Here is a 96,446-nt window from a genome sequence, read left to right as displayed (position 1 = left end):
TAGTTAAATTAGATTTTTATGTTGTTAGTTAGATTAGCAAAAAAAAAGAGAATAAGGATTCTCTTAGCGTTTTGAACATGACAAATATGTGAACAAAAAATTTAAAAAAAAAATCAATTCTCATTGAATTTTAAGAATTTTTTTCTCATGTTTAAAATCTTCTAAAACTACAAATTTTTTATTAAAAAACATCTTAAATTTTGAATTATAACGAAACAAAAATACGTGTTCGCTATGGCGAGACAGATCAGATGGGTGTTGTATACCACGCTAATTATGCCGTTTATTTTGAGGTAGGTAGAACTGAGTGGTTGCGCGAGTTTGGTCTTAGCTATAGTGCTATGGAGGCTGAAGGTATAATGCTTCCAGTAATTTCATTACATATAAACTACAAAAATTCAGCACGTTATGATGATGTGCTTAAAGTAAAAACTAGGCTAAAAAAGATGCCAACAGCTTCTATAGAATTTGATTATGAGTTAACTAATGAGAAGGGTGAATTACTGGCTACTGGTAACACAATTTTGGCGTTTATAGATGCAAAACGAAACAGACCTACAAGATGCCCAAAATATCTTTTAGATAAACTGCAAAATTATTCGTTATAATTCGCTGATTTCAACACCGTAAAATTGATTAAACAACTCAAATATTTTAGAAGCGTTACCTTTTCTGACAGATATTTCCAACAAACAATCAAGTTCTAGTGTTTGATTTAATATTTCAATCTGATTTTCTTTAAGAATACGCATCACTTTACTCATGTTTTTGTATTCAAATTTGAGTATGAATTGCTTGTTAATTGTTTTTTCTATAATATCTGAAGCCTCTAGAGCTAATTGAGCACCAGTTTTATAGGCATTAATTAATCCGCCTACGCCAAGTTTTACACCACCATAATACCTAACAACAATAACCAAAACATTTGTTACCTCAAAAGATTGTATCTGACCATAAATTGGCATTCCGGCAGAATTGTTTGGCTCTCCATCATCATTTGCTCTAAAAGTTGTTGTTTCTGTGCCTAATTGATAAGCATAACACCAATGCCTGGCAGAATAATGCTCTTTTTTTACTTCTTCAATGTGAGTTTTAATTTGATCTTCATTTTCAACATGAAAAGCATAACCTATAAACTTACTGTTTTTGTCCTTGAACAATTCACCAATTGAGGGTTTAGAAATAGTTTTGTATGTGTCTTCGGTTAACATTAATTATAGAGTTACTAAGATTATTGAAACTAGGGCTAAGCCAATACCAATCCAGTTTTTTGAAGAAATTACCTCTTTAAAAAGAAATAAGCCTATTAAACAAGACACAGCTACAATAGCTACGTTATTTATGGTAAATACAGTAGAACTTTCAAAACCATCTACTCGTAATGCTTTTATTAAAAAATACATAGAGCAATAGTTCACTAATCCTAAGGTAATTCCAAAAGGGATACTTTTTGGGTTGAATCTTTGTTTTGTTTTATTTGTTTTAAAGCTTACCATAACTAAACCAATAATACCTGCACTTGCAAAAATTATAGCTAAAAATAATGGCATATTTCCTTCTGGAGCAAAATGATTAACACTTGTATCGATCACACCAGAACCCAAGAATAGGATAATAGGTAGATAGATGGCTTTGGTGAGGACAACGTTAGATTTTGGTTTTATTGATGTGAGGTAAACGGCAATTAGGGCAAGAATAATACCTGTAATTTTCTTAAATCCAATACTCTCATTATACACTATTATACCAAATAGAATAGGAATAATTACACTCATTTTACTGGCTACAGACGCAACGGAAAGTCCGTTTTTTTGAGCTGTAAGCGCCATAACATTAAAGATACTTATGAACAAAATACCTAAAGCCAGTGCAGCATAAAACCAAGGCTCATTTATAAAATCAGCTAGGTTTATTGGCTTTTTATAGAGTAGGAGTCCGCAAGTGCATGCAATGATGTAATTAAAAACAATAGCTTGTAGGGTGTTTACATTGTACTTGTTAAACAGTTTAAATAGTACAAAAATAGCTGTTGACGATAAAACACTAAGAATCAGAAAAATCAAAAGAATTTGTTTTTAAGATTAAACATATTAATCACATCTTCATTGGTTTCATCAATGTTCCAAACCTTAATGCCTAAAGATTCTGCCATGTCTGTATTTTCCTTTGTGTCGTCTACAAAAAAGCAATGTTCTGGTTTTAGATTGTTACTTTCTAAAACAAAATCGAATATATCTTTATTAGGTTTTCTCAGCTGAATTTCCTGAGATAGATAAAACTGATCAAAACAACTTTTGAAGTCTTCATAAAAGCTAACATTAGATTTTATAAAATCTATATGCATATCGTTGGTGTTGCTCAACAAAATAAGCTTAAAACGTTTTTCTTCAGCCAGTTGTTGAATGAACTTTAATCGGTACTCAGGAAAATCTTTTAAGATATAATTCCAAGCTTCAATGATTTGATTTTTATTTAAATATGAAAATTTAGAGGTGTAGAAATCTATAAATTCTTCTGTTGAAACTTTACCAACTTCGTACAACATATTGGTCTTAATCATGTCGTCATCAAATGTATCTGTCTTAAACAAGTTGAGTGCGTTTTGCATTGCGCCTTGCTTGTCTAGATTAATAAAGACATCACCAAAATCAAAAATAAGTGTATCAATCATTCTCGTAGATTTTTAATAGATCTTCTTTTATGAGTTTTTCAGAAATTAATCTACCATTAAGATTAGGTGCTTTGATACCTGATTTAAATTCAGTTTTACCGATAAAAATTCTGGCTTCATCCCATAAACCTTCATCTATAAAGGTTTGAAGTATTTTTGCGCCACCTTCAATAATTACAGAATTAATATTGTACTGATGTAAAATTCCACAAATTTGGTATGTTAATGGCTGATTAAAATCTAGCTCATTTTTAGTGAGCCTAATCGTTTGAGCTGAGGCATCAAAAATTTTGTAACTCTCATCTAGCTTATTAGACTTATCAATAACAATTCTGATAGGGTTCTCGCCACTATAATCTCTAACGGTAAGACTTGGGTTGTCTTCAATAACTGTATTGGTACCAACTAAAATGGCTTGTTCTTCTGCTCGCCATTTGTGCACTAATTGCCTGGAGTATGTGTTTGTAATCCAAACAGGTTGTTGTTTATCTTTTGTTTCTGGTGCAATAAAACTGTCTTCCGTTTCAGCCCATTTCAATATAATATATGGTCGTTTTTTATTGTGGTAGGTGAAGAACCGTTTTAAGTGTTCTTTACATTCCTTCTCTAGTACACCAACAACCACGTTGCAACCATGTGCTTTTAATTTGGCAACGCCTTTGCCTGCAACTTCAGGATTGTCATCTATACAACCAATAACCACATTTGGTATGCTGTGTTTTATGATTAAATCGCTACAAGGCGGAGTTTTTCCAAAATGGCTACAAGGTTCCAAAAGCACATAAATAGTACTGTCTTTAAGTAAGGATTTGTTTTTAACAGAATTTACTGCATTGACTTCGGCGTGAGGTCCACCATAAGTACTGGTAAAACCTTCACCAATAATGCTATTGTTGTGTACAATGACTGCACCAACCATTGGGTTGGGTCTAGTGGTGCCCAATCCGTTTTTGGCAATTTGTAAGCAACGTTTTATGTAATATTCGTGGGTTTGCAACTATAATTTAATTTTTACGTCTTCTGTTTTATCAATGCTATAGGTAGAAGAATAGCCTAAAATTGTATATTTTATATCACCTTTATATTGCACTTTTAATTTTTTAGAGAGTAGGCTTCCGAGCAAACCGCTTAGATTGCTTTGGTTTACAATACTATCTGTAGCCACAGAAACAGTAAGCGGAATCGTAAATTTATCTTTAGAAGGCACTTTAAATTCTTTTGAACTAAATGTGGCTACTTTTTTATCATTTACATAAATGTTTAAGGCATTTGTTTGAAGCGTACCACCAACGTCATTAGGATTGGTAAATTCAGCATCTGCACTAATAGTTATATTCTCAATATTTGAATCTAAGACCTTAATGTTATTAATACCAATAAACTGCGGTTTTTCCTTTACAGTGCAGTTGAAAACAAGTGAACAAATCGCCAAAATGAATAATGTTCTTTTAGTCATAAAAAAGTATTTATAATTATCTTCATGCCGTAAAAACAGACAGTATAAAAGTTTTAATTAAGGTGGGTAAAGATACCATAGTTATTCGAGAAATAGAACTAAAGGACAATCCTAAAATAGCTAAAGCTGTTCGGAGTGTTTTAATAGAAATGGGAGTGCCTAAAGTCGGCACAGCTTATGAGGATGTATCTTTAGATTGCATGACAGAGACCTATAGTAATTCCAAAACCAAATATTTTGTTTTGGCTCAAGGCCAAGAGATTCTTGGTGGTGCTGGTATTGCACCATTAGATAATTATGAAGGCAATGTTTGCGAGTTGCAAAAAATGTACTTTTTACCTGAAGCCAGAGGAAAAGGCTTTGGGATAAAAATGATGGCTATATGTTTAGATTTCGCAAAATCCGCTGGTTACGAACATTGCTATCTTGAAACAATGCCTTATATGGATGATGCCCGAAAACTATACCAAAAGGTAGGTTTTGAATTTATTGATAAACCGATGGGAAATACGGGTCATTATTCATGTACGGTTTGGATGCTTAAAAAACTTTAAAATTGAAAGCAAAGGATTTAAAAGACATATTTCATAAAGAATTAGATGCTATTTATGGTAAAGATGAAGTGGCCAGCTTTTTTTATCTCAGCATAGAGCATCATCTTAATGTAGCTAGAATTCAGCTAATCTTAGATTCAGAGTTTACCTTAACTAAGGACGAAACGGATGTTTTTTTTACAATACTAGAAGATTTAAAACAGCAAAAACCCATTCAATATATTTTAGGCGAAACGGAGTTTTACGGATTACAATTTAGCGTGAATGAAAATGTATTAATTCCTCGACCAGAAACTGAAGAACTCGTAGATTGGATCATGAAGGATTCAAAATTAAAAAGTCAAAATTCAGAACCCATTAAGATTTTAGATATCGGAACTGGTTCTGGGTGTATTGCAATTTCGCTGGCAAAACACTTGCCAGAAGCTCAGGTTTTTGCAGTTGATATCTCAGAATCTGCATTAAAAATAGCCAAAGAGAATGCGGATAGAAATGGAGTTGAAGTTGAATTTATTAAAGCCAATATTTTAGAGTCTTCCCTTTGGGAAGATGTCGCTTTGCAGCAGATGGGTTTTTTCGATATCATCGTTTCAAATCCACCATACGTTCGTGAGCTAGAAAAGCGAGAAATAAGACCAAACGTTCTCGATAACGAACCACATTTAGCGCTATTCGTAGAAAATGATAATCCACTAATTTTTTACAAAGCTATTACTGATTTTGCTGTTGATGAATTGAGGTCTAATGGCTCACTTTATTTTGAAATTAACCAGTATCTTGGTCAAGAAACAAAGCAACTTTTAGTTGATGCTGAGTTTAAGGATATTCAGTTAAGAAAGGATTTAAACGGAAATGACAGAATGCTAAAAGGAACTAAAAAGTAATATGAATAGTATATCAGTTTTTTGTGGTAGTAGCGACGGAAATGACAAGGAAATTATTACTACAGCCTATGCCCTAGGTAAAGAATTTGCTCAAAAAAATATAACGCTTGTTTATGGTGCTGCTAAGATTGGTATTATGGGAAAAGTGGCGCAAGGTGTTGTTGAAAACGGAGGTAAAACCGTTGGTGTTATTCCAACTTTTCTTAAAACCAAAGAAATTGTTCATACAGAACTGACGGAATTGATTACTACAGACAACATGCACGATAGAAAAATCATCATGTATGAAAAAAGTGAAGGATTTATCATTATTCCTGGTGGTTTTGGTACTATGGATGAGTTTTTTGAAATCACAACTTGGGGACAACTTGGGTTGCACACTAAGCCAATAGGTATTTTAAACATCAATGGCTATTATGATGCTTTGATTGAACAATGTAAAATGATGGTGCAAAGAGGATTTTTAAAACAAGAGAATTTAGATGCTGTTGTTATAGACACAACGATTGAAGAACTTTTAGATAAAATGAATAATTACAAACCGCTGCCAGCTCCAAGATGGTTGAATAAAGAAGGATTATAGGAAGGCATTCAATTAGAAATATAAATCTTACTATATACACTGCGTTTTATGTTTAAAGAAGTATCCGAAGAATACATTAATAGATTATATAAAGTATTTGGTGTTTTAAACTTTATATTGAGTGTTTTCTTTTTGTTTCTAGGTGACGCTGGATTTGGTGAAAAGATTTTTGGTTTTATAGTTATTAATATTGGTTTTATTATGTTTTACTTTTTCTTTAAGATAATTGAAAATTATAAAGGCAAAGGAAATTTAGCTTGGCCTTTGTTTGGTGGGCTTTTCAAATTTATTTTTGGATTTATGTCAATGGTGATATCAATATCTGCGGTTTATATGTTTATTAATAGTACAATTAAATCTGGAGAAATAAATCATATTTTTTTGATAGGAATAGCTGTGAGTATTTTTCTTGGCGGTTTATCATTATTAGCTAATTATCAAAGAAGAAATTAATAGTTAAATGAACACAGAACAAAAAATACAATCCTTAAGAGACGAGTTACGTCAGCACAATTATAATTATTACATACTCGATAATCCTACCATTAGCGATTACGAGTTTGATATGAAGTTGAAAGAACTTCAAGCTTTAGAAGAAGCGCATCCAGAATTTTATGATGAAAATTCGCCGACAAAACGTGTCGGTGGTACTATTACCAAAAACTTTAATACTGTTGTTCACGATTTTAGAATGTATTCTTTAGACAATTCCTATTCTAAAGAAGATTTAACGGATTGGGAAAAGCGCATCAAAAAAATGATAGACGGAGAGGTGCAATATACCTGTGAGTTAAAGTACGATGGAGCTTCTATGAACTTAACTTACGAAAACGGAAAGCTGGTAAGAGCAGTTACAAGAGGTGACGGAGTGCAAGGAGATGAAGTTACGGCTAATGTAAAAACCATTAATACAGTACCGCTTCAACTAAAAGGTGATTATCCTGAGCGTTTTGATATAAGAGGTGAAATAGTTCTGCCTATTGAAGGCTTTTTAAAAATGAATGAAGAGCGCATTGCTAATGACGAAGAGCCTTATCGAAATCCGAGAAATACAGCATCAGGAAGCTTAAAGTTGCAAGACAGCTCAGAAGTAGCAAAACGACCTTTAGAATGTCTCTTGTATAGTGTAAAAGGAAATAATCTAAATGTTTCAACGCAATTTGAAGGTTTAGAAAAGGCCAGAGCATGGGGCTTTAAGGTGCCTAAAGAAGCCAAGTTGGTCAACTCTATAGATGAGGTTTTAGACTATGTGAATTATTGGGAGGAGCATCGACATAACTTACCTTACGAAATAGATGGTGTGGTGGTTAAGGTAAATAGTTTGTTTCAGCAAGATGAATTGGGCTATACAGCCAAAGCACCACGTTGGGCAATGGCCTATAAGTTTAAGGCAGAACAAGTTTCAACGAGATTAAACGAAATTACTTATCAGGTTGGTCGTACAGGAGCTATTACTCCAGTAGCCAATTTAGAGCCAGTACAATTAGCTGGTACTATTGTAAAACGTGCGTCTTTACATAATGCCGATCAGATTGAAAAGTTAGATATTAGAGAAGGAGATGCCGTTTTTGTGGAAAAAGGAGGTGAAATTATACCAAAGATTATCGCAGTAGACCTTACAAAACGTCCTGAAGATTCTAAACCAACAGTCTACATTACACATTGTCCGGAATGTCAAACCGAATTGGTAAGACCAGAAGGAGAAGCAAAGCATTATTGTCCTAATTATAATGGTTGTCCACCACAAATTGTAGGTCGTATTCAGCACTATATTTCTAGAAAAGCTATGGATATTGAAGGTTTAGGTGGTGAAACTGTAGCGTTATTAGTAAAAGAAGGCTTGATTTCAAACTATGCTGATTTATACGAGTTAACAGTGGAGCAAGTCATTCCGTTAGAGCGTATGGCAGAAAAGAGTGCGGAAAACTTGGTCAAAGGTATAAAAGCGTCAAAACAGATTCCATTTGAGCGCGTTTTGTTTGCCCTTGGTATTAGATATGTTGGCGAAACTGTTGCTAAAAAATTAGCAAAGCATTATAAATCTATTGATGCTTTAATGTTTACGTCTGTATTAGATTTGGTTACTGTAGATGAAATAGGTGAGCGCATTGCTGAGAGTGTTGTAGAGTTCTTTTCTTCAGAAGAAAATAAAAGGATTATAGAACGTCTAAAGACTTATGGAGTACAGTTAGAAATTTCTGCAGAGAAATTGGCAAACCAAACCGACAAGCTAAAAGGACAAACATTTGTAGTTTCAGGTGTGTTTGAAACCATTTCACGTAACGAGCTTAAAAAGCTCATTGAAGATAATGGAGGGAAAGTGTCGTCTTCAATATCTTCTAAAACGAGTTATGTGGTTGCAGGTGATAAAATGGGTCCAAGTAAGCGCACAAAAGCAGAAAGTTTGGGTATTACATTACTTTCTGAACAAGAGTTTTTAGAGTTTTTGAAATAAATTCTTACAATAAAAACGGTTTTTTATCGATAAAAAGTATTTTTTTATCGTTTAATTGTAATTTTTTTATATATTCGCTTCAATTAATAAGGGATTAATTAATGTTAGCGAATAAAATCTTAAAAGTATTGCTATTGCTTTTAGGTGGTATTTTTATAATACTTCAAGGTTTAGCTTATGAAGTTGAAGGTGCCGCTGTAAGTGCTTTAATGCTTGTGTTATTGACAATTTTATATTGTGGGTGGACGTCAGAAAAATCTTGGCATTTCTTTTGGTTTCTTGTGATTTTTGCAGTAGGTCATCTTTTGAGTTACTCAGGTTGGTTTATGCCTTTGTTAGAGGTAGATCAATTTGATATCCACTATTATAGTGCTAACATTCTTTTTATCATTGCCTACTTGTTTCTGATTATCAAAGTTTTAACTTCAATTAATGTTGGTAAGGTTTTTAGGGAGTTATTAATTCCTGTTATAATTCTTGTTGTGTTAGATGTGTTTTGTGTAATTATTGTAACAGATGCTACTGAAAATTCACTTACTACTTATGAGTATATTTTAGAGTTTGTTTATAATGGTGTTATAATGGCATTGTTATCTGTAGCTTTAATAGGGTATATGTATAGAAATGATAATAAATCTATGCTTTTTCTATTGGGTTCTATTTGTATAGTTTTTTCAGAAATTATACAATTAGCTTATTATTACATTTTAGAAGATAAAAATTTAGGGTTTATTTATTCGTTTTTCTTAGTTGTAGCCTTTGTATTCTTCTACTTACAATCGCAACTTAAGTACACAGGACCGCAACCAACATATTTGGATATGGACGAACAGTTAGAAGCTTAATTTTTTGCCTATAATTGGAATGTCTTTTCTATAATAATATAGAATTATAGTGCTTAGTAAAAAGGTGATTATTGCTGTGTAAAACAGAACACCTCCATCTCCTTTAACTTCAATACCTAGCTTTGTTAAATGCATTAGTATGGCGCCTCCAATGAGACCCATAGTAAGAAGAGCTCCTGCCCAAATGGTTTTGGGAATTAAGAGTAAAATTCCGGCAATTAATTCTAATGCACCAATTCCTATTCTTCCGTAAGGTTCTAGTCCTACGGTTTCAAAAATATAAACACTATCAGGATGTGCGGTAAATTTAAAGCGAAGCGTTTGAATTAATATGATCGCAACAGCAATTCTTAATACTAAAATGATTTTGTAAGATTTCATAATTTTTGGTTTAGTTGAAATCTTAGACGTTTCATTTTTAGAAACTTACACTATATGTTAAACAATTATAGCTGTGCTATCAGAATAAAGAGGTTTTCCTGGTTCAAAATAAAAATCGATTCTACCTAAATACAATCCGTAAGCACCAACCTGATTAACAAGTACGTTTTTGCCTTCGCTATTTTGCGCTATAGTTGGTTTAGGTAAAAATGTATGTGTATGTCCACCGATAATTAAATCGATACCTTTTGTAGCTTTTGCCAAATTTAAATCACTAACACGATCTGGACTGTTTTTATAGTGATAACCAATATGAGATAAGCAAATTACCAAATCGCAAGATTCTTCTTCTTTAAGGATGCGAGACATATCTTTAGCAATTTCAATAGGGTCGTGGTAAACCGTTTCTTTGTACATTTTTTTATCTACCAAACCATCTAATTGAATGCCTAAACCAAATACACCAATTTTTACACCATCTTTTACAAGAACCTTATAAGGTTTTACATGTGTATCCATTACGGTTTTAGAAAAGTCGTAGTTTGCTGAAACAAACTCAAACTTTGCATGTGGTAATTGTGCATATAGTCCGTCAATACCATTGTCAAAATCATGATTACCAATAGTCGCCAAATCGTAATTAAGCATGCTCATTAGCTTAAATTCTAGTTCACCTCCATAATAATTAAAGTACGGAGTACCTTGAAAAATATCACCAGCATCTAACAATAATGTGTTAGGATTTTCTTTTCTAATGTTTTCAACCAAGGTAGCACGTCTTGCAACACCTCCTTTGTTAGCATTTCTTTTGTCGTTTGGGCCAAAAGGATCTATATGACTATGCACATCATTAGTGTGGAGAATGGTAATATGCTTTCTGTTTGAAACACAAGATTGCAGGTTTAATGCTCCTAAACCAACCAAAGCTGTTGCTGCTGTTGTTTGTTGTATAAATTGTCTTCTTTTCATTATTCTGCAGTTAACTTTGTAAAACGGTTATCTATTTTAGGATTAATCGTGTCTTTCTTTTTAAAATAATCGACTAAAACGTTTCTAATTTTATAATCTAGTGTGTATAAACTATCGTTTGGTTGAAAGAATGTCATACGGTCACCACCATTGTACAAATAATCATTGGTAGCTACATAATAGGTTTCATCTTCTAAAACAGGTTTACCATCAACAAGTGCTTTTTTTATATTAAAATCGTTGTCTAACAATAACTCCACTTGTTTAGAAACAGGATGTGCGCGCTTAGCTTTAGAAAGGTAGCCGAACAACGCATTGATTTGCTTTCCTTTTAAAGCAACAACGACAACAGAATTTTCAAAAGGCATAACTTCGTATGCCGTTCTTGTTGTAATATTTCCTTGAGAAATTATAGCTCTAATACCACCGTGATTCAGCAAAACAAAATCTATATTTTTTCCTGTACGTTTATTGAAAACAGGATTACTTTCACTAAAAACAGCATCAGCCATTAAATTTCCGATGGCAGTATTAAATTCACCATCAGTTTTAGAATAGGTTTCTGGAGCATACGAAATTACACTATCAAGATTCTTGTTTACATTATCTCTGTATGGTGTTATATAGTCTTCAAGCTCTTTATTGGCTGGAATACTATCGTTAATTTCAATGCGACTACCTTCAATTCTGTTTGGTACTTCCTTACAAGAATACGCAAGGCTCAAAAATAGAATAATTAAAAGTGAGTTTTTTATCATGGTTTTAGTTGAAATAGTAATGAAAAAATGTTTGCGCTTTTGTTAAATTTGCATCAAAGGCTAAAGATAAATGATTTTAAAAGCATTTAAGGAAAAATCAAATCAAAAATATGTAAACAAATTGTTGTCTGCTCGTAAAGCAGCTGTAAACAACAATAAAGTTAAGGTGATTGCGGTTTTACTTAATGCAAACGAGTTTGAAGACTTTGAAGTCTTTAGAAATTACTTTAAAGCGCTAAACTTAACATCTCCAAAGCACAAAATAGTTGCTTTTACAAAAGATGATAAATATGAAGGAAGTCAATGGGAAACCTATTTTTCGCCAAAACATTTTGGATGGAAAGGAAAGATAAACAACATCGACTTACAAGCTTTTATAGATGAACCTTATGATGTCTTGGTGAGTTATTATAAAAATGAAACACCAGAGCTAGATTTAATAACTGCAGCATCTAAAGCAAACTTAAAAGTTGGACTTAGTCGAAAAGATGAACGTTTGTATGATTTAATTATAGACGTAAATCCAAAAGACATCAAGACATTTAAAACCGAACTAAAAAAATATTTAAACATTCTAAATAAATTATAATGACCAAATTTATAGGTACTGGAGTGGCACTAATAACACCATTCCACGAAGATTTAAGCATAGATTTTGAAGCTCTAGAACGATTAGTAGAGCATAATATAAACAATGGTACAGAGTACTTGGTAATTAGTGGTACTACTGGCGAGAGTGTTACTGTTACTGCTGATGAAAAGAAAGAATTAATACAATTTATATCTAATGTTAATAATGGAAGAGTGCCACTTGTTCTTGGTATTGGTGGAAATAATACAGCGTCAATCATAAATGAAATAAAGACTACAGATTTATCTGCTATAGATGCTATTTTATCTGTATCACCATATTATAGCAAACCAACTCAAGAAGGCATCTATCAGCATTTTAAAGCCATTGCAGGAGTGTCGCCAAAGCCAATCATTTTGTATAATGTGCCAGGAAGAACAGCGTCTAATATGTTACCTGAAACAACCATAAGATTAGCAAAGGATTTTGAAAATATTATTGCTGTAAAAGAAGCAGGTAACAATGTTCATCAATATTTAGAATTATTAAGAACCAAACCAGAAGATTTTCTAATCTTATCTGGTGATGATGATTTGGCATTAGGTGTTGCTTTAGCTGGTGGTTCTGGAGTAATTTCGGTTATTGGTCAGGCATTGCCAAAAGAATTCTCTGAAATGATTCGTTTGGGCATTGCAGGTAAAGCCAAAGAAGCCTACAAGACACATTTCGATTTAATGCCAATAACACGCTTAATCTTTTCAGAAAACAATCCTGCTGGTATAAAAGCAGTTTTAGAAGCGCTAGAAATCTCAAAATCTCATGTGCGTTTACCGCTTGTGGAAGCAACAGATACGCTAAAAAAAGAGATTAAAAATGCTTTAAAGGATTTAGGTAAAAGTTAAACTTAGTTTAAATTCCAAAGTGCAACTAAAACAACGATTATTTTAGCGTATAATTTTTGTTTTTAAAATCCGTTAATAATGCGTAGTTTTGCATCCTGTTTAAAATTTATGAAGCAAGCAATTTACATACTTTTTGCAACAATTTTGTTGGCCTCTTGTAGCGATTTTCAGAAAGCCTTAAAATCTGAAGATATTGCAGAGAAATTTACATTGGCTGATGAGTTGTATCAAGCTGAAAAGTGGAATAAGTCTAAGAGACTTTTAGATCAAATTCTTCCAAAGTATAGAGGGAAGCCGCAGGCAGAAAAGGTTACTTACATGCATGCTAACTGCTCTTACGAGATGGGAGATTACTACATTGCTAGTTATCATTTTGATAAGTTTACAGATGTCTATCCTCAAAGTGAAAAAGCCGAAGAAGCAGCTTTTAAATCTGCAAAAGGCTATTATTTCAATTCGCCTGTTTACTCTAAAGAACAAAAAGAAACAGTTGAGGCTATTGAGAAATTACAGTTGTTTGTAAACCAATATCCAAACTCTCAATACCTAGCTGAGGCAAACACTTTGGTTAAGGAGTTGGACTTTAAATTAGAAAAGAAAGCATTTGAAATTGCAAAACAATACGATTTAATTACAGATTACAAAGCTTCAATTAAGTCGTTTAACAATTTTTTGTTAGAGTTTCCAGGTACATCACTTAGAAACGAAGCTATGTTTTACAGATTAGATGCCGCATATAACTTAGCAATTTTAAGTATCGATCAGTTAAAAGAAGAACGATTAAAAGATGCTATAGGCTATTATAATTCATTTAAGAAGGCATTTCCAAATTCTGAATTAATGGAAGATGCAACTAAAATGAATGAAGAATTAGAACAAGAATTAAGTACATTTACTAAAAGTTAATCATTATAACGATGGATTTAAAAAAGACAGATGCACCTGTTTCAACGGTAACGTATAACAGAAATGAAGTTGATGCTGCAACAGATAACATTTATGAAGCAATTTCTGTTATCTCAAAACGTGCTGAGCAAATCAACACAGACATTAGACGTGAGTTAATAGACAAACTAGAAGAGTTTGCGACTTACAACGATAGTCTAGAAGAAATTTTTGAAAACAAAGAGCAAATCGAAGTTTCTAAGTTTTACGAAAAACTACCTAAGCCACACGCTTTAGCTGTAAAAGAGTGGTTAGACGGTAAGATTTACCACAGAAATACTGAGGATACTCAACAATAATCCTTAGATGTCTATTCTAAGAGACAAAAATATTTTATTAGGCATTACTGCTGGTATTGCCGCATATAAATCGGCCAGTTTAGTCCGATTATTCATTAAAGCAGGCGCTAACGTTAAAGTTGTTATGACGCCTGCTTCTAAAGATTTTATTACTCCACTTACACTTTCAACTTTATCTAAAAACCCTGTCTACTCATCTTTTGTTGATGAAAATGATAACAATGAGGTATGGAACAATCATGTAGAACTAGGATTGTGGGCCGACTATTTTGTTATTGCTCCTGCAACTGCAAACACCATGGCAAAAATGGCTAATGGCGTATGTGATAATATATTGTTGGCAACGTATATTTCTGCTAAGTGTCCTGTGTATTTCGCGCCAGCGATGGACTTGGATATGTACAAACATGAGTCTACAAAAACCTCTTTTGAAAAATTAACCGCTTACGGCAACAAAATGATTCCTGCAGGTACCGGTGAATTAGCTAGTGGTTTGGTTGGTGAAGGTCGTATGGCAGAGCCAGAAGATATTGTGAGTTTTATTGAAAAGGATATTTTAAGTCAGTTGCCATTACATGGTAAAAAAGTGCTTATCACTGCTGGCCCAACATACGAAGCATTAGATCCTGTACGATTTATTGGAAATCATTCTAGTGGTAAAATGGGTTTTGAAATTGCTAAAGCAGCTGCTAATTTAGGTGCTGAGGTTATTTTGGTTTCTGGACCAACGCATCAAACCATAACGCATAGTTTGGTTTCTGTAAAACCAGTGGTTAGTGCAGAGGACATGTATAATGAAGTTCATAAGCATTTTGAAACTTCTGATATTGCAATTCTATCCGCTGCTGTAGCAGATTACAGACCAAAAAATGTAGCCAGTCAAAAAATAAAAAAGAAGGATACTACGTTTACAATAGAGTTAGAAAAAACAAAAGATATTTTAAAATCTTTAGGTGAAATAAAGAACAACCAATATTTGGTTGGCTTTGCTTTAGAAACCAATAACGAATTAGAACATGCCAAAGGAAAATTAAAGTCTAAAAACCTAGATTTAATCGTCCTTAATTCTTTGCAAGATAAAGGTGCAGGTTTTGGAGTATCAACAAATAAAGTTACATTTATAACATCGTCTAACGATATTATTGAAAATCCGCTTAAATCTAAAGCAGAAGTTGCTAAGGATTTAATGCAACAGATCTTAAAACAGCTAAATGCGTAGATTATTAGTTTTATTCGCCTTTTTATTCTCAGTCGTTGCGTTTTCGCAAGAGTTGAATTGTACCGTTAATGTTATTGCTCAGCAAACAGGTAACGATAATAATGTTGTATTTAAAACATTAGAAAAACAGCTTAACGAGTTTATAAATAACACTAAATGGACTGAAAAGAGCTTTGGAGCAGAAGAGCGTATTAACTGTAGTATGGTTATTAATGTAACTGGCTATGAAAATGACAGTTTTAGTGCCACTTTACAGGTATCTTCATCAAGACCGGTTTTTAATTCTACGTACAGTTCGCCTGTATATAATTACAACGATAAAGACTTCAATTTTCAATATATAGAATATCAGAATTTGGTATTTAATCCATTACAATTTGAATCTAATTTAGTGTCAGTACTTTCCTTTCATGTATTTATGATTTTAGGTATGGATGCGGATTCTTTTGCATTAAATGGAGGAGATGAATATTTTGCTCAGGCGCAAACTATAGCCAATTATTCGCAACAGTTAAATGGCCAAGGTTGGAAGCTAGAAGATGGTTTGCAATCGCGTTTTGCTTTAATTGATAATTTGTTATCGCCAACATTTAAAGAGATACGATCTACCATGTATAGCTACCATATAGAAGGTATGGATGTTATGGCAGAAGATACCAAAAAAGGAAAGTCTAAGATTATTTCTACATTATCCGAACTCCAAAACATACATAGAAGACGTCCAAATTCTTATTTAATGCGTGTGTTTTTTGATGCTAAATCAGATGAAATTATGGATGTGCTTTCAGGAGGACCAAGTGTTAATATTGTAGAAGCGGTAGATATTCTCAATAAAATTGCGCCAATGCATTCTCAGAAATGGCGAAAAATTAAGTTTTAATTTTCTGTTTATTTTTTGAATAGCCATTCTCAACTTAACTGAGATTCTATATTTTTGTAAAAACAAATTATAGATTTTTGCTAACCTCTCTTTACATAAAAAATTACGCTCTAATAGATGAGCTCAATGTTCAGTTTAATAATGGGTTGACCATTATTACTGGAGAAACTGGTGCTGGTAAATCAATTCTGCTAGGCGGTTTATCATTGGTTTTGGGTAAACGTGCAGATTTAAGCCAGGTAAAGGATAAAGATGAAAAATGTATAATCGAAGCAAGTTTTGATATTGCTAACTATAACTTAAAATCCCTGTTTACAGAATTAGATTTAGATTATGATGTGCAAACCATTATTAGAAGAGAAATTTTACCATCTGGTAAATCTCGTGCTTTTATAAATGATACACCAGCAACGCTAGATAGTTTGTCTGAATTGAGTTCACATCTTATAGATATTCACTCGCAACATCAAACACAACAATTGATGGAAAACGATTATCAGTTTAGGGTTATAGATGCTCTTGCTGATAACAAAGAAAATCTGGAGGTGTTTTCAAAAAAGCTGCAAGAGTATAGAGCACTACAAAAGTCTTTACAGGCTTTAATGGATTCAAAAGCAGAACTAATAAAAGAGTATGATTACAATCTCTTTTTAGTGAATGAGCTTAATGAAATTAAGTTAGAATCTATCAATCTTGAAGATTTAGAAACGCAATACGAGCAACTTAATAATGTAGAAGTAATAGGAGAGAAGCTTGCCAATGCCAAGGGTATTCTAAGCTTAGAAGAACAAGGAGTTGTCGATCAGTTAAATACCATAAAACAAGAGCTTAATAAAATCTCAGGTTTTGGAAAAGCTTATGAAGCCATTGCTGAGCGAATTGCAAGTGTTCATATAGAATTAGATGATTTATTGGTAGAGTTAGATGATTTGGAAGAAGCTTTGTCAACAGATCCACAAGAATTAGATCGTATAAATTCTCAACTTCAAATTATTAACAACCTGTTTCAAAAGCATGCTGTTTCTCAAATCGAAGATTTAATTTCTATTAAGAATGAATTAGCATCAAAAGTATCTGATACAGAAGGTTTAGATGAGGCTATTAAAGCAAAGGAAGACGAAATATCTAATCTTCAAAAAGAGCTAAATAAATTAGTAGATCAAATTTCTAAAAAACGACAATCTGTGTTGCCAATCTTAATCCAAAAGCTAGAAAATTTGCTTTCGGATTTAGGAATGCCAAATGCTAAGTTTAAAATTGAATTAACAAATTCTGAACGTTTCTTACCAAACGGAAAAGATAATTTACAGTTTTTGTTTATGGCTAATAAAGGTTCTAGTTATAATGAATTGAAGAAATCGGCATCAGGTGGTGAATTATCTAGGATAATGTTGGCAATTAAATCAATTTTATCAGAATATATTCAGTTACCGTCTATTATGTTTGATGAAATTGATACAGGAGTGTCTGGAGAAATTTCAAATAAGATGGGAGATATTATGAAGCATATGAGCGGAAGAATGCAAGTATTTGCTATTACTCATTTACCGCAAATAGCAGCCAAAGGGAATTCGCATTTCAAAGTATATAAAACAGATAACAACGATATTACCGAGACTAACTTAAAACGATTGACAGAAGAAGAACGTATTGTTGAAATAGCGCAAATGTTGGGTGGAGCGGATATTACAGAATCTGCCATGGCTCATGCAAAGCAATTGTTGAATTAATACTATATTTACAGCATTAAAACTGACTAAAATAATACACTATGTATAACTTATTAAAAGGAAAAAAAGGAATCATTTTTGGAGCTCTTGATGAAAACTCAATAGCATGGAAAACTGCTGAGCGCGTACATGAAGAAGGTGGTGAGTTTGTGTTAACTAATGCTCCTGTAGCAATGCGTATGGGACAAATTAATGCATTGGCAGAAAAAACAGGTTCTCAAATAATTCCTGCGGATGCAACATCAGAAGAAGATTTACAGAACCTTGTAGAAAAATCAATGGAGATTTTAGGAGGAAAAATAGATTTTGTTTTGCACTCTATAGGTATGTCTATCAATGTTAGAAAAGGTAGACATTACACAGATCAAAAATACGATTGGACCCAAAAGGGAACTGATGTTTCAGCAATGTCATTTCATAAGGTAATGCAGACATTATACAAGGCAGACGCTATGAACGAATGGGGAAGCATTGTTGCGCTAACTTATATGGCCGCACAACGTGTATTTCCAGATTACAATGATATGGCAGATAATAAAGCTTACTTAGAAAGTATTGCGCGTAGTTTTGGTTATTTCTTCGGTCGTGATAAAAAAGTGCGTGTAAATACAATTTCGCAATCACCAACACCAACAACAGCAGGTAGTGGTGTAAAAGGATTTGATGGCTTTATTTCTTATGCAGAAAAAATGTCTCCATTAGGTAATGCAACAGCAATGGATTGTGCTAATTATACTGTTACGTTGTTTAGTGACTTAACACGTCGTGTAACGCTTCAAAATTTATATAATGATGGTGGATTTAGTAATATGGGAGTAAGTGACGCTGTAATGGAGAAATTCACAACAGAATAAGGTGAAATAAGCATATAATTTAATAATTGAGGCGTAACTTTAAAAAAGTTGCGCTTTTTTTGTTAAACAAATGATAATACCTTATGTTTAGATGGTGGGTAAAATTGCTATTCAATGTATAGGTTTGCAAATTACATAACTCAGGTAGTTTTCTTTTTTTTATGTTCATCAATTTGTGCGCAAATAAATTTTCAAAATCAGGCTTCTGCGCGTGGAGTAGGTGATTCGTGTGGTATAATAGACTTGGGAGGTGGTATTTCTTTTTTTGACTATAATAATGATGGTTGGGATGATATAACATTAGCCACAGAAGATTCTCAAAACCTATTAATCTATAAAAATACATCTGGTGGATTCTTTATTCTAGAAACAAGCCTAGTGCCTAATAATACATATCAACAAAGGCAGCCTATTTGGGTCGACTATGATAACGACGGAGACTATGATTTGTATGTAACTAGTGATACAGAAGGCAATAGGCTTTATCAAAATAATAACAACTCATTAACAGATGTTACTACTTCGTCAGGTCTGCCAGTGCCAAATATATTTACTTATGGCTCTTCTTGGGGAGACTATAATAATGATGGTTATTTAGATGTCTTTTTAAGCAATAGGGATGTTAATTTTCAGATTCCAAATTATCTGTTTAAAAATAATGGAGATGGAACTTTTACTAATGTTAGTGATGTTACTGGGATTGGTAATGGAAGTCATTTATCATTTTGTTCAGCATTTTTTGATTACGATAATGACGGTTGGCAAGATATATACGTAGCCAATGATAAGACTCAAACGCAAAACCTGTTGTATCATAATAATGGTGACGGAACATATACTGAGGTAGGAGAATCCTCTGGTACTAATGTGTCAATAGATGCTATGAGTACAACTATAGGTGATTATAATAATGATGGTTGGTTTGATATATACATTACAAACGGACCAGATGGTAATGTGCTTTTTAAAAATAATGCAAATGGAACTTTTACAGATATGGCATTGGTTTCGGGAACTACTTTTAATAGTACAGCTTGGGGTTCTGTGTTTTTAGATGCAGAGAATGACGGTGATTTAGATCTTTATGTTAGTGGAGCTTCTGATGGTTCTGTTCCTGGATTTTTGTCGGCAGCTTTCTATGAAAACCTAACAAATGATACCTTTTCTTTACTTAGTAATGGTAGCTTTAATTATGACAACCTTGAAAGTTATGCAAATGCCATAGGCGATATAGATAATGATGGGTATCCCGAGATCGTAGTGAGTAATTCGGGTAATGAAGACCTGTTTTTATGGAAAAATCTTACTACAACTTCAAACAATTGGTTAAAGGTAAAATTAGAAGGTACAGTTAGTAATAGGCAAGGAATAGGGTCTACGATTGAAATTAGTGTTAATGGGCTAAAACAATACAGATATACACTTTGTGGTGAAGGATATCTAGGTCAGAACAGCGCATCTGAGTTTTTTGGGGTAGGTTCAGGTACAACAATAGATTATGTAAAGGTTACTTGGTTAAGCGGTATGCAAGATGTTTTTTATGATGTTTCGGTCAACCAAACATTAAATATAGTAGAAGGATCTACTTTATCTGTTTATGAAAACCAATTTGTACCAGCTGTTAAATTTAAAAATCCTATTTCAGATAAACTTTTAGTTATATCCTCACAAGAAATAAATGAGTATGAAATCTATGATGAATTAGGAAAAACGATCATAAATAAAGTAAATGATGGTGTTAAATTAGATGTTGATATAGGTTTTTTAGAATCAGGCTTATATTTCTGTAAATTAAAGTTCAATAACCACTATGTCAAAACTTTAAAGTTGATTAAGAAATAGTTAGATGTTTCAAAGTCTTTTGTCGTAGATTTATCCGTTTCATCGATTGTTGTTTGTGTTAATTTTATCCTAAAAAGCAATAAACTATATTTAAAATTAAAACCCTTATTCGTGAATAAATATTACCCCTTAGCTTGTTTGTTTTTATTTAGTAGTATTATTTCTGGCCAATCTTTTGAAAGAATAGAAAGTCTTGTTGGCTTGGGAATATTACAAAATAACAATGGAGTTGCAGTTGCAGATTACGATGGGGATAATGATTTAGACATTTTTGTTGTGGCAAACTCAATTGAGAATTCTGAAGATGTAACTAGTTATAGTCGTTTATATAAAAATAATAATGATGGTTCATTTACTGATGTAACAGAAACATCAGGTTTGGTTGAGTTACTTACAGCAGAAGAAGATGTACAATCTTCATTAGCTCAACAAGGCTATAAGTATAGTGCATCTTGGGGAGATTATAATAATGACGGTTTTCCAGACTTGTTTTTAACCTACTCTCTAAAGGTTCAATTATGGAGAAATCTTGGTAATGGTACGTTTGCCAATGTTACCGAAATTTCGGGTTTTGGCGCAACCAATGATTGTATAAACACAGGTGCAACTTGGTTTGACTATGACAATGATGGACTATTAGATATTTATATATCAGATTGGGGTTATTGTGGCTCAAACTCCTTATATAAAAATAATGGTAACAATACATTTACGGATGTTACTGCAGAATTAGGTCTTACAGAAACAACGTCAAGTAGTAGTTACACTTCATTTCCTTTTGATATAAATAATGATGGTTGGATGGATGTAATCGTTACCAACTATCCTGAGGATTCAAATTATCTATACATCAATCAAAATGGTACTTCTTTTACTGAAGAGGCAGTTACCTATGGATTAGATAATATGATTGATGGTAAAGGTCTGGCTATAGGAGATTTTGATAATGACGGTGATTTTGATTTTTTCAACACAGGAATAGATGAAAATTTACTCTTTCAAAATAATGGATCTAATAATTATTCTGATGTTTCAACTACTTATGGTGTTTCAGACACAGGTTGGGCTTGGGGAACAAAATTTTCAGATTTCGATTTAGATGGTGATGAGGATTTGTTTATTGCTAATGGTTTTGAGAGTAATGGACCAGAGCAAAATGTCTATTACAGAAACCTTCATAGTCAAGGACAACCAACCTTTGAAAATGCTTCCGTAGAGATAGGTGTTAATGGGAGCACTGAAAGTGTTGAGGTTTTAGATTTTGATTATGACAATGATGGAGATTCAGATTTATTAATTACAAATGGTGATGGTTCAATCATTTTTTATGAAAATAAACTTTTAAACTTCGATGATACTGAAACAAATTTAAATTGGTTTAAAGTTCATTTGCAAGGCACAACATCTAACAGAGATGCAATTGGGACAACATTAACATTAACAACTACCAACGGAACGTTAAAGCGTTATTATACGGGAGTTGGCTTTTTGGGGCAAAGTCTAAAAGCAATACATTTTGGCTTAAACGGTACAAGCGAAATCTTAAGTTTAGAGGTAAAATGGCCATCAGGACTAGTAGAAAATTATCCTAACTTATCTTCAAACACTACTGTAAAATTAACCGAAGGTAGTGGTCTAGAGGTTTTAAGTATTCAACCAAGTCAAAAGATTTATGGATGTACAGATCCTTCGTCTTGTAACTACAATCCAGATGCAACATTAGATGATGGCTCATGTATGTATTTGCCTTCTCAAACTATTGTTGGTAATACAAGTTCGTCTTTTTTAAGAACGGAAACTTATACTTATAATATTGCCGCTGGTTCTACTGCAAATTGGGTTGTTTCTGGTGGTGAATTAGTAAGTGGTCAGGGAACAAATTCAATAACTGTTAGGTGGCATTTAGAAGAATTTGGAAGCGTTGCTATTACAGAAACAGACGATCAGTGTTCCAGTCAAGAAGTAGCAATAGATGTGGAGCTAGGAGTTGACAATCTGCCAGAAGATATTTCAATTTCAAGATTATGGAATGAAGCTTTGCTGGAAGCCATTAGAAAAGATTTTGCAAGGCCTACAGTACATGCAAGAAACTTATTTCACACTGGTATTGCAATGTATGATGCTTGGGCAATCTATGACGATATTGCAACTCCTTATTTTATAGGAAATACAGTTCATGGTTTTTCCACTGTTTTAGAAGATTTTACGCCAAATGAAGATTTGGACACTTCGGTAAGTAAGGCTATCAGCTATGCCATGTATCGTTTGATGACTCATCGTTTTCAGTATTCTCCAGGACTTGAAGAAACTCAAGCAAGATTTGATTTGTTAATGGAGAAGTTGGGTTACGATATCAATAATACATCTTTAATGTATGAAGATGGGGATGCTGCAGCACTAGGTAATTTTATAGCACAGTCAATAATAGATTATGGACTGCAGGATGGTTCTAGGGAGGCAACAGGCTATGATAATGCGTATTATCAACCAGCAAATCAGGCTTATGCATTAGATGATAATAATAATCCGCCTATTCAAGACCCAAACCGTTGGCAACCTTTAGGTTTAGAATCTTTTATTGATCAAAGCGGAAATATTATAGATAGCAATGTACCTCCATTTTTAAGTCCTGAATGGGGAAATGTATATGGTTTTGCTCTTACTGAAGAAGATAGAGTTACTTATCAGCGAGAAGGGAATAATTACCACGTGTTTCACGACCCTACAGATCCTCCTTACATAAGTTTAACAGAAGAAAATGCAGCAAGTGATGCCTATAAATGGGGATTTTCTATGGTGTCGGTATGGCAATCCCATTTAGATCAAGCAGACGGTGTTATGTGGGATATTTCACCAAATTCAATAGGTAATGTTGATATAAGTAACTTCCCAACCAGTTATACAGAATATCCTAACTTTTATAATTTCTTTGATGGTGGATTCAATAGTAACGGATATTCAATAAATCCTGTAACCGGTAATCCATATGAGGTTAATATGGTGCCAAGAGGTGATTACACTAGAGTGCTAGCCGAGTTTTGGGCTGATGGACCAAGTTCAGAAACTCCACCAGGACATTGGTTCACGATACTAAATTATGTAAATGATCACCCAATGTTTGAAAAGCGATTTGAAGGTCAGGGAGATGTATTAGATCCTTTAGAGTGGGATGTTAAAGCTTATTTTATTTTAGGTGGAGGCATGCATGATGCTGCTGTTTCTGCTTGGAGTGTAAAGGGTTGGTATGATTATATAAGACCAATTTCTGCAATACGTTCTATGGCGGAACGTGGACAAAGTACAGATAACACTTTAGATAATTACCATGTAGGCGGAATAGAATTGATAGATGGTTATATTGAAGTTGTTGAAGCAGGTGATCCGTTAGCTGGATTTGCAAATCAACATGTTGGAAAGATAAAACTTTACACATGGAAAGGCCATGATTTTATAGGTGATACAGAAACCGATCAGGCAGGAGTTGGCTGGATTTTAGCAGAGGATTGGTACCCATATCAAAGACCAACCTTTGTAACCCCTCCGTTTGCAGGCTATGTTTCTGGTCACTCTACTTTTTCTAGAACTGCTTCAGAATTAATGACCATGATGACAGGTAGTGAATTCTTTCCAGGTGGATTAGGTGAGTTTGTAGCAAAAGCTAATGAGTTTTTAGAATTTGAAGAAGGACCTTCAGTTGATGTGGTATTACAATGGGCTACATACAAAGATGCATCAGATCAAACGAGTTTAAGTAGAATTTGGGGCGGTATACACCCACCTGCAGACGATATACCAGGAAGATTTATCGGGCATGAGATTGCAGGAGACACATTTGATTTTGCTGTGCCATATTTTTATGGTTCGTTAAGTGTTGATGATTTTGATCTTAATATGCATGTCTACCCAAATCCTGTTACAAACAATGAAATAACTATAACAAATACAAATGGTTCTGAGACTATTGAGCTTTATGATGTTGGAGGTAGAAAAATACAATCTTATAGCTCAGTCTTTAACATAATTAATAACTCTACAAACCTTATTCTAAGAGATTTTGATACAGGTGTTTATGTGTTAAAAATTATTAGAGATAATAAAAGTTTTACTAAAAAGATTTTGGTGTTATAATTAAATAGTACCAACATGTATTACGGCGATGTTTTATGTTTTTTGTCGATTAGTAAATAATGAGTAGGTATATTGTAAAATATTGACATATTTTTAACATATTACTAACTTAAAATAAATGTTTATATGAAAAAAATTACAATTAATGTTTTTGTAATAATGTTCATGCTAGGGTCGTTTGTAGGTGTTGCACAAACACTTAATCAAAATGCTAGTTGGCCTAATGCAGCTTGGACTATTACGGGAACATACAATTCGGATCCTACAGCGTTTGAAGCTGATCCAACAGTAACTTCAAATTTTGCGTATGACGATGATGATGCAGGTAATCCTAGTGATGATGATATTGCTGCAGAATCTCCAGTCATAGATTTAACAGCCGCATTTACAGCAGGTGAAACATGGTTAACTGTTTCTGCTGATTATGTTTATTATTACTTAGCTGATGATGAACTTGTTTTTCAATATTGGGATGCTGATGGTGCGACTTGGGTTAACTGGGGAACTAATTTTGACGCATTAGGCACAACAACTACAATAACAGATGATTTTTGTAGTGGTACGCCTGTAACTTACACGTCAGATATATTGAATATTGCGTCGTTTACAGCAACTCAGCTTTCTGGTTTTAGATACCGTATATCTTATGATGATAATCCAAATGGTACGGATTGGAACTACGGTTTTTGTTTTCAATCACCAACAATTACTTCTGCAACACCGCCGTCATGTCCAGATCCACTCGGTTTAACGGCTTCCGCAACAAGTACTACTGATGCAGATATTTCATGGACTGCTGGTGGTTCTGAAACAGATTGGACGTATGAATATGGTGTATCTCCATACGCTCAAGGAGGTGGTGGAACATCTGGTACGGTAATGACAACTCCTTCTTTAACACTAATGGGATTAACCCCAGGCGAAACATATGATATATATGTTCAATCTAATTGTGGTGGTGGAGCAGGAGATAGTGGTTATGTAACTGTACAATGGACCCAACCGAACCTTGGAGAATCATGTATCTCTCCAATTTCGGCTACAGTTGAGGCTGATTGTAGTACTGCAACTCCATTTACTATTGATTTTTCTACAGCACCAAATATCGGAGGTACTGGTTCTTGTGATGCTACAGGTGATAATAGAGGTTTTTGGTATGAATTTACAACTACAGCATCTGGTGGTGTAACTATTTCAAATTCTGGTTCTAATAATGAGTATGTCATCTTAGACTCATGTGGAGGAACTGAGATTGTTTGTGCAGCAATGCCAGCTAGTGTTGATTTAGTTTTAATGCCTTCTACTAACTACAGAATGGCAATTTGGAAAGATAGCTTTCAAACATTAACTACAGATGATTTTTGTATTCAAGAATTTACACCTCCAGCGGCACCAAACTGTGCAGAAGCACCAATTTCTCCAGCTAACATGGCAACTGATGTTACAGGAGGTACTGTAAATATAAGTTGGACTGCTCCTTCTTCTGGGCCAGCACCTACGGATTACGAGATTTTCTTTGGAGAAACTTCAGGAGCCTTAACATCTTTAGGGTTGTTAGGGTCAACAGATACAAATGTTGATATTACTGGAGTAGCCTTTAACACTACACTTTATTGGTCTGTTGTACCTTACAATGGACTTACACCAGCAACAGGTCCTTGTTCTGAATGGAGTTTTTCAACAGGTAACCCACCGCCTGGAGATGATTGTTCAGATCCATTGGTAGTTGGATCCTTACCATATAATGATTCTGGAGATACAGCTAGCTATAATGACATTTATGATGGTTCTCCAGGAGCTACGGGATGTGGAAGTACTAACAATTACTTAAATGGTAATGATGTGGTATATTCATACACAGCTACGTCAGATGGTTCAATTAACGTTTTATTATCAGGTGTGGGTACATATACGGGTATTTTTATGTATACAGATTGTGCTGATATTGGTACAGCTTGTGCAGAAGGTGGTGTGAATGGATTTGCAGGTGGTGATATAGCATTAGATGATGTGGCAGTTACTAATGGTACAACATATTATTTTGTAATCTCTACATGGGCAGCTCCACAAACTACAGCTTACACTATAGATATTACTGAAAATACTTGCACTAATGCTACGGTTGCTTATACGGTAATTAATGATTGTGATGTTTCTGGTGGTTTTAATCTTGAAGTTGATATTACAGATATGGGATCAGCAACAGACTTAACAGTAAGTGATGACCAAGGTAGTCCTACCCAACCTGCTACAGGTGTTACAACATTAACATTTGGACCTTACGTTAATGGAACAGATGTTATTATTACTGTTGTAGATGATAATGATGCTAGTTGTACACAATCAAGTTCAGCTTTAACACAAGTTGCTTGCCCACCTTCAAATGATAATTGTGATGGTGCAATTGCATTAACTCCAGGCGGAACTTTTGAAGATAACCCTCTTACAGGGCAGACTAATGCAGGTGCAACTGGATCTGGTGAATTGCCATTACCAGGCTGTGCTTCTTATGACCCAACTGATAGTACAGGAAATGGTGGAGATGTTTGGTATGCTGTTACGGTTCCATCTGATGGAAATTTAACAATAGAAACCAATGCTGATCCTACTGGAAATGGCGGAGATAGTGGTATGGCTGTTTACACTGGTACCTGCGGTTCTTTAAGTCTATTAGAGTGTGATGATGATGATTCTCCTGACGGTAATTATTCTCAAGTTGTTATAGAGCCAGTAGATGGTTTAGCAGATCAAACAGTATACGTAAGAGTATGGGAGTATAGTGGAGATGCTATAATTAATTTCCAAGTATCTGCATTTAGCGCAACGCTTTCTTCAGCTAGCTTTGAAGATGAGGCAGCTTTTACTTACTATCCTAACCCAGTAAAAAATACATTAAGATTAAATGCTCAAAACACTATTGAGAATGTTACAATGTATAATATGTTAGGTCAAGAAGTATTAAGAGCTACCCCAAACACTGTTAATAGTGAATTGGATATGTCTAGCTTACAAGATGGTACTTATTTTGTGAAAGTTACTATTGCTAATATTACTAAAACTGTAAGAGTGATTAAGCAATAATTTAGATTAATATAAATTTATCAAAAGCCACCTGTACAGGTGGCTTTTGTATTTTCTTTAGTTACTTTTGTAGCTATGAAGACATTATCTTTTTCTTTTATAATTCCTGTATACAACAGACCTGAAGAAATTAAAGAATTACTTGAGAGTTTTAAAGGTTTGCAAGGAAATTTAGATTATGAAATCGTGATTGTAGAAGATGGTTCTTCTTTAAAATCAGAGGACATAATCAATAATTTTGAAGGTCAATTAAATATATCCTATTACTTTAAAGAGAATTCAGGACCTGGAGATTCTAGAAACTTTGGGATGAAACATGCAAAAGGAAATTACTTTATCATTTTAGATTCCGATGTTATTCTACCATCAAATTATTTGGTAGAGGTAAACAGTTTTCTTTCAAATAGATATTATGATTGTTTTGGTGGTCCAGATGGAGCACATCAATCATTTTCAGACCTTCAAAAGGCAATTAATTTTGCAATGACATCTTTTATTACAACAGGTGGTATAAGAGGCGGAAAACAGCAAATTGAAGATTTTCAACCCAGAAGTTTTAATATGGGATTATCTAAAGAGGCTTTTTTAAAAACAGGCGGATTCGGTAAAATACATCCAGGTGAAGACCCAGACTTGTCTCTAAGACTATTAAAGTTAGGTTTTAAAACTACCTTAATAGAAAATGCTTTTGTATATCACAAACGTCGTATTTCTTGGTCTAAATTTTACAAGCAGGTTAACAAATTTGGTATGGTAAGGCCAATACTCAATAAATGGCATCCTAAATCTAAAAGTTTAACCTATTGGTTGCCTACTTTTTTTTCCTTTGGATTAATAGTGGCTATTGGTTTTGGTTTGTTTAATTTTATGTTACCATTATATTTATATGTGTTTTATTTTGCTGTTGCTTTTATATTAGCTCTAATAAGCAGTAAAAGTTTAATAGTAGCTGTGTTGTCCTTAGTAGCTATTTTGGTTCAGTTTTTTGGTTACGGTTATGGGTTTATAAAATCTACATTCAATATCGTAGTATTAGGAAAACAGCCAGAGAAAGCTTTTCCATATCTATTCTTTAAGTAAAATGTGTTCTAAGAAAAAATCTAACATATTAGATGTCCTAAAAAAACGAAATATTAACCGTTTCGGAATCTTTTTCGGTATTGCATTTATTTTTTTAATTTTTTCTAAACTCTCAAGTGATTATAATCAACTTATAAAACTCAAAATACAGTTTACAGACCTAGCGGAAGAAATAATAATTAAAGAAGATACGTCTAATGTTATTGAAACTGTGGTAGAAGCTAAAGGCTTTGCACTTGTTCCTTTCATTTTTAATAATACAGAAACGATTCTATTAAATGCAAATGAAGATGTTATTACAAATGCTGATGAGTTAGTTTTTGAGGTGCAAAAAAATAGTTATCTATTAGAAGAGCAGTTGGGATCATCTTATAAAATACGTTCATTAAAGCCCGAAACATTACATATCCCTTATTCTAAAAGGGCATCTAAGTTTGTGCCTGTCGAGTTAAAAACTAATATTGGTTATACTACAGGTTTTGATATCAAAGGTGATTTTTCCCTTAGTCAGGATAGTGTAAAAATTGTTGGGCCAAAAGATGAAATAAAAGATATTACATCTGTTGTGACTAATGAATTAAAGTTAACTGACGTTAATACAAATATTAATACAACTCTTAAGTTAGATGATATTGAAAATATTGAAGTATTTCCAAAATCTATAAATGTTGAAGCCGAAGTTAAGCGTTTTACTGAAGGTAAGATTGAGGTGCCTTTGACAATAATTAACAAGCCACAAAATGTGCTTATTAACTATTTCCCTAAAACAGTATTGCTATCTTATTACGTAGATTTAGAAAGTTTTAACTTAATAGATTCTTCCGATTTTATTGTTGAGTGCGATTATAGTCAGGTGAATGATAATCAGGCTTATTTTGTTCCTAAGATAACCAAAATGCCAGAGTTTATTAAGCGAATAAACATAAAGCAAAAACGAATTGATTTCATAAGGTTATAGTATGATAATAGTTGGTTTAACAGGGGGAATAGGAAGTGGTAAAACTACCATTGCAAAGTGGTTTGAGTCTCAAAACATACCTGTTTACATTGCAGATAAAGAAGCAAAGGCTTTAATGAACCGCTCTAAAGTTATAAAACGAAAGCTCTCATCTCTTTTTGGTGATGCTGCTTATAGAGACGGTAAATTGAATAGAGAGTATTTGGCTTCCAAAATTTTTAACGACAAAACCCTACTATCAAAAATGAACGCTATTGTTCATCCAAAAGTAGCTTCACATTTTAAGCGTTGGCTAAAAAAGCAAGATTCACCTTATATCATAAAAGAAGCCGCCATAATTTTTGAGAACAATTTAGAATACCAATATGACTACATAATTACAGTTGTAGCAGATAAAAATTTAAGAATAGAGCGTGTTATGAAGCGCGATGGTTCTACAAGACAAAAAGTGGAATCTATCATTGGTAATCAACTCTCTGATGAAGAGAAGGTAAAAAAATCACACTTTGTTATTCATAACAATGATCTTGAAGACGCTAAGAAAGAGGTACAACTTATCCATAAAGAATTACTGCAAAAATCTAAATCTAAGTAAGATTACGATTGTTAATGTAAGGTTAAACATAATTTATGCTAAATGTTAAAATGTTAAATTTGGCTGATGAGTAAAAAACTATTCATCTTATTGGTGGTTTTAATGAGCTTATCGCTCATAGGTATAATTTTTGTGCAATCGTTCTTTATCAACAATAGTTTAGAGAATGAAGAAAAGAATTTTACTCGTAGTGTAACCAGAGCATTAAGCTTTGTGTCTAGAGACATTCAAGATTATGAGATTGGGAAATTCTATGCCTTAATTCAACCTTATATTGCAAATAATAGAGAGCCAGATTCCACTGCTATAAGACAATTGTATATTACGACAGAAGATGAGGTCAACGATCAAACCATCATTCACCGTAATACTATTTTAGAAGAGCGCTTTAAGGTGCCTTCATTGTTCTTTGAAATTGATACAGACAGTATAGATATAAGTAATTTTACTAGTGAGCGTACAACAGAGTACTTTGATAGATCAACAATAGACGGTAATCAAGGTATTAAGCCTACAAAAACTTTAGTAGAGTTTTCTAATCTTTCGGATATAGATAAGAAGGCTTATGAAGATACGTTTAAAACATTGTTGAAAGAAGTGCCTATTTACAAAAGAGTTACAGCCTTACAAGTTGAAACTTTACTAAGAAGGCAGCTTAAGGATGAAGGTATAAATCTAGATTTTGAGTTTGCTATTTATGATGATGACTTGGCAACCAAGGTACAGACAAGAAACTTTAATAAAAGCAATGCTTATTTTGGGATACCAATTTTCTTGGATACTAACAACGAAAGTAGCTATAGACTTTGGGTAGATTTTCCGGATAGAAAAAAGTTTTTGTTGTCTTCAATACTTAAGATGATTGTGTTGTCTATAGTATTTACAGGTGTTATCATTTTGGCATACTCTAGCGCAATTTATCAATTGATAAGACAACGTCAAATATCTCAGATAAAGACAGATTTTATCAATAACATGACGCACGAGTTTAAAACACCAATAGCGACGATAAACTTAGCTTTGGATGCTATTAAAAATCCTAAAATCATAGCAGATCAGGATAAAGTGAAGCGATATTTGGGCATGATTAAGGATGAAAACAAGCGTATGCATGCACAGGTAGAAAATGTATTACGAATATCTAAACTAGAAAAAAATGAGCTTAACATAAGTAAGGAAAGACTAGAGTTACACGACTTAGTGGAAGATGCAATTACTCATATTGAGTTAATTGTAGAAGATAGAAAAGGCTATGTAAAAACACATCTCAATGCAACAAAAACCTCAGTTTTAGCAAATGAGTCTCACTTTACAAATGTTATAGTTAATATTCTAGATAATGCTGTTAAGTATTCAGATGATGAGCCAAAAATAGACGTTTATACAGAGAATGTAGGAAACAGTGTTATTTTAAAAATTTCCGATCAAGGTAACGGAATGTCTAAACAAGTGGCTAAGCGTGTGTTTGAAAAGTTTTATAGAGAACACACAGGAAATGTACATAATGTAAAAGGACATGGGCTCGGATTAGCCTATGTAAAACAAATAATAGACGACCATCAAGGTCACATATCAGTAGAAAGTGAAAAAGGAAAGGGTAGTACTTTTATAATAAAGCTACCGTTAATATCATAAAAACGAATCATGGAAGAGCAAAACAAGAAAATTCTTTTGGTAGAAGACGATCCAAATTTTGGGACCGTTTTAAAAGATTATTTAATGATGAACGATTACGACGTAGTCCATGCCAAAAATGGAATGGAAGGTTTTGAAAAGTTCAAAAAAGACGATTACGATCTATGTATTTTAGATGTAATGATGCCTTATAAGGACGGATTTACATTGGCTAAAGAAATACGAGAAAAAAATACAGACGTACCAATTATATTTTTAACCGCAAAAGCAATGAAAGAAGATGTGCTTAAGGGGTATAAAGTTGGTGCAGATGACTATCTAAACAAGCCTTTTGATAGCGAGGTGTTGTTAATGAAAATTAAAGCAATTATGCAGCGTAAGGCTACAGATTCTGTTGCAGATAGTAAACAGTTTGAATTTAAGATTGGTCGTTTTGATCTCAATTCTAAGCTTCGTTTCTTAAAATTTGATGGTGGTGAGCCAACAAAATTATCACCAAAAGAAAACGAATTATTACGTTTATTAGCGTTACATGAAAACGATTTAATGCCAAGAGAATTGGCGTTGACAAAAATTTGGAGAGATGATAACTATTTTACCTCTCGAAGTATGGATGTATATATTGCCAAATTACGTAAATACTTAAAACCAGACCCTAAAGTTGAAATATTGAATATTCACGGAGAAGGTTTTAGATTGGTGATTAACGAATAGCAAAATTTAATATATAGTTAAAAATCCGATACATTTGTATCGGATTTTTTTATGATTGATTTTCAATATGTTTGATTATGCTGTTTATATCAGAAGTATAATCAAACCATGCAATAGCTTGATCTTTTCTAAACCAAGTGAGTTGGCGTTTGGCAAAGCGTCTGGTATTTTTCTTAATTTCTGAAATGGCAAAGTCTAGTGCCCATTCACCTTCAATGTATTTAAAAAGTTCTTTGTAACCAACGGTGTTTAATGCGTTAAGGTGTTTGTATGGTAAAAGTGCTTTAACCTCTTCTAACAGACCATTTTTCACCATAATATCTACACGTTGATTAATTCTGTCGTAGATTATAGATCGTTCAGCATCTAAACCAATGGAAATGGTTTTAAAATTTCGGTTCTTTTCTGGGTTGGTTAAAAATGAAGAATAGGGTTTTCCTGTACCAATACAAATTTCTAAAGCTCTTATTAAGCGTTGTGGATTATCTATTGCAATGGAGTTGTATGCTATAGGATCTAAGTCTTTTAATTGTTTTTGAAGAGCTTCTAGTCCTTCATTTTTTAATCTTTCATTTAACTCTAAACGAATGTTACCATTTACATCAGGAAAGTTGTCTAAACCTTTGGTTACAGCTTTTACATAAAGACCAGAGCCACCAACCATTATAGCAACATCGTTTTTTTTATGAATTTCAGAGATTTTTGAAATGGCATCACGTTCAAAATCGCCGACGCTATAATTATCTTTTATAGATATATGCTGAATAAAATGATGCTTTGCTGCTTGTTGTTCCTCTGTTGAAGGTACAGCAGTGCCAATATTCATTTCTTTAAAAAACTGACGAGAATCTGCAGAGATAATCTCGGTTTTAAAGTGCTGAGCTAGTTTTATACTTAAAGCAGTTTTGCCAATGGCTGTTGGGCCAACTATAGAAATAAGGGTTTTAGTCATGATGAAGTTTGCATCCACATTTATGGCAATATATGGCATCATCTTGATGCTTTTCTGCCAAACAGTTTATACAACATTGAGAATTTAAGACAACAGTTTTTAATTGCTCGTGTTCTTCATTTGATACTTTCTTGTTTCCACTACTAGAAGCTTTGGTATATTCAGCAGAAACGATACCAGTTGGTACTGCGATGATTCCATAACCCATAATCATAATAATAGCTGCAATAAACTGTCCTAATGGTGTTATTGGTGCAATATCACCAAATCCAACAGTTGTCATGGTTACAATGCACCAATACACGCTTTTTGGTATATTGGTAAAGCCGCTATCTGCGCCTTCTACCATGTACATAATGGTTCCGAAAATTACAGAGGCAATAAGTACCGCAAATAAGAATACCGAAATTTTGGCTCTACTTGCTTTAATCGCACTTGCTAGCTGGTTAGAAGCTCCTAGATAACGAGCTAATTTTAAAATTCTAAAAATTCTTAATAAACGGAGTGCGCGTAAAGCTACTAGCGCATGAGTTCCAGCAAAAAATAAGGATAAATACTTAGGTATGGTAGATAGTAAATCTATAACTCCATAAAAGCTGGTAATATATTTTATAGGCTTGTTTACGGTTATAATTCTTAGGATGTATTCAATAGAAAATAGAATGGTGATAATCCATTCTCCAATATTCAATAAATCGTGGTGTTTTTCATCAAAACTGCTTACGCTTTCGAGCATAACCAAAATTATGCTGGCAAGAATTGCTATGAGTAAAACAACGTCAAATAACTTGCCAGCAGGTGTATCTGCTTCATAAATTATTTCATGTAGTTTGGTTCTCCAGTTATGTTTGTTTTCTGATTCCACGTTTTAAAAATACAAAAACTAACTATATTCTTATAAGTGAATCACCTTAAGCCTTTTGTTTCTACGCATATAACTATGTATGATATGCTGTGTGTCTCTGTTATTTTCCATTGGCGTAATAAGCGATTCTAAAATTTCTCGGTTATTTATTTGATGGTTTAAATCAAAAAAGCCCATACCTCTAAAAACACCATTTTCTATTAGAAAAACGCTTTTTTCGTCCACATCTCTGCCTCTGTCAATAAGAAGCATGTCTTTGTTTTCATAGCTGTACTTCTCTATTAGCGCATTCACTCTTTTATTGTATTCTGAAGGAGGTTCTTCATTAACGCAAGCTCCTAAGCACTCTTTTACTTCGTAATTAAAGCAACTTGTTTTTGTAGAATAAATACCAGTAAGTTTTTGGCATAAATTATATTCGTCTGTTACCTTATGGATAAAGTGTTTGCCACTAGGCCTTGTACTAAAAGTTGTTATAGGAGTTTCTTCAATATTAGATTTGTCTATTTTTAAATTTATATAGCCATTATTATCAGTAAAACTGTAAAGTGCGTGTGTAAAAATGGTTCTGCGAAGGGCACGATTAAAAATAGGTTTATTCTTCTTTATTTCTGCACTTTCTTTAAGAAGTGCAGCCAGTTCGCTACCTGTTTTTTCATAAGTAACAGCGCTAACTAAGGCTTGTATTTTTTTAGATTTAGAGTTTTTATTGGTAAAGTGTTGTGTGATTCGCTTTTTAATGTTGTTACTTTTTCCGATGTAGATAATTTCACCTTTATCATTGTGTACATAGTACACACCTGTTTCGGTAGGTAATTCTTCAATGATATTCTTGAGATTGGAAGCTATTTTTGGCTTTTTGTCGTTCTTTACTGTACTCTTAATGATTACTTTTTCTAAGTCTTTATTAAGCAGCATTTTAAAAAGTTTTACTGTAGCCATAGCATCTCCATTAGCACGATGCCTATCGCTTACAGGAATACCAAGCGCTCTAGCAAGTTTTCCTAAACTATAAGATTCCATGTCTGGAATGAGTTGTTTAGACAGCTCTACAGTACATAAGGTTTTTCTTTTGTATGGAAAACCTAAACGCTTAAATTCAGTTTTTAGAATACGATAATCAAAATCTGAATTATGAGCTACAATAATACAATCCTCTGTAATTTCTACGATACGTTTTGCAACTTCATAGAATTTAGGTGCATTTTTTAGCATGTTAGAATTGATGCCGGTTAGGTTAACTACAAAAGGCTGAATTTCTCTTTCAGGATTTACTAAAGAAATAAATTGGTCTGTTACTTTGTGACCATCATAACGATAAATAGCAATTTCTGTAATGCCTTCTTCATTGTATTTACCACCAGTAGTCTCTATGTCTAGTATTGCGTAAATTTTTGGTATTAGATATTTTAAATTTAGACTTAGTTTTTAATTATAATTTCTTGCACCAAAGATACTACTTCCTACGCGTATCATAGTGCTGCCACACTCAATGGCTAGTTTATAATCACCACTCATACCCATACTTAGAGTTTTGAGTTCTGAGTTTTGAGTTTTAAGTTGGTCAAAAGTGGTTTTAAGAAACTTAAATTCGCTTTCAACTTGAGTTATGTCATCAGTAAATGTTGCCATTCCCATAAGACCAACAATCTTGATGTTTTTTAATTCTGAAAATTCATCCGATTGTAGTAAGGTAGAGGCATCATTTTTAGACATACCAAATTTACTATCTTCTTCGGCTATTTTAATTTGAAGCAAACAATTTATAATCCTATTACACTTTTTAGCTTGTTTATTAATTTCTTTGAGTAGCTTAAAACTATCAATACCGTGAATTAAGCTCACAAAATCAGCCATGTATTTCACTTTGTTGCGCTGTACATGACCAATCATATGCCATTCTATATCCTTTGGCATTTGTTGATACTTTTCAGCCATTTCCTGAATTTTGTTTTCGCCAAAAATACGCTGACCAGCATTATAAGCTTCCATTAAATCACTTACAGGTTTGGTTTTTGAAACAGCAACTAAAGTGACATGTTCTGGTAAGCTTGATTTTATGTGATTTAGATTTTCTTTAATATTCATAAATTGTAATTCCGCTTCTAAGTTTAGGCAAAATATAAGTGCTTTTTGGTGGCATAGTAAGACCTTCGTCTGCAATTTCTTTTAGTTGTTGTACAGTTGCAGGACACATGCCAAAGCCAACTTTAAACTTTCCACTATCTACACTGGTTTTTATCGTAATCATTTCGTGTTTGCCGTGCACGTATTCAATTCTATTGTCATTGCGTAAATCGTGTATGCCTAGTATAGGCTCTAAAATTGTTTTGTACAAGAGTTGTGCATCAAGTTTATCGAGTGAAGTTTCAAAACTATAATTCGCTTTTCTCAAATAAAGCGAATAGAACTCGCCATCTAGGTACATGCTAAAATGATGCGGTTTAGAAGGACTGTAAGGAGTTAAGCCTCTGTTTTCAATTCTAAAAACAGCATCTAGCTTTATTAAAAATTCTTCTTTTGTTAGTCCGTTGAGATCTTTAACCAATCGACAAAACTCTTGAATTACTAGATCTGACTCAGGTATTAAATACGACATAAAAAAGTTGTAAGACTCAGAGCCATTATGGTTTGGATTCTTTTCTTTTTCATCTTTATATAATAAATACGAGGAAGCGGATCTGTGGTGACCATCTGCAATGTAAATGGTTTCCATTTTTTTAAATTCTTGTTGAATTTTAGCTATAGTTTCCTCATTATCAATTTTCCATAAATAATGTGTATCTCTATAGGTCATTGTAAACTCAAATTCGGCATGACCTTTTTGGGTTTCTTTAATGATTTCTGAAATAATAGCATTATCAGGATAGGTTAGAAGTACAGGCTCTGCATTAAAACCGACGGTTTGAAGATAGTTTTTAAACGTCTGCTCGCGTTTTGCAATAGTATCTTCGTGTTTTTTTATGATGTCTTTTTCATAATCTTCGGTACTAGTTGCAGCTATAATACCGTTAAATACCTGCTTGTGTCTGTTTACAATTTTATAAGCATAAAGGGATGGTTTTTTTTCGGTAACAAAAATGCCATCTTCTTTAAACTCTTCGTATCTGTTTTTTACAAGCTTATAACGCTCTTCGCCTGTAACTTCCCGATCGTATTTATATCCAGGATTTACAATATGAAGAAAGCTGTAAGGATTATAACCCATTCTAGATTCCCTCTCGTCTATGGTATAACTTTGATAAGGACGTGCAGCGACAAGACCAACAATGGCTCTTGTAGGTTTTACTGCTTTGAATGGAATTATTTTAGCCAATTTCTATCTGTTTTTATTTATAAACTTAGTTGGGTCAAGATAACCAGTGGTGTCGGTTGAATATCCACCTCCAATATCCAAATCTACAGAATTTCTAATTTCCAAGTGAAGATGTGCGTAATACGCACCATTACAATTGCCAATGGTTGCAATTTTATCACCTTTGGTTACAAATTTAGTTTGTTCTACATAAATAGAATCGCAATGTGCATACACAGATTCGTATAGCTTTCCTTCGTATAAATGAATAATCCGTACCACATTTCCCCAACCACCTTCAAGATCTTTAGCAACTGTTACATAACCATTTGCAATAGCATAAATTGGGTCACCTAAATCTGAATTACCACCATCAACGCCATTCCAATCATCACCTAAATGGTTGTTTTCTTGAAACTTTTGTGCATTATAATATCCTTGAGCATTTGGTTTTCCTACAGGAAAATCAAACCCTTTGGCTAGAAACTCCGGGTTTTCACTAAATAGTGTTTTGTAATTCTTTTTGTCAGTTTTGTTGCTGCTCTCTTCAATGGTTTCTTTGGCTTGTCTATCTGTAGTAGAGTTATGCTCTGGTTTGTTCTGTTTGCATGAAACAAAAAGCAATACAATCACAAAAATCCTGATACAAGTCAAATCACATTAGATACAAGAATTAAACAAATTGCTTAGATACGTTTTCTGCTTTACGACTTTCTGAATAATCATAAAATCCTTCACCAGACTTTACCCCTAATTTGCCTGCTTGTACCATGTTAACTAACAATGGACAAGGAGCATACTTAGGATTTTTAAAGCCGTCGTACATTACATTTAAGATAGAAAGGCATACATCTAGACCAATAAAATCTGCTAATTGTAATGGTCCCATTGGGTGCGCCATTCCTAATTTCATTACAGTGTCAATTTCTTGAACACCAGCAACACCATTATATAAAGTTTCGATAGACTCGTTAATCATTGGCATTAAAATACGGTTGGCTACAAAACCAGGATAATCGTTAACCTCAGTTGGGACTTTACCTAGTGTTTTAGATAACTCCATAATGGTATTTGTAACGTCGTCGCTTGTATTGTATCCACGAATAATTTCTACCAATTTCATGATTGGTACAGGATTCATAAAGTGCATACCAATTACTTTCTCTGGACGAGCTGTTACAGCTGCAATTTGTGTTATTGAGATTGAAGATGTATTTGTAGCCAAAATTGTAGCTTCATCACAAGCTTCATCAAGCTGCTTAAAAATCTTTAGTTTTAGATCTACATTTTCAGTAGCCGCTTCAACCACAAGGTCAGTGTTTTTAACACCATCTACAGTGTTTGTAAATGTTGTAATGTTTCCTAAGGTTTCTGCTTTATCGTTTTCAGTGATTTTTTCTTTAGCTACCATTCTGTCTAAATTCTTAGAAATTGTAGCTAAACCGCGTTCTAAAGACGCCTCACTAATATCTATAAGATTTACTTTAAATCCTGATTGAGCAAAAGTATGGGCAATTCCGTTTCCCATTGTTCCTGCTCCTATAACTGCTATATTTTTCATTGAAATTTTATTTCATTCCCACGAAAGAGGGAATTTATTTATTTAATTCATTTTTTATTGTGAGATTCCCATTTTCACGGGAATTAAAACTGATTAATTATCATTGTGGCAACACGTAGCGCCTCTGTGCCATCATGCAGTGTTACAATTGGCTTTGTGTTGTTGTTAATGGCATCTGCAAATGTTTCAAGTTCGTCTAAAATAGCATTGTTACCTGCAATTTCTGGGTTGTCGAAATAGATTTGCTTTTTTACACCTTCAGCATTTTGAAGAATCATATCAAAATCACCTGGATTTTCTGGTGCATCTTTCATTTTTACGACTTCACATTTCTTTTCAAGAAAATCTACTGAGATGTAAGCGTCCTTTTGGAAAAAACGCGTTTTGCGCATATTCTTTAAAGAAATACGACTTGCGGTAAGGTTTGCAACACATCCGTTTTTAAACTCAATACGAGCATTTGCAATATCTGGAGTATCACTAACTACTGAAACACCACTTGCAGAAACATGTTTTACAGGCGACTGCACAACGCTAAGAATAATATCTATATCATGAATCATTAAATCCAATACCACAGGAACATCTGTGCCACGTGGATTAAATTCAGCCAAACGATGTGTTTCTATAAACATAGGATTTTCTATTTTATCCTTCACTGCAATAAATGCAGGATTAAAACGCTCTACATGACCAACTTGTCCTTTTACACTATGTTCTGCTACTAAAGTTCTTATAGCTTCAGCTTCTTCAACAGTATTTGTAATTGGCTTTTCAATAAAAATATGTTTTCCTTTTTTAATAGCTTGCTTGGCACAATCGTAATGAGAAAGGGTAGGAGTTACGATATCTACAACATCTACAGCATCTATTAATGCATCAATAGAATCGAAATAGGTATACCCAAACTCTTCTACAACGCGTTTTGCATTTTCAGGATCTGCATCATAGAAACCAACTAGCTCATATTTTTCGGATTGATTGAGAAGTCTTAAATGTATTTTTCCTAGGTGACCAGCACCCAAAACACCAGCTTTTAGCATGTTTTTCTGTTTTTTTCAAAAATAATTGATTTGAACGAGATATTTAAGAAAGAGAATCTAAAAAAATGAGAATTCAATAATTGAAAATTGCAATTGCATTTTGCTTTTGTTTGAAGTAATTTAGCCTGAAACTAAACTAAGATTTGAAAGATACATTTAAGCATAAAGGAATGCGTCAGCAACTTGTTGACACTCTGATTAAAAAGGGAATAAAGGATAAAGCTGTATTAAATGCCATTGGTAAAATACCAAGACATTTATTTATGGATTCTGGCTTTATAGACCATGCTTATGTAGATAAGGCATTTCCTATTGCAGCAGATCAGACGATTTCTCAACCTTATACTGTGGCATTTCAATCTGAATTATTACAAATAAAACCTGGAGACAAAGTCCTAGAAATCGGTACAGGTAGTGGTTACCAATGTGCTGTTTTAATAGAACTTGGTGCTAAGGTTTACAGTATAGAGCGTCAGCAGGAATTGTTTAAAAAAACATCTAAATTTTTACCAAAAATAGGGTATAGGGCTAAGAAGTTAATTTTTGGCGATGGTTACAAAGGCTTACCAAAAGAAGCTCCTTTTAAAAGTATTATTGTAACTGCCGGTGCGCCTTTTGTGCCAAATCCGTTGTTAAGCCAACTAGAAATAGGAGGCAGACTTGTAATTCCTGTTGGAGATGATGTACAAACAATGACCCTTTTCATAAGAAAAGGGCCGAAAGAATTTGAAAAGCACGAGTTTGGTGAATTTCGTTTTGTACCTATGTTAGAGGACAAAAATTAATCTACAAACTTTCTATACATTTCTTCACCATTTACTATAGGTATTGTTAAAGTGGTTTTATGTAACTCGACTGTTAATTCTGTACCTGGTTTTGGATGGATTGTAAATTCTTTATCGCTAGAAAAAATCATTAAACCAATTTGTTGCCCAGCTTTTATAATTTGATCATCTGGTTGTAAATCAAAATTAACGGTGTAAAATTCACCTTGTTTTAAATCTTCTTCTTCAGATATTGACTTGTAGTTTTTAGGATCTGCCCAACCACGTGTTATAATGTTATCTGTAATTTTTGAAGCATTATCGTCCCAAGGTAAGGACACCAACCAAACACTTAGGTTAGCTGCTGGTTTATTACTAGATAATGTAATACTCACTTTCGGAACGCCAGAAATATGAATGTCTTTCTTTAACTTTGGTGTTATGTAGAGTAGTCTATGTTCAGAGCTTTTCGCTTTAGCAAGATCTGAACCTGAAAGGGATACATCATCTACAAAAGATTCTGTTGTTTCAGAATTAGGTTTGTCAGGTGTTAAAAATCCATGTGTATTTCCGCCAGCATCAAGGTGTAAAACAACATCTTGTGCATTAAGGTTAGGGTAATCTTTGTATGCTGTTGGTTGAGAAGGATCATCGTATTCTCTTACGATATGCGCCTTGTTTTCTTCTTCGTCAACTCCATTATCGACACCATGAAGATATTTAGTAAACCATTTGTTCATCATTGAAATTGGAGGTGGTCCACCATGACCATTTTGATGGTAATAAATCTGAGCAGGAAGTCCTTTCTCTTTTGCAGCTTTGTAGATTCTGTAGCTGTGTTCTGGCATTACATTCCAATCGTTAAAACCGTGAGACATCAACAATGCAGCTTTCATATTGTCCATTTGGTTAAGATAATCTCTGGCTGCCCACCAGTCACTATAATCACCAGATTGACGATCCATATTGTTCATCATGTCAGTATCTCTAACCACTTTGTTGTTATGAGCTCTGTTTTCTTCGTCACCACTGTGAATAAAATCGTAAAGTACATCAATATCTTCACCCAAATAGCCACCAGGAGACCGTACCAAACCGTTAGAACGGTAATAGTGATAATACGACGTGTTTGGCGCAATAGGAATAATAACTTCTAAACCATCAACACCAGTTGTTGCTGCAGCTAGAGGTAAAGTTCCGTTATACGAAGTACCTGTCATACCTACTTTTCCGGTAGACCAATAGGCTTTTACTTCTTTTTTACCATCTCGCTCAGTATAACCTTTTGCTCTTCCACACAACCAATCGATAACGGCTTTTGGTGCTAAAGATTCATTAGGACCACCACAGGTTGGCGCACCATCAGAGTATCCTGTTCCTGGTGAAGATGAGTGTACAACAATGTAGCCTCTAGGTAACCATTTTTTGATATGAGAATACGAAATCATTGGTCTAGGTGCTGCACGTCTTTTTACTTCAGGATGCGTGCGAGGCTCAGATTTACCACCTAATTCTCTTTCTACATTCCACATAATGCCTGGTGTATCTCCAGCCACTCCTGCAAAATATGGACTTGTAACATAGATGATAGGTAATTTTAAACCTTCGGTATCTGTTTGTTCTGGTCTGGTAACAGAAACATGCATTCTGTCTAAATCACCATCACCATCTGTATCAAATTCGGTTTCTACCCAAAGATCGTGATGCACCCATTTCTCTGGATTATTGAAGGCTTCAACAATTTGAGCTTCTCCATCTTTGAAAATAGGTGTTGCTTTTTCTGTTTTATCTTGGGCAAAGCTTTGGAAAGAAAAAGCTAGTGCAAGAACTAGAATGAAATTGAATTTGAGTGTTTTTAGCATGATGTTGTTTTTACTTTTGATAAAAATAAGATTAATTCTTTGGCAAATAATCTTCAGGAATTGGATTCTCTTCGGTTTCTTGCATCCAGTAAATATTGATAATCCACCAACGTTCGCCATCATTTAGTAACTGAATACTATTAATACCTCTCATAAAAGACTTATCATCGTCTTTATTTTTAAAAGACTCGTAAGTGCTAAACACTTGTGTAATGTTTCCAAACGTTTGTACCTTTCTGTTAATTTCAACTTCATGAAATCCGTTTTCCACTAACCATTTTCCTGAGCTATTAATGTAATCGTCTGGAGTCATGTAGCGCGCTATTTGTTTTCCTTCTTTGTTCTTACCAGTAGGAATTAGCTTTGCATTTTTATGAAATAAATGTTTAAATAAGGCCCAGTCGCGTTCAAAACCTTTATCGCCAGAAATGACTGTGTATAGAGTTTCAATGGTGCTATCTAATGTAGCCACATTTTTGCTATAATCTTTTGTTTCTTCTTGGGCTATGATGTTTAGCGAACTCCCCAAAAAAAGAATTAGTAGTAATAATTTATATTTTGACATATTAATTGTTTGGATTGAAACCATAGTAGAATTTATTTAATAATCCGTTTGAACTTTCTAAATTTACAATATCCATAAGCTCTTCAAAATAAGAGCAAATACGCTCTCTGTCTTCTGAATCATAACCAAGTTCAATTTCAGGAAACTTAGCTAATCCACTTTTTATGACATTGAGATAATTTTCTTTTTTAGGCTTTTTACTTTGAGAAACTTTTTGAAAATCTTTGGCAACACTATTTATTTTTTCTGTTAGTGTTGGTTTAAGTTTCTCATCTGAAATACCAGGATAAGATCCTTCTTTTATGAACTTTTCCTTGGCAATAAATTCTTTAAATAATTTGTTAGCGTTTTCAGGAGTTATCATTTCACTATTTTTTTGAGCAAATGAATGAGTCAAACTTAAAATAAATAATAATGATATGACCTGTACTTTCATGTTTTAAAGTTAATTTTAAAAGAATTTCAAACCAAACAAAATAGCATCTCCTTGAAATCCTCCTTGGTAAGAGCGAATATAATCAAACCTTAAGAAACGCCATTTTCCCCAGCCAATATTATCTATTCCAATTGTAAATTCTTGATATGGTTTATTGTCTGGTGTTGCTAAGTTGTGCGCTCCTACTATAAGATTGAAATTCAGCTTGTTTAAACCTGGAATTTTACCCAAAATAAAGCCGTTAAAATCATGTTCAGCATGCATTTCCAGATAACTTTCATTGGTGCTTAAATCGTAATAACCTAGGTTATTAAAGACGTTGGTGTAATTGCCTCTTTGGCTAACAGCTAACTGATTGCCATTAAAATGTTGGTAATCCATAAAAGCAATATCGTCTGCATTAAAGAATTTGCCTGCTCTTAGGTTGTAATTAAAACGACCTTTATCTGCTAAGGTAAAGCTTTGGTAAAGCCTTGCTTTAAGCTGGTCAAAATTATAATCGCTGTTTGTAGCGCCCAGACCTTTTTCATAACTCAATACTAGAGTTGGATATTTCTCTGACCTAATATTGAATTTACTATCTGGATAACTCAAATATTTTTGACCAAAGTTTATTTGGGCTGATAGATTAAACTTTACAATATTGTGGTCTTCAAAAGGCGCATCAGTACTTATTGGGTTTATTGGATTATTGCTTAAGTATTCCTGATCTGCTCTTGGGTAAAATGCCTGATCTGTGGTATTAAAAAGAGCTGTTCTGTTTTCGTAAGAAATGTTAGAGTACAGATTAAAACCGTTAAATAATTCTTCAGAATAATTAAGTTGAACAAAACGACGCTCATATAATTTCATGTAGTTTTCTTCAAAGAATAAACTGGCAATACTGTTTTCTATTGGCGAAATAGGATTGGTAGGATTAAACTGTTCTACTTTTGTACCACCAGACAAGGTTAAGAAACGTCTACTAGTATTGTTAAACTTGTACCTTAATGAAGCGGTTGCACGTAAGCGCTCGTCTGAAAATCCGTATTGTAAGCTGGCATTAGCATTAAAATAGCGTCTAAATTCATCTAATTGCTTAGTATAGAATAAATTTAATTGCGTTGTGAATCCCTGAACAGTATTAAACTGAACTCCGCTAAAAGGGATGTTGTACCCAAGACTATATTTTTTATAGGAGTTGTTGTATGTGTAACCCAAAACATCACCTAGCTTAAATTTGTTTTTCTCACGATCTACAGAATCCAAGTAAGTTTTAGATTCGCGTACAATTTGTATACTGTCTTTTTTCACATAATCTGTACGTTCTTCATCTGTAAGTGGAACAGGTCGTATTTGTTTCCAAAATAGGGAGTCCTTTTTGTTAGCTTCATTTTCAAAGGACACAAGCTCTGCACCAAAATCTTTTTGAGTAAGATTAGAATTGAACTCATAATTACTATAAACAGCAGTAAAACGACCATCTCCTTTAATCCCAAAAATGCCATATTTAAAGTCGATACTTTGCGAAATTAAAGCCCATAAATCGTCATTTTTAGAGTAAGAAAAACTTTGCTTTAGTGAGATAATATCTGCAGCAGGAATTCTGGCTTGAGTACCAGTAAGATCTAACTCAATGGCGTAGAGTGTCCATAGGTCTTCTACAATGTAAATGGTACCTGAAAATACAGGGTCGTTTTCACGCTTAGGAATTACATTTATTTTGTTGATGAGGTTACCATGTTCATCATAAAAAATGCCTTCTAATTTATACCGGTAATAACCAAAGGCATTGTTAGCTATTGGTGAAACGATTTGATTACCAAACTCAACCGTATTGTTGTAGAAATTATAATCTACATCTTGAGCATTATTGAAACTAAAACCATTATCATCACCACTTATTTTGGAGGCTGTAATTTTTTCTTTAAGTTGATTTGGTCTTAAATATTGAATTTTTGAAATGGTTTCAGATAGATAAATAATACCACTTCTGGTAGAGTCTAAACCACCACCAAGATCACCAATTTCTTGGCCCAGAATTTTTTCGGGAGCATCTTTAATTCTTATCAATCCACGAGAATAGAAGTCGGCTTTAAAGGATTCAATTTTCTCAAGGTTTTCTTTGCGCTTGGCAATGGTTTGTCTAATTATTGCGTTCGCAGGATTGTCTTCTGATGCTACCACGACTTCATTAAGAGAAACCGATTCTTCTTCTAAAGTGATATCAATTTTAAAAGGAAAAGAGGTAATATCAACAGTCTTTTTTACTGTTTTATAGCCTAAATACGTATAAACTATGGTGTATGATTTTTTTTCTGAAACAGAGAGCTCATAGTATCCATCGTCATTACTGGTGGTACCTTTATAGGTGTTTTCTATTAAAATGTTTACAAATGGTAGTGGTTTACCTTTAGTGTTGGTAATAGTTCCTGTAATTTGTGCAGAAGCTAAGGTGCAAAATGTAGATAAAAGGAGAAAGAGTAATCGTTGTTGCATAGATGTTGATTGGTGGTTAAACTTAGGACATAGATTTTATCTCACAAAAAAGATGCCTTTTTAAATACAGACGTTGTTTTACCACTAATGGTTGCCTGTAGCTGAACCAAACTTAGAGTAAAATGAAATATGTAAAAGTTATAACAATCCTAAAGTTATCGAAAACTTTTCTTAATGCGGTCTAAATTGCGCTTATTGTCGCGATCTTTTATGGTGTCGCGCTTATCGTAGAGTTTTTTACCTTTTCCTAAAGCGATTTCTAATTTGGCTAATCCATTTTCGTTAATGAATAAACGAAGTGGGATAATAGCATTTCCCTTTACGTTAACTTCTTTTTCAAGCTTTTTAAGTTCACGTTTATTAAGCAATAATTTACGCTCTGCTTTAGGTTTGTGGTTGTAGTAGTTACCAAAGGCGTATTCTTCTATTGTCATATTTATAACAAAGAGTTCGCCATGATCATTAAATTCACAAAAACTTTCAGCAATAGAAGCTTTGCTGGCTCTAATAGATTTTATTTCTGTACCAGTTAAAACAATTCCAGCAGTATACTTATCAAGTATTTCGTACTGAAATTTTGCCTTTTTGTTGAGTATGTTAACCTTTTTTTGCATGGTTGGCAAAGATAGTAAGAAAGTAGCAAGAACAAAGTACAAAAGTGCGAAGTGTGTTTTATTGTAAACTATTACTTAGTTTTACGACTTTGAATACCTAAATCATTGATATGAAATATTTATACTTGGTTCTTTTTGGATTAATGCTCTTTAATTGTAAGGAGGAAAAACAAGTTGTAAATCTTACGGCAGATAAAATTATTTCTAAATCTATTGAGAAAGCAGGAGGTAAGGCCTTTGATAATTCTGTAATACGCTTCGATTTTAGAGATAAATTTTATGTAGCCAGGCGAGATAAAGGCCAATTTTCATTAATAAGAATGTTTAAGGATGGTAATGACTCTGTTTTCGATTTGTTGACTAATAGCAATTTTGAACGTTTTATAAATAATAGTCGAGTTATTTTAGAAGATAGTTTGAAAGCAAAATTTACGGCTTCGGTAAACTCAGTACATTATTTTTCGGTTTTACCCTACGGATTAAATGCCGCAGCAGTTAATAAAACTTTGTTAGGTGAAGAACAAATTAAAGAAAAGAACTATTACAAAATTAAAGTAACGTTTAATCCCGAAGGCGGAGGAGAAGATTATGAAGATATCTTTGTGTATTGGGTTGACAAAGAAGGTTTTAACGTAGATTATTTAGCCTATTCATATAACGAAGATGATGGAGTAGGTACACGATTTAGAAAAGCCAATAATGAGCGTTATGTAAATGGATTACGCTTTGTAGATTACAATAACTACAAGACTGAGCATAATGAGTTAGAACTATTTGATTTGGGAAAAGCTTTTGAAGAAAACAAGTTGAAATTATTGTCTAAAATTGAATTAAAAAATATTGAAGTAGAATTATTAAATCAATAAAAAACGAAGGTGTTTCTATAAATTCAGAAACACCTTCGTCTTCTTAATATAATTTAATTATTTATCGACCTAAATAGCCGCCATCAACAGGAATAATAGTTCCGGTAACATAATCACTTGCTGGAGAAGCCAAGAATACTGTAAGTCCTTTTAAGTCTTCACCAGTTCCCCAACGTTTCATAGGTACACGCATAAAAACTTCATCAGTTCGTTTTTTATCATTAATTAAAGCTGTGTTTAATTGTGTATCCATATAGCCTGGAGCTATTGCGTTAACGCAAATTCCTTTTTCGGCTAAATCATTAGATAGCGCTTTGGTTAACTGACCTACACCACCTTTAGATGCTGCATAAGCAGGAATGGTAATTCCGCCTAAAAAGCTCATTAACGAAGCAACATTTATAATCTTACCACCATTATTTTTTAGCATTGTGTTGGCTGCATATTTACAATAATAAAAGGTGGCATCTAAGTTAATAGCAATAACCTTGCTCCATTCTTCTTCAGGGAATTGCTCACTAGGATACCGTCGTTGTATACCAGCTGAGTTGACTAAAATATCAAGTTTACCTCCAAGAATTTCCAAGGCTTTTTTGTAAGAACTTTGTACTTCATCAATTTTGCTAATATCAGCCTTAATAGCTTCTACTTTGAGTCCATTTTTTTTGAAGTCCTCACAAAAATCATACATTCTGTCATCAATATCTATGATAACAACTTGCGCTCCAGCTTCTGCTAAAGCCTCTACCATTGATTTGCCAAGGTCTCCTGCACCTCCGACAACAATGGATTTTTTGTCTTTTAAATTAAATTTCTCTAAAACATTAATACTCATTTTTGGTTTGATTGATTAGGGTTATTATAGTTAATGATGACTGTAGTCATCAGTATTCCATAAATCGGTCCATTCTAACACCATGTCTTCTCCGTTTTCATCTCGTATATCTAATATGTTTTGAATGTCTAAAATGGTTTGATTGGTTTCTGCAACTGAGTCTGAAACTGTATATATTCTATAAAGCACTTGCCTTTCTGTGCCAATCATAGCTGGTAGTACTTCGTCTCCTTCCTTAAAGCGCTCTACAACAAAAATTACATTTTTATGATTTTTAAGTTCTTCTAAACCTTTTATAGATGTGATTTTACCAGCTTTTAAAAGCACCCAAATGGAGCACGCTTTTTTACCACGTAACATATAATCGTTTTGCTCGGCAAAATTGTCTTCACCAAACACACCTGTTAGAGCAAAATTTAAGAGCATATTCCTGTGGTCAAAACCATTAATATGTGCTAAATGAATATGAGGAGCTTCTCCTTGTAATCTAAATCCTGGGTCATAACTGTAGAATACACCATTTTCAACAAAAAACTGAACATTTAAAACACCATTTTTTACTCCAGTGGCTTTAAATAATTCACATAATTTTGGATGAACAGTGTCTACAAACTCTTTAGTAAGTTTAGAAGGATATAATGTGGCTAGTCCTATTGGGCTAGAGTTACCTTGTATTCTTGTTAAACATCTGTCATATACGGCAGATAAATAAGGAACGCCATCTTTAAAAGTGTAATAAGCGGCCATATCGTGACAACTAGAGTCCATATACTTTTCAACTAATACAATGCCTTTCTTAGAGAATTGAAGAACGTTTTTTACGGTTTCGTTATAATCCTCTTCGTCTCTACATATCTTCATTCCAACACCACCACCACTGTCAACGGGTTTTACCATTAATGGTAGCTCTACGTTTTTAGGTTTCCTTATAGGTTCTCCTTTTTTTAGGTAAATTCCTGGTATGTCTAGTACGTCATATTTTTCACAATAACGTTTGTAGCCATCCTTACTGCAAAATGCTTCAATAGTACCGTCTGTTGCGTAACAAGGCAAACCAAGTCTATCACAGATTTCTTTATATGGTTTTACCAAAATATCAGCAACACCAACAAGAACAGCATCAACCTTATTATCTTTGGCAACTTTTACAATGCCATCGATGTCAAAGCCATCTATATCATAGGTTTCGGCAGCAAATTTTTTAGCAGGTGCATCTGGGTTTGGGTCTATTACAATGGTATGCAGTCCCATATTATTTGCAAATTCTACTAAAACACCAGTTTCTGGATTACCACCAAGAATAATTATTTTCTTCATTGTTGTTGATTTTAAGGGTTATTAACTTTATGTGTTAGGGAATTATTATTAGTTTTTTTAATTAAATATAAAATTTTCATCAAAGCCTATGTCTGTTAGGAGACTTTTGATTTTTGTTTCGTCTGTATTGGTTTTAACAATTTTAGATTGATTAATACCCATCAATTCCAGTTCTTCTTTTAAAGACTTATGGGTTGAAGGATTAATGGTAGCTATTATTAAATAATCAAACTCATTATTGTAAATACTGCTAATAGGATTAACAGTGTTTTCACCAATTTTTAAATCGTGATAATCTACATCAATCCATTTTATGATTTTAAAATAATCTGTTTTTAAATTGGTAGATAGGATATGTTGGCCAAAGGATCCAGAGCTGTAAACCACAACCTTAGAACCTTTTTCAGTCTTTAAAAATGGATTAAACCAAGTGTTATCTTTTTCGTTGTATATAAGTCCGCCAGACCTTACCAGTATTTGCGAATAGAGATAATATGTTATTTGTGTGTTTAGATTTTCCTCATCTAAAACATTAGTTAATTTAGTTTTAAGGAAGTTCATTAATAGGCCTAGTCGGTAGTATTCCGTCTTTGGGTTTTCAACAGATTTTACAATAGAGTCGTGTCTTTGTCTGTAATAATAAAGTGGAATTTTACTTATGACTAGTCGTTTTGTAAAAGCTAAATAAGAGTAAGTAATAGCAGCATCTTCACCCATTACAACATCGTTAGGTACATCGTAAAGTACCTTTTCTAGAAGTTCTTTTTTGAAGAGTTTGTTCCAAACATAAGTGGACATGCCATGTTCACAGAACTCACCATTGTATATGGCTTTTGGTAAAATTTCAGATTTAATTTTAGTTTCATCATAAAAACCAGGATTTTTTGGTTTTATGGTTTCGATTTTACCATCAAATTCTCTAAAGTGTCCCGTTACAGCCAAATCAGCATCGTTAGCTATGGCTAATTTGTACAAGGTGTCTAGATAAAAATGATCTACCCAATCATCGCCATCTACGTATGCAATATGTGTGCCTGAAGATGCTTCTAAGCCTGCTTTTCTAGCTGATAATAAGCCTCCATTTGGTTTATGGATAACTTTAATTCTGTCATCATTCTTTGCGTAATCATCACAAATTTGGGGACAGTTGTCAGGACTACCGTCGTCCACCAGTATTAATTCAAAGTCTTTAAAAGATTGCTCTAATAGACTTTCAATACATTGTGCTAAGTATTTTTCTATACGGTAAATAGGAACAATAACACTTATTTTTATAGAACTCATACTTATATCTTAATTTATTTCTACATAAAATAATCCACTACCATTATTGTAGTTTGATTCTTCATCATTTTTCGCTGTTGTGATATATAAATTCAATTTATCATCAAAACAACATGATGTTACATTTGTATATGGTAGAGTTATTTCATTAATTTTTTTTCCTGTTAAGGGATTCCATTGAGAAACACAAGCACCTCCCCATTCTGCAATCCATAACATGCCGTTTTTGTCTATACACATTCCATCAGGACTTCCATCTCCATTAAATTGTATTACGTAATCAACAAAGGCAACGTTTCCGGTTTCAATATAATAATTGTACTTAGCAACTTGCTTTGTTGGTGTGTCAATAAAATAGAGCGTTTTATTGTCTTCAGTAAAGGCTAATCCGTTAGAAATGGTAGTGTTTTCTATTATTGTTTTAGATTTACCTTTATGGTAAGAATACACATTTCCTATTCCGTTAATGACTTCTGGATAACCCATTGTGCCAATGATGTATCTACCTGCTGCGTCTTCTATACCATCATTGTAGCGTACATTGTCCGCAATATTTATTTGGAATTTGAAAGAGGATTTTAAATTATTAAAATCTATTTCATAAAAGCCATCTTTTGAAGCAACAAGAACAACTTTGTTAGATACAACATAAACATTACTGGTAGGTGAGTCTAACTTTATACTTAAAATTTCTTTGGTGTTTGGATTATAGCAATACACTAATCCATCTAAGATTGATACAAAATATAAAAGTTGATGTTTTGAATCGAAAATTGGACCTTCAAAAAGTTCGGCAGATTGGGAGAAGTAAATTAAGTTTTTTGTCATTATATATTGCTTAAATATATTCTCCTCCTGTTACTCTCATAATAGATCCTGTTGTCATTGCAGAATCATCTGAAATAAAATACATGACTGCAGGTACTGGGTCGTAAGGCGTAAGCATGCGTCCCATAGGAATTATCTCGCTTGCATTACTTTTTAATTGCTCTTCGCTTATACCTTCTTGCTCACGAAGTTGAAGCTCTCCTTCGGTACTAGTCCAACCCATTACTAAATAATTGGATCTAATGCCAAATTTAGCATAATGATGCGCAACGTGAGTAGAAAGCGTATATAAGGTTCCTTTGGTTAAGGCATATGCTGTGCGATCTTCTTGACCATAATCCATATGAGCGGATCCAAAAAACACAACAGATCCTCCGTTTTGTTCTATCATAGACCTTAAAACATGCTTTAACAAAAAATATGGTGCTTTGAGATTTACATTAAATACCTTATCGTAGGTGTCTTCATCTGTGTCAATCAACGATGCAACAGGAGTAATACCAGCATATAGAATAAGTGCATCAATTTTTTTGAAACGTTTTATAGTTTCTTTGTAGTAATCTTCAATACCATCTATAGATGTAAGATCAATTTTATGAAAGTATAATTTGTCTTTGTTATTAGAGGATTCTATAATTTTTTGAGCATCTTCAACATCTCTGCCACAAAAAGCTACATTATATCCTTTTTTTAAGCTGGCCTTAAGTATTTCTTTTCCAACACCTTTGGTGCCACCCAATAACATTACAGTTTTCATAAATAGTTTAAATCAATCTTTTATAATTAATGTTCTCAAAACTAGTTATTTATTTTTAGAAATTAATCTTTTTATCTGTGTATTGATACTATTTACGGTAAATAGGTTAAATGCAAAAATATAGGATAAATAGAGGTGAATTTTATTCAATTTTTAGAAGTGTAGAACTCTTTGTATAATCCGTTATGGTTACAATGTAAAGGTTGGCATTGTTGCTTTCGTCTATCTGGTTATATTTTTTTTCGTTGAGTAGAGCATTAGTTAGCATAGGTGTAGTATTGCTGTGACCAACAATTAAAACCGTTTTTCCTTCAGTTTCCTTTATTAAATCTTCAAGTTTTAAATTTCTAGGATCATAAAAGGTAATATCTACATTATTTGCTTTGGCTGTAGGTTCTGCCGTTTCTTTAGTTCTGTTATAATTGGTGGAGTAGACCATATCGAATTTAACATTACCAAAAACTTCAGTCCAATTTTCTGCACGCTTTTTGCCTTCCTCAGTTAAATGCGGATCTTTATTTGTTTTGTCCGATTCGTCCTTTTCTGCATGTCGAATGAGATAGTAGGTTGTGACTTTTTGTTTTTTATCAGATGTTTCCTGAGCAAAAATGTTGAATGATATTAACAAAAATAAAGTAAAGAATAAAGATTTCATTTTTTGAAAGATGATTAGTTAAACCTCTCAAAAATAGACAGAAAAACTATTTTACTTCAAAAAAGTTTGTTAAATGAGTTTAAGCCAATTCCAAAGCAATTTCAATCATCTGTCTAAAGGTAGTCTCACGCTCTTTACTTGTAGTTTTTTCACCCGTCACCAAAGAATCCGAAATCGTTAAAATAGCAAGTGCATTTACATTATGTTTTGCTGCAACAGTATAAAGACCTGCGGCTTCCATTTCTACACATAGCACACCAAACCTAGACCATTTTTTATAGGATTCGATATTGTCTTCATAAAACTCATCGGAGGATAAGACATTACCAGCTTGGATGGGAATATTTTTAGCTTCAGCAGCCTTTACAGCTTTTAAGAACAAGCCGAAATCAGCAGTAGGAGCGTAGTCAGCACCTCCAAACCTTAATTCATTAACTCCAGACGTAGAAGATGCTGCCATAGCTAAGACGACATCTCTTATCTTAACATGCTTTTGGTAAGAACCAGCACTCCCAACTCTAATTAGATTTTTTACACCAAAATCTTTTATAAGCTCATTTGCATAGATTGAAATACTAGGAATACCCATACCAGATCCCATGGTAGATATGCGCTTGCCTTGGTAAGTACCTGTATAACCATACATGCCTCTTACTTCATTAAAGCAAACTGGGTTTTCAAAAAAAGTTTCAGCAATCCATTTAGCTCTTAGCGGATCGCCTGGTAATAAAATAGTTTCTGCTATATCGCCTTTGTTGGCGCCAATGTGTACACTCATGCGGTAAAGTTAAGCAAAGTGTTTTAATTAATATGCAGATTTTGAAGTTTGATTGGTCATCATAGCAACACCAGATGAAGCGCCAATTCTATGTACGCCAACTTCTATATATTTTAGAGCAGTTTCAGCATCTCTAATGCCACCAGAAGCTTTAATTTTTAATTGGTCTCTTACCGTTTTTTTCATGATTTTTACGGCAGTAAGTGTAGCACCACTCTTGGAAAAACCTGTTGAGGTTTTTACAAAATCAGCTTTGGCATCAATACATATTTCACAAGCCTTTACGATTTCATTTTTAGAAAGTTCACTTATTTCTAAAATAACTTTTAAAGGTGTTAAGCCTATAGCGCGTTTTACGTCACTAATATCTTTAAGTACAGCAACATAATTTTTACTTTTTAGACGACCGATGTTCATTACCATATCAATTTCAGAAGCACCTTGTTCTATTGCTTTTTTTGCTTCAAAAATTTTAGCTTCGGTAGACATGGCTCCAAGAGGAAAACCAACTACGGTACAAACTTTTACTTCAGAACGTCCAAGGGCTTGTTTTGCAATAGGAACATAGCAGCTGTTTACGCAAACAGAATAAAAATTGTATTTTAATGCTTCTTCGCAGAGTTTAAGAATATCGGCTTCAGTTGCTGAGGGACTCAATAGGGTGTGATCTATATATCTGTTCAATTCCATGTATTAATAAGTAGGGTTTATCAAATAATTAACTATAGTAATCCCCATGTGTTAGAGGGAAAACTACAACAAGTTTAATCGTTTCTTAAGTTTAATTGGAATTAAATAGCTCGACAAAATTAATAATAAATCCGTTAAAATGCATAAAGGAATTTAAAATAAATTGTGCATTTCATCGAAAAAGTTTCGTTGCTCATCAATTAGCTGAAATACAACTTCTTATTTTTTTATTGATAATTGTGGTTGCTTTTATTACGGTTTCAAATCATGAAAACACATGATAATTATCAGTATTTAAGGATTTATTAGCATTTATTTTTGCTGGAAACTTAAATATTTTAACATGAAAAATTTATTATTATTTACTTTATTGATAGGGTTAACATTCAACCTAAGTGCACAAGACACTGATGCTACTGATGATTATAATAAGTGGCAAGCACGTTTAAGATTAATTTCTGTAATACCTTCTCCTGATGATGATATTGATGGTGCAGATGTAGATATTAGCACGGCTTTTGTTCCAGAATTAGACTTCACTTACTTTTTCTCTAAAAATTTGGCTGTTGAGTTAATATTAGGTACAACAAAACATAATGTAGATTTAGATATTGATGGTGGTGGATCTCTAGATTTAGGACACGTTTGGTTATTGCCTCCAACTTTAAATTTGCAATACCATTTTTATGCTAACGATTTTAAACCATATGTAGGAGCAGGTGTTAATTATACTATATTTTATGGTGTTGATGAAGGTGACTTAGATGATATAGAGTATGATAATTCATTTGGTTTCTCTTTACAGGCAGGTTTGGATTATAATTTAAATGATAAGTGGTTCTTAAACTTAGATGTAAAGAAATTATTCCTTAAAACTGATGTTACGGTAAATGGAGCACCTGATACATCAGAAGTTAATATCGACCCATTAATAGTTGGTCTTGGTGTTGGTATGAAGTTTTAAATTGAAACAATTATTTGGAAAAAAAGAGCCTTTTTAAGGCTCTTTTTTTTGTTTACTCTAGTACAGCTGTAACTGTGTATCCGGCATTTCTTAAAAGCTGTATAACTCCATTCTCCCCTGGAAGATGACCTGCGCCAACACCAAAAAATGTCGGTTGCTCTTTGGCATATTCACCAATTTTTGAAATCCAGTTTTTATTACGTTGCTCCAAAAGTACATCTTGATGTTTTGACATGGTACTATTAGTATCATCATCCATTATATCAATTAGTGCGTTAATATCTTCTTCCTTATAAATTTTAAGCATTTTAGAAAACGTTGTTTTATCGAATGCTAGATTATCTTTAGCCATTCGGATTAAATCTGCATACTGATCCTCTAGAGGTATGCCATCAAAAACCTTTATTTGTTCTTCAATCGTTTCAAGACCATAGATTTCCTCTTTTTGCTCTGATGCAATTTTGGTTAACTCTAATTCAAAAGATTGCATCTGGCAGTCAATCATTTTAGGGTAAAACATAGACATAAGGAAAAAAGGTTTCACATTTTCTAATAGCTTTACAGACATGCCCATATTATTGGTAAAAAGAGAGTCAATTGATTTGTATTCTTCGTCAGATACAAAATCTTTTAATGTTTTTCCGTCTTTTAGATACATGCCTTGCATTACTTTGCTTTGCATGCTAGGATCGTCCATATCTAGTTCCATAACTATCTGAGTAGTTTCGTCTAGAGCTTTTTTTACATCATCCTCTAGAGTAGCATCGCATGTCATGTGGATAGTTCCGAATAAATACGAAGGAGACTCTAGCCCATTACCTTCAATTTTCCATAAGGTTGAATTTTCTATTTCTTGAGCAGTAATTGAAAATATTGATAGTGTTGTAATAACAAGTAGCGATAAAATACGTTTCATAATAGATGGTTTATTTTATAAAGTGCTTAAAATTTCATCTGTTTGTAGTCTAATAGAGCAATTTGTTACAAAAAGGAAAGCAACACATCCATAATCCGATAGCTTTTCGAATTTATTTCAGTGTTGCTTTAACCAACCAATCAATATAAAGACTATTTACAGACTATATTGTTACAGTCTGTTTATAACTCTTCTACAACTAAATCTCCTTGGTTTCTAAAAACCAATTGTCCGTCAAACTCATCAAGAAGAATAATACTTTCTGTTGTTACTTTTCCAGCTAAGATTTCTTTACTCAACTGATTTAGAACTTCTTTTTGTATGACTCTTTTCACAGGTCTTGCACCATACTCAGGATTATAGCCTTTGTCTGCTAAATACGCTTTTGCTTCTGGAGTAGCATCAAAGGTTATGCCTTGTTGTGCTATCATTTTGGTGATACCTTTTAATTGTAAATCTACAATGGCAACAATGTTTTCTTTAGTTAAAGGTGTAAACATTATGGTATCATCAATACGGTTTAAAAACTCAGGTCTTACACTTTGTTTTAATAAGCCTAATACATCAACTTTAGCTGCTTCCATGGCAGATTCAATATCCTTGGTAGCCTCAAAACGTTCTTGTATAATTTGGCTTCCCATGTTTGAGGTCATGATGATGATCGTGTTTTTGAAATCAGCAATACGACCTTTGTTATCTGTTAAACGACCTTCATCTAATACTTGCAATAAGATGTTGAAGGTATCTGGATGCGCTTTTTCAATCTCATCTAGCAATACTACTGAATATGGTTTGCGTCTTACAGCTTCTGTTAACTGCCCACCTTCATCATAACCCACATATCCTGGAGGTGCACCGACCAATCTACTCACGGCATGACGCTCTTGATATTCACTCATATCTATACGTGTCATGGCGTTTTCATCATCAAACAAGTATTCTGCCAATGCTTTTGCCAGCTCTGTTTTACCAACACCAGTTGTACCTAAGAATAAGAAGGTGCCAATAGGTTTGTTTGGGTTTTGCAGACCTGCTCTAGATCTACGCACGGCATCACTCACGGCTTCAATAGCTTCTTCTTGACCTACCACACGTTTGTGCAATTCGTCTTCGAGATTTAAAAGCTTTTCGCGCTCACTTTGTATCATTTTGGTTACAGGAATTCCTGTCCATTTTGCTACAACATCAGCGACATCTTCATAAGTAACTTCCTCTTTAATTAAGGCATTGTCTTGCTGTTCTGCCAGTTGTTTTTGATACGCTTCAAGCTTTTCTGTGGCTTCTTTTATCTTTCCGTAACGAATTTCTGCAACCTTACCATAATCACCTTCACGCTCTGCACGTTCGGCTTCAAGCTTATAGTTTTCTATTTCTTGCTTTATGTTCTGAACGTTTTCAACTGTTTCTTTTTCAGACTTCCACTTGGCATTGAGCTCGTTACGTTCTTCTTTAAGATTTGCCAATTCAGCTTTTAAGGCTTTTAATTTGGTTTCGTCCTTTTCACGTTTAAGAGCTTCGTGCTCAATTTCAAGCTGCATAATCTTACGGTCTAGGACATCCAATTCCTCTGGTTTAGAGTTTATTTCCATGCGTAACTTAGAAGCGGCTTCATCCATAAGGTCAATCGCTTTGTCTGGTAAGAAACGATTGGTAATGTATCGGTTTGATAACTCTACAGCACCAATAATAGCTTCGTCCTTGATACGCACTTTGTGGTGTGCTTCGTACTTTTCTTTAATACCACGAAGGATGGAAATGGCACTCTCTGTATCTGGCTCATTTACCGTTACCTTTTGGAAGCGTCTTTCTAATGCTTTGTCTTGCTCGAAGTACTTTTGGTACTCATCTAGCGTAGTGGCACCAATGGCTCTCAGTTCTCCACGTGCTAAGGCAGGTTTAAGGATGTTTGCTGCATCCATAGCTCCCTGGCCACCACCTGCGCCAACAAGGGTGTGGATTTCGTCGATGAATAGGACGATATCACCTTCGCTAGTGGTTACTTCCTTGATAACGGCTTTAAGACGCTCTTCGAACTCACCTTTATATTTAGCACCTGCAATTAATGCTCCCATATCTAAGGCAAAGATTTGTTTGTCTTTTAGGTTCTCTGGTACGTCACCATCTATGATACGATGTGCTAAACCTTCTGCAATGGCTGTTTTACCAGTACCTGGCTCACCAACCAAGATTGGGTTGTTTTTGGTACGACGCGATAGGATTTGAAGTATTCTACGAATCTCTTCATCGCGGCCAATAACAGGGTCTAGCTTGCCATCTTGTGCTAATTGGTTGAGGTTTTTAGCGTATTTGTTTAAAGCGTTATAGGTTTCCTCTTGGCTTTGAGATGTTACTCTATCGCCTTTACGCAGTTCCTCAATGGCTGAGTTGAGTCCTTTTTCTGTAACGCCTTGGTCTTTTAAAATCTGGGCGATTTTGCTGTTGGACTTAATTATTGCCAATATTAAATGCTCTATAGATACGTAGTCATCGTTCATTTTTTTGGCGATGATCGATGCTTCGTTTAGGGCTTTGCTAGCTTCGCGAGAGAGCATGATGTCTCCTCCTGAAACTTTAGGAAAGCTCTGTAGTTCTTTGTCTAGTATTTGTTGTAATAATGAGACATTAACATTCAGTTTTTTAAGGATGAATGGTAGTACGTTTTCATCAACTTCGAATAGGGCTTTGAATATGTGCTCGTTTTCTATTTGTTGATGCCCAAAGCCTTGTGCAAGCTGTTGTGCTTGCTGTATGGCTTCTTGCGATTTTATGGTATAATTATTAAAGTTCATATTGTGTTTTGTTTTAGTGTTATTACGATGCGTAGGACGTTGTAATCTACTAAGAGATTCTTCGCTTACGCTCTGAATGACATCTTTATTGTTTTATTTTATTGTTGTGTTTGGTTATCTTTAGGCAATTATCTTACCATTTGTATTTGGTACTATAAAAACGACAAAATGACTGATTTTATTGGGATTGAAATGACTTTTTGTCTGTTGTTTGTTGTGGTTGTGCTATTGGGTTAACCCGTCTTATACCCGAAGGAGACCCGAAGGAAAGCCGAAGGAAAGCCGGAGGAGACCCGAAGGAGATACGGGTGAACTGGTTGTTTGGGGTTGCTATGCTATGGTGTTGCAATGGTGGTTCTCGATACAAAATGCTGGCGCATTTCACTCGAACTGACGAAGATTTTAGTTTTTAAGGTTTTGGATACAAAATGCTGGTGTATTTAATTGTAAATGAGGTTGATGGTTCTCGATACAAAATGCTGGTGCATTTCACTCGAACTGACGTAGGATAGAGGTTTGGTGGTTCTTGATATTTTTTGAGACTGCTTCGTGCCTCGCAGTGACGGTTTGTTATTGTTTTGGTTTTAGGATATGGTTCTCGATACAAAATGCTGGTGCATTTCACTGGAACTGACGTAGGATAGAGGTTTGGTGGTTCTTGATATTTTTTGAGACTGCTTTGTGCCTCGCAGTGACGGTTTGTTGTTGTTTAGGTTTTATGATATGGTTCTCGATACAAAATGCTGGTGCATTTCACTCGAACTGACGTACGATAGAGGTTTGATGGTTTTTGATATTTTGAGACTGCTTTGTGCCTTGCAGTGACGGTTTGCTGTTGTTGTGGTTTTGTAATAGGGTTCTCGATACAAAATGCTATTGCATTTCACTCGAACTGACGTAGGATAGAGGTTTGGTGGTTTTTGATATTTTTTGAGACTGCTTTGTGCCTCGCAGTGACGGTTTGTTATTGTTTTGGTTTTATGATAGGGTTCTCGATACAAAATGCTGGTGCATTTCACTCGAACTGACGAAGATTTTAGTTTCAAAGGTTCTCGATACATCCCGACGCTCACGGTCGGGACACTCGAACTGACGTTAAAAAATAGATTTATAATGTTTAAAAAATTGTTTGGCTCATCTGAGCCTAAAGAAGAAAAGATACTGCCTTGGATTGCTCTGAACGGTATTGACCAATTGGATGCTATTGCTGAGCGGTCTAAAGGGAAAACGCAGCTTATTTTTAAGCACTCTACGCGTTGTGGGATTAGCAGAATGGTGATGAACCAGTTTGTTGCTGCCTATGATTTGGACTTAAATGCTGATTTGTATTATTTGGATTTGCTGAGTTACAGGGATGTGTCTAATGAGGTGGGTTACAAATTTGAAGTAATGCACGAGTCTCCGCAACTTTTGGTGATACGCAATGGAGTAGTGGTGGCGCATGCGAGCCATGGCGGGATAAATGACATGGATTTGGGGCCATATATCTAAAACTGTGTATGGTTTTGAATGTGCTAAGGTGCGACATAACTCACTTTTATATGGTTATGCCATAATTTGCTAAAAGGTACTGAATAACACATAATTAGGGTTGTATATGCGTACTTTTTTGGCTAGGTTTGTATATACTAACGTTGTGCGTCATTTAAAATTGAATAGTATATGTCTAAAAATTATTTTGACAAATCATTTGAATTAAGATATTTCGAGATGAATGAGTTTGGAGTTGCTTCGCCAACAACTATGCTTACGCTGTTAGAAGAAACGGCTGCCGAACATTGCCAATCAATAAATAATAGTTTGTATCAGTTAGCTGATAAAAATATAGGTTGGGTTTTAATCTCTGGAATAATGCAAATGGAGCGATATCCAAAATACAAAGAAAAAATTACCATTAGAACTTGGATGTCGAAATACTCAAGTATTAAAGGGTTTAGAGAAAACATTATTTATGACGAAAAAAACAATATAATTGGACGTGCAAAAGGTTTATGGATATTCTTTGATATTGCAAGACGAAGACCAACACAAATATTTGAAGAAATAAAAGAAAAGTGGTCTGAATCCAACGATTTATCAATTAGAGCAGATATTTCCAAAAAAATTGAACCAATTGATGTTGCGGACTTTCAACTATCCTTTAAGGTTAACAGATACGATACAGATATGATAAGACACGTCAACAACATTAGATATTTACAATGGGTAGTTGAGTCAATTCCAGACGAAATTATCAACAACTACAATTTGTATTCCATTGACGGTAGATTTGTTTCGGAGGCTCATTATGGAGACAACATAATTTCGTTAACTAAAGAATTGGAAAAAACTGAATCAGAAGATAATGATTTTAAATATTATTCGCATACAATAAAAATAAACAGTAGCAAAAAAAATTGTGCAATAGCGAATACAGTTTGGAAAAAAATATAAAAACGAACGCACAACAATGGCTATAAGTAATTGCTTGTTCTGTGCTACTTCTGAAAATCCTCGCGGATTTTGCTTGCGCCAGTTCGCTGCGCTCGTGTCAGTTTGGTATGTACTTGCAAAGATAAGTGCTAAAACACGCAACTACTCATAGCCGAGACCGTTGTGTACAATTATGACCCGTCCTGAATAAAGGCTACATAATTTTAAACATTATGTATAAAAACAAAGAAAATGACCCAATCTGAACTTATAACTTTAAATTTTACAGAAATAAGGAGAAGAAGTATAAAACTTTGGAATGGGCTACCTGAGAAATATTATAATTGGAAACCTGACGAAAAAGCTATGAGTGCCTCAGAAATGATAAGACACATTTTGGAGGCTGATTATGGATGGAATATTATTATTAATCAAGGTGATATGAAAAATTATAGAACACCTTGGGAAAACCGACCATTCATTAACGTTACAGACGAACTTGAATTTGCCGAACCTCATAGAAAAGCATTTATAGAAAGTATTGAACATTTTTCGGATAAGGAATTAAACGAAACCGAAATCGTTCACCCTGGAAATGGAGACAAGAAAATCCTTTCAAAATATTTGTTACGGATTGGATATCACGAATCAGTTCACGCAGGACAATTTCTGTCGTATTTAAGAGCAATGAAAATTGATCGACCAAACATATGGGATTGAAAAAAAACACTACAGCCAACAATTAAGCATCAATGAGGTCAAGTAAGGCTTGAGTTCATTGTGCTTGGTGTTGAACTCTGCCTTTGGTGGCGGATTCGACTACCCTTCGACAGGGCTCAGGACAGGCTTTCGAATCCACTCGGAGTTGGCTACGCCGAACCTAAAGGTTTGTCTAACGCAAGTGCTTAACCGAAAATTCTTAACTTTAAATCCGTAACTGACGGTTATACGTATTCCAAGGTAAAAAACAAGTGTTTTTTTAATAATTTACAGCTGCTATATTTACAAAGGGCGTACCTCTTTTTATTACTGCAAAACTTCTTGCCAATATTTTGTTTCTAACATTGTTTAAGGCTATCATTTTGTGTTTACCTTCTTCGAGTTTTCTATGGTAGTATTTCTTAAGTTCTTGGTCTGATTGAATAGCTGATACGGCTGCCATGCTCAATAGGGTCTTCATTTTTCTATCACCTATATAATGGCTCTGTTTTCGCCGTCTTATTGAGCTTCCTGAACTGTACTCGAACGGTGCTATACCACAATAACTTGAAAAGGTTCTCCATGTACTGAATTTAATAAAGTTAGAGGTGTGGTAGAGCAATTGGCAGCTAAGTATAAGACCTACGCCTTTTACCGAACGCAGCAACTCATAGTTTTGCCTTAAGGTATCATCGGTCTTTACCAATGTTTTCATCTGGCTTTCTAAGGCTTCTATTTGTTTGTCTATATGTTTTATAGATCGTTCTAAAATCTTGCAGCAAACATCTGTGGATGGGCTTGACAGCAAGTGCTTGTTTTCTTTTAATGTAGATTTTAACCCACTTCGATCTTTAACCAATTGGTCTCTTAATGAGAGTATTCTTCCCAGTTCTTGAAAGATCTGTGGTTTCATATGACTTGGCTGAAGCTCTTCTCTATACATCCATCCGAACCTGGCTATCATATAAGAGTCTAGCTTGTCTGTCTTCTCTCTTGTAAGACCTGTACTGCGCTTTATGCGCATAGGACTTTCTTCTACATAACAAACTCCACTTTCTGATAAAAAAACAGATAGCTTTAGTGAGTAATTGCCCGTATTTTCGAAACATAAAAAATAAGAATCACTGCCAACTTGGTGATTTGCCCATTTAAGGAGTTTTGAATAACCTGCTCTATCATTGGTAAATACAGCATGATGCTCGCTTTGGTATGCTGTAGCATCTATGGTTTTCTTGGATACATCTATCCCGATTACATCTCTAACATTTTTCATATATTTAAAAAAATTATCATTAATGATGTTTTGTAACTATTTCCTTTAATGAGCCTATAGGGCTAGGTATTCCAATTAGTTCTTCAAAACATCCTACAAGAGACAGAGAGGACTATTACGTGTAATGGATATTATCTAAAGACCGTTCGAGTTCTCCTCTCTTCTCTTGTTAAATTTAATGATATCAAAGTAAAGGAGACCGTTACCCACAATGTAAGCCAATCAATGAGCAAAAAGATTATAACCATAATGATTCTGACATCTATTCTAAACTTCTTCGGTTGCAAAGAAAAAAACGAACCGAAAAAAGAAAAATCCGAAATGGACTTGCTTATTGAAAATAGTATTGACGAATTTAATAATCGGACAATTTATAAAACCTTGACTTCTGAAATTTTGGACTCAATTTCTGATGACAAATTGGAACAGGCGATTATGGACAATATTGACACCAAATTCCAAGACGGTGAACAATACACTTTGGACAAAATATCTAAATTGACCAATGGACAACAGGCAGTTTTTTCTACTTGGTGGTTGGAAGCCGAAGTTAACAATGGTGGATTTAATCAATTCTATTTCAATTCAAGCGGACAATTTGCGGAAATGGCAGAAATCGGATTTATGACAATCGGAGCCAAAAAGTTCTCAGAATTAACTAAACGAGCGAATAAAATTTACTCGGAAAATAAGGAACGACTTGAGGAATTTGACGATGGAACAATGGAAAGTTTTAGCGAATCCTATAAAGACAATCCACTGAATGATTTGGATACTGAATTTTATAACCTTTATGATTCCGAGAAAATTGGACAATTAAGAATAAAGTACATTAGAGATAATAAAAACGAATTTACAACCGAATAAAAACACAGTGGCTAACAATGGCTATGCGTCATTGCTTGTTCTTGATAGTTTCTGAAAATTTGCTAGCGCACAGTTCGCTCTGCGTGCTCGTGTCTCGCGAATTTTGCTTGCGCCAGTTCGCTGCGCTCGTGTCAGTTTGGTGTGTACTTGCAAAGTTAAGTGCTAAACCACGCAACTACTCATAGCCGAGGCGTTGTGTGTCATTTAAGTAAGATGAAAAATTAATCCAATATGTCGAAAATAAAAAGTGATTTAAAAATTCAAAAATTTAAATCTAGATTTTTAGTGATTTCAATATTCTTTATTTTAACAACATCAATTTCTTGGTTTCTCACTTATAATACAGACCATTTTTTGACAGCTGTAAAAGTATCCTCATTCGGTTTAGTAATATGGATAATGTTCGAGTTTGATTTATTGAAAGAAAGTAAAGTCTATTTAATGCTATTTACATTATCTCTTGTTTTAGCTATCATTGGATATTACCTACTAGAGGAAAAAGGTGCAGACATTTGGATTAGGTCTACAAAAGCAAGTTTGTGCTATCTTATTATTTACAAAGTATTGAGATATTTCTATATTTTAATCTATAAGAGAGAACCAAAATTAGAGAAAAGTGGTGGACTAATGGCTGATAGGATGTTTTCTTTTATACTAGTAGCAGGAAGTGTATTTACAACAATGTCAATATAAAAACGCCACACAACACCGGCTATAGTTCATTGCTTCTGACTTTCCTCTCGGAAAGTCCTCGCAATTTTGCTATCTTCGGTTTACGGCGGAAAATCCTTACGGATTTTCACGCAACAAAACCATAGCCAAAACCGTTAGGCACCATAAATTTTAAAATGAGAATTGCAATTATTATAATTATTCTGACGATTCAAGTAAGTTGCAAAAACCGTAATGAGACGACTATTACGTCTGAAAATTCTGCCATCACTGAATTAACGAAATGCAACTATAATAATGAAGCAATTACTAAATATCACAGACTAACTAATAAAGCTGAAATTGCAATTTGTGATGGTGATTTTGATAGCGCATCCAAAAATTATTCATTGGCATTTAAAGAAATCAAAAAACCTTTTGGTGCTGATGTATATAATGCCGCACTTTCAAATCAACTCTCTAATAATTTAGATGAAAGAAATTTAAATCTTCAACTACTTATAAATAATTCTGATGATTTAAGTTTGCTAAAGTCAATTTTTGTCAACACCTATATAGATGAAACCCTTTGGAATTCTTTCGTAGAGAAAAGAACGACTGCATATGACCCAAGATTAAGAAATGAATTCAAATCCATTTGGGAAAGAGATCAATTGTTCAGACCAATGTACGATACTCATGATGACACTATTCAAGCTAATCGAATACTAAATATGAACAGGATACTTTCAATAACTGATTCTCTTGGCTTCCCTTCTCAGATAGAGCTCGGTTTTAGAACATCCTTAAGAGGGCAAGATCATGATGTAGTTTTAGTTCATACATCCCAAAGAAGAAGCGGCAATAAAAACATAATTGATCTTGAACCCATTCTTTGTAAGACAGTTAATGAGGGACGATTTGATCCTGAACAAGCCATCTCTTATCTGCATTTCCAAAATGATAATGATAAAAGAGATTTTGAGGTTTACTCTACCTGGCAATATAAACATCACTTGTTGCCAGATTCTCTAAATAACCAAATATGGCTTGTAAATTTGAATAAGCAAGAATATGAGCGTGCTAATGAAATAAGAAAAAAATGGAATGCTGATCAATTATACGACATTGAACTAAAATCTGATTTTCTTTCAAGAAGTAACATACCGTTCATATTTACATCAGTTATGACATTCGTTGAAAATTTGCCAACAGATCTTACTATGGAAGAGGCTTTGGAACACTATAAAATGGCTACTTCAGATAAAAAACCATTTGAAATAAGTAAAAAATACGGTGACTAACAATGGCTATGAGTTATTGCTTGTTATCGCTTACTTCTGAAAATTTGCTAGTGTACAGTTCACACTTTGTACTCGTGTCCTAATCGGAATTGCTTCACCATTTCCAGAATTTCAATAGATTAAAAATCATATCTTTAGAGAAACTAACCTCTAATGATAAAATTCTTTAGAAAATTTAGACTAAAGCTTCTGTCTGAAAATAAATTCAGTAAGTATCTAATTTACGCAATAGGAGAAATTATACTTGTAGTTATAGGCATTTTGATTGCCCTTCAAATCAACACTTGGAATGAACGAAAAAAGAACTCCAAGAAAGAATATTATCTATTACAACAATTGCAAAAGGAATTTGAAAAGGATAGTAGCCATATTGAAACACAGGCTTGGTTGACTAACTTAAAAATGCAGGATGGGAAGAGAATAAGACTATTTTTAGAAGGAAAGAACAACCTCAGAGCTGATTCTTTAGTAAGCCTCTTGTTCTATAACAGTAAAGCCTTGCTCTTTAATAGTAGCACACCAACGTATGATGAAATTATTTCTTCAGGAAATTTGAGTCTTATTAAAAGTGAAAATTTAAAAACAAAAATTTCAAATTACAAGAGTAGTATTAGGGCTGCCAATTCATTTTTATTTACGGAAGCTCATAAGCATAAAGAGAAGTATAATGCTCATCTATACAAGTACTTTGATGCAGAAATAATGGCGCACTTGTGGAAAAATTATAATAGAGAAAATAGAATAATTTCAAATAAAGATTTAGAGCATTTTAAAACAGACATTGAAGGCTTTAAAAATGATTCCAACTCCAAATACCACGTTAGCACGCTGATAGGTGTAGACGCAGAATTAAACTTTCAGTATAGTGAAAGAATAAACATGCGCATTTCTGAAATTTTAGATGACATAAGACTAGAGTTGAAGAAATTTGAGAATTGAAATTCTGAGAATAACTACAGCGAACGAGGTATAACTGTATCTATTTGTATAATTATAAATGCTCAAGTGCTCATGAATCTCACAAGTTCGATTTAACTGCGTTGAACCTAAAGGTTACTAACAGCAGTTCTTAACCTAAAACTTTGTATATTTATCTGTAAATGAAGGCTGTAAGAGTCCGTTGTACATAATTAAAACCAACCCATTATGAAAATTCTGTCTAGTATCCTTTTCGTCTTTTATTTTTTGATTGGTTCTTCTCAAACGTCTAAAGAAATCGTGAATATAAGTAACGAATTCCTATCGACATTAAGCGAAGAAACCAAGAGTGAAGTATTACGGGATTTCAATGACTCTTTAAGAACTAAATGGACCAATTTACCAATAGGGTTAGCAAAACGACCTGGTAAAAAATATGGTGATTTAACTGATGAATCAAAAATTAAATTTCATGAGGTTTTAACAACTGTTTTTAGTTCACAAGGCTATTTGAAAACCACTAGCATTATGCAACTAGACGATATGTTAAACGCCAGAGTTGATGAAGCAATTGAAAAGAAATTAATTAAAGAAGAGAATATTTCTAGAATTAAAGCACTAGATTGGGACTATAACAATTATTTTATATCTATTTGGGGCAATCCCAGTTTACAAACTCCTTGGAGTTTAAAGTTTGAAGGACACCACCTTTCTATTAATCTTACCATCATAAAAGAAGAGATTTCTTTTACACCCATGTTTTTAGGTGCTGATCCGGCGTTAATGCCTTCAACAAAGCATGTCGGCCTGCGAGTTTTAAGTAAAGAAGAGGATTATGGAATTAAGCTAATAAACTCGCTTGATGAATCTCAACAAAAGATTGCGACATTGAGTCAAGACGTTCCAAGAGATATAATAACTAATCCATCAAATAGCCAAAGAATTTCTGAGTATCAAGGTATCAAGGCCAATGCACTTACTACAGATCAGAAAGCTTTATTAATGCTACTTATTAAGGAATTTATTAATAATCTTGAGGATGAAAAATCTAATAAATATTTGCGAGAAATAGAGGAAAAAGGATTAGATGAGATATACTTTGCTTGGATAGGAAGTTATAAAAAACAAGAACCAAATTACTACATAATTAACGGTCCTAACTTTATAATTGAATATGATAATACAGGGAATCATATACATTCTATTTGGAGGGAAAAGGATAATGATTTTGGTGAAGACCTTTTAAGAACCCATCATATAAATCATAAACATTAGTCGTGTACAACACGTTATATCGCTTATTGCACCTAAGGGCCTCACCAGTTTGCATTTCGTGGTTTTGTCATTGCAATTTTTTATCTTTCGGTTTACGGTGTAATAACACTGCTTGTGATTTCGTAACAAGCCATATACAAATACGTTAGCAATAATGCTATGAAAGAAAAGTACTTAGTCATAAAAGATAACCTTGAAAAGATAAAACGTCTTGACCCAAATTTTGAGGCGTTTGGCTCTTCTCGTTGGAACTATAGACTTGATAAGATATCTGAATCTGAATTGACTCTTTTTGAAAAGAAAAATGAAATAGATTTACCAAGTGAGTTTAGAGAATTTATTTCTGAACTAGGGTTTGGGGCAGGTCCTGTTTATGGTGTTAATCCACATACATTACTTAGCCTTGAGAAATGGGAAATTGAAGAAGAAGATGATGATGAGGACTATGAAGAGTTTAAACCTTTATATGATGGGTATGTTGTAATTGCCGAATATGGATGCGGTATTGAGTCTGTAATTATTGTTGATGGTGATAACAAAGGAGAAGTTTGGCATTATGTTGACTATAGTTTACACAAACTAAACGATAGTTATTGCGATTGGTATTTGAGATGGACTGAGAATCTGATAAAAATTTTAGAACATGGAGAACACATTGGTTTATTATCGGGTCGCATTTGATGTTCATTACTATGAGGACTTTGCTATTGTTGGCTATGTATTGTTTGAGGATGAACAAAGTTCTGAACCCTTTAAAGTAGGGCAAGTAAGGTGTGATTCTGTAGCTCCATATATCTCTGGACAATTTTATAAAAGGGAACTCCCTTGCTTATTAAAGGCTATTGAAGACATAGAAGTGCCTATTGACTTAATTTATATTGACGCAAATGTATGGCTAGGAAAAGACAGAAAAGGATTGGGAAAATATTTGTTTGACTCCATAGGTCAAAATATTCCTGTTATAGGAGTATCAAAATCTTGTTTTAATACGGACACTGAATTGATTCGGCCTGTCTATAGAAAAAGCTCAAAAAAACCTCTTTATGTATCGGCTATTGGAATTGAGTTAGAAAATGCCTGTGAAAAAGTCCAAACAATGAATGGCGAATTTAGATTGCCAAAGATGATTAAACTTGCTGATAGTGTTTGTAGAGGTACTATTGCTAATAATGGCTAAGGGTAATTGCCTGTTGGTAAATAGGTTTTAGTCTATTTCTGAAAGTTTGCTAGTTTGCAGTTTGCATTGAGCCATGGTGAGATTAATGCTATGAATTTGGGGCAAAATGTATAAAAACTAAGTAAAGTTACGTATTGGTTTTTTTGTTTAAAAGTGCGAACTTGGTTTTTTTAATAGATATGGTTTGTTGAAATGTGACTGTGTCTTTAACGTAAGCAATAATTTAAACTAACCAAAAATTCATAATATATGAGACTTTTATATTTGTTGGCAATTTTAACAATATTTACAGCCTGTAATAGCAATGGAAGTAAAGTAGAAGACAAAACCCCAATAGCAGTTGAAAATGAAATTGATATTGAAGCAGAGTTAAAATCAATAGAAGAGACAAGAAGTGGTTTTGAACTTGCTATAAAGGAAAAAAGGTATCAAGACCTGAAAATGTTTGGAACAAAAGACATTATTTCTCTGACGCCAGTTTGTGGAGAATGGGAACAATATAAAACCCAAAGATCTAGCCCTAATGAACTATTTAGTTATGACAGTCTAATAATGAGACCCATAGAGACAATAATTGTAAGTGACAGTGTGGCTTACGATTTTGGGACTAGCTCTGTTTACTACACCAGTACTGAGGGAAAAGCGGTAGAAATTACAGATACATTCTTAGCTATTTTGAAAAAGGACAAAAAGGATGGTAGATGGAAATTACACAGAGAAGTTGCTACTACCAATATGGTTGAATAAGAAATTGTCAATAATTGCTGCAAGTAATTGCTTGCTAGCCTGTTGGTAAATAGGTTTTAGTCTATTTCTGAAAATTTGCTAGCATGCAATTGCAATTCGTGCTTGTGTCATTGGGATTTACTATCTTTTGATTTGGGTGGAAAATCATGGCTGATTTTCCTTCACTAGCCACACATAAGCTTGTTGTGGCTAATTTATTTTGTTATTTTGTTACATTTTAATCCTTTTATCGTCATTGGAGTAGAAAAAAGGAATCATAAAATGTTAATGAACACCCATTAATTCTATCGTTATTCGTTCTGTTTTGTAGTTGTGAAAAACCTCTGAGTAAAACTAATTCTATATTTTGAGAATAGTGCCAAATCAGATTTAATTACAATAGGATCAATACATACGGCTGCTTAAAAAGTTTGAGTTATTGTATTCCGTTGTGTTTCAATTTCATTTTAATGAAATAATTTATTTTCGCTAAACATAAAAACATCACATATTTTATCTCTATCTAAATAAGAAACGATTTATAAATCTACTTTACCATAATGAGACAGACTTTTACTACTCTAAAAAAAATAACTGCTTTTACTTTTCTAATAACGCTTTGTGTAAACTGTTCTTCAAAAACTACCGAGCCTAAAGAAACAAAAGAAGAGTTTAAGACTACTGAATCTAGTAACTCAGAAGCAGAAACGCTTGTAAATTATATGGTAAACGAATTGATGAGCTTACCAAGTATGCCTCCTGGTGTTTCGTTAGCCATTAGCAAGGATGATAAAATTAGTTATACAAAGGGTTTTGGGTATACTAATTTAAAAACAAGACAACCAGTAACGCCTAGTACTCAGTTTAGAATGGGTAGTTTATCTAGGCTTATTACCATAACCTCTTTAGTTAAACTTATTGAAAAAAAAAAGCTAAACTTTAATGATACCCTGCAGAAGCTTTTACCTGAATACCCTGAAAAGGAATTCCCTTTTACTATAAAGCAATTAGCTTCTGGTTTATCTGGTATGCAACATTACACAGAAAATGATAATTTTTATCAGGAGAGTTATTCTAATATTGATGATGCTCTAACTGTTTTTTCTCACATTCCTTTAGCGCACAAACCAGGAGATACATATCAATATAGCACCCACAGTTATACATTACTCTCAAAAGTTATAGAGAAAGTTTCAGGTAGAAATTTTTCGACAGTATTAAAGGAGGATCTTTTTTATCCTTTGTCTATGAACTCGACCAGCATAGAGGACTTAAGAAATAGGCCTGAGCAAATGACTGATTTATTTGAATTAAATAACGAAACTATAAACAAAGGCTACTTAACACAAATAGATACGCTTAAAGATTACAGTTATAGTTGGGCAGGAGTAGGAATGATCTCTACACCTTCAGATTTACTGAAACTAGGCAATTCTTACATGAATGATTTTATTAAAGAAGAAGAGTTGACTACAGTTTTTGAAATTCAAAAGCTAAACTCTGGCGATACTATAAGGCAAAGTATTGGTTGGGATAAAAATTGGGATATGGATAACCGAAAAGTTTTTGAACAAGATGGTTTTGCAGAAGGTACTCGTAATATTATTAGTGTTTTTCCTGAGGAAAAAATATCAATCTCATTAATGACAAATGCTTATGGCATTAGAGCTATTGAAGAAACTGCACATACATTAGCAATCCCTTTTTTGACAAAACCATCACCACAACAACAACCCAAAGGTGTTTTTAAATTAGAAATACTTGAAGATGTTAGAGCCCAATGGGTTAAAAGAAATGGGTTTGTTGTATTAGACGGAGAAAACGATCGACTGGTTATTAATCCTGATACAGAGAATGAAGAAATATTTAAGCTTATTTATCTAAATAGAAAAAATAAGTATGCTTTAATTCATCCTGATGGTATTTTATACTCAGAAATAAATTTAAATGATAATACTATTACAGGTAAAGTAATGTATTATAGAGGTCCTAATCTTCATAAAACATCAACAGAGCCTGCTTATTTAAAATTTAAAAGCCTTAGCCTTATAAATTAAAAATGTAATACAGGTCTGTGTGTCATTTATGGCTTCTGACTTTCCTGTCGGAAAAGTCTCTTGCTAAATTATTGCTGTTAAAACCACATAAAAAAGCGTCATTAGTCGCAAAAAATAATAATAACTAATACTTCATCGTACTTTTCAATTTTTAACAATCATTTTCAAAAATTGTTTTTAATGAAAAAAATAACACTCCTAGTTATAGCATTTTGTGGTACGATAGTATTGGGTAATAAAATCTATGCACAAAATCATCAACAGTCTCAATTTTTACAAAAAGTAGGTGCTGTAGATAGTCTCTATTCTAAAACATTAAATGAGTATAGAACTATTTGTGTACAGCTGCCTGCTAGTTATTCCTCTGAGAAAAATCAAAAATACCCAGTGGTTTATATTTTAGATGGGGAACTGTTTCTTCCTACGGTTAATGATGTTCAAAATTATTATAGCGGTGGTTTTACACCTGAAATGGTACTGGTTGGTATCTCTAACGATAAAAACAGAGTAAGAGACTTAACCACATCAGCTATAACTACTAAATATGGAATGCCTTTTAATGAAAAAAATGGAGAAGCCGATAATTTTAGACAATTTATTGAAACAGAATTGATTCCGTATATAGAAAACAAATATCCGGTTACCAATTACAGAACACTCATAGGTCATTCTTATGGTGGTTTATTTACTATTTCTACACTCATTCATCAGCCTGAATTATTTGCCAATTATTTAGCCATAGATCCAAGTCTGGATTGGGATGATCAAAAACCATTGCAAGAGGCGCGAGAAGTAATGGCTGCTTATGACTATAAAAACAAAGCTTTATTTATGTCATTAAGCGGACAGTTGCATATGCAGAACTCAAAAATAACGATAGACAATGTTATGCAGGATACGACCGATTTCACCTTGTTCGCCCGTTCTAATATTGCCTTTTCAAACTTGGTAAAGCAAAATGCTAAAAACGGATTATCTTTTGAATGGAAATTTTATCCCAAAGATATACATGGTACAATTCCTTTCCCAACGATTATGGACGGTTTAGTTGCACTTTTTGAATGGTATCAAATGGAAAATACCGATAAAATAAACTCGTTTGAGACAACAAAAGAAGAACTTTTTGGCATTATAAAGTACAGAGCGGAAAAGCTAAAAGCGCATTTTGGTTATTCTGTGCCACCTTATCCAGAAGAGCTTTTGAATATGTCCGGTTACATGAATATGGACATGCAACAGCCTGAAAAGGCTAAAATGTACTTTGAACTTGCTATGGAGTATTATCCTAAAAGCACCAATGCGTATGATTCTATGGCTGAGTATTATGAAGCACAAGGCGACTTTGCTAATGCAATAAAATACGTAACTAAGGCTTTTGAGTTGAGTGATAATGATTACTACAAGAAAAGAATTGAAGGTCTTAAAGTAAAAAAGAATAACTAAGGCTAACATTTTATATTAGTAATTATCGTGCAATCTTACACTATTCATAGAATTTGCTGTTGTACCAATTAGGCTTTATAAGTAAAATCTCCAAGCTTAAAACGGTGGCTTGCCTTAACTATTAATCTTGTATATGGAAAAAAACAGATACTACTACATTGACTTTTTGAGAGTCATCGCTATTTTGATGATGTTTGTGTTTCACGTAAACATGGTTTTTGTTGCTGAAAACGATTGGCATATTAAAGATGTGTCATCAAGCAATGTCTTAATGGAGCTAAACTATTGGATGTCCTCTTTTAGAATGCCACTGCTATTTCTTGTTTCGGGTTTTGTTTCTGCCATACTTCTTAAAAAAATGAATCAAAGGCAGTTTTTTCAACAACGATTTAAAAGATTAATTATTCCTACAGTTATATGGACTTTCTTGTTGGTTGCCCCTCAAATCTATTTCGAAAGAAAATTGCAAGGAGTGGATTTTAACTATCTAGAATTTTATAGAACATTTTTAAAGTTCGAGTGGTATCCAAAGGGTAATTTTCATTGGCTACATCTTTGGTTTATTCCATATTTATTCTGTTACAATATTATATCGATACCATTAGCCTCTTATCTTGATAAAAAGAGTGTAAAACATAGACTTGAAGTTTTTTTTAATAAAGATTATTCAATAGTTCCCATTATAATTTTGGCTATAATCCCTTATACTTTTTTGGCAACTCGATTTCAAACTACAAACGACTTAATTAATGATTGGGCAAGACATTCATTTTTTATATTCTTTGTTTTTATTGGAGTGTTAATGTATAAATTTCCGATTATTCTTGAGCAAATTGAGCGTAAAAGACTGGTTTACTTTAGAATTGCTTTTATATTAATCATCTTTATTAATGTGCTAAGGTGGAATGGTTGGTCTCCATTTGATTTGTGGGATAACTGGATAACAAAACCTCAAACATATATTTTCATTGCCATTAAAAATATAAATGCTTGGGCTTGGGTGTTTACGAGTTTAGGATACGGCAAAAAATACTTAAATAAGAAAAGTACTTTATTAGCCTATTGTAATCAGGCTGTTTATCCGTTCTATATACTTCATCAAACAATAATTGTTATAATTGCGTATTACGTTGTTCAAACACCAGATAACACTGCTTTTAAATATGTTTTTTTACTCTTAGTTTGTTTCTCTGTCTGTGTACTTTTATATCATTTATTTATTAGACCCAATAATGTTATGAGGTTCTTATTCGGAATGAAGAAAATAAAAAAGGGATAGTATGAACTAAGCTAAAAACCATGCCTAGCCTATCAATGGTTATGGTTTGTTGAAATGGAACTGTATATTAGCGTTGCAAACATTTAATTAAAATTAAAATACATGAGTAAGTACTTTAGAGTCACCTTCATCATTTTTCTAATGCTAATTTTTACATCATTTACCACAATTACAGATTTGGAAATAAAATCTCTTATTGATGACAAGATTGAGCTCAAGGTTCCAACCAGTTTTGAATTGAATTCTGAAGTAGTAGAGCAAAACAGTAATTATGAAGTTTACCTAGAATATAAAGATGATACAGGCTTAAATAATCTGACTATTAGTGTATGGAACAAAAAAACTCAACGCTCTATAGATTCATATAGATCGGATTATGTTAAAGCCTATAAAGATACGTTTAAGGATATTGAAGATGGTTTATCTGTAATCAATGGTAACGAAATAGGCTATATCAAAGGAAGTCTTGAGAACGTTCACTTTTTGAAGTTTTTCACCTATTTAGACGAAAAAATACTTGAAGTTACTTATGCGTGTAAATCTAAAGAGTTGTTTCAATCTGGCTATGAAATCATGAACTCTTTAAAACTAAAATCTAATTTGAGTAAAAGTGGTTTAAAGTTTAAAAACCCAAGTGAAATAAGTGAAGATTGTGTAAATACGCTATTTAATGAAACAAAATCCTTGGAAAAAAGGGTTAAGGATCATTTGTTAGACTATTCTTTTGATGTTAGCTATTCTGTCCAAAACGGTAAGACTAACGGATGGTATCGTCAAACCTTTTATGTGACAGACCTGACATTTGAATATGCCTCGCGCGAAGTTCGTATAGTTTATGATAAAAAAAATAATATACCAGGTTTTTATTATGAATATGAAGTACTTGAAAAACGATTCAGGTCCATCATGCAGGTTAATAATTTTAGTATACTGGCCTTTTTAATTAAAGCGAATGTGAGAAAGGAATGTTTTCCTGCATGTCGTGTAACAACAAGTGATTTAGACAAGTTTAAGAATATAACGGTAAGAGAAACCGGAACGGATAGAATTATACTAGATAGAAACTCCATGACGGTGATTTCTTTAAGCTGTTTGTAAACCGTGTCCTAAAATTGCAGATGTTGAAAAATGGAATAATGTCAATAAAGAAAAGTATGACTGGGAAGCGCTTTTGAATAGTTTAAAGAATTAATAAAAAAACGGTGTTTAATAAGGCATGTCATTTATTGCATTTGAAATCTCTGTCTCAAACTTCAGCGGTTTTTAAATATATTTGAAGAGCTGAAGAAGGCTAAGTGTTGCCTTTTAGTAGAAAAGTAAAAAGTATAAAAATGAATGACCATATAGATAGTATAGAAAGTAAAACTGATTTTTATGGTAGTTCTGTAAATTCAATAATTAGACTATTGAATTTTATGATTGACACTCTGGTTTGGTTAATTCTATTTTTATCGGTTGCTTATGTATTTGATCTTTATTTTGTTAGATTTAATTCATATATCATCAATTATACATACAGCATATTTTTAGGTATTGTTATCTATATGGGCTACTATTCTTTATTGGAATATAATTTTCATAGGACACTCGGAAAATTTTTAACCAGAACCAAAGTTGTAAATGCTAATGGAGGTGCAATTACTTTTTCAACAATTTTAATACGAACAGTTTCTAGGTTGATTCCTATAGATATTTTTTATTATTTATTTTCAAAAACAGGCCTACATGACAGGCTATCGAATACGCTTGTAATAAAAACTAATGCTAGCAATTCACTAAGCTAAAATCAGAATAGCGTAGGTTTTATTTATTGCACAGGATGTGCTATTAGACAGTTTAAATAAGATGGTGTATTTCCTTTTTTGACTTAAAAAGTCGAACTTAGCATGTAGTTGGATTAATACACAAAAGACTGTACCTAATTAAACCAATATTTAGCATAACAACTCAAGTCTTGCTTCGTCTACTTAAGAAATAACAAATAACTCTAATTGTTAAAAATGAAAGCTGTAAAAAATACAATTACTATTCTGTTGGTTTTTCTGGGTATCTCTTATGTGCTTTCTCAAACCAAAAATGTTGAAGTAGAAAATGCAATTGAATACTTTAAACATAGAAATGAGGCTTTAAGTTTAGTAAAGGCTAAAAAATGGCAAGAGGCTATTCCTATTCTAGAAAGTCTAACACTAGACTATAAAAACGATGCAGATCTATTTTATTTATTAGGGTTGGCTTATTATGAGACAGGGCAATTTAAAACTGCAATTATTGAATTAAAAAAAGCGCTAGAATCTGGTGGTACTATATTAACGGATATTCCGACTGGCTCTGCACCTTCAAATGATATAATGATAAAAATTGCCAAAGCCTATGCTAAAGAAAGAGATAATGAGAATGCGTTATTGTGGTTGCAGAAAGGATTTGCCAATCGTTATGATGAAAAGCCATTCTTAAAGGGAGATCCCGCTTTTAAAGCTATTAATGAGCGTCAAGAATTTCAACAATTATATGGTTATCAAAGTCAAACAGGTTTGAGCAGAGAAGCATCTTGGGTTAGTGATATAGATTATTTAAAAGAGCGTATACAGGAACTGCACTATAACCTGTATCACTCCATGTCTAAAACTGATTTAGATCACAAAATATTGAGTTTAAAATCTGAAATAAACTCATTGACAGATGAGGAAATCGTAGTAGAGCTCATGAAGATTATAGGAAGTCTGGGCAATGGTCACAATTTAATTATACCAACATCACCTAACAAGGGAGCTTTAAAGAAACTTCCTGTTCAATTTTATCAGTTTAGTGACGGTTTGTTTATTGTAAGCGCAGATACTGGCTTTGAAAAATGGATAGGTTATGAAGTGGAATTTATTGAAAATACAACTGCAGAAGAAGCGTTGCAAAAAACAAATGTTGTAAATGCCAGAGATAATGATATGCAAACCCTTTGGTTGGCTCCTTATTATTTGGCACTGCCAGATGTGCTAAAAGGTATAGGCATTGCAGAGAGCTCCAATGAAGTTACACTTACTTTGAAAGATAGCAATGAAAAGTCTCAAAAAGTAATAATGCATCCTGTTCCCTGGAATTTTTCTGACTTCCCCAGAATACCAAAACTGAAAGACAAAGAACAACCTTTGTTCTTATCTAAAACAGAAGACCCTTATTGGTATACATTAATTACGGAAAGTAAGAGCATGTACGTTCAGTTTAATGTTGTTATACAAAAGGAAACACAGTCTTTAGAAGCTTTTAATATTGAATTGCGTTGTCAGATATCCAAAAGCAAGGTTCAATATTTAATTTTAGATTTGAGACATAATCATGGCGGAAATGGTTCTATATTGCCACCAATGCTAAAAACCGTTATCAATTTTGAATTGATGCACCCAGACGGAAATGTCTTTGTGTTAATGGGACGAGAAACTTTTTCAGCGGCTCAAAACTTACTAACAGACATTACAAAATATACTAATGCCATACTTGTTGGCGAACCTAGTGGTTCAAAACCAAATCACATAGGGGAAGCCGGATGGTTTAAGTTACCTTATTCAGGGTTAATGGGACTTATTTCAACACAGTTTCACCAGACATCAAAAGCAGAGGACCATCGTAAATGGATTGCTCCTCATATTCCAGTGAGCATGTCATCAACCGATTATTTTAATGGAAATGACAAGGCTTTGGATGTAATACTAGAAGTGATAAAAACTTCAGAAAGTAAAGAATAATACTGCGTATACTGGCATTTACAAAAACCGACAGAAGAATTAGTGCAAAAATCCGTTATTACTCATATACTAAGCGGATATTTAAAAATACGTAATCTTGCGTATTTTTTATTTTGTTTTTAGTGGTAAATTCAGAAAGTAATATAATTCTAAAATATACTTAGTCAGAATGAAAGTTAAGACCATAAGATTAGTACTGCTGATATTGTTTATATACCCATTGATAAGTGTTGCCCAAGTAAAAGGGGAGGCAAATGATATTTTTAATCTTATTAATGCGGCAAGAACAAATCCCAAAACTTTTTTAGCAAAGTATAAAACAAAGATTGAAACGTATGAGCCAAAGTTTATTTCATTGTTAGAAAACGCATCACCAATTGAGGAAGTGATATGGGATGACGAATTAGCAAAAAATTGCAAACAAAGTGTTTACGGAAATTTAAATCCTGTATACGAAGGGGATAATAGCATGTGTGGTTCGTCATCGGGTAGTGGTAGTGGTTTTTCTAAACGAGAAGCCTTGTATTTTGTTTGTGATTCATACACGCATGTATTGAACGAAGATGATCAATATTTTGGTTTTTACATCGATGAAAAAGGACATGCGTATAAGTGGGGAAAATCATGTAAAACCAAAAAATATGTTTTTGAATTTAACGAGGCTATTGATAGCTCTAATGTAGATTTTACAAAGCTTAAAACAGCTAACAAAGAGGTTGAGCTTACCGCTATGGATAAAGAAATGATTAAAGAGATTAATTTTGTTAGGCAATATCCAAAAGTTTATGCCTCTATCGTAGCAGATTATTTGGCAGATAAATCTAAATCATGGGTAGGGTTGAGCAAGGCCGAATATAACGCAGGTATGGAGCTAATAGAAGAGCTTAAAGAAATGAGCCCTTCACAATTACTATACCCTAAAGCGTGTGTGTATGAAGCCGCAAAAAAACATGGTGAAGATTGTAAAAGCAGAGGGTTTACAGGTCACACAGGTTCTGATGGATCGAGTCCTTTTTCTAGGATATCAAAATTTTGCTCGGATTTAAGCGGAAACGAAAACATTGTGGGAGGAAGAAAAAATGCAAGAGTTTTGGTAATTCAATTATTGATAGATGCAGGAATTAGTAGCAGAGGTCATCGTTATAACATGCTAAATCCAAATTGGGAATATGTTGGTTGTTATGGGTACGAAGGAAACAGTATGTACACTTATATTCAAAACTTTGCGATGGATTAAGGAAAACTTTGTTCTAATCACTATTTAAAGATAAACCTAGAAAAAGAAAACCTCTCAAAGCTGAGAGGTTTTCTTTTTTTAACTATTCAATCTATAAGAACTAATAATATTTTTTAGTTTAAGTTTTAAATCTTCGCCAGAGTCATAGACCATTTGTTCATCACTTGGAAAACTTACTTGTCTTTGTCTTAATAAGTTTACATCGTCTCTGTTTAGAGCTCTTCTATCTCCTTTAAAGCGACCAAAGACATTTTCAAATGTAAATCCACTATCTATGGTAAAGGCATCAATAACCTGATTCTGTTTTAAATCTTTGTAAACCACATCTGCAATAACCTGAGATGATTTGGTTTGCAATACTTCAAAGAACCTAGCTCTAATATTTACAATTTTATCAACTTTAATGTCATTGCCTAAGCTGTCTTTGGCTACATTACCATTATCATCCAAAAGGTATTCCCAACCATCAACAATTTGCTTTTCTCTTAACAACTGTCTCTCATTAACACGTTCTGGAGATATGTTGATTCTTTTTAATTGCAGTTCCATAGCAAAATCATAATCTATAGTGTTGTCTGCAATGGCATGGTACGTTGTCCAGAATTGGTTTAGACCATAGGTGTTAAAATCTAAAAGCTCAGCCTCTAAACGTTGTGGGATAATTTGATGCGTTTCATTTAAAATAGACACCTGTACATAGTCCATACCTTTAAGATGTGCTTCCTGCATTAAGTCTCTAACATCTTCAAAATTTGGGTTAATGCTATCTACGTAATCAAAAAGGGCATACGCTTCACGCGCGTTGAATTTGTCTTCAGTATCTAGCAAATCCAAGCCTTTATCCATCAAATAGTCTGAGGTTTTGTATCTGTACTCAACCAGCTCGTTACTATAATCGTTAAAACTAAAGCTAATAGTTTTACCATCTATTTTAAGCGGCATTACATGCTTTATAGCATTTTGCCTAGCTTCTAAATCGATATAGTTTTCATAGATCGTCTTATATAACTCAGGATTACCATCTTTTTTTAGATGTTCAATTTGTGCCAAATCTTCCGTTAAGACTTTATCGTAAGCTTCTTTTAGCATGATTACATAATCTTGCTTACGCTTTTTGTCTTTGTTGTTTTCTAGTTTTCTAAGCGCTTCAGAAATGGCTTGGTCATAATTACCATGGCTGATGGCTTCTTCAATTTGTTTTTTGGCACTACAAGATACGAGTACCGAAACAAGGACTGTAAATAGTAAAAATCGTTTCATAATCTTGTATTTATTGGTTATACAAAGTATAAACCAATCTTCGTGCCAAAAAAATAAAGCGCTAATTAATAGCGCTTTATGTAAGTAGTTATGTGATTAAATCTTATTTTTTCTTTTTAGGATTAAAAACAGGGAGTAATTGTGTTTTTACTTGGCCAAAACCAATACGAACATCATCATTTTCGCAATAGCCTCGCATTACAACAGTATCATAATCGTTGATGAACTTACGCTCAGTACCATCTTTTAGTTTCACAGGTTTAGTACCTTTCCAGGTTAACTCTAACATAGAGCCATAAGAATCTTCCGTTGGACCTGAAATTGTACCGCTTCCCATCATATCTCCAGCATTTACAGGACAACCATTAACCGTATGATGCGCTAATTGCTGCGCCATGTTCCAGTACATGTATTTAAAGTTGGTTTTACAAACTGTAGTTTCTTTACCACCTTTAGGAATAATTCCGGCTTCTAAATGAATATCAAAACTATGTTTCCCCTTTGTTTGTAAGTATTCTAAAGGTTTAGGGTTTTGCTTAGGACTTGCTACTCTAAATGGCTCTAAGGCATCTAGGGTTACAATCCATGGAGACATAGACGATGCAAAGTTCTTTCCTAGGAAAGGTCCTAATGGCACGTATTCCCATTTTTGAATATCTCTGGCAGACCAATCATTAAAAACAACCAATCCGAAGATGTATTCTTCAGCTTCCTCAACAGGAATAGGTTCTCCAAGATCGTTAGCGTCTGTGGTGATAAATGCCATTTCTAATTCAAAATCTACCAATTTACTTGGGCCAAATACAGGTTTGTCTGCACCTTCTGGCATTGTTTGCCCTTGTGGTCTGTGAATTGGAATATGTGTTGTTACAATTGAAGAACTACGACCATGATAGCCAACCGGAATATGCAGCCAGTTTGGTAAAAGTGCATTATCTGGATCTCTAAACATAGCACCTACATTGGTAGCATGTTCTTTACTAGAATAAAAATCTGTATAATCACCAACATGCACAGGCATTTGCATTTCAATTTCATCCAATCTGAAACAAATAATCTCCTTGTGCTTGGTGTTGTTTTTTAATTCATCATTGTTAGAATCAAAAATTTCAGCAACACGATTACGTACAGCGCGCCATGTTTTACGACCATCTGCTATAAAATCGTTTAATGAATCCTGAAGAAAAATATCGTCAGTTAAAGGAATACCATCAAAATAACCCAACTGATGTAGTGCACCAAGGTCTATAGCGGTATCACCTATGCGTGTCCCTATGGTAATGATGTCTTCTCGGGTTAAAAACACACCAAAAGGAATATTTTGAATAGGAAAGTCTGAGTACTTATTAACGTATAACCACGATGTTCTATTTGGGTCGTTGGCTGAAATTGGCATAATATTTTTTGTTGATTAAATGTTCATTATTTTCTATTCAAACCTACATAATTTTTAATACTAAAACTAATGTAATGCTTATTTTTGTATTCATTTAACAAAGACACTAATTATGCAACGCGACGAACAAATTTTTGAACTTATACAAGCCGAAAAAGAACGCCAAACCGAAGGAATAGAACTTATTGCCTCAGAGAATTTTGTAAGCAATCAGGTTATGGAAGCAGCAGGTTCTGTGTTAACAAACAAATATGCTGAAGGCTATCCTGGTAAGCGTTATTATGGTGGTTGTGAAGTTGTAGATGAAGTGGAACAGATTGCTATAGATAGAGCTAAAACATTGTTTGGTGCTGCTTATGCTAATGTTCAGCCTCATTCTGGTAGCCAGGCTAACACTGCTGTTTTTCATGCGTGTTTAAAACCAGGTGATACTATTTTAGGTTTCGATTTATCTCATGGAGGTCATTTAACACATGGTTCGCCAGTTAATTTTTCAGGAAAATTATACAGGCCTACATTTTATGGTGTAAAGAAAGATACAGGCTACATAGATTATGATATGTTGGCAGACCAAGCACAAAAAGAACAACCAAAGCTTATTATAGCAGGTGCTTCGGCATATTCTAGAGATATAGATTTTGCAAAGTTTAGAGAGGTTGCAGACAGTGTTGGTGCTGTACTTTTAGCAGATATTTCGCATCCTGCAGGTTTAATAGCAAAGGGTATTCTTAACGACCCAATGCCTTATTGCCATGTGGTAACGACGACAACTCACAAAACGTTACGTGGTCCTAGAGGAGGTATGATAATGATGGGAGAAAATATTGATAATCCATTTGGTATTACTTTAAAGAATGGTAAGCTTCGTAAAATGTCTGGGTTATTAGATTCTGGTGTGTTCCCAGGTAACCAAGGTGGACCATTAGAGCATATTATTGCTGCTAAGGCGATTGCTTTTGGTGAAGCGCTTACAGACGAGTTTTTACATTATATGCTACAGGTTAAAAAGAATGCTGATGCTATGGCTCAAGCTTTTGTAGCTAAAGATTATAACTTAATTTCTGGAGGTACTGATAACCACATGATGCTTATAGATCTTAGAAATAAAAATATTACAGGTAAGGATGCTGAAAACGCTTTAGTAAAAGCAGATATTACGGTTAACAAAAATATGGTGCCATTTGACACAGAATCTCCTTTTGTAACTTCAGGTATTAGAGTTGGTACGCCAGCGATTACGACCAGAGGTTTAAAAGAAAATGATATGGCTTATGTAGTGGATTTAATTGATGAAGTCATCAACAATTACGAAAATGAAACTGTGTTAGAAGGTGTTGCTGAAAAAGTAAATGAACTTATGGGAGGTAGACCTTTGTTTAATGCTTAAGAAGTTAATATTCTACACAAGCAAGCTCAGAATGATAATCATAAAAAAGCTTTTCAATTTAGTTTGAAAGGCTTTTTTTTGACAAAGTATCTAATAAGCTAAGCTTTTTTTCTAGCTGGTTTTTCCAAGTTTTTAAACTTTCAGGATTTTTTCTTATGAAATCTTTAGGTTCTAACATAAAAGAAGGATTACAAGATCCTAGTACTTGGATGTTGTTTTCTTTGTTCGTGAAAAAGATCCATTCCGTATTTGATGAAAGTCTTGGTGTACTGCAACCTCCAAGTTCAACAAAAATTTTAGACTCAGGTGCTCCTTTGTAAGTCTTTGTTATGTTCAGCTCAGCTTTTTGTCCGTAGCTTTTATTCTTTTCGAGTTTATGGATTTTTACAACCTTAGCTTTAAAAACGATTTCTGCTCTTGCAAAATCTCGTTGAACATTGTAGCCACAAGAGCAATCATTTGATGAGTTAAGTATTACGACTGCAAATAAGACAACAAGAAATTTCATAAACTATAATATTAAGTATATTATATTCTATTCCTCAAAAACCACACTTTCATAAGCGCCAGCATCAGGATTTGTGACATCTCTATTAGTGTTTAAGATATCGGTACCTGCAGGTATTAATGGCAATGCCAAGCTATCAGCACCAGAGTCTTCTCCAATACGCATTAGGTTTTCAAAAGGATCTTCAAAATTTGGATCTACATTAAAGATTATACCATCGTAGCGCATTGTATCACTAAAGATATAGTTTCCTGTGCCTTCTAGGTTTTCATTATTAAAACGGATGAGGCAATGGGTGAATTTAAAATTAAAATCAGTTCCTTCATTTTCTAAAAGTAATTCTGGGTTGTCATTACCATAAATGATACAATTGGTAAAGTCTGCTTCTGTAGTATTAGTGAAAATAGTGTTGTTTTCATCCACTGTAAAATCATTAAGTAGAAGTGATGGATACTGTCTAAAACTGCTATTCCAGTAATTAGCAATGGTACAGTGTGTAAAATTATATTTTCCACCCAAAGTGCCGGCAAAGGACGATTGACCAGAGTTGTTTATCACTACATTTTCAGCCGTAATAGACGTGGCTCTGCCTAACAAACCAAAAGCGCTAGAATTATAAATTTGGCTATTGGTAATGGTTAGTTTATCGTTAGTGTCATTCTGTCCAAACTCTGATAGAATTCCAATGGTTGCATTTTTGATGGTAGCGTAATTAACGGTATTGTTTTCACTGCCGTTAAATAACCAAATTGTTCCCCATTGACCAGGCACATCTTCAAAAAGTGGTTCTAAACGATCACCTTCAAGGATAACTTCATTTTCTAAAACTTCTTGGTCTGTGCTGAGTTCTCCATTAATATTTAAGGTTCCTCCTTCGGTAACAATAATACCAGAATCGGCATGAAAATGTACGCGAGCACCAGGTTCCATGGTTAAAGTTTGTCCTGCGCCAACACCTGCGTAACCATAAATAACATAAGGTTTTTCGTTTGTAAAAGTGAGTTCGTCATTTTCTAAATAACGTCCTTGTAATGTGGTTTCGTCTGGTGTACCATCTCCATCGACATCAAAGGTTAAGGTTTCTACAATACCTGTGTCTTCATCTCTGTTGGCATAGATAAACACAGCATCTTTTACCAACGTTACTAAGTCGACATCTTGTTGATTACTTCCAGAATCGAACAGTATTTTATCTGTGTAAAGGAATTGATTTTCTAAGCTTGAAAGTGTAGAAATATCTATAGTTGTTTCAATAAAAATAAATAAACTATCGTTTGCCAAAAGCTCCACATTTTCAAAGAACTTTCCTTCTTGATCTCCTTCTAAACCTGTGGTGCCATCTACATTCATTCTATAAAATGAATTCACTCCATTTTCTAATTGAATGGTTGGTATTACGATATCATCGTCACTTCGGTTATATACTTTTAAGTTATAAGTACTAGACCCAATGTTTGTAAAAACAGTATCTAGGTAAACAGTATCTTTTGCAAACTCCAGATTTCCTGTGCTTGGAGAGAATTCGAAATCTTTGCGGCAAGAACTCCAGAATAATAGAACAATAAAACAAATAAGGAAGGATAGCAATCGCTTCATAAGAGATAAATATAATTTGGCTTAAAAATATAACTTTTGAAGTTATGATTTATTATGAATTATAGGAATTCTCTGTTATAATTTAGTCTTTTGATACTTTTTCTTCTCCATATTCTTCAAGAAGAATAAGGAATAATTGGCTGTTACCTACTAACTCTTCTATAAGCATCATTTTATTTTCCTCTTTTAAAAGTTCTGAACTAATACCTTTTGCAGAACAAAAATCATAAAAGAGTTTGGCTTTATCCTCTGGTATTTTGAGGTTTTCGGTAACTAAGCGTTTGTTGAAAAATGAACTTGTTGAAAACAAAGAATCCATTTGTTGGTAAGTAATAGGTTTATAAATAGGCTTCTTTTCTTTGGATTTTTTCCGCTTAAAAAGTTTGACCACTTGACCAATTAAATAAATAAAGTCTACACCATATTGCGCGTTTGGTGATTGGTATAAGCCTGGATTACGTTTTATATCTTCCTTGATAAGATTGTGAAGGTTTTGATTGTAAGTTTCCTCTTCAAAAATGGGTTGCTCAGGTTCTGACTGTATTTCTACTTCATCAAGTTCGCTTACAATTTCTTCAACTTCAAAAACATTAATATCATCAAAATGAGATTGTTTTAGTACAACTTCTAAAGGATGATAGAAAATGGATTGAAACGAGATGGTGTCATTGACTTTGGCTTCTATACTAAAATCTCCGTCTTTATTTGTTATAGTTAGGATGTTTTGTGTTTTGTTAATGACTTTCATATCCTTTACAACCGTTTCAGTATCGTAAACTTTACCAGACAAGGTTTGTGCAGGTAGGTTGAAATTGAAAGACAAGAAGAACAAAAAGATTAGTGAAAAGCGCATTATTGATTGATTAGTGCTTTAAAGAAACACTTTATCAGTTAAACCGAAGTTAAGATTAAAAAAACTTTAACCTAAAGAAATGTTAATCAAATAGTTTAGCTACTTCTGCTGGTATTCTTGCAGGCTTTTTGGTTGCCGTATTCATAAAACACCACTTTGTTTCAGATGTAACTATGAGCTTATCATTAGCGTTATTAGTAATTTCTACATGACGAATAGAAGTGAGGCCCTCTGATTTTGAAACAAAGGTTTTTACAGTTAATTCGTCTCCTAATAAGGCTTCACCTTTATATTGTATGTTGTGATTCAATATGACCCAAAAGTAGTTGTCTAAAATGGTTTTTGGTGCATTTTTTAGCCAATGGGCTTCTGCAATATCTTGTACCCACTGTACGTAACGCACATTGTTAACGTGGTTGAGTTGGTCTAAATCATCTTTAGAGACTACAATGGTTTTTTCAAAAGTTTGCAAAGCTTGCTTATTGCTTTTTAATTTTTACTTCAAAAAGTTTGTCCCAGTTTTTACCAGTAACAAAAATGGTTTTGCGCTCAGGATGATAGGCAATACCGTTTAAAACATCAAGCTCGTTGTGCTGTGTTACTAATTTTCTAAGAGGCTTAAAGTTAATAACACCTTCTACACCTCCTGTTTTAGGATTAATAATTACCACACCGTTTTTTTGATAGATATTGGCAAATATTTTACCATCAATCCATTCGAGCTCATTCAAAGCTGGGATTTTTCCTTTTTCAGTATAGACTTCAATGTGACTACCTTCAGAAAGATTATCAGGATTAAGAATCCATATTTTTTCGGTTCCATCAGATTTATAAAGTTTTTCTCCATCGTTACAAATTCCCCAACCTTCTTCGCTTGTGCCGTAATTGAAGGTTTTTAGCTTTTCAAACGTATTGATGTCGTACACAAAACCACGTTTGGCTCTCCATGTAAGTTGGTATATTTTTTCGTCTAAAATTGTTAAGCCTTCACCAAAAAAGTTATCATCTAAATCAATGTTTTTTAAGACTTCGCCAGTTTCAAAGTTTACTTTTCTAAGTTTAGATTCGTTGTACTGACCTGTACTTTCGTACAATTCTCCATTATGAAATTCCAAACCTTGGGTGTAAGAGGTGATATCGTGCGGATATGTATTTACAATTTCGTAATTATATATAGATGGAATACTATTGTTGTAAATAGTAATGGTTTTGCTAACCGTTTCGGTTTTATCATCATATGTAATTGTAGCAACTAAAGATTTTTCGCCTAAGGTTAGATTCCCTAACACTGCATCTTTTGTAATTGCTTTACCATCTAATTGATAACTAACATTTGTTATGTTCAGCTTTTTAGGATTGTTGATGGTAAGGTTTAATTTATCACCTAATAATAGAGATTTTGTATTAAGATCAATAGTTAAGCCAGTTTGATTTGCAGTGTTTTTTTCTCCACAGTTAATAAAAACTAGGCTTAAGCAAAAGATAATGAGATACTTGTATAGTTGCATGAATGTCTTAGAATTTTCAGGAAAGGTATTAAATAAAATTCAGTTTAAAAATCATTGCGAAAGTATTAAAAGGTTGTATCTTTGCAGCCGGGCAAGTCCTACACAACCAGCTCCTGCTTAATCCTCCAGGACGGGAACGTAGCAAAGGTACGCGGTCGTAGCGGTGTGATGTAGGTAGCTTGCCTTTTTTTATGCGCTAAAGTGAAAGCTCTTTTAAGTACAAAACATAACATATTCTTAAACTTTGTACTTTTAGCTTCAAAACATACATTTCATTATTATGTCTAAAGTTGTTTTAATAACCGGAGGATCTTCAGGAATAGGTAAATCGGTAGGAGAATTTTTGCAAGACAAAGGTTATAAAGTCTACGGAACCAGCAGAAATCCTAAAAATTATCCAAACAGTAAGTTTCCAATAGTGGCTTTAGACGTTACAAAGCCCGAGACGATTTCGACTTGTATTGCTGAGGTTTTAAAGCAAGAAGGCAGAATAGATGTCCTTATAAATAATGCTGGAGCAGGCATTACCGGTCCAATCGAAGAAATTCCAGATGCTGAGATAAAACGAAATTTTGAAACTAATTTTTTTGGCCCTATCAATGTTATAAAGGCGACTTTGCCTGTGATGAGAGCTCAAAATTCAGGCTTAATTATAAATATAACCTCAATTGCAGGTTATATGGGTTTACCATTTAGAGGCGTTTATAGTGCTAGTAAAGGAGCATTAGAAATTATAACCGAAGCATTTAGAATGGAGCTCAAAGATTTTAATATTGAAATGACCAATGTTGCTCCTGGTGATTTTGCTACTAATATTGCTGCTGGTCGATATCACGCACCTGTTTTAGAAGATTCACCGTATAAGGAAAAATATGGACATTCTTTAAAAACTATGGATGAACATGTTGATGAAGGTGGTGATCCTAAAGAAATGGCAGAGGCTATTTATAAAGTGATAGAAACTAAATCACCAAAGATTCATTATAAAGTAGGTGCCTTTATGCAGAAATTTTCGATTGTACTTAAGCGCATTCTACCTGATAAGGTTTATGAAAAGTTGCTAATGAACCATTATAAGTTATAAGGCTTTTTGGTATACTATTTGTGGTCTGTATCGCAAATTTTCTGATATGAAATCATTAAAAATCTTCGCTCTAACATGTTGTTTCTTATTGTTTAGTTGCGATGATATTTTAGAGTGTATCATTAATAAGAGACCAGAGATTCCAGATAAAAATTTTGCAATAGGAAGTATAGGTTATTTTTATTCAGATTATCTTATATCCGAGATAAAGAATGAGCCTGTAGATGAAGCTTACGATTATTTTTATGAGTTTTATGGCGACTTACCTGAAGGTGTTGATTTTTATGCAGACCACAGAACCTTTACTATTGAAGGTACACCACAAGAGTCAGGCGTTTTCGAATTCACAATATACTTATATGTAGATCCGCCTGTGTCTTATGATGAAGAATCTGAGGAGTATGAGGATTCTTTATGTTCTTCATCTACATCCAAGGATTTTAGTATTACTATATACTAGTTATTGTTAATATATTTTGATATTTCTTTTAAACCATCCTATGGAATAGTTGTAAATTCGCGGCAACTAAAAACACAACAAATCAAATTTATTTTAGATGAAATTTTTTATTGACACAGCCAATTTAGACCAGATTAAAGAAGCTCAAGATATGGGTATTTTAGATGGTGTTACAACAAACCCGTCACTAATGGCAAAAGAAGGTATTACTGGTGTAGATAATATTATGAAGCATTATGTAGATATCTGTAATATAGTAGATGGCGATGTATCTGCAGAAGTTATTTCTACAGATTTTGAAGGTATGGTAAGAGAAGGAGAGGCTTTGGCTGAGTTACACGACCAGATTGTTATTAAGCTTCCTATGATTAAGGATGGAGTAAAAGCTTGTAAATATTTTTCAGATAGAGGAATTAAAACCAACGTTACTTTAGTATTCTCACCAGGTCAGGCATTATTAGCAGCAAAAGCTGGTGCTACATATGTTTCACCGTTTATTGGTCGTTTAGATGATATTTCTACAGATGGTTTAAACCTTATTGCAGAAATCCGTCATATTTTTGATAACTATGCTTTTGAAACAGAAATATTAGCAGCGTCTGTACGTCATACGATGCATGTTATAGATTGTGCAAAATTAGGAGCCGATGTTATGACAGGACCTTTAAGTTCTATTACAGGATTATTAAAACATCCTTTAACCGATATAGGTTTAGAAAAATTCTTAGCAGATTACAAGAAAGGAAACTAAGAAGTCAACTTTAAACAAGAAATATTTAAGGCACCTTATTGTTTAGCAATGAGGTGTCTTTTTTGTAGCGTACTACCAAGCATTTCTGTAAAGTCAGATTTAAAGATATTGACGTTAGGATGTAATATCATTCCGTTTTCGTTAACTATGATAGCTTTATTGAGGTAATTTACAGCAAGCACTTTTCTTGCTTTTGCAGGATATTTAAATTTGTACTCGTTCTCGGTTGGAAAGTCATAATTGTTAATGATACTTTTCCATGATTTGTCATCATCAGAATTAAGATTAATGGAGACAAATTCTACCTGTGGGAATGCATATTTTAAACTTTTAACCTTATAATGGCTGTTTCTGTACTGCATTTTAGAATTAGATGACCAAAAGTAGATAATCGTTGGCTTGTCTATAATTGAATTTAAATTATGCTCGGTATTATCATAGTTTACAATTTCCAGATTTGGTATAGGATTACCTTGTCTAAGTAGTTTTAGAGAGGATACCAACTCTTTTATGTATGTTTTGTCTTCTTCGTTTGTGCTTTTGGCTAAGTAATAGTTTAGCATTTCATCAGCTTCAGATTCTGTGTGGTTATAACTTACGTAATCTCTGGTTTTGTATTTTAGTAGATTGTTTTTTATAGTTTCATCAGAAATGATGCTATCAATTAAATCTAACTTAGATTTATTGTAATCTATAGAGTGTCTATCAAATGCACTGTGAAAATCATGGTGCTGATAATACTTCTGAGCCGCTAGGTTATCAATGTAAGAAAATAAAAAACGATTGTAAGCATATAAATGACTTAACGGAGTAGCATTATAGTCTACAGATTTTCGGTATGCATAAAAATTCTCAGGAAGGTCTTTTATGTGTATAAGTTTGTTGTTTCCAAAATAAGCAAAAGGATATATTTCCTTGTCTGCATATGAATTGTAGTTGATATTGGTTTCAATAATGGACTTGAATAATTCGGATTCTTCTTTGTCTAATAAGAAATTTTGAAACTTAGTCAACTCTTTATTGCGTCTTTCTTCAACAAAAGCATTGAATTCTTCAGGTTCCATTTTGGCATAATACACTAGCTTGTTGGCTTGTTGTTCATTTGCCAAGTATGTTTCAATAAGGTAATTGTTTTTTCTAGCACCTTCACCTGTAAACACTAAAGACTCATCAAAATCGTAAGTATTTAGTCTAAACATTACACTATCATTTGGCTCTAAAAGAATCAATTGATATTCTCCACCATGAGTAAAGGAGTATAGACCAGGATGCAGGTCTTCAACTTTATAAATAAACCTGTTGTTGCTATCTAGAGTTAGAGAATCTACAACCTTTCCTTTAGTGTTGTATAGCACAACACTATTATTCTTAGGGTTTATAATTTCACCACCAACATAAGCAAAATCAACATTATTATTGGTGTTTATTTTACATCCAAATGTTAATGACAATAGTACTAGTGAAAATATAATATATCTAAATAGCATGGGGATTTTACTACGATTTGCAAACAAAAATATGTGATGAAAACCTGAAGTCTTGTTAATACCTAGTTAAATCTTGTTATACTAACCATTTATTTCGCTCAATCGCTGAATTTTTCTACTTTTGCACTCTCAAAAAATCGCCTTTAATTATTTAGAGGTAAAAAAGAATAAAATTATAAGCTATGTTATCAGTTTCTAATCTTTCGGTTCAATTTGGAAAACGTATCCTTTTTGATGAGGTCAACACCACTTTTAACAATGGTAATTGTTATGGAATTATTGGTGCTAATGGTGCAGGAAAATCTACATTTTTAAAGATTTTAGCAGGGAAAATGGATCCAACGTCCGGACATGTACACCTTGAGCCAGGTAAACGTATGTCTGTGTTAGAGCAGAACCATAATAAGCATGATGAGGATACGGTCTTAGAAACTGTACTTAAAGGTAACAAGCCATTATATAAGTTGAAATCTCAAATAGATGCTTTGTATGCCGATTATACAGATGAAAATGCTGAGAAAATAGGTGAGCTGCAAGTAGAGTTTGAAGAAATGAATGGTTGGAATGCCGATAGTGATGCTGCTGCAATGTTGTCTAACTTAGGTATTAAGGAAGATTTACATTATTCTTTAATGGGAGATTTAGATGGTAAGCAAAAAGTACGTGTCTTACTAGCACAAGCTTTATTTGGTAATCCTGATGTTCTGATTATGGATGAGCCTACCAATGACTTGGATTACGAAACCATTTCTTGGTTAGAAAATTTCTTGGCCAATTACGATAACTGTGTTATAGTCGTATCTCACGACCGTCACTTTTTAGATGCTGTTTGTACGCATATTTCTGATATTGACTTCGGAAAAATTAACCATTACTCTGGTAACTATACATTTTGGTACGAGTCGTCTCAGTTAGCAGCAAAGCAACGTGCACAACAAAACAAAAAGGCAGAAGAGAAAAAGAAAGAATTAGAAGAATTTATTCGTCGTTTCTCTGCTAACGTTGCAAAGTCTAAACAGGCAACAAGTAGAAAGAAAATGATAGACAAGCTTAATATCGCAGATATAAAACCAAGTAGTCGTCGTTATCCTGCTATTATTTTTGAGCGTGAACGCGAAGCAGGAGATCAGATTTTAAATGTTGAAGGATTGGCTGCAAGTATAGATGGAGATGTACTATTTAAAGGAATAGATATTAACCTTGCAAAAGGAGATAAAGTAGTTATTTATTCAAAAGACTCAAGAGCATCAACTGCGTTTTATCAAATTATTAACGGTAAAGAGCAAGCCGATTCGGGTAAATTTGAATGGGGAGTTACAACAAATCAATCGTATTTGCCATTAGATAATAGTGAATATTTTGACAATAAACTAACTCTAGTAGATTGGTTGCGCCAATGGGCAACTACCGAAGAAGAACGCGAAGAAGTATACATTAGAGGTTTCCTGGGAAAAATGATTTTTAGTGGAGAAGAAGCTTTAAAAACTTCAGATGTATTATCTGGAGGAGAAAAAGTGCGTTGTATGCTTAGTCGAATGATGATGATGAGAGCTAACGTTGTCATGGTAGACGAACCAACAAACCACTTAGATCTTGAAAGTATTACGGCATTTAACAATGCACTGAAAAACTTTAAAGGTACAGTGATGCTAACTACCCACGATCATGAATTTGCACAAACCGTTGGTAATAGAATTATAGAGTTAACTCCAAATGGTGTTATAGATCGCTATATGACATTTGATGAATATATGAGCGACAAGAAAATTAAGGAGCAGAGAGAGAAAATGTATGGGTTGACGGTTTAGTCAACTAAGTATTATAAACCAAAAAGGGTTGTAGTTTAAATTGTGCTACAACCCTTTTTTTATGCTGAATTTTGAATTTATTCAGAAGAAGAAGCCTCCATCTCAGCCTTCACTTGTTCTACAATAGTAAGTGCTTTATCTAATTCATCATTATGAACAAAAACTTCTTGAAAACCTTGATTCATAGAGCCATAACCAGCTAATCGTTGAGATTCGCCCTCATCTTTTACTATAGGTACTATTCCTTTTGCTTCTAATTCGTCTTTCACTCTGGTTACTAAAATAAAGTTGCCTGAGTAGACTTTTGTATATTCTATTGTGCTCATGTCTCTAGGTTTTAAAACTTTAATTAAGATACGATTTTTTTGAATAATAAGCTATTAAAAATCTTGAAAATAATTTTTAATTATTGAGTTTTTTTAAATCATAACCAAAATCTATATTAAAATAATATTAAAAAATAATCCTACTTATTATTGAATTCATAATTTATTAACTTTAAGCTGTCAAATTTAATATAAAAACAAAAAAATGGATAGTAACAACTCAGGTAATGCCGACAAATGCCCTTTTATGCAGGGAGCTAATACAGAGATAGAAAATAATGTAATGGATTGGTGGCCAAATGCTCTTAATCTTGACATATTGCACCAACATGATTCAAAAACCAATCCACTTGGAGCGGATTTTGATTACCAAGAAGAACTAAAAAAATTGGATGTCGAGGCTTTAAAACAAGACATGACCAACTTAATGACCGACAGCCAAGACTGGTGGCCAGCAGATTGGGGACACTATGGTGGTTTGATGATTCGTATGGCATGGCATGCTGCTGGGTCGTATAGAATTTCTGATGGAAGAGGTGGTGGAGGTACCGGAAACCAACGTTTTGCACCATTAAACTCTTGGCCAGATAATGTAAGTTTAGATAAAGCTAGACGTTTGCTTTGGCCTATCAAGAAAAAATATGGTAACAAAGTTAGCTGGGCAGATTTAATCATATTAGCTGGTACTATAGCTTATGAAAGTATGGGATTAAAAACCTATGGTTTTGCTTTTGGTAGAGAAGATATTTGGGGACCTGAAAAAGATACGTATTGGGGAGCAGAGAAAGAATGGCTAGCTCCAAGTGATGAGCGTTACGGAGATGTTGATAATCCTGAAACAATGGAAAATCCTTTGGCAGCAGTGCA

General features: G+C 33.6%; 91 protein-coding genes and 1 other RNA gene (1 of these 92 running past the window's edge). 51 read left to right on the top strand and 41 right to left on the bottom strand.

Going from position 1 to position 96,446, the window contains the following annotated elements; translation table 11 throughout:
• Window positions 1–200: 200 nt before the first annotated feature.
• Window positions 201–608, top strand: coding sequence for an acyl-CoA thioesterase (locus MST30_RS15745; RefSeq protein ID WP_243472368.1), 408 nt, complete (start codon window positions 201–203; stop codon window positions 606–608).
• Here MST30_RS15745 and MST30_RS15740 read toward each other — a convergent pair.
• From MST30_RS15740 to MST30_RS15720, 5 genes are read right to left on the bottom strand one after another with little or no spacing between them, the layout of a single operon-like run.
• Window positions 603–1,211 (bottom strand): IMPACT family protein, encoded by a 609-nt coding sequence (locus MST30_RS15740; RefSeq protein WP_243472367.1) that lies wholly within the window; start codon window positions 1,209–1,211, stop codon window positions 603–605. The two genes, MST30_RS15745 and MST30_RS15740, sit on opposite strands and share 6 nt — an antisense overlap.
• A 3-nt stretch (window positions 1,212–1,214) precedes the next feature.
• A complete protein-coding gene (locus tag MST30_RS15735; protein ID WP_243472366.1) occupies window positions 1,215–2,063 on the bottom strand; it encodes an EamA family transporter in 849 nt (282 codons plus the stop codon).
• Entirely contained in the window at window positions 2,060–2,671 is a 612-nt protein-coding gene (locus MST30_RS15730; RefSeq protein ID WP_243472365.1) for an HAD-IA family hydrolase, read from the bottom strand. The genes MST30_RS15735 and MST30_RS15730 overlap by 4 nt, the downstream gene beginning before the upstream one ends.
• Complete coding sequence (gene ribD, locus MST30_RS15725) at window positions 2,664–3,668, bottom strand: bifunctional diaminohydroxyphosphoribosylaminopyrimidine deaminase/5-amino-6-(5-phosphoribosylamino)uracil reductase RibD (protein WP_243472364.1); 1,005 nt, start codon at window positions 3,666–3,668, stop codon at window positions 2,664–2,666. Before ribD ends, MST30_RS15730 begins: the two co-directional genes overlap by 8 nt.
• Window positions 3,669–4,127, bottom strand: coding sequence for an LEA/WHy family protein (locus MST30_RS15720; protein ID WP_243472363.1), 459 nt, complete (start codon window positions 4,125–4,127; stop codon window positions 3,669–3,671).
• Between the two features lie 62 nt (window positions 4,128–4,189).
• Here MST30_RS15720 and MST30_RS15715 point away from each other — a divergent pair, with 62 nt between their 5' ends.
• The 6 genes from MST30_RS15715 (at window position 4,190) to MST30_RS15690 (ending at window position 9,448) form a co-directional block, all read left to right on the top strand.
• The gene (locus tag MST30_RS15715) at window positions 4,190–4,681 is read left to right on the top strand and encodes a GNAT family N-acetyltransferase (RefSeq protein WP_243472362.1); all 492 of its coding nucleotides are present in this window, start codon (window positions 4,190–4,192) and stop codon (window positions 4,679–4,681) included.
• Window positions 4,682–4,683: 2 nt separating this feature from the next.
• Entirely contained in the window at window positions 4,684–5,565 is an 882-nt protein-coding gene (gene prmC / locus MST30_RS15710; protein WP_243472361.1) for a peptide chain release factor N(5)-glutamine methyltransferase, read from the top strand.
• Window position 5,566: 1 nt separating this feature from the next.
• On the top strand, window positions 5,567–6,148 hold the full coding sequence (locus MST30_RS15705; protein WP_243472360.1) for an LOG family protein: 582 nt from the start codon (window positions 5,567–5,569) through the stop codon (window positions 6,146–6,148).
• Window positions 6,149–6,196: 48 nt separating this feature from the next.
• Window positions 6,197–6,601 carry a hypothetical protein gene (locus MST30_RS15700; RefSeq protein WP_243472359.1) on the top strand — a complete coding sequence of 135 codons (405 nt, stop codon included), beginning with the start codon at window positions 6,197–6,199 and terminating at the stop codon, window positions 6,599–6,601.
• Window positions 6,602–6,608: 7 nt separating this feature from the next.
• A complete protein-coding gene (gene ligA / locus MST30_RS15695) occupies window positions 6,609–8,603 on the top strand; it encodes an NAD-dependent DNA ligase LigA (RefSeq protein WP_243472358.1) in 1,995 nt (664 codons plus the stop codon).
• A 101-nt stretch (window positions 8,604–8,704) separates the two neighbouring features.
• The gene (locus MST30_RS15690) at window positions 8,705–9,448 is read left to right on the top strand and encodes a hypothetical protein (protein ID WP_243472357.1); all 744 of its coding nucleotides are present in this window, start codon (window positions 8,705–8,707) and stop codon (window positions 9,446–9,448) included.
• Here the strand turns inward: MST30_RS15690 and MST30_RS15685 are convergent.
• From MST30_RS15685 to MST30_RS15675, 3 genes are read right to left on the bottom strand one after another with little or no spacing between them, the layout of a single operon-like run.
• Window positions 9,437–9,829, bottom strand: coding sequence for a DoxX family membrane protein (locus MST30_RS15685; RefSeq protein ID WP_243472356.1), 393 nt, complete (start codon window positions 9,827–9,829; stop codon window positions 9,437–9,439). The genes MST30_RS15690 and MST30_RS15685 overlap by 12 nt on opposite strands.
• A gap of 57 nt (window positions 9,830–9,886) precedes the next feature.
• Complete coding sequence (locus MST30_RS15680) at window positions 9,887–10,798, bottom strand: bifunctional metallophosphatase/5'-nucleotidase (protein ID WP_243472355.1); 912 nt, start codon at window positions 10,796–10,798, stop codon at window positions 9,887–9,889.
• Window positions 10,798–11,556, bottom strand: coding sequence for a 5'-nucleotidase C-terminal domain-containing protein (locus tag MST30_RS15675; protein ID WP_243472354.1), 759 nt, complete (start codon window positions 11,554–11,556; stop codon window positions 10,798–10,800). The genes MST30_RS15680 and MST30_RS15675 overlap by 1 nt, the downstream gene beginning before the upstream one ends.
• Before the next feature lie 70 nt (window positions 11,557–11,626).
• Here MST30_RS15675 and MST30_RS15670 point away from each other — a divergent pair, with 70 nt between their 5' ends.
• From MST30_RS15670 to MST30_RS15595, 16 genes are all read left to right on the top strand, one after another.
• A complete protein-coding gene (locus MST30_RS15670) occupies window positions 11,627–12,145 on the top strand; it encodes a DUF6913 domain-containing protein (protein ID WP_243472353.1) in 519 nt (172 codons plus the stop codon).
• Window positions 12,145–13,029 carry a 4-hydroxy-tetrahydrodipicolinate synthase gene (gene dapA / locus MST30_RS15665; RefSeq protein WP_243472352.1) on the top strand — a complete coding sequence of 295 codons (885 nt, stop codon included), beginning with the start codon at window positions 12,145–12,147 and terminating at the stop codon, window positions 13,027–13,029. The genes MST30_RS15670 and dapA overlap by 1 nt, the downstream gene beginning before the upstream one ends.
• A gap of 108 nt (window positions 13,030–13,137) precedes the next feature.
• Entirely contained in the window at window positions 13,138–13,935 is a 798-nt protein-coding gene (locus tag MST30_RS15660) for an outer membrane protein assembly factor BamD (protein ID WP_243472351.1), read from the top strand.
• An 11-nt stretch (window positions 13,936–13,946) separates the two neighbouring features.
• Window positions 13,947–14,273 (top strand): DNA-directed RNA polymerase subunit omega, encoded by a 327-nt coding sequence (locus tag MST30_RS15655; RefSeq protein ID WP_076616447.1) that lies wholly within the window; start codon window positions 13,947–13,949, stop codon window positions 14,271–14,273.
• A 7-nt stretch (window positions 14,274–14,280) separates the two neighbouring features.
• Window positions 14,281–15,492, top strand: coding sequence for a bifunctional phosphopantothenoylcysteine decarboxylase/phosphopantothenate--cysteine ligase CoaBC (coaBC, locus tag MST30_RS15650; protein ID WP_243472350.1), 1,212 nt, complete (start codon window positions 14,281–14,283; stop codon window positions 15,490–15,492).
• Window positions 15,485–16,372 (top strand): type IX secretion system protein PorD, encoded by an 888-nt coding sequence (locus MST30_RS15645; protein WP_243472349.1) that lies wholly within the window; start codon window positions 15,485–15,487, stop codon window positions 16,370–16,372. The genes coaBC and MST30_RS15645 overlap by 8 nt, the downstream gene beginning before the upstream one ends.
• A 77-nt stretch (window positions 16,373–16,449) precedes the next feature.
• A complete protein-coding gene (gene recN / locus MST30_RS15640; protein ID WP_243472348.1) occupies window positions 16,450–18,102 on the top strand; it encodes a DNA repair protein RecN in 1,653 nt (550 codons plus the stop codon).
• Between the two features lie 41 nt (window positions 18,103–18,143).
• Window positions 18,144–18,956, top strand: coding sequence for an enoyl-ACP reductase FabI (locus tag MST30_RS15635; RefSeq protein ID WP_243472347.1), 813 nt, complete (start codon window positions 18,144–18,146; stop codon window positions 18,954–18,956).
• A gap of 114 nt (window positions 18,957–19,070) precedes the next feature.
• A complete protein-coding gene (locus tag MST30_RS15630; RefSeq protein ID WP_243472346.1) occupies window positions 19,071–20,798 on the top strand; it encodes an FG-GAP-like repeat-containing protein in 1,728 nt (575 codons plus the stop codon).
• Window positions 20,799–20,909: 111 nt separating this feature from the next.
• Entirely contained in the window at window positions 20,910–24,926 is a 4,017-nt protein-coding gene (locus MST30_RS15625; RefSeq protein ID WP_243472345.1) for an FG-GAP-like repeat-containing protein, read from the top strand.
• A gap of 126 nt (window positions 24,927–25,052) precedes the next feature.
• Window positions 25,053–28,007, top strand: coding sequence for a T9SS type A sorting domain-containing protein (locus MST30_RS15620; protein ID WP_243472344.1), 2,955 nt, complete (start codon window positions 25,053–25,055; stop codon window positions 28,005–28,007).
• Between the two features lie 75 nt (window positions 28,008–28,082).
• Window positions 28,083–29,087, top strand: a complete 1,005-nt coding sequence (locus MST30_RS15615; protein WP_243472343.1) for a glycosyltransferase family 2 protein — start codon at window positions 28,083–28,085, stop codon at window positions 29,085–29,087.
• Window position 29,088: 1 nt separating this feature from the next.
• The gene (locus MST30_RS15610; RefSeq protein WP_243472342.1) at window positions 29,089–30,045 is read left to right on the top strand and encodes a CdaR family protein; all 957 of its coding nucleotides are present in this window, start codon (window positions 29,089–29,091) and stop codon (window positions 30,043–30,045) included.
• A gap of 1 nt (window position 30,046) precedes the next feature.
• Complete coding sequence (coaE, locus tag MST30_RS15605) at window positions 30,047–30,640, top strand: dephospho-CoA kinase (RefSeq protein ID WP_243472341.1); 594 nt, start codon at window positions 30,047–30,049, stop codon at window positions 30,638–30,640.
• A gap of 66 nt (window positions 30,641–30,706) precedes the next feature.
• Entirely contained in the window at window positions 30,707–32,275 is a 1,569-nt protein-coding gene (locus MST30_RS15600; protein WP_243472340.1) for a sensor histidine kinase, read from the top strand.
• 9 nt (window positions 32,276–32,284) lie between these two features.
• Window positions 32,285–32,989, top strand: coding sequence for a response regulator transcription factor (locus MST30_RS15595; RefSeq protein WP_243472339.1), 705 nt, complete (start codon window positions 32,285–32,287; stop codon window positions 32,987–32,989).
• Between the two features lie 49 nt (window positions 32,990–33,038).
• Here the strand turns inward: MST30_RS15595 and miaA are convergent, their stop codons facing one another.
• From miaA to MST30_RS15555, 8 genes are all read right to left on the bottom strand, one after another.
• Window positions 33,039–33,941, bottom strand: a complete 903-nt coding sequence (gene miaA / locus MST30_RS15590) for a tRNA (adenosine(37)-N6)-dimethylallyltransferase MiaA (protein WP_243472338.1) — start codon at window positions 33,939–33,941, stop codon at window positions 33,039–33,041.
• On the bottom strand, window positions 33,934–34,806 hold the full coding sequence (locus MST30_RS15585; protein ID WP_243472337.1) for an ion transporter: 873 nt from the start codon (window positions 34,804–34,806) through the stop codon (window positions 33,934–33,936). The genes miaA and MST30_RS15585 overlap by 8 nt, the downstream gene beginning before the upstream one ends.
• A 30-nt stretch (window positions 34,807–34,836) precedes the next feature.
• Complete coding sequence (locus tag MST30_RS15580; protein WP_243473887.1) at window positions 34,837–36,198, bottom strand: exonuclease domain-containing protein; 1,362 nt, start codon at window positions 36,196–36,198, stop codon at window positions 34,837–34,839.
• 36 nt (window positions 36,199–36,234) lie between these two features.
• Window positions 36,235–36,894, bottom strand: coding sequence for a YggS family pyridoxal phosphate-dependent enzyme (locus tag MST30_RS15575; protein ID WP_243472336.1), 660 nt, complete (start codon window positions 36,892–36,894; stop codon window positions 36,235–36,237).
• On the bottom strand, window positions 36,884–38,122 hold the full coding sequence (locus MST30_RS15570; protein WP_243472335.1) for a DUF1015 domain-containing protein: 1,239 nt from the start codon (window positions 38,120–38,122) through the stop codon (window positions 36,884–36,886). The genes MST30_RS15575 and MST30_RS15570 overlap by 11 nt, the downstream gene beginning before the upstream one ends.
• Window positions 38,123–38,125: 3 nt before the next feature.
• The gene (locus MST30_RS15565; RefSeq protein ID WP_243472334.1) at window positions 38,126–38,734 is read right to left on the bottom strand and encodes a M23 family metallopeptidase; all 609 of its coding nucleotides are present in this window, start codon (window positions 38,732–38,734) and stop codon (window positions 38,126–38,128) included.
• A gap of 40 nt (window positions 38,735–38,774) precedes the next feature.
• The gene (locus MST30_RS15560) at window positions 38,775–39,662 is read right to left on the bottom strand and encodes a 3-hydroxybutyryl-CoA dehydrogenase (RefSeq protein ID WP_243472333.1); all 888 of its coding nucleotides are present in this window, start codon (window positions 39,660–39,662) and stop codon (window positions 38,775–38,777) included.
• 83 nt (window positions 39,663–39,745) lie between these two features.
• Complete coding sequence (locus MST30_RS15555; RefSeq protein WP_243472332.1) at window positions 39,746–40,705, bottom strand: Gfo/Idh/MocA family protein; 960 nt, start codon at window positions 40,703–40,705, stop codon at window positions 39,746–39,748.
• A 143-nt stretch (window positions 40,706–40,848) separates the two neighbouring features.
• Here MST30_RS15555 and MST30_RS15550 point away from each other — a divergent pair, with 143 nt between their 5' ends.
• A complete protein-coding gene (locus MST30_RS15550; RefSeq protein WP_243472331.1) occupies window positions 40,849–41,490 on the top strand; it encodes a protein-L-isoaspartate(D-aspartate) O-methyltransferase in 642 nt (213 codons plus the stop codon).
• Here MST30_RS15550 and MST30_RS15545 read toward each other — a convergent pair.
• The 5 genes from MST30_RS15545 to smpB all read right to left on the bottom strand — a co-directional run bounded on the left by MST30_RS15545 (window position 41,487) and on the right by smpB (window position 47,424).
• On the bottom strand, window positions 41,487–43,331 hold the full coding sequence (locus MST30_RS15545) for a Xaa-Pro dipeptidyl-peptidase (RefSeq protein ID WP_243472330.1): 1,845 nt from the start codon (window positions 43,329–43,331) through the stop codon (window positions 41,487–41,489). The two genes, MST30_RS15550 and MST30_RS15545, sit on opposite strands and share 4 nt — an antisense overlap.
• Window positions 43,332–43,362: 31 nt before the next feature.
• Window positions 43,363–43,896: a hypothetical protein gene (locus tag MST30_RS15540; RefSeq protein WP_243472329.1), complete on the bottom strand. Its 534-nt coding sequence runs from the start codon at window positions 43,894–43,896 to the stop codon at window positions 43,363–43,365.
• Between the two features lies 1 nt (window position 43,897).
• Complete coding sequence (locus tag MST30_RS15535) at window positions 43,898–44,260, bottom strand: DUF4844 domain-containing protein (RefSeq protein ID WP_243472328.1); 363 nt, start codon at window positions 44,258–44,260, stop codon at window positions 43,898–43,900.
• 87 nt (window positions 44,261–44,347) lie between these two features.
• A complete protein-coding gene (locus tag MST30_RS15530) occupies window positions 44,348–46,810 on the bottom strand; it encodes a DUF5686 and carboxypeptidase regulatory-like domain-containing protein (RefSeq protein ID WP_243472327.1) in 2,463 nt (820 codons plus the stop codon).
• A 155-nt stretch (window positions 46,811–46,965) separates the two neighbouring features.
• Window positions 46,966–47,424 carry an SsrA-binding protein SmpB gene (gene smpB, locus MST30_RS15525; RefSeq protein ID WP_243472326.1) on the bottom strand — a complete coding sequence of 153 codons (459 nt, stop codon included), beginning with the start codon at window positions 47,422–47,424 and terminating at the stop codon, window positions 46,966–46,968.
• 110 nt (window positions 47,425–47,534) lie between these two features.
• Between smpB and MST30_RS15520 the strand changes: the two genes are divergently transcribed.
• Window positions 47,535–48,290 carry a DUF6503 family protein gene (locus tag MST30_RS15520; protein WP_243472325.1) on the top strand — a complete coding sequence of 252 codons (756 nt, stop codon included), beginning with the start codon at window positions 47,535–47,537 and terminating at the stop codon, window positions 48,288–48,290.
• 61 nt (window positions 48,291–48,351) lie between these two features.
• Here the strand turns inward: MST30_RS15520 and MST30_RS15515 are convergent, their stop codons facing one another.
• The 8 genes from MST30_RS15515 to deoC form a co-directional block, all read right to left on the bottom strand.
• Window positions 48,352–49,125, bottom strand: coding sequence for an SDR family oxidoreductase (locus tag MST30_RS15515; RefSeq protein WP_243472324.1), 774 nt, complete (start codon window positions 49,123–49,125; stop codon window positions 48,352–48,354).
• A 30-nt stretch (window positions 49,126–49,155) separates the two neighbouring features.
• A complete protein-coding gene (locus tag MST30_RS15510; protein WP_243472323.1) occupies window positions 49,156–50,442 on the bottom strand; it encodes an ATP-binding protein in 1,287 nt (428 codons plus the stop codon).
• Window positions 50,443–50,499: 57 nt separating this feature from the next.
• A complete protein-coding gene (locus MST30_RS15505) occupies window positions 50,500–51,726 on the bottom strand; it encodes a glycosyltransferase family 2 protein (protein ID WP_243472322.1) in 1,227 nt (408 codons plus the stop codon).
• 9 nt (window positions 51,727–51,735) lie between these two features.
• Window positions 51,736–52,554 carry an SMP-30/gluconolactonase/LRE family protein gene (locus MST30_RS15500; protein WP_243472321.1) on the bottom strand — a complete coding sequence of 273 codons (819 nt, stop codon included), beginning with the start codon at window positions 52,552–52,554 and terminating at the stop codon, window positions 51,736–51,738.
• A gap of 10 nt (window positions 52,555–52,564) precedes the next feature.
• Window positions 52,565–53,311 carry an SDR family NAD(P)-dependent oxidoreductase gene (locus MST30_RS15495; RefSeq protein WP_243472320.1) on the bottom strand — a complete coding sequence of 249 codons (747 nt, stop codon included), beginning with the start codon at window positions 53,309–53,311 and terminating at the stop codon, window positions 52,565–52,567.
• Window positions 53,312–53,453: 142 nt separating this feature from the next.
• Complete coding sequence (locus tag MST30_RS15490) at window positions 53,454–53,966, bottom strand: SixA phosphatase family protein (RefSeq protein WP_243472319.1); 513 nt, start codon at window positions 53,964–53,966, stop codon at window positions 53,454–53,456.
• A gap of 79 nt (window positions 53,967–54,045) precedes the next feature.
• Window positions 54,046–54,744, bottom strand: coding sequence for a purine-nucleoside phosphorylase (gene deoD / locus MST30_RS15485; protein ID WP_243472318.1), 699 nt, complete (start codon window positions 54,742–54,744; stop codon window positions 54,046–54,048).
• A gap of 27 nt (window positions 54,745–54,771) precedes the next feature.
• Window positions 54,772–55,434 (bottom strand): deoxyribose-phosphate aldolase, encoded by a 663-nt coding sequence (gene deoC, locus MST30_RS15480; RefSeq protein ID WP_243472317.1) that lies wholly within the window; start codon window positions 55,432–55,434, stop codon window positions 54,772–54,774.
• Window positions 55,435–55,777: 343 nt separating this feature from the next.
• On the opposite strand from deoC, the gene MST30_RS15475 reads away from it, so the two are divergent.
• A complete protein-coding gene (locus tag MST30_RS15475) occupies window positions 55,778–56,398 on the top strand; it encodes an OmpW/AlkL family protein (RefSeq protein WP_243472316.1) in 621 nt (206 codons plus the stop codon).
• A gap of 52 nt (window positions 56,399–56,450) precedes the next feature.
• On the opposite strand, the gene MST30_RS15470 is transcribed toward MST30_RS15475, so the two are convergent.
• Together MST30_RS15470 and clpB are read right to left on the bottom strand one after the other, a co-directional pair.
• Window positions 56,451–57,314 carry a TraB/GumN family protein gene (locus tag MST30_RS15470; protein WP_243472315.1) on the bottom strand — a complete coding sequence of 288 codons (864 nt, stop codon included), beginning with the start codon at window positions 57,312–57,314 and terminating at the stop codon, window positions 56,451–56,453.
• A gap of 182 nt (window positions 57,315–57,496) precedes the next feature.
• On the bottom strand, window positions 57,497–60,103 hold the full coding sequence (gene clpB / locus MST30_RS15465; RefSeq protein WP_243472314.1) for an ATP-dependent chaperone ClpB: 2,607 nt from the start codon (window positions 60,101–60,103) through the stop codon (window positions 57,497–57,499).
• A 1,113-nt stretch (window positions 60,104–61,216) separates the two neighbouring features.
• Between clpB and ytxJ the strand changes: the two genes are divergently transcribed.
• From ytxJ to MST30_RS15450, 3 genes are all read left to right on the top strand, one after another.
• Complete coding sequence (gene ytxJ / locus MST30_RS15460; RefSeq protein ID WP_243472313.1) at window positions 61,217–61,594, top strand: bacillithiol system redox-active protein YtxJ; 378 nt, start codon at window positions 61,217–61,219, stop codon at window positions 61,592–61,594.
• Between the two features lie 171 nt (window positions 61,595–61,765).
• The gene (locus MST30_RS15455; RefSeq protein ID WP_243472312.1) at window positions 61,766–62,536 is read left to right on the top strand and encodes an acyl-[acyl-carrier-protein] thioesterase; all 771 of its coding nucleotides are present in this window, start codon (window positions 61,766–61,768) and stop codon (window positions 62,534–62,536) included.
• A gap of 231 nt (window positions 62,537–62,767) precedes the next feature.
• Window positions 62,768–63,235 carry a DinB family protein gene (locus MST30_RS15450; protein WP_243472311.1) on the top strand — a complete coding sequence of 156 codons (468 nt, stop codon included), beginning with the start codon at window positions 62,768–62,770 and terminating at the stop codon, window positions 63,233–63,235.
• Window positions 63,236–63,494: 259 nt separating this feature from the next.
• On the opposite strand, the gene MST30_RS15445 is transcribed toward MST30_RS15450, so the two are convergent.
• Complete coding sequence (locus tag MST30_RS15445; RefSeq protein WP_243472310.1) at window positions 63,495–64,487, bottom strand: IS110 family RNA-guided transposase; 993 nt, start codon at window positions 64,485–64,487, stop codon at window positions 63,495–63,497.
• 225 nt (window positions 64,488–64,712) lie between these two features.
• Here MST30_RS15445 and MST30_RS15440 point away from each other — a divergent pair, with 225 nt between their 5' ends.
• The 15 genes from MST30_RS15440 (at window position 64,713) to MST30_RS15370 (ending at window position 81,155) form a co-directional block, all read left to right on the top strand.
• The gene (locus tag MST30_RS15440; RefSeq protein ID WP_243472309.1) at window positions 64,713–65,354 is read left to right on the top strand and encodes a DMP19 family protein; all 642 of its coding nucleotides are present in this window, start codon (window positions 64,713–64,715) and stop codon (window positions 65,352–65,354) included.
• Window positions 65,355–65,585: 231 nt separating this feature from the next.
• The gene (locus MST30_RS15435; RefSeq protein WP_243472308.1) at window positions 65,586–66,047 is read left to right on the top strand and encodes a hypothetical protein; all 462 of its coding nucleotides are present in this window, start codon (window positions 65,586–65,588) and stop codon (window positions 66,045–66,047) included.
• A 155-nt stretch (window positions 66,048–66,202) separates the two neighbouring features.
• Entirely contained in the window at window positions 66,203–67,309 is a 1,107-nt protein-coding gene (locus MST30_RS15430; protein ID WP_243472307.1) for a hypothetical protein, read from the top strand.
• Window positions 67,310–67,462: 153 nt separating this feature from the next.
• Complete coding sequence (locus tag MST30_RS15425) at window positions 67,463–68,248, top strand: DUF6090 family protein (RefSeq protein ID WP_243472306.1); 786 nt, start codon at window positions 67,463–67,465, stop codon at window positions 68,246–68,248.
• 207 nt (window positions 68,249–68,455) lie between these two features.
• Window positions 68,456–69,502: a DUF3500 domain-containing protein gene (locus MST30_RS15420; RefSeq protein ID WP_243472305.1), complete on the top strand. Its 1,047-nt coding sequence runs from the start codon at window positions 68,456–68,458 to the stop codon at window positions 69,500–69,502.
• A gap of 159 nt (window positions 69,503–69,661) precedes the next feature.
• The gene (locus MST30_RS15415) at window positions 69,662–70,183 is read left to right on the top strand and encodes an SMI1/KNR4 family protein (RefSeq protein WP_243472304.1); all 522 of its coding nucleotides are present in this window, start codon (window positions 69,662–69,664) and stop codon (window positions 70,181–70,183) included.
• On the top strand, window positions 70,146–70,679 hold the full coding sequence (locus MST30_RS15410; RefSeq protein WP_243472303.1) for an endonuclease V: 534 nt from the start codon (window positions 70,146–70,148) through the stop codon (window positions 70,677–70,679). Before MST30_RS15415 ends, MST30_RS15410 begins: the two co-directional genes overlap by 38 nt.
• Window positions 70,680–70,928: 249 nt before the next feature.
• The gene (locus MST30_RS15405) at window positions 70,929–71,426 is read left to right on the top strand and encodes a Cif family virulence factor (protein WP_243472302.1); all 498 of its coding nucleotides are present in this window, start codon (window positions 70,929–70,931) and stop codon (window positions 71,424–71,426) included.
• 539 nt (window positions 71,427–71,965) lie between these two features.
• The gene (locus tag MST30_RS15400; RefSeq protein WP_243472301.1) at window positions 71,966–73,462 is read left to right on the top strand and encodes a serine hydrolase domain-containing protein; all 1,497 of its coding nucleotides are present in this window, start codon (window positions 71,966–71,968) and stop codon (window positions 73,460–73,462) included.
• 180 nt (window positions 73,463–73,642) lie between these two features.
• Window positions 73,643–74,905, top strand: a complete 1,263-nt coding sequence (locus MST30_RS15395) for an alpha/beta hydrolase-fold protein (protein WP_243472300.1) — start codon at window positions 73,643–73,645, stop codon at window positions 74,903–74,905.
• Between the two features lie 133 nt (window positions 74,906–75,038).
• Window positions 75,039–76,184 (top strand): acyltransferase family protein, encoded by a 1,146-nt coding sequence (locus MST30_RS15390; protein WP_243472299.1) that lies wholly within the window; start codon window positions 75,039–75,041, stop codon window positions 76,182–76,184.
• Between the two features lie 102 nt (window positions 76,185–76,286).
• Entirely contained in the window at window positions 76,287–77,282 is a 996-nt protein-coding gene (locus MST30_RS15385) for a hypothetical protein (RefSeq protein WP_243472298.1), read from the top strand.
• A gap of 233 nt (window positions 77,283–77,515) precedes the next feature.
• Window positions 77,516–77,968 (top strand): RDD family protein, encoded by a 453-nt coding sequence (locus MST30_RS15380; RefSeq protein ID WP_243472297.1) that lies wholly within the window; start codon window positions 77,516–77,518, stop codon window positions 77,966–77,968.
• Between the two features lie 216 nt (window positions 77,969–78,184).
• Window positions 78,185–79,918 (top strand): tetratricopeptide repeat protein, encoded by a 1,734-nt coding sequence (locus MST30_RS15375; RefSeq protein WP_243472296.1) that lies wholly within the window; start codon window positions 78,185–78,187, stop codon window positions 79,916–79,918.
• Window positions 79,919–80,087: 169 nt separating this feature from the next.
• Entirely contained in the window at window positions 80,088–81,155 is a 1,068-nt protein-coding gene (locus MST30_RS15370) for a CAP domain-containing protein (protein WP_243472295.1), read from the top strand.
• A 78-nt stretch (window positions 81,156–81,233) separates the two neighbouring features.
• Here the strand turns inward: MST30_RS15370 and MST30_RS15365 are convergent, their stop codons facing one another.
• Both MST30_RS15365 and fahA read right to left on the bottom strand, forming a co-directional pair.
• A complete protein-coding gene (locus tag MST30_RS15365; RefSeq protein ID WP_243472294.1) occupies window positions 81,234–82,415 on the bottom strand; it encodes a hypothetical protein in 1,182 nt (393 codons plus the stop codon).
• Between the two features lie 103 nt (window positions 82,416–82,518).
• On the bottom strand, window positions 82,519–83,811 hold the full coding sequence (fahA, locus tag MST30_RS15360) for a fumarylacetoacetase (RefSeq protein WP_243472293.1): 1,293 nt from the start codon (window positions 83,809–83,811) through the stop codon (window positions 82,519–82,521).
• 112 nt (window positions 83,812–83,923) lie between these two features.
• On the opposite strand from fahA, the gene glyA reads away from it, so the two are divergent.
• Entirely contained in the window at window positions 83,924–85,198 is a 1,275-nt protein-coding gene (glyA, locus tag MST30_RS15355; protein WP_243472292.1) for a serine hydroxymethyltransferase, read from the top strand.
• 58 nt (window positions 85,199–85,256) lie between these two features.
• Here the strand turns inward: glyA and MST30_RS15350 are convergent, their stop codons facing one another.
• From MST30_RS15350 to MST30_RS15330, 5 genes are all read right to left on the bottom strand, one after another.
• On the bottom strand, window positions 85,257–85,706 hold the full coding sequence (locus tag MST30_RS15350) for a netrin-like domain-containing protein (protein ID WP_243472291.1): 450 nt from the start codon (window positions 85,704–85,706) through the stop codon (window positions 85,257–85,259).
• A gap of 27 nt (window positions 85,707–85,733) precedes the next feature.
• Window positions 85,734–87,302 (bottom strand): right-handed parallel beta-helix repeat-containing protein, encoded by a 1,569-nt coding sequence (locus MST30_RS15345; RefSeq protein WP_243472290.1) that lies wholly within the window; start codon window positions 87,300–87,302, stop codon window positions 85,734–85,736.
• An 82-nt stretch (window positions 87,303–87,384) separates the two neighbouring features.
• Window positions 87,385–88,155: a BamP family beta-assembly machine protein gene (locus MST30_RS15340; RefSeq protein ID WP_243472289.1), complete on the bottom strand. Its 771-nt coding sequence runs from the start codon at window positions 88,153–88,155 to the stop codon at window positions 87,385–87,387.
• A gap of 82 nt (window positions 88,156–88,237) precedes the next feature.
• Window positions 88,238–88,627 carry an acyl-CoA thioesterase gene (locus MST30_RS15335; RefSeq protein WP_243472288.1) on the bottom strand — a complete coding sequence of 130 codons (390 nt, stop codon included), beginning with the start codon at window positions 88,625–88,627 and terminating at the stop codon, window positions 88,238–88,240.
• 7 nt (window positions 88,628–88,634) lie between these two features.
• A complete protein-coding gene (locus MST30_RS15330; protein ID WP_243472287.1) occupies window positions 88,635–89,663 on the bottom strand; it encodes a glutaminyl-peptide cyclotransferase in 1,029 nt (342 codons plus the stop codon).
• An 89-nt stretch (window positions 89,664–89,752) separates the two neighbouring features.
• On the opposite strand from MST30_RS15330, the gene ffs reads away from it, so the two are divergent.
• The 4 genes from ffs (at window position 89,753) to fsa (ending at window position 91,958) form a co-directional block, all read left to right on the top strand.
• Window positions 89,753–89,851, top strand: an RNA gene (gene ffs / locus MST30_RS15325) — signal recognition particle sRNA small type.
• Between the two features lie 92 nt (window positions 89,852–89,943).
• Window positions 89,944–90,747, top strand: a complete 804-nt coding sequence (locus MST30_RS15320) for an SDR family oxidoreductase (protein WP_243472286.1) — start codon at window positions 89,944–89,946, stop codon at window positions 90,745–90,747.
• A gap of 46 nt (window positions 90,748–90,793) precedes the next feature.
• The gene (locus tag MST30_RS15315) at window positions 90,794–91,207 is read left to right on the top strand and encodes a hypothetical protein (RefSeq protein WP_243472285.1); all 414 of its coding nucleotides are present in this window, start codon (window positions 90,794–90,796) and stop codon (window positions 91,205–91,207) included.
• 97 nt (window positions 91,208–91,304) lie between these two features.
• Window positions 91,305–91,958 (top strand): fructose-6-phosphate aldolase, encoded by a 654-nt coding sequence (fsa, locus tag MST30_RS15310; RefSeq protein ID WP_243472284.1) that lies wholly within the window; start codon window positions 91,305–91,307, stop codon window positions 91,956–91,958.
• Between the two features lie 35 nt (window positions 91,959–91,993).
• On the opposite strand, the gene MST30_RS15305 is transcribed toward fsa, so the two are convergent.
• A complete protein-coding gene (locus tag MST30_RS15305; RefSeq protein ID WP_243472283.1) occupies window positions 91,994–93,409 on the bottom strand; it encodes a TlpA family protein disulfide reductase in 1,416 nt (471 codons plus the stop codon).
• Between the two features lie 218 nt (window positions 93,410–93,627).
• Here MST30_RS15305 and MST30_RS15300 point away from each other — a divergent pair, with 218 nt between their 5' ends.
• Window positions 93,628–95,253, top strand: a complete 1,626-nt coding sequence (locus MST30_RS15300) for an ABC-F family ATP-binding cassette domain-containing protein (RefSeq protein ID WP_243472282.1) — start codon at window positions 93,628–93,630, stop codon at window positions 95,251–95,253.
• A gap of 77 nt (window positions 95,254–95,330) precedes the next feature.
• On the opposite strand, the gene MST30_RS15295 is transcribed toward MST30_RS15300, so the two are convergent.
• A complete protein-coding gene (locus MST30_RS15295) occupies window positions 95,331–95,579 on the bottom strand; it encodes a putative signal transducing protein (protein ID WP_243472281.1) in 249 nt (82 codons plus the stop codon).
• A 205-nt stretch (window positions 95,580–95,784) separates the two neighbouring features.
• Between MST30_RS15295 and katG the strand changes: the two genes are divergently transcribed.
• Window positions 95,785–96,446, top strand: partial view of a catalase/peroxidase HPI gene (gene katG, locus MST30_RS15290; protein ID WP_243472280.1) — the beginning only. 1,510 nt of this gene lie beyond the right edge of the window; the window shows 662 of its 2,172 coding nt (coding positions 1–662); it begins with the start codon at window positions 95,785–95,787; its stop codon lies beyond the right edge, outside the window.

Origin of the sequence: Winogradskyella sp. MH6, assembly GCF_022810765.1 — a bacterium.
In the GTDB taxonomy this organism is placed as follows: Bacteria; Bacteroidota; Bacteroidia; order Flavobacteriales; family Flavobacteriaceae; genus Winogradskyella.
Note: the sequence above shows the minus strand (reverse complement) of the source record. Positions and strands in the feature narration are given on the sequence as shown.

Coding starts and splice junctions, on each gene's coding strand:
- MST30_RS15730 (WP_243472365.1), bottom strand. CDS start 2,671: ATGATTGATACACTTATTTTTGATTTTGGTGATGTCTTTATTAATCTA.
- MST30_RS15515 (WP_243472324.1), bottom strand. CDS start 49,125: ATGAGTATTAATGTTTTAGAGAAATTTAATTTAAAAGACAAAAAATCC.
- MST30_RS15560 (WP_243472333.1), bottom strand. CDS start 39,662: ATGAAAAATATAGCAGTTATAGGAGCAGGAACAATGGGAAACGGAATT.
- MST30_RS15630 (WP_243472346.1), top strand. CDS start 19,071: ATGTATAGGTTTGCAAATTACATAACTCAGGTAGTTTTCTTTTTTTTA.
- MST30_RS15425 (WP_243472306.1), top strand. CDS start 67,463: ATGATAAAATTCTTTAGAAAATTTAGACTAAAGCTTCTGTCTGAAAAT.
- MST30_RS15690 (WP_243472357.1), top strand. CDS start 8,705: ATGTTAGCGAATAAAATCTTAAAAGTATTGCTATTGCTTTTAGGTGGT.
- MST30_RS15315 (WP_243472285.1), top strand. CDS start 90,794: ATGAAATCATTAAAAATCTTCGCTCTAACATGTTGTTTCTTATTGTTT.
- ligA (WP_243472358.1), top strand. CDS start 6,609: ATGAACACAGAACAAAAAATACAATCCTTAAGAGACGAGTTACGTCAG.
- MST30_RS15395 (WP_243472300.1), top strand. CDS start 73,643: ATGAAAAAAATAACACTCCTAGTTATAGCATTTTGTGGTACGATAGTA.
- MST30_RS15415 (WP_243472304.1), top strand. CDS start 69,662: ATGAAAGAAAAGTACTTAGTCATAAAAGATAACCTTGAAAAGATAAAA.
- MST30_RS15400 (WP_243472301.1), top strand. CDS start 71,966: ATGAGACAGACTTTTACTACTCTAAAAAAAATAACTGCTTTTACTTTT.
- MST30_RS15405 (WP_243472302.1), top strand. CDS start 70,929: ATGAGACTTTTATATTTGTTGGCAATTTTAACAATATTTACAGCCTGT.
- MST30_RS15330 (WP_243472287.1), bottom strand. CDS start 89,663: ATGCAACTATACAAGTATCTCATTATCTTTTGCTTAAGCCTAGTTTTT.
- MST30_RS15455 (WP_243472312.1), top strand. CDS start 61,766: ATGTCTAAAAATTATTTTGACAAATCATTTGAATTAAGATATTTCGAG.
- clpB (WP_243472314.1), bottom strand. CDS start 60,103: ATGAACTTTAATAATTATACCATAAAATCGCAAGAAGCCATACAGCAA.
- MST30_RS15610 (WP_243472342.1), top strand. CDS start 29,089: ATGTGTTCTAAGAAAAAATCTAACATATTAGATGTCCTAAAAAAACGA.
- MST30_RS15470 (WP_243472315.1), bottom strand. CDS start 57,314: ATGAAACGTATTTTATCGCTACTTGTTATTACAACACTATCAATATTT.
- MST30_RS15595 (WP_243472339.1), top strand. CDS start 32,285: ATGGAAGAGCAAAACAAGAAAATTCTTTTGGTAGAAGACGATCCAAAT.
- MST30_RS15675 (WP_243472354.1), bottom strand. CDS start 11,556: ATGATAAAAAACTCACTTTTAATTATTCTATTTTTGAGCCTTGCGTAT.
- coaBC (WP_243472350.1), top strand. CDS start 14,281: ATGTCTATTCTAAGAGACAAAAATATTTTATTAGGCATTACTGCTGGT.
- MST30_RS15635 (WP_243472347.1), top strand. CDS start 18,144: ATGTATAACTTATTAAAAGGAAAAAAAGGAATCATTTTTGGAGCTCTT.
- MST30_RS15365 (WP_243472294.1), bottom strand. CDS start 82,415: ATGAAACGATTTTTACTATTTACAGTCCTTGTTTCGGTACTCGTATCT.
- deoC (WP_243472317.1), bottom strand. CDS start 55,434: ATGGAATTGAACAGATATATAGATCACACCCTATTGAGTCCCTCAGCA.
- MST30_RS15500 (WP_243472321.1), bottom strand. CDS start 52,554: ATGACAAAAAACTTAATTTACTTCTCCCAATCTGCCGAACTTTTTGAA.
- MST30_RS15615 (WP_243472343.1), top strand. CDS start 28,083: ATGAAGACATTATCTTTTTCTTTTATAATTCCTGTATACAACAGACCT.
- glyA (WP_243472292.1), top strand. CDS start 83,924: ATGCAACGCGACGAACAAATTTTTGAACTTATACAAGCCGAAAAAGAA.
- MST30_RS15380 (WP_243472297.1), top strand. CDS start 77,516: ATGAATGACCATATAGATAGTATAGAAAGTAAAACTGATTTTTATGGT.
- MST30_RS15345 (WP_243472290.1), bottom strand. CDS start 87,302: ATGAAGCGATTGCTATCCTTCCTTATTTGTTTTATTGTTCTATTATTC.
- MST30_RS15545 (WP_243472330.1), bottom strand. CDS start 43,331: ATGCTAAAAACACTCAAATTCAATTTCATTCTAGTTCTTGCACTAGCT.
- fsa (WP_243472284.1), top strand. CDS start 91,305: ATGAAATTTTTTATTGACACAGCCAATTTAGACCAGATTAAAGAAGCT.
- MST30_RS15445 (WP_243472310.1), bottom strand. CDS start 64,487: ATGAAAAATGTTAGAGATGTAATCGGGATAGATGTATCCAAGAAAACC.
- MST30_RS15700 (WP_243472359.1), top strand. CDS start 6,197: ATGTTTAAAGAAGTATCCGAAGAATACATTAATAGATTATATAAAGTA.
- MST30_RS15530 (WP_243472327.1), bottom strand. CDS start 46,810: ATGCAACAACGATTACTCTTTCTCCTTTTATCTACATTTTGCACCTTA.
- MST30_RS15555 (WP_243472332.1), bottom strand. CDS start 40,705: ATGCTAAAAGCTGGTGTTTTGGGTGCTGGTCACCTAGGAAAAATACAT.
- MST30_RS15540 (WP_243472329.1), bottom strand. CDS start 43,896: ATGTCAAAATATAAATTATTACTACTAATTCTTTTTTTGGGGAGTTCG.
- MST30_RS15375 (WP_243472296.1), top strand. CDS start 78,185: ATGAAAGCTGTAAAAAATACAATTACTATTCTGTTGGTTTTTCTGGGT.
- MST30_RS15495 (WP_243472320.1), bottom strand. CDS start 53,311: ATGAAAACTGTAATGTTATTGGGTGGCACCAAAGGTGTTGGAAAAGAA.
- ytxJ (WP_243472313.1), top strand. CDS start 61,217: ATGTTTAAAAAATTGTTTGGCTCATCTGAGCCTAAAGAAGAAAAGATA.
- dapA (WP_243472352.1), top strand. CDS start 12,145: ATGACCAAATTTATAGGTACTGGAGTGGCACTAATAACACCATTCCAC.
- coaE (WP_243472341.1), top strand. CDS start 30,047: ATGATAATAGTTGGTTTAACAGGGGGAATAGGAAGTGGTAAAACTACC.
- MST30_RS15370 (WP_243472295.1), top strand. CDS start 80,088: ATGAAAGTTAAGACCATAAGATTAGTACTGCTGATATTGTTTATATAC.
- MST30_RS15435 (WP_243472308.1), top strand. CDS start 65,586: ATGTCGAAAATAAAAAGTGATTTAAAAATTCAAAAATTTAAATCTAGA.
- MST30_RS15340 (WP_243472289.1), bottom strand. CDS start 88,155: ATGCGCTTTTCACTAATCTTTTTGTTCTTCTTGTCTTTCAATTTCAAC.
- MST30_RS15420 (WP_243472305.1), top strand. CDS start 68,456: ATGAAAATTCTGTCTAGTATCCTTTTCGTCTTTTATTTTTTGATTGGT.
- MST30_RS15660 (WP_243472351.1), top strand. CDS start 13,138: ATGAAGCAAGCAATTTACATACTTTTTGCAACAATTTTGTTGGCCTCT.
- fahA (WP_243472293.1), bottom strand. CDS start 83,811: ATGCCAATTTCAGCCAACGACCCAAATAGAACATCGTGGTTATACGTT.
- MST30_RS15390 (WP_243472299.1), top strand. CDS start 75,039: ATGGAAAAAAACAGATACTACTACATTGACTTTTTGAGAGTCATCGCT.
- smpB (WP_243472326.1), bottom strand. CDS start 47,424: ATGCAAAAAAAGGTTAACATACTCAACAAAAAGGCAAAATTTCAGTAC.
- MST30_RS15740 (WP_243472367.1), bottom strand. CDS start 1,211: ATGTTAACCGAAGACACATACAAAACTATTTCTAAACCCTCAATTGGT.
- MST30_RS15490 (WP_243472319.1), bottom strand. CDS start 53,966: ATGAAATCTTTATTCTTTACTTTATTTTTGTTAATATCATTCAACATT.
- MST30_RS15575 (WP_243472336.1), bottom strand. CDS start 36,894: ATGAATATTAAAGAAAATCTAAATCACATAAAATCAAGCTTACCAGAA.
- MST30_RS15655 (WP_076616447.1), top strand. CDS start 13,947: ATGGATTTAAAAAAGACAGATGCACCTGTTTCAACGGTAACGTATAAC.
- MST30_RS15385 (WP_243472298.1), top strand. CDS start 76,287: ATGAGTAAGTACTTTAGAGTCACCTTCATCATTTTTCTAATGCTAATT.
- MST30_RS15535 (WP_243472328.1), bottom strand. CDS start 44,260: ATGATAACTCCTGAAAACGCTAACAAATTATTTAAAGAATTTATTGCC.
- MST30_RS15410 (WP_243472303.1), top strand. CDS start 70,146: ATGGAGAACACATTGGTTTATTATCGGGTCGCATTTGATGTTCATTAC.
- MST30_RS15620 (WP_243472344.1), top strand. CDS start 25,053: ATGAAAAAAATTACAATTAATGTTTTTGTAATAATGTTCATGCTAGGG.
- MST30_RS15520 (WP_243472325.1), top strand. CDS start 47,535: ATGAAATATTTATACTTGGTTCTTTTTGGATTAATGCTCTTTAATTGT.
- MST30_RS15685 (WP_243472356.1), bottom strand. CDS start 9,829: ATGAAATCTTACAAAATCATTTTAGTATTAAGAATTGCTGTTGCGATC.
- MST30_RS15720 (WP_243472363.1), bottom strand. CDS start 4,127: ATGACTAAAAGAACATTATTCATTTTGGCGATTTGTTCACTTGTTTTC.
- MST30_RS15645 (WP_243472349.1), top strand. CDS start 15,485: ATGCGTAGATTATTAGTTTTATTCGCCTTTTTATTCTCAGTCGTTGCG.
- MST30_RS15440 (WP_243472309.1), top strand. CDS start 64,713: ATGAGCAAAAAGATTATAACCATAATGATTCTGACATCTATTCTAAAC.
- MST30_RS15430 (WP_243472307.1), top strand. CDS start 66,203: ATGAGAATTGCAATTATTATAATTATTCTGACGATTCAAGTAAGTTGC.
- MST30_RS15510 (WP_243472323.1), bottom strand. CDS start 50,442: ATGAAGAAAATAATTATTCTTGGTGGTAATCCAGAAACTGGTGTTTTA.
- MST30_RS15350 (WP_243472291.1), bottom strand. CDS start 85,706: ATGAAATTTCTTGTTGTCTTATTTGCAGTCGTAATACTTAACTCATCA.
- MST30_RS15475 (WP_243472316.1), top strand. CDS start 55,778: ATGAAAAATTTATTATTATTTACTTTATTGATAGGGTTAACATTCAAC.
- MST30_RS15295 (WP_243472281.1), bottom strand. CDS start 95,579: ATGAGCACAATAGAATATACAAAAGTCTACTCAGGCAACTTTATTTTA.
- deoD (WP_243472318.1), bottom strand. CDS start 54,744: ATGAGTGTACACATTGGCGCCAACAAAGGCGATATAGCAGAAACTATT.
- MST30_RS15320 (WP_243472286.1), top strand. CDS start 89,944: ATGTCTAAAGTTGTTTTAATAACCGGAGGATCTTCAGGAATAGGTAAA.
- miaA (WP_243472338.1), bottom strand. CDS start 33,941: ATGACTAAAACCCTTATTTCTATAGTTGGCCCAACAGCCATTGGCAAA.
- MST30_RS15505 (WP_243472322.1), bottom strand. CDS start 51,726: ATGAGTTCTATAAAAATAAGTGTTATTGTTCCTATTTACCGTATAGAA.
- MST30_RS15600 (WP_243472340.1), top strand. CDS start 30,707: ATGAGTAAAAAACTATTCATCTTATTGGTGGTTTTAATGAGCTTATCG.
- MST30_RS15670 (WP_243472353.1), top strand. CDS start 11,627: ATGATTTTAAAAGCATTTAAGGAAAAATCAAATCAAAAATATGTAAAC.
- MST30_RS15705 (WP_243472360.1), top strand. CDS start 5,567: ATGAATAGTATATCAGTTTTTTGTGGTAGTAGCGACGGAAATGACAAG.
- MST30_RS15680 (WP_243472355.1), bottom strand. CDS start 10,798: ATGAAAAGAAGACAATTTATACAACAAACAACAGCAGCAACAGCTTTG.
- MST30_RS15450 (WP_243472311.1), top strand. CDS start 62,768: ATGACCCAATCTGAACTTATAACTTTAAATTTTACAGAAATAAGGAGA.
- MST30_RS15300 (WP_243472282.1), top strand. CDS start 93,628: ATGTTATCAGTTTCTAATCTTTCGGTTCAATTTGGAAAACGTATCCTT.